This window comes from Allonocardiopsis opalescens (genome assembly GCF_003002095.1).
Lineage (GTDB): Bacteria > Actinomycetota > Actinomycetes > Streptosporangiales > Streptosporangiaceae > Allonocardiopsis > Allonocardiopsis opalescens.
The window spans coordinates 1031278-1142962 of record NZ_PVZC01000001.1 but is presented as its reverse complement, the minus strand read 5'-3'; the positions used below and the strand labels follow the sequence as shown (position 1 = coordinate 1142962).

The window sequence follows — 111685 nt, the reverse complement described above, 5'->3', positions numbered from 1 at the left end:
AAGACCAGCGGCACGCCGCGCTCGACCAGGGAGGCGAGGTCACCGCCGCCGGCGCCCTGCGGGGCGGCGATGACGCCGTCGACCCGCTGGAACAGGAAGGTCTCCAGGTAGGTGTCCTGCTGGCGGGTGTCCTCGTTGGCATTGGCCAGCAGGGTGACGTAGCCGGCGGCCAGCGCGGCCTGCTCGGCGGCGTGCGCCACGTCGGCGAAGAAGGGGTTGCGCACGTCGGACACCAGCAGCCCGATGGTGTGGGTGCGGGTCGAGCGCAGCGACCTGGCCTGGGCGTTGGGCCGGTAGCCCAGCCGCCGGGCGGCCGCGGTGACCCGCTCGCGGGCCGCCGCCGAGGTGGCGGGGCTGCCCGACAGCACTCGGGAGGCCGTGCCCACCGACACCTGCGCCAGCGCGGCCACGTCCCTGATCGTCACGGTCCGGCCCACCGGCCCTCCGATCCAAGTCTCGACGTGCGCGGACACCGATGGAAAGCTTTCCATGGAAAGGTTTCCATGGAGGATGGACCCGGGCCGGCCGCCCCGTCAAGCCCATAGATGATCACGATTGCCGCGACCGGGCGGGCGCGGCCCGGCGCGGCGGACCCGCGCAGGCGCACCCCCAGCGGCGCCATTTGCCCGGACCGGGCCTCCCTCGGCCGCAGCCGTGAGTACGCTCCGAGCCATGACCACTACACAGAGTGAAGCGACTGTGACGACCCGTATCGTCGACCACTTCGACCGGCGGAAGCGGGATTGGGTGGCGGAGGCGATGCGGCGGCTGCACGCCGACGCGACCCGGTCGGCCGACACCCACGTGTTCCAGTTCCCGCTCCCCGCCCAATGGGGCATCGACCTGTACGTCAAGGACGAGTCGGTGCACCCGTCGGGGAGCCTCAAGCACCGGATGGCCCGGGCCCTGTACACCCACGCGCTGTGCACCGGCTGGATCGACCCCGACACGCACGTGTTCGAGGCCAGCTCGGGCTCGACCGCCGTCTCCGAGGCCTACTTCGCGAAGCTGCTCGGGCTGAAGTTCACCGCCGTGGTGCCCAAGAGCACCAGCACCGAGAAGCAAGAGCTGATTAAGTCCTTCGGCGGCGAGGTGCGCCACCCCGGCGAGGACGGCGACATCGAGAAGGAGGCGGCCCGGCTGGCCGCCGAGCACCCCAACGGCCACTTCATGGACCAGTTCACCTACGCCGAGCGCGCCTACGACTACCGCGACGACCACAACCTGGCCGCAACGATCTTCCGGCAGATCGCCGAGGAGCGCCACCCCGAGCCCAAGTGGATCGTGACGGGCGCCGGGACCGGCGGCACCACCGGCACGATCGGCCGCTACCTGCGCTACACCCGCCGCCAGACGCGGGTGTGCGTGGTGGACCCGGAGAACTCCGCCTTCTTCCCCAACTGGGTCCGCAACGAGGGCCGCCCCAAGCACCGCTGGCCCAAGCCCGACCAGTGGATCACGGGCAAGCCGTCGCGCATCGAGGGCATCGGCCGCCCCGCCGTCGAGCCGTCCTTCCTGCCGGCCGTCATCGACCGGATGATCTCGGTGCCCGACGCCGCCTCGATCGCGGCGATGCGGGTACTGCTGGACGCGCTGCGCCACCGCGCCGGGCCGTCCACCGGCACCAACCTGTGGGGCGCGCTGCGCATCATCGCCGAGATGCTGGCCGACGGCGAGCAGGGCAGCGTGGTCATGCTCATGTGCGACCAGGGCGAGCGCTACCTGTCCAGCTACTACAACGACGCCTGGGTCCGCGACACGCTCAGGCTCGACCCCGCCCCCTACCGCACCGCCATCGACGGCTTCCTGTCCACCGGCCGCTGGCACGAGCCCGGCGCGGCGGCGGTCCCCCGCCCGTCCCAGCCGGCGGGCGGCTGAGCGCGGCCCGCTCCCGGTCCGCCGTGCGCGGGCCCCGGCCGGCCGCGCCGGGGCCCGCGCCGTCAGGTCGGGCTGAGGAAGTGGCCGTCGGTGCGGACGGCCTCGCCGGTGGTGTGGGTGTTGGCGGCCGAGCAGAGGAAGACGACCATGGCGGCCACGTCCTCGGGGCGGGAGACGCGGCCGGTCGCGGCGGCGGCCTCGGCCTTGGCCATGAGTCCGGGCGGCATCGCGCGCTCCCCGGGGGTGAAGCCGGGCATCACCACATTGGTGAGGATCCCGGCCGAGGCCAGTTCGCGCGACATCACCCGGGTCAGGCCGTGCAGGCCCGCCTTGGCGGCGACGTAGGAGGCGCTGCCCGGGAAGCCGTCCTCGACCAGGCCGGTGGAGACGTTGACGATCCGCCCCCAGCCCCGGGCGCGCATGTCGCCGACGACGGCGCGGGCCAGCAGGTAGGGGCCGGTCAGATTGGCGGTGACCGAGTCGGTGAAGCGCCGGGGCGGCGCCGTCTCGAAGCGCTCGCCGGGCGCGGGCCGGTCGGGCCAGCGGACCGCGTTGTTGACCAGCACGTCGACCGGCCCGAGCTCGGCGCGGACCTGCTCGACGGCGGCCGCCAGCGACCCGGGCTCGCCGAGGTCGAGCCGCCACGGGACCGCCCGGGCGCCGCGCCGCTCGGCCAGCGCGACGGTCTCGGCGGCGGCCGCCGCGTTGGAGTGGTAGCCGACGGCCACCCTCGCCCGCTCGTCGGCGAAGGCCAGTGCCGTCGCCCTGCCGATGGCGGTGCTCGCGCCGGTGACCAGCACGACCCTGTCCTGGAGTCCCAGTTCCACGTCTTCCTCCGCTTCCTCGTGCTCGCGCCGGCTGAGCCGCCCCGGCCGGGGCGGCTCAGCCGTCCTCGCCGCCGGGGCCGCCGCTGCCGAAGGCCGTCCGGACGGCGGCCAGCAGGCGCACCAGTTCGCGGGCCTCGGCCGGATCGAGCCCGGCGGTGGCGCGCCGGTCGGTCTCGGTCCAGGCGGCCTCGACCGCCGCGACGGCGGCGGCGCCGCGGCCGGTCAGGTGCAGGCGGGTCACCCGCCGGTCGGCGGGGTCGGCCTCGCGCCGGACGAAGCCGGACCGCTCCATCCGGGCCAGCGCCCTGGCCATGGTGGGCTGCTCGATGCCGATCCGCCGGGCGAGGTCGGCCTGGGTGGTGCCGGGGTTGCGGTGGACATCAACGATGATCAGCTCCTGGCCCAGGTAGAGGCCGAGTCCGGCCATCCGCCGCTGGAGCTCCACCCGGTGCGCCTTGGTGGCCATCGCGAGCGCGTACCCGACGGGCCCGGCGGCGGCCGCCGCCTCGCGCCCGCCGGTCACACCGCCGCCCGGCCGCCGGCCGCGGGGGCGGCGCGCACCTCGATCATATCCATAGTCGGCTATCTTATAGCCGACTATGGACTACGACGGCCGCCCCGCGAACCCGTCCGGTCCGCCCGGCCGGGCCTCCACCGCGCCGCCGCCCGCTCTTTACCCGCCGCAGGGCGGCGGCTGGCGGTCCGCTTGCACCGCTCGGACGATCATGGAGGTCGCCCGCCGTAGTGCCTGGCGCACCGGGAGGAGCCGCCATGCCGAGCGCCATCGCCGAACTGCTGCCCTTCACCTTCGGGCTGATCGCCTCCCCGCTGCCGGCCGTGGCGGTGATCGTGCTGCTGATGGCGCGCGACGGCCTGGTCAGGGCCGGGGTGTTCATCCTGAGCTGGGTGGTCGTCGCCTTCGTGATCGCCTGGGCGGTCTCGCTGATCACCGGCGACTCGGTCCGGTCGGGCGGGGTGCCGCCCGACTGGACCGGCTGGCTGCGGGTGCTGATCGGCACCGCCATGCTGGTCTTCGCCGGGCTGGCGGTGCACCGGCACATCACCCGCGAGCCCGACGCGCCGCGCCGCCCGCCCCGGTGGCTGTCGGCCGCCGAGACGATGGACACCCTCGACGTCATCGGGCTCGCGGTCGCGCTCTCCGTCCTCAACCCCACCACGGTGCCGCTGCTGCTGGGCGCCGGAGCCGCCATCGGCGACCTCGGCCTGGGCACGGCGGCGAACGCGGGCGCCGCCCTGGTCTTCGCGGTCGTCGGCGCCGCCGGGCTGCTCCTTGCGCTCGGCGCGGCCGTCGGCAGCGGCGAGCACGGCCGCCGCGGGCTGGAGCGGGCCCGCGCCTGGCTGCTCGACCACGACGACGTGGTGAGCGTGACGATGCTGTTCGTCTTCGGCGGCCTGATCCTCGCCCGAGGGCTGGGCGTCCTGGCCGACTGAGCCGCGCGCTCGCGCCGCGCCTCCGCGCTTTTTGCCGGCGGCCGCCGGGTGCGCGGAGGATGTGAGGGCGCCGCGGGCAGGGGAGCGCGCGGCCGCCCGCCGAGAGGAGAGCCGCCATGGAGGCACCGCCCGCCGAGATGGACGCGTGGACAGTGGTTGAGCCCGGTCCGATCGCGGGCCGCCCGCTGCGGCGGGTCCGGCTACCGGTACCGGTGCCCGGCGAGGGCGAGCTGCTGATCGAGGTCGAGGTCTGCGCGGTGTGCCGGACGGACCTGCACCTGGCAGAGGGCGACCTGCCGCCCAGGGCGCCGGGGCGGGTGCCCGGCCACGAGGCCGTCGGACGGGTGGCCGCCGGCGGGCCGGGCACCGCCACGCCGCCCGGCACCCGGGTGGGCGCGGCGTGGCTCCGCTCCACCTGCGGGCGCTGCCGGTACTGCCGCCGCGGCGCCGAGAACCTCTGCCCGCACTCCACCTACACCGGCTGGGACGCCGACGGCGGCTACGCGCAGTACCTGGTGGCCAGGGAGGACTACGTCTACCGGCTGCCCGAGGACGCCCCGGCCGCCGCGCTCGCGCCGCTGCTGTGCGCCGGGCTGATCGGCTACCGCGCGCTGCGCCGGTCGGAGCTGCCGGCAGGCGGGCGGCTCGGCATCTACGGCTTCGGCGCCTCGGCGCACCTCACCGCCCAGGTGGCCCTGGCCGAGGGCGCCACCGTGCACGTCCTCACCCGCTCGCCCGCCGCCCGCGAGCTGGCGCTGGCGCTCGGCGCCGCCTCGGCCGGCGGCGCCTTCGACGCCCCGCCGGAGCCGCTGGACGCCGCGATCCTGTTCGCCCCGGTCGGTGACCTCGTCCCGCCCGCGCTGCGCGCCCTGGACCGGGGCGGCACCCTGGCCGTGGCCGGCATCCACCTCAGCGACGTCCCGGGCCTGGACTACCAGCGGCACCTCTTCCAGGAGCGCACCCTGCGCAGCGTCACGGCCAACACCCGCGCGGACGGCCGCGCCTTCTTCGCCTTCGCCGCCGCCCACCCGCTCGCCGTCACCGTCGCCGACTACCCCTTCGACCGCGCCGACCAGGCCCTGGCCGACCTGGCCGCCGACCGCGTCAACGGCGCCGCCGTCCTGCACATGACGCCCCCCGGCTGAGCCGTCCGGGCGGTGCGCGCCGCCGCGCGGCGGCACCCTAGGCTTGCACGCCGTGTCCCAAGCGCACGGGGAACCGCCCCGCCTCACCCGGCTCGACTTCCACGGCCCGCTCTCGGCGGACCGCGCCGCGCGGATGGTCGAGCGGCTGGCGCGCACCGCGCCCCGCACCGTGGCCGACATCGGCTGCGGCTGGGGCGAGCTGATGCTGCGCCTCCTGGCCGCCGTACCCGAAGCCACCGGCCTCGGGATCGACCTGCGCGAGGACGACCTCGCCCGGGGGCGCGCGCTCGCCGAGCGGCGCGGGCTCGGCGCGCGGGCGGTGTTCAGCCGCGGCCCGGCCGCCGCCACCGCGCTCGAACCGGCCGACGTGGTGCTCTGCCTGGGCGCGAGCCACGCGCTCAGCGACGCCGCCCCGCCGCAGCACACGGCCGGGGCGCTGCGGGCGCTGCGCCGCCTGGTCAGGCCCGGCGGCCGCGTCCTGTTCGGCGAGGGTTTCTGGGAGCGGACGCCCACCGCCGGCGAACTGGCCGCGATGTGGCCCGGCGCCACCGCCGAGGACCACCTCGACCTGGCCGGACTGGTCGACGCCGCCGCGGCGGCCGGCTTCCGGCCCGAGTGGATCGAGCGGGCGGGCCGCGACGAGTGGGACGCCTTCGAGTCCGGCTACCTCGCCGGCGTGGAGGAGTGGCTGGCCGCCGATCCCGCCCGCCCCGGCGCGGCCGAGGCGCGCGAGCGCGCCGACCGGCACCGCTCGTCCTGGCTGCGCGGCTACCGCGACGTGCTCGGCATGGCCTACCTCACCCTGGTCCCCGCCGGCTGAGCGCGGCCCGGGCCGGCCGCCGCCGCCCGGACGGAGCAGGTCCGGGCGAAGCGGTGCGACTCGCCCCGCCACCGCGGCCGCCTCCCACGGCCGGCGCCGCCGCCCTGCTAGAGAACATCCCGGCAGACGGCGATGACGCGGATGGAGGCGGTATGCGCAGGACAGCGGCGGTGGCCGGGGCGGTACTGGCGGGGGCGGCGGCGTGGGCGGTGCCGCTCGCGGCGCCCGCCGCGGCGGCGGAGACGATCCCCCTGCACCAGGCGGTGGAGCGGGTCCCCGAGGCGGCCGAGGACCGCACCGGCTACGACCGCGACCAGTTCCGGCACTGGATCGACGCCGACCGCGACGGGTGCAGCACCCGGGCCGAGGTGCTGATCGACGAGGCCGTCACCCCGCCGGAGATCTCCGGGCGGTGCACCGTCGGCACCGGCGAGTGGTTCTCCTACTACGACGGCGAGACCTGGACCGCCCCGCTCGACCTGGACATCGACCACATGGTGCCGCTGGCCGAGGCCTGGGACTCCGGCGCCTCGCAGTGGACGGCCGCGCAGCGGCGCGACTACGCCAACGACCTGGGCGACGAGCGCGCCCTGGTGGCCGTCACCGACAACGTCAACCAGGGCAAGGCCGACCAGGACCCGGCGGAGTGGCTGCCGCCGGTGGAGGAGGTGCGCTGCCGGTACCTGACGGAGTGGGTCGCGGTGAAGCTGCGCTGGGGCCTGACGGCCGACCAGGCCGAGCGCATGGCGCTGGCCGCCCAGGCGGCCCGCTGCCCCAACGACCTGCTCAGCTACGAGCCGGCGGTCTGAGCCGCGCGCCCGCCCCGGCACGCCGCCCCGGGACGTGCCGGGGGCGGCGTGCCGGGCCGCCCGGCGGCCCTCAGGCCAGCCGCTCGGCGTAGAAGGCGGTCAGCTCGGCCTCGCGGTCCTCCGGCCAGGGGCAGCGGATCACGCCCCGGGTGGCGGCGAAGAAGCTCTCCAGGTGGATGTGCCAGCGGGCCAGCGCCGCCGCGCGCAGCCCGGCGAGGTGCGCCGGCACCGTCTGGGTCAGCACCACATGGGTGCCGACCGCGGGGTCGTGCCCGAACTCCCAGCGCACCCGGCCCGCGGCCGTGCCGTCCGCACCGGTCCACTCGTACTCCAGCACCCGGGGCGCCTCGGCGGCGGTGACCCGCCCGGCCGCCTCGGTGTCGTTGACGGCGCGCAGCGGCGGTTCGCCGCCCACCCGGGGCTCCGCGCCCTCCACCAGCAGCGACCACGCCTGGTCCAGCGGGATCCAGATGAGGTCGCGGACGAAGCGCAGTTCGAAGCCGCCGTCGACGGCCCGGCTCTCACCGCGGTCGATCCCGAACTCGCGGACGTAGCGCTCGATCGCGGCCAGCATGTCGCCGGGCTCCGCCGGCTCGCGCCCGGCCAGCCGGTCCGCCAGCGCGTCCAGGCAGGTGTCCCAGCCCGCGGCCGCGCGGCCCGCCGCCAGCCGGCCCAGGAAGCCGCCGCCGACGTCCTGGCGGAACACCAGCAGGCAGCCGTCGCCGTCGGGGCTGAGCTCGATGGTGACCACGTCGTCGCTCCAGCGGAAGGAGATGCGGCGCGGCGGGTCGTACTCCAGCAGCTCGCCGCGGGTGTTGGGGTCGTCGGGGTCCGCCTCCTCGCCTGGGAAGGCGAAGCGCACCGCGGAGCCGACGACGGGCTCGTACACCACCTCCGCCGGGAACCAGTGCGCCAGCTCGTCCGGTTCGGTGACCACCCGCCACACCTTCTCGACCGGATGGGCCAGCCGCCGCTCGATGCGCAGCTGCGCGATCCCGTCGGCCTCGGTCAGCCGTGCCTGTGACTCGTTCACCGGGTCCCCTCTCCCGTGTCCTGCCGCTCGGTCCGGTCCGGCATCTGGTCGAGGCGCCGTTCGAGCGCGTCCAGGCTCGCCTCCCACAGCCCCCGGTAAGGCGCGAGCCAGACGTCGATCTCGACCAGCGGTGCCGGGCTGAGCCGGTACCACCGGCGCTGCGCGTCCTGGCGCACCTCGACCAGCCCGGCCTCGCGCAGCACCTTCAGGTGCTTGGAGACCGTCGGCTGGGTCAGGCCGAGCCGGTCGACCAGCGCGCCCACCGGCTGCTCGCCCTCGCGGAGCAGGTCCAGGATCTCCCGGCGCCTCGGCTCGGCCAGCACCTCGAATGTCGATGCCATATGGGCAATATAGCCGCTAAGGCATGTTCGCTGTCAAGAAGGCCGCCGGACGGGCCGCGCTCAGTCCAGCCGCGCCGCCCGCGCGGCGAGGTAGTCGCGCTCGGGCGCACTGCCGGTGCGCTCGGCCGCGCGCCGGTAGGCGGCGCGGGCGGCGTCGGTCTCGCCCGCCCGCTCCAGCAGGTGGGCGCGGACGGCGTCCAGCCGGTGGTGCCCGGCGATCCGCTCGTCGCCGTCCAGGGCGGCCAGCGCCGCCAGGCCCGCGTCCGGGCCGTGCACCTCGGCCAGCGCCGCCGCCCGGTTCAGGGTGACCATCGGATTGGGCTCGATGCGTTCGAGCAGGTCGTACAGGGCGAGGATCTGCGGCCAGTCGGTGCCGGCCGCGTCGGGCGCCTCGTCGTGCACGGCGGCGATGGCCGCCTGGAGCTGGTACGGGCCCAGCTCGGCGCGCGACAGCGCACCGGTGACCAGTGCGACGCCCTCGGCGATCGCGGCGCGGTCCCAGCGGCCGCGGTCCTGCTCGGCCAGCGGCACCAGCTCCCCGCGGGGGCCGGTGCGGGCGGCGCGGCGGGCGTCGGTGAGCAGCATCAGCGCCAGCAGCCCGGCCACCTCGCCGTCGTCGGACAGCAGCCGGTGCAGGGTGCGCGCCAGCCGGACCGCCTCGGCGGTGAGGTCGGTGCGGTGCAGCTCAGGCCCTGAACTGGCGGTGTACCCCTCGTTGAAGACCAGGTAGAGCACGTGCAGCACCACCCGGAGCCGGTCGGCCCGCAGCGGTGCGGGCGGCAGCCGGAAGGCCGCGCCCTCGGCCTTGATCCGCTGCTTGGCGCGGCTGATGCGCTGCGCCATCGTCGGCTCGGGCACCAGGAAGGCGCTCGCGATCTGCGCGGTGGTCAGCCCGCCCACGGCGCGCAGCGTCAGCGCCAGCTGCGAGGCGCTGGACAGCGACGGGTGGCAGCACAGGAACAGCAGGGTGAGGGTGTCGTCGGCTGCCGCGCGCTCGGCGTCGGCCGCGGGCGCGGTGCGCTCCTCGAACGGCAGCATGGCCGCGGCCGCCGCCTCGCGGCGCCGCCTGGCCTCCTCGCCGCGCCACTGGTCCACCAGCCGCCGGGAGGCGACCGTGATCAGCCAGCCGCGCGGGCTGTCCGGCAGCCCCTCATGCGGCCACTGCGCCGCGGCGGCCAGCAGCGCCTCCTGCACGGCGTCCTCGCACGCGTCGAAGGCGGCGCCGCCGTGCCGCCGCAGCAGCGCGCCGAGCACCTGCGGCGCCTGCTCGCGCAGCAGCTCCGCCAGTCCGGTATCGGCCGTCACGCGCCCATTGTGGTCCATCGGCGCGGGCGGGGGCGGACCGGCGGCCCGCCCCGCCCGGGGCGCTCAGCCGTCCTGGAGGACGGAGAGGACATTGCCCGCCGGGTCGGTGAACCAGGCGATCGCCGGGCCCTCGCCGCCCCGGTGCACTCCCCTGGCGTCGGCCGCCATCCCCATGCCCTCGTAGCGTTCGAAGCGCACTCCGCGCTCGATGAGCGTGTCGACGGCCGCGTCGATGTCGGCCACCGGGAAGTTGAGCACGGTGAAGCTCGCGGGCCTGTGGTCGGGCTTGGAGTACAGGAAGACCTGGTTGCCGCCCGGGATGTGCAGCAGCAGCATCCCCGGCATCCCGGGCACGTCCGAGACCTCCATCCCGAGCGTCTCGGCGTAGAAGTGCCTGGCCGCCTCCGCGTCGTCGATGGAGAACCCGCTGAAGGGCCTGCTCTGCGCGAACATCGTGGACATGGTCTCGACCTCCGAAAGCTGTCGCGTCCCTCTTAGTGCGCCTGCCCTGGTCGGGCGGCTTTCACAGGACACGTCGGAGCGCGGGCCGCGTTCTCGACACGGGCGGGCGGATCCGGCCGGAATTTCTTTTCGCGCGGCCCGGACGGCCCGGGGCGAGCGGTCCGGCGGAGGGAGCGCTCCCGCGCTAGCCGTCGAAAACGGGCCTGGCCGTCTCCCACAGGCTGTCCACGTGCAGCAGGAAGCGGTCGAACAGGCCGTCGTCCTGGTGGCGGCGCAGGTGCAGCAGCGGCGACTCGTGCCCGGCCAGCGCGGCCAGGTGCGGGGTCACGAACATCTCGTCGTCGAAGCGGAAGACCGACAGCGACAGGTGCCCGTCGGAGTGGCGCGCCTCGATGCCCTCGACGTCCCTCAGCTTGGCCAGTTCGTCCAGCGTCACCCGGATGCGGGTGGACACGGTCAGCGCGACGTCCTCGACCCGCTCGCGCTCGCGGGTGGTGCGGCTGTCGGGATCGCCCACCAGGAAGCGCACCCGCGCCCCGCGCTCGGCCTTGCGCCGCAGCGCGCCGCGCAGGTTGGGCTGCTCCAGCCAGAGGAAGTAGTTGGTGTACCCGCCGAAGACCAGCTCGGAGTCGGCATTGGTGATCAGCTTCCGCCAACTGGACTTGGGGCAGGCCGACCGGTACGGGTAGACGGCGACGACCTCGCGGTCCGCACCGGTCTTGAACGTGGTTCGCACGGTCTCGGGCCACAACACGTCGACCTCCACCCCCAGCGCGTCCGCGGCGGCCCACCGGTGGCGCGGGTGCGGCCGCCGCCTCTCCGACGTTACCCAGCGCTGAACGGACTTCACGTCGACGCCCACCGCCTCGGCAAGCTGCTGGTCCGTCATCCGCGCTTCCATCATCGCTCGCCTGAGCGCCTCATTCGCCACAATTGTCCACCTGCCTGGGGCGACCGCTGTCCGATGGTGTTGGACGGTGTTGGACGAATTTAGTGGCAAAACGTCCGCAACGTCCTCGGATCGGAGTACCAGCGTCCGCACCCGGACCCGAACCTGGTAGGCATGGACGCTTCCGTACTCAGCGAAGACGAAGAGCGCCGCGCGCTCTTACAGGCCCTCCACCCCGGCTGGCGGATCTGGCGGGCGATGAACGGCGACCGCGAGGGCGCGTGGTGCGCCACCAACCGGCAGCCCGCCAACGGCTACGCGCGCACCCTGGTGGAGGACACCGCCGACGCGCTGGAGGCGCGGCTGGCCGCTCCGCCGCGCGGGATCGACTGACCCGCGCGCCGGACCGGGCCGGGTGTCGGCGCCCCCGCCTAGACTGGCCGGCCTGGACCGCCATCGAGCACGACCGACGGGGGCAGGCCGTGAAGTACATGCTGATGATCTACAGCGATCCCGAGCGGCCGTGGACCGGCTCCGAGGACGACCGCGCGGAGCTGCGCGAGCTGTTCGCGCTCCGGGAGCGGCTGGCCGCCACCGGCGAGCTGATCGCCTCCGACGCGCTGACCGAGCCGGCCCAGGCCAGGACGGTACGGGTGCGCGGCGGCTCCGTCGCGGTCACCGACGGCCCCTTCGCCGAGGTCAAGGAGCACCTGGCCGGGTACTTCCTGGTCGACTGCGCGAGCCTGGACCGGGCGCTGGAGATCGCGGCGCTCACTCCGGTGGCGCGGCGCTCCGCCATGGAGGTGCGGCCGATCCTGGACGAGGCGGTGATGCGGCGCGAGCTGTGAGGGCTCGGGCCGCTCAGCCGTCCCCGGCCTCGGCGCCGTCCGCGCCGAGGGCGGCGCCGACCCAGCGGTGGAACTCGGCGATGTGGTGCTCGCTGGGCACCAGCACCCCGCCACGCCGGTAGCCGCGCGAGGCCATCGCCGGCTGGCAGCGCTCGCAGGCGGCGAAGTCCTGCTCGTTGACCCGGTGGAACAGCTCCACCGAGCGCGACAGGTCCCCGCCGCCCTCGACCACCTCGGGGCGGTACAGCCAGTCGCACTCCACCACCGTGCGGTCCACCGCCATCGGGTACATCCGGTGCACGATCACGTGGTCGGGCACCAGGTTGAGGAAGAGCTGCGGCCGGACGGTCACCGCGTAGTAGCGCCGGTCCTGGTCCTCGGTGAGCCCGTCGAGGCGGCCGAAGCCGGCGGCGCCGTCCACGGTGAAGCCGTCGACCTCCGCGCCGAAGGCGGCGCCGTGGCCCACGTAGTACTGGGCGGCGTAGCCGTCGGCGAACTCCGGCAGCACCTCGGTCAGCTCGGGGTGGATCGTGGCGCAGTGGTAGCACTCCATGAAGTTCTCCACGATCAGCTTCCAGTTGGCCCGCACGTCGTAGCGGATGCGCCGCCCCAGCGCCAAGCCCTCGACGCCGTAGCGGCCGACCGCCTCGGCGTCGCCCAGCCGCTCGGTCACCGCCGCCACCACGGTGTCCTCGAAGGACGGCGGCCGCTCGGCCAGGCAGACCCACAGGTAGCCCAGCCACTCCCGCAGGTGCACGCCTATCAGGCCGTAGGCGTCGCGGTCCACGTCGGGCATCCGGGCCAGGTTCGGCGCGGCGACCAGCCGCCCGTCCAGGCCGTAGGTCCACGCGTGGTAGGCGCACTGGAAGGCGCGCCGCACCGTGCCCGCCTCCTCCGTGCACAGCCGGGCGCCCCGGTGCCGGCAGACGTTGAGGAAGGCGCGCGGCTCCCCGGCCCGGTCGCGGGTGAGGATCACGCTCTCCGCGCCGACCTGCGCGGTGCGGAAGGAGCCCGGACCGGCCAGGTCGGCGGCGCGGGCGGCGCAGAACCACATGCGGTGGAAGATGCGCTCGCGCTCCCGTTCGAACAGGCCGGGATCGGTGTAGGCCCGCCCGGGGAGGGTCGGGACGAGGGTCGCGGGGCCGTCGGAGCCGGGGAGTCCGGAAAGTTCGGTGGCGGTCATGTCCTCACCTCGCGCCGGGGGTCGAACAGGTCGATGGGCAGGGCCGTGCCGCCGTCCAGGGCGAGGTCGGCCAGGATCTCGCCGACCACGGGGACGAACTTGAAGCCGTGCCCGGAGAAGCCGCACGCCACCGTCACCCCGGCGTGCCGGGGGTGGGCGGCGATCACGAAGTGCTCGTCGGGGGTGCAGGTGTACATGCAGGCGGCGCCGCGCAGGTAGCGGCCGGGCGCGTCGGGCACCCGCTCGGCCAGGTGCTCGGCGATGGCGCGCACCTCCTCGGGCCGGATGGTGCGGTCGAGCGTGTCGGGCTCGCACGGCTCGCCCCGGCGGAAGAAGGCCGTCTTCACGCCGCCGTCGGGGCCGTCGATGGCGGGGAAGCCGTAGACCTGCGTGCCGTCGGCCGACTCCCAGATGTAGATGGGCTGGCGGTCCGGGGCGAAGGCGGCGGTGCCGCCGCGCGGCGCGAACCAGTACTGCACCTGGCGCTCGACGGTGAGCGGCACGCCCAGGTCGGCCAGCAGCCGGGGCGCCCACGCCCCCGGGCAGACCACCAGCCGGCCGGCGGTGTAGCGGCCGCTCGCGGTCAGCACCTCGGCGCCGCCGCCGGGCAGCGGCCGCCAGGAGGTGACGGGCTCCTCGAAGCGCAGCTCGGCGCCGGCCCGCGCGGCGAGCCGGAGGTTGGCGGCGACCGTCGCCTCGGGCCGGACGAAGCCGGCCCGCTCCTCGTACAGCGCGACGTCGCCGGGGCCGGGCGCCATGGTGGGGAAGCGGCGGCGGATCTCCGCGGCGGACAGCATCTCGTGCGGCAGGTCCCACTCGCGCGCCGAGCGCAGGCTGCCCGCGACGGCGGTGCTCTCCGGCGGGCCGATCATCAGCCCGCCGGTCAGGGTGATCAGGTCGGCGCCGCTGTCGCGCTCCAGGCCGGCCCACAGCTCGTAGGCGCGCAGCAGCAGCGGCACGTAGGCGGGGTCCTCGAAGTAGGACTGCCGGATGATCCGGCTGCCGCCGTGGCTGGAGCCCCGGTCGTGCGCCGGGCCGAAGGCGTCCAGGCCGAGCACCCGCGCGCCCCTGGCGGCCAGGCTCCGCGCCGCCGCGCTCCCCATGCCGCCGAGTCCGATCACGGCGACGTCGTGGCTCCCGCTGGTGGCGGCACTGCTGGGCATGGCGGTGGTCCCCTCTCGGTTCGGCATCGTGGCGGCGATCCGCCGCGGCGGCGCGCGGCGGCCTCAGCGGCGCAGCCGCGCCATCTCGGGGTCGACCAGTACGTCCGCCGCCACGGTGGCCGCCACCTCGCGGTCGAAGTAGCGGACCCGCACGGGTGTGCCCGGCGCGGCCGGCCCGGCGGGCAACCACGCGTAGGCGACGGTCGCCCCGATGGTGTAACCGTAGGACGCGCTGGTCACGTACCCGACGGCCTCCCCCGCGCCGCCGGCGTAGACCGGCTCGCCGCCCATCAGCAGGCTCGCGCCGTCGTCGGCGGTGAGGGTGGCCAGCCGCCGCGCGGGCTCCCGCCCGGCCCGCTCCAGCAGGGCGGCGCGTCCGACGAAGTCGCCCTTGTCCATCCGGACGGCGAAGCCCAGCCCCGCCTCGAAGGGGTCGTGCTCGGTGGTCATGTCGGTGCCGGCCGCCCGGTAGCCCTTCTCCAGCCGCAGGCTGGTGAAGGCCGAGCGCCCCGCGGCCACCGCGCCCAGCGGGCGGCCCGCCTCCCACAGCAGGTCCCACAGGCGCAGGCCCAGGTCGGCGCTGGTGTACAGCTCCCAGCCCAGCTCCCCGACGTAGGAGACCCGCAGCGCCGTGACCGGCACCTCGCCGAGGAAGGTCTCGCGGGCCTTGAAGTAGCCGAAGCCCTGGTGGGAGAAGTCGCCGTCGGCCAGCGGCGCCACCAGCTCGCGGGCGAGCGGCCCCCACACGCCCACGCAGCAGCCGCCCGCGGTGGCGTCGCGCAGCGCCACGGAGCCGTCGGCGGGCAGGTGCGCGCGCAGCCACGCCTCGTCCTGGGGCCCGTTCGCGCCGACCTGGAAGCGGTCGCCGGCCAGCCGCGCCACGGTGAGGTCGGAGCGCCCCCCGCCGCCCGGGTCCAGCAGCAGCGTGTAGGTGACCGTCCCCGGCGGGCGGTCCAGCCGGTTGGTGGTCATCCGGTCCAGGAAGTCCAGCGCGCCGGGGCCGGTGAGCTCCAGGCGGCGCAGCGGCGTCATGTCGTACAGGGCGACGCCGGTGCGGGTGGCGCGGGCCTCGGCCGCGGCAGCGGGCGACCAGTACCGGGCCGACCAGGCGTCGCGCTCGGGCAGGTCCAGGCCCTCGGCCAGCGGCGCGTTCGCCTCGAACCAGTGCGGGCGCTCCCAGCCGCCCGCTTCCAGGAAGAACGCGCCCAGCTCCTCCTGGCGCCGGTGCCACGGGCTTACCCGCAGCGGGCGGGGCCGCTCGATCGGCTGCAGCGGGTGGGCGATGTCATAGACCTCGACGAAGTTCCGGGCGGCGCGCTCGGCCACGTAGCGGGGGGCGCGCTGGGCCGCCTCGAAGCGGCTCGGGTCGCACGCGTGCAGGTCCACGCTGGAGCGCCCGTCGACCAGCGATTCCGCCACCGCCCGCGCCGCACCGGCCGAGTGGGTGACCCACACGGCCTCGGCCAGCCAAAATCCGGGCAGCTCGGGCGCCTCGCCGAGCAGCGGAAGGCCGTCGGGGGTGAAGGAGAAGATCCCGTTGATGCCCTCCTCGGCCTTGGCCCCGGCCAGCGCGGGCAGCAGCGCGACCGCGTCCGCCCAGGCGGGCGCGAAGTCGTCCTCGGTGAACGGCAGCACCGAGGGCATCGCGCCGCCGGGCTCGGAGTCGGGGTCGGGGTAGGCGAGCGTCGCGAGGTCCACCGGCATCGGCCGGTGCGCGTAGCTGCCGATGCCGAGCCGGTCGCCGTGCTCGCGGACGTAGAGGTCGGCGTCCTGGTGCCGCAGGATGGGCCGGGGTCCTCCGGCGCCGCCGAGGCCGGGCAGCCGGGTGGTGGTGGCGTACTGGTGGGCCAGCGGCAGCAGCGGCACGGACACCCCGGCGAGGCGGCCCAGCTCCGGGCCCCAGAACCCGGCGGCCGAGACCACCACCTCGGCCGGGACCTCGCCCCGGTCGGTGGTCACCCCGGTGACGCGCCCGCCGGCGCGGGTCAGCCCGGTCACCGCGCACCGGCCGCGGAACACGGCGCCGCGCGCCGCGGCCCGCCGGGCCTGGGCCTCGGCCGCGCGCACCGCGTCGGCCAGCCCGTCGCCGGGGGTGTGGAAGCCGCCGAGCACGGCGCCGGGGTCCAGCAGCGGCCAGAGCCGGGCGCACTCCTCGGGGCCCACCACCTCGCCGCGCACCCCGGAGGCGGCGGCGAGGCCGGCCCTGCGGTGCAGCTCGGCCAGCCGCTCGGGCGTGGTGGCCACCTCCAGGCCGCCCACCGGGCGGTGGCAGGGCCGCCCGTCCAGGCTCAGACCGCCGTACTTGCGCACGGTGTAGGCGGCGAAGGCTGTCATCGTCCGGGACGGGTTGGTCTGGAAGACCAGGCCGGGGGCGTGCGAGCTGGAGCCGCCGGTGGTGTAGAGCGGCCCGCGGTCCAGCACGGTGACGCGGGTCCAGCCCCGGGCGGTCAGCTCGTCGGCGAGGGCGCAGCCGACGATACCGGCGCCGACGATGACGACGCGGGGACCTGCGGCGGTGGAGTCGTGGGACGGGTGCGGGCCTGGGACGCTCATACCGGCTCTGCCTCGCTTCGCTCGGCGGCCGCCGAGCCGGTCCCTCCGGAGGCGGACGCCGTTGATCGTTGCGCATGACGCGATGCGTTGCGCGATGCTCAACAATGTGCGATCGCTTCCGGGCGTCGTCAAGCCCCCGCGGCGTTAATCATTGTTACGCCACCGTGACCGTGACTTCCGGATGGAACGGGCCGTTCCGGGCTGCCGGACGGTCCGGACGCGAACGCGGAGCGGACCGGAGCCCGTCAGCCGAAGCCCATCCGGCGCGAGACCTCGTCGGCCGCCTCGGCCGTGCGCGCGGCGACGGCGGGCAGCCGCTCACCGGTCAGCCGGAAGGCCGGGCCCGAGACGCTGAGCGCCGCGATCACCGATCCGTTGAAGGAGCGCACCGGCGCGGCCACCGAGTTGAGCCCCACCTCCAGCTCCTCCTCGCAGGTGGCGTAGCCGCGCTCGACCACCGCGACCAGCTCCTCGCGCAGCCGGGCGGCCGAGGTGAGGGTGTGCTCGGTGTGCCGCGGCAGCCGTCTGGGCAGCAGGTTCCTGCGCTGGTCGGGCGGCATGAAGGCCAGCAGGACCTTGCCAGAGGAGGTGGCGTGCAGCGGGGTGCGCCGCCCCACCCAGTTGTAGCCGGTGATCGCGGCCGCGCCGATGGTCTGCACCACGTTCACCGCGCCGTCGCCGTCGGCGATCGCGATGTTGACGGTCTCGCCCAGCTCCTCGGCCAGCCGCTCGCAGACCGGCTGCCCCTCCTGCACGATGTCGAGCTGGGCGGCGGTGGCCCCGGCCAGCCGGACGATGCCGAGGCCGAGCTGGTACTTGCCGCGCTCCTCGGCCTGCTCGACCAGGCCGCGGTTCTCCAGCACGTCGAGCAGCCGGAACGCGGTGGACTTGTGCACGCCCAACTCCACCGCGATCTCGGTGACGCCGGCCGCGCCGTGCCTGGCCAGGATCTCCAGCACGCTCACCGCCCGATCGACCGACTGTACCGAGGACACGTTGATATGGCGGTTCGTGCTGTTGGCCATGATCCCACGGTATCCACTGAGCGCCGGGGCTAACCCGCGCCCGTCCCGGCGCCCAGGCGTTTCCCAGCGTTTACAGCGTCCCCCTTGACGGCGCGCCGGACCGGACCGACCATCGAATCTGTTGCGCATCAAGCATTGTGTTTCGCATTAAGCAACAGCGGAGGCGTGATGATCTACGCGTGCCGTCTCAGCGAGCTGCCGCCCGGCGAGGCCGTGCGGATCATCGTCGGCGAGGTCCCCATCGCGGTCTTCAACGCCGACGGCTCGCTCTACGCGATCGACGACACCTGCACTCACCAGGACGCCTCGCTGTCCGACGGCTGGCTGGAGGGCTGCCTGGTGGAGTGCCCCCTGCACGGCGCGTCCTTCGACCTGCGCACCGGGCTGCCCGCGGGGCTGCCCGCCCGGCGGCCGGTGCGCACCCACGCCGTCACCGTGCGCGACGGCGCCGTCTACGTGCACGCCCCGGCCGCCGAGGAGGTCGCCTGAGCGCCCTCCTCGTCACTCCGCCACCGGCACGGTGATGCCGGCCCGGCGGCGCAGCACGGCGGGCAGCACCAGCATCAGCGCCGCCGCCACCAGGATGGCGGCCGAGATCGGCCGGGTGGCGAAGACGGTCCAGTCGCCCTCGCTGAAGGCCAGCGCCTGCCGGAAGTGGGTCTCCAGCAGCGGGCCGAGGATCGCGCCGAGCACCAGCGGTCCGATCGGGTAGCCGGTCCGGCGCAGCCAGAAGCCGAGCGCACCGAAGACCAGGCCCAGCGCCATCCCGAACACGCTCTGGGTGGCCGCGTAGGCGCCCAGCGCCGCCACCACCAGGATCGCCGGCACCAGCAGCTCGCGCGGCACGCTCAGCAGCCGCACCCACAGCCGCACCAGCGGCAGGTTCAGCACCAGCAGCATCACATTGCCGATGTAGAGGCTGGCGATCAGCGTCCACACCAGCACGGGCTGGTCGTCGAAGAGCGTCGGCCCCGGCTGCACGTTGTAGACCTGGAAGGCCATCAGCAGCACCGCCGCCGTCGCCGAGGTGGGGATGCCCAGCGTCAGCAGCGGCACCAGCACACCGGAGAAGGCGGCGTTGTTGGCCGCCTCGGGCCCGGCCACCCCCTCGATCGCGCCCTTGCCGAACTCCTCCTTGCGCTTGGACAGCCGCCGCTCCACCGCGTAGCTGAGGAAGGTGGGAATCTCCGCCCCGCCGGCCGGCAGCGAGCCGATCGGCAGCCCGATCGCGGTACCGCGCAGCCACGGCCGCCACGACCGGCTCCACTCCTCGCGGTTCATCCAGACCCGGCCGCGCACCGGCACGATCTCCTCGGGGCGGTGCCGCAGCCGCCCGGCCGAGTACAGCGCCTCCCCGATCGCGAACAGGCCGACGGCCACGATGATCAGGTCGATCCCGCCGTACAGGCGCGGCAGCTCGAAGGTGTAGCGGGCCTGGCCGGTGAGCGAGTCGATGCCCACCAGCCCGATAGCCAGCCCGAGGAACAGGCTGGCCAGCCCGCGCACCACCGAGTTGCCCACCAGCGAGGTGACCGTGACGAAGGCGAGCACCATGATCGCGAAGTACTCGGCCGGCTGGATCATCTTGCCCACCTCGGCCATGGCCGGGCCGAGGAAGGTGATCGCCACCGTGGAGATGGTGCCGGCCACGAAGGAGCCGATCGCGGCGGTGGCCAGCGCCGCGCCGCCCCGGCCCTTCTTCGCCATCGGGTACCCGTCGAGCGTGGTGGGCACCGACGCGGACTCACCGGGCACGTTCAGCAGGATCGCGGTGGTCGAGCCGCCGTACATGCCGCCGTAGTAGATGCCGGCGAACATCACCAGCGCGCCGACCGGGTCGAAGACGAAGGTCAGCGGCAGCAGCAGCGCGACCGTGGTGGCCGGGCCCAGGCCCGGCAGCACCCCGACCAGGGTGCCGATCGTGACGCCGAGCAGGGCCAGCAGCACATTGCGCAGCAGCAGCGCGGTGCTGAACCCCTCGGCCAGGTTCGAGAGCACGTCCACGTCAGAAGGCCAATCTGATGTAGCCGGGCGGCAGGCTCACGCCGAGCACCCGGTCGAACAGGAAGTAGAGCGCCAGCGCCAGGACCAGGCCGACGAGCGCGTCGCGCACCGGCCGGCGGCTGCCCAGGACGCGCGCCGCCACCACCAGGAAGACCGCGCTGGTCTGCCAGAAGCCCAGCGGCACCAGCAGCGCCGCGTAGCCGGCCAGCGCCGCGGCGAGCGCGCCCACCGTGGGCCAGTGGGTGACGGCCGCCTCCTCCCGCGCCTGGTCCAGCTGCGCGGTGTCGGAGCGGCGCAGCACCGCGAGCAGGTTCAGCACGCCGACGACCAGCGCGCCCGCTCCGACCAGCACCGGGAAGGCGCCGGCGCCGACGGCCTGGTAGGCGGCGCTCTCGGGGATCATGAAGGCGCCGGCCAGCACCACCGCGCCGACGGCGGTCACCAGCACCCCGGTGGCCAGCGGCGCCACCGCGAGGGGCGGGCGGGCCGGCGCGTCCGGTCCGCGCCCGGTCGTGCCGCCGTCCTCGGCGCTCACTGGGCCAGCCCCAGCTCGGTCAGCAGTTCGGTCACGTTGCGCTCGTGCTCCTCGATCAGCGCGGCGAACTCCTCGCCGGGCAGCCACTCGTCGGCCCAGTCGTTGCGCCGCAGGCTCTCCTGCCAGCAGGGCGTCTCGCGCATCCGCCCCATCAGCCCGATGACGGCCTCGCGCTCGGGCTCGGAGATCCCGGCCGGCGCCATCACGCCGCCCACCGAGGCGACGTCGATATGGCCCAGGCCCAGCTCGTCCAGGGTGGGGACGCCGATCTCCGCGGCCGTCGCCGGGTCGCCCCCGGCCGCCAGCGCCCGCAGCTCACCCGCCTCGATCTGCGGCCGCACCTCCACCAGCGTGGAGACGGCGGCGGTCGCCGTCCCGCTGACCAGCAGGTTCAGCACCTCTCCGCCGCCGCCGGTGGCGACGTAGTTGAGCTGGTCGACCGGGATGCCCAGCTCCATGGCGAGCAGCCCGACCAGGATGTGGTCGGGGCCGCCCAGGCTGCCGCCGACCCAGGAGGTGCCGCGCGGATCGGCGCGGAAGCCCTCGTTCAGCTCCTCCAGGCTCCGGTACGGCGAGTCGGCGGGCACCACGACCACGCTGGAGCTGACGGTGAGCCCGGCGATCGGCGTCACGTCGTCCAGGCTCACCGGGGAGTGGTTGCCGACGATGCCGCCGAGCATGGTGATGGTGTCCATCACCATCAGCTCGTGCGGGTCGCCGGTGTTGCTGGAGAACTGCGCCAGGCCGATCGTGCCGCCCGCGCCCGGGGTGTTGCGCACGGTCACCGAGCGGTCGATCAGCCCGCAGTCGGTGAGGGCGGCGCCGATGGAGCGCGCCCGGGTGTCCCAGCCGCCGCCGGTGCTGCCCGGCGCGAGGATGGTCAGGTTCCTGTCGGGGTACTCCGCCGCCGTGCGCGTCTCGTCCGGCGGCCCGACGGCGCACCCCGACAGCGCGAGGACTGCGGCAGCGGGCGCGGCGAGCGCGGCGAGCAGCACCGGCCGGGCGCGGCTCACCGCCCCGCCCCCCGGTCCGCGGCGGCCAGCAGCGGGCCGAAGAAGTCCCAGACCGCGCCGAGCACGCCCATCCCGTCGTGGGCGACGCCCTCGACCAGGTCGAAGCGGACCGCGATGCCGTGCGCCTCGAAGTTGTCCCGCAGCGTGCGCAGCCGCTCGATCCGGGTGGCGCCGTACTCCTCCTGGCCCGGCATCCAGTTGGAGTGGCCCGGGTTGGTGATCTCCCAGGTCTCCACGTCCTCGGCGCCCACGACCATCTGCACCGGCACCCCGGCCAGCAGCTCGGGGCGGGGCGCGTCGCCCAGCTCCTGTTCGGCGCCGCCGAGCCCCAGCCACCAGGGCCGGTCGCGGTCGATCAGCGTCACCCGGCCGGGCGCGCCGATGGAGATCCCGGCCAGCCGGTCGGGGTGCAGGTAGCCGAAGCGGTGGGTGAACTGGCCGCCGCCGGAGAAGCCGTGCAGCCAGAAGCGCTCGGTGCGCACGTCGAAGCGCTCGCCGACCTCGGCGACGATGTCCAGCAGCGCCAGGTCGTAGCGGAGTCCGCCGGCCCGCAGGAACTTGAAGGCGTGCAGGTCGCCGGGGGCGTGGATGCCGGCGGGGAACAGCGGGGCGAGCACGGTCGCGCCGTGGCGCTCGGCGAAGCCGGCGAAGGCGTCGCGGTAGGCGGCGGCGGTGCGCCCGGTGCCGTGCTGGACGACGACGAGCGGGCGCGGCCCGCCGCCGGGCGGGGACGCCTGCGGCACGTACAGGGCGTAGGACAGCCGCTGGTCGTAGCGCGAGGCGAAGAAGGGGGTCGCCCCGGCGAAGTAGAAGTCCTGCGGGTCCTTGGGTCCGTGCCGCGCGGGGCGGTCGGCGGTGGTCATCGGGTGGCTCGCGATCATGTGGGCGGAGGGCGGCTCGGGCGGCCGCCCGCAGGTCACGCGCCATCCTGCGAACGTTCACCCGCCGATTCAAGGATGTTGACGCCAACGCGGTAACCGTCGGGGCCGCCCGGACGGCCCGCCGCTAGCCTGGGGCGATGGTGGTCAGCATCCTGCTGGGGCGCGCGGGCGGCGAGGCGGTCGTGCCGCGCCCCTCCCCCGTCGCGGAGCTGTGCGCCTGCCTGCACGCCCTGGCCGACCCGCCGCACCACCCGCGCAGCGCGGCCTGGGTGTCGGCCGCCTCCGAGGGGCTCACCGGGCCGCTCGCCGCCGACGCCGCCCGGCTTGCGCCGCTGTGGGGCGCCTTCCGGGCCCGCTACCTGCTGCCGCTGGTCGGCGGCCCCGAGCGCGGCCTGGACGAGGAGCTGGCCGACGTCGAGCGGCTGCCCCGGAGCGTGTTCGTGCAGATGACCGCGCAGGCGCTGGTCGGGCAGACCCAGCGTGAGTTGTTCGACCCCGAGCTGTCGGGCCCCGCCGGGCGCGAGGCGCGCACCGCGCTGCGGGCGCGGCTGCGCCTCATCTCGCCCCGCCACCGCGAACTGGGCGAGCGGCTGCTGGCCGACCCCGAGGAGCTGCGCTCGCGGCTGCTGATCTTCCTGGAGGCGGTCGGCTCCACCGTCTTCGACGCCGAGTGGGCCCGGCTGCGGCCGAGGCTGCGCGCCGACGCCGTGGAGCGGCGGCGCCAGCGGCACGAGCGGGGCGCCGGGGTGCTGGCCGATCTGCCGATCGCCACCGCCCACGACGATCCGCCCCGGGTGGACTTCGACAAGATCTACCACGCCACCGTGTCGCTGGCCGAGCAGCCGTGCGTGCTGGTGCCCTCCGTCCACGTCGCCCCGCACATCGTGATCAAGCACTTCCCCGGCCACCCGACCGTTGTGCAGTACCCCATCGCGGCCGCCGCGTCCGAGGCGCCGCCGCTGGACCTGGTGCGCACCCGGTTGGCCGTGCTCTCCGACGCCACCCGGATGCGGCTCTGCTACGACCTGCTGCGCACCCCGTGCACCACCAGCGACCTGGCCGCCCGCGCCCGGATGACCCTGCCGCAGGTCTCCCGGCACCTGCGGCGGCTGCGCGAGGCCGGCCTGGTGGTCGGCGAGCGGCAGGGCGCGGTGGTGCGCTACCGGCTCGACCTGGCGGCCGTGAACGGGCTCGGCCCCGACCTGCTGGCCGCCCTGCGCCGCTGAGGGTGCCGCCGCCGCTGGGATAATGCGCGGGTGACGGCAGCGGAGGACGGCGGCGAGGAAGCCTTCGCCGCGTGGTTCGTGGCGCGCTTCGCGGAGTTCTGGCGCTCCCAGGGCGCGGCCAGGTCCGAGGGCAGGATCGTCGGCTACCTGCTGGTCTGCGGCGCCGACAGCTCATCGGCCGAGGAGATCGCCGCGGGCGCCGGGGTCAGCCGCGGCTCCGTCTCGGTCTACCTGCGCCGGCTCGCCGAGCTCGGCTTCGTCCGGCAGGTGCCCTCCCCGGACCCCGCCGCCCGGGCCCGCCGCTACCGGATGGACGAGGACGTGTGGGGCGGCTTCCTGCGCAACGAGCGCGCCTACCTGAAGAACCAGCGGAGCCTGGCGCAGGCCGCGCTGGACCGGCTGCCGGGGCTGGACGGCGCGAGCCGGCGGCGGCTGGTGAACATGCGCGACTACATGGACTGGCTCAACGGCTACCACGAGGTGCTGAGCGCGGAGTGGGAGCGGTTCAAGGCCGCGCGGGGGCCCGCGGTCCCGCCTGCTCCCGGTGGGCCCGCCGCTCCGCCTCCCCGGGCAGCGGAATGACCATCGGGGTGCCGGCGTAGGGGTCGGGCACCACCTCGCAGGCCAGCCCGAACACCTCGGTGACCCGCTCGGCGCTCAGCACCGCCGCCGGCGGGCCCTGGGCGACGATCCGGCCGCCGTCCATCAGCACCAGGTGGGTGGCGTAGCGGGCCGCCTGGTTGAGGTCGTGCAGCACGGCCGCGACGGTGCGGCCGTCGCGGTGCAGCCGGGCGCACAGCTCCAGCAGCTCGTACTGGTGCGCGATGTCCAGGAAGGAGGTGGGCTCGTCCAGCAGCACGATGTCGGTCTCCTGGGCCAGCACCATCGCGAACCAGGCCCGCTGCCGCTGCCCGCCCGACAGCTCGCTGAGCCGCCGCCCGGCGCTGCCGGCCAGGTCGGTGCGGTCCAGCGCCCGCTCGACGGCGGCGTCGTCGCCGGCGCTCCACTGGCGCAGCGGGCTGTGGTGCGGGTAGCGGCCGCGCCGCACCAGCTCGCCGACGGTGATGCGCTCGGGGGTGACGGGGTCCTGCGGCAGCAGGGCCAGGCGCCGGGCCACGCTCTTGGCCCGGTAGCCCCGGATGGCGCGCCCGTCCAGCACGATCTCGCCGGAGACCGGCCGCAGTACCCGCGCCATCGCCTTGAGCAGGGTGGACTTGCCGCTGCCGTTGGGTCCGACGATGACGGTGAATCCGCCGCGCGGCAGGTCGAGGCTCAGCTCGCGCACCACCGGCTCGCCGCCGTAGCCGAGGGTGACGCCGCGGGCGCTGAGGTACCCGTCGCCGGGCCGTTCGTCGTCGGCGCTCACAGCGCCCCCTTCCGCCACTCTCGGACCAGCAGGTACCCCAGGTAGACGCCGCCGATGCCCATGGTGAACACGCCGACCGGCAGCCGGTCGCCGATCGGCGAGTGCTGCGCGGCGATGTCGGCCAGCACCAGCAGCAGCGCGCCGGTGAGCCCGCCGGTGAACGCGTGCGCGCCGTGGCCGCCGGACAGCCGCTTGGCGATGTTGGGCGCGGTCAGCGCGATGAACGCGATCGGCCCGGCGACGGCGACGGCGGCGGCCGAGAGCGCGACCGACAGCGCCACCGCCCAGGCGCGGGTGGCGCGCGGCCGGGCGCCCAGGCCGTCGGCGATGTCGTCGCCCATCTCGGCGATGGCCATCCGCGTCGAGAGCGCGGCCGCGCAGGGCAGCAGCAGCGCGAGCGCCACGCCGATGGTCAGCGCGTGCTCCCAGGAGCGCGCCGACAGGCTGCCGTTGAGGTAGGCCTGCAGCACCGAGGCGCGGTCCCTGGCCACCACGTACACCACGTAGTGGGTGAATGCGGTGGACATCGCGGCCACCCCGATGCCGGCGATGATCAGCTTGCCGGGGTCGCGGAAGCCGGTGCCGGTCGCGAGGTAGACCAGCAGCGCGGCCGCGGCGCCGCCGAGGACCGCTCCGGCCGGCCCCGGCAGGATGCCGGGCAGCAGCAGCCCGAACAGCGCCGCTCCCGCCCCCGCCCCGGCGCCGACTCCGATCACGTCCGGGCTGCCCAGCGGGTTGCGGGCGACGGACTGGAACAGCGCGCCGGCCGTGCCCAGCGCGAAGCCGGCGCCGACGGCCACGGCCAGCCGCGGCCCGCGCAGCCGCTCCAGCACGAAGGCCGCCTGCGGGTCGGCGGTCCCGGCCAGCGCGGCGGGCAGCTCCGCGAGCGGGATGCCCAGCCGCCCGACGGTCAGCGTGAGCACCGAGGCGACGGCCAGGCCGGCCAGCAGCGCCAGCCCGAGCAGCGCCGGGCGGGGCCGTACCGGCAGCGCCACGGCGCCGCCGAGCCGCAGCAGCGGCGGCGCTGCGGTCCGGGCGGTGCGCGCGGGCGCGCTCACATGCCCTCCTTGGTCCGCCGCACCGCGTACAGCAGCACGGGCGCGCCCGCGAACGCGGCCACCACCCCGACCATCAGCTCCTGCGGGCGGACCACCACCCGGCCGATCACGTCGGCCGCCAGCAGCAGCACCGGGCCGGCCAGCAGCCCGTACCAGATCTGGGCGCGCAGGTCGGCGCCGACCACGGCGCGCACGATGTGCGGGACGGCCAGGCCGACGAAGGCGATCGGGCCGACGGCCGCGGTGGCGGCGGCGCTGAGCAGGGTCGCGGCGATCAGCCCGCCGCCGCGCACCAGCGGCACGTTCACCCCGACGGAGACCGCGGCCTCGTCGCCGAGCGCGAGGGCGTTCAGCGCCGGGGCGAGCAGCACCGCCAGCAGGCACCCGGCCAGGGTGAAGGGCAGCATCGACCACAGCACGCCGAAGTCGCGCCCGGCCAGCGAGCCGACCACCCAGTAGCGGTAGCTGTCGAAGGACTCCGGCAGGCTGAGGGTGACCGCCTGGATGTAGGCGCTGAGCACCGCCGACACCACCGCGCCGGTCAGCACGAGGCGCACCAGGCCCGAGCGGGCGCCGGCCGCGCCGAGCGCGTACACCAGCAGCCCGGCCGCGACCGCGCCGGGCAGCGCCAGCCACACCGACGCGGTGCCGCCGCGCAGGCCGAGGAAGGCGGTGCCGGTGACGATCGCGGCGGCGGCGCCCATGTTGATGCCGAGCAGCCCCGGCTCGGCCAGCGGGTTGCGGGTGATCGCCTGCATCAGGGTGCCGGCGACGGCCAGCGCCGCCCCGGCCGCCACGGCCAGCGCGGTGCGCGGATAGCGGCTCTCGATCACCGTGGCGACGTAGGGGTCCGCGGTGCCGGCCAGCACCCCGGCGAGGTCGCCGAGCCCGGTCTCCCGGCCGCCCAGCACCAGGCTGGCCAGGACGGCGGCGGCCAGCAGGGCCGCGCCGCCGACGGCGGCCAGGGCGCGCCGGGCCGGGCCGGGGCGGCGGACGCCGCCCCGGCCGCGCGGCAGGGTCGCGGCCGCGTCCATCCGTCCGGCCCTACCCGTCGACCTGGGCGATGGCCTCGTCGATCAGCGGCAGGTAGCGGTCGATCACCCACGGCACCGTCAGCGGGTTGATCATGGAGGAGGCGGTGACGAAGGAGTTGTCGTCGCCGGCCACCAGGGAGCCGCGCTCGACGGCCGGGATGGCGCCGTACAGCGGCTGCGCCTCGATCTCCTCGCGGGTCTGCGCATCGGTGTAGAAGGTGAAGACGAGGTCGGAGCCGCTCAGCTGGTCGGCGTTCTCCAGGCCGATCAGCGCGGAGTCGGTGCCCTCGGTCTCGGGGAAGGTCTCCACCACCGGGTCGACGGTCAGCCCGAGGCCGGAGACCATGGCCACGCGCTGCTCGTCGGGCAGGAAGACGCCGAGCGTGCCGGGGCCGTTGGTGTAGATGTAGGAGAAGGTCACGTCGGCGTACTCGGGGTGCGCCTCGGCCACCTCGGCGAACTGCGCCTCGATGTCGGTGATCAGCCCCTCGGCCTCATCGGGCAGCCCCATGGCCTGGCCGATGGTGCGGATCTGCTGGTCCCAGTCGGTGCTCCAGGCCAGGTCCGGGTAGGCGACGGTCGGCGCGATCTCGCTGAGCAGGTCGAACTGCTCCTGGGTGATGCCCGACCACGGCGCCAGGATCACGTCGGGCTCCAGCTCCAGGATCGCGGCGATGTCCACGTCCTCGCCCCCGGTGAACTGCTCGGGCAGCTCGCCGCCGGCCTCGGTGACCGCCTCGTGCACCCAGGGCAGGTAGCCGGTGTCGTCGCTGCCCCAGGCGTACTCCTCCACCCCGACGGGGATCTCGCCGAGCGCGATGACGGTCTCGGCGGAGCCCTGGCCGAGGGTGACGATCCGCTCGGGCCGCTCGGTGATCTCGGCGGTGCCCAGCGCGCTCTCGATCGTGACCGGGAAGCCCTCCCCGGCCGGCGCCTGCTCGGCCGCGCCGTCCTCGGGCGGCGAGCCGCATCCGGCCAGGACCAGGGCTGCGGCGGCGAGCGCGGCGGTGAGCCGGGGCCCGGCCGCCCGCAGGCGGCGGCCCCGTGGGCGTGGGTTCATCGACGGTCCATTCGTTCGGGGTCGGCCGCCGGCCCGGCAGGGCGCCGTGCGGTCGCCGCCGGTCGGCGGCGCGGCGGACGCCTCAATAGGCGGTGCGGACGTGCGGACACGCCGCGAACGATAGGTAAGCATAACCTTAGTCGGCGCGAAGTTTCATAACTTTTGAACGTGTTCGCGATCACGGGCGCCGGTCGGGGCGGGAGGCGGCACAGGCGGGGGGCGGCACGGCGGGGGCATGGCCGGAAGGCGGCGCAGGCGGGGGCGGCGCAGGCGGAGTGGCGGCGAAGGCGGGTCGGATCGCGGTCGGCGACGGGCGGATCCGCGCGCTTCAGCCGTGTCATTCCCCCGCCCACCCTGGGGGCCTCCCCGACACCCATCCTTCCGCCCCGGCTTGTGCCGGAGCAGGGGTTACCGGACGGTTGTGGAAAAGTCCGCCGCACCGGGCCGGGCTGTGGACGACGGCGGAGGCGGGCGGTCGGAATCGGCTTGAATCGCCTTGCCGGACCGCGATCGGCCGCCGGGCGGTCTCCGTATGTGACCGGGTATTGACCGACTGTTCGGAGCCGGTTAGGTTACGCCTTAAATTAAGCGCGCGACTCCGGCACCGCCCGCTTCCGCTCCTCTCTCGCCTGCTCCTCCGCTCCGCAAGGGGTCCGCATGAGGTCCTTCCCCCGTGCCGTACTCGCCGCGCTGACCGCGCTCGCGTCGGCCGTCCTGGTCCTGCCGTCCTCGGCCACCGCCCACGCCGCTCCGCCCGGCACCCCCGTGAGCGTCTGGCTCACCACGCCCGACCGCGCCAACCTGCTCGCCCCGCAGCCCGGGCGCTCCTTCGACGGCCAGGGCTCCGGGCCGGTCATCAGCGTCGACGCCGGCGCCTCCTACCAGTCCATGGTGGGCTTCGGCGCCTCGTTCACCGACTCGGCCGCCTGGCTGATGGCCAACTCGCCCCGCCGGAATGAGGTGATGCGCGAGCTGTTCCACCCCGTGGACGGCATCGGCCTCAGCTTCCTGCGCCAGCCCATCGGCGCCTCCGACTTCGCCCGGAACTTCTACACCTACAACGACATCCCGGCCGGCCAGACGGACTACGCCCTGAGCCGCTTCTCCATCGCCCACGACGAGGCGTACGTGCTGCCCGTGGTCCGCCAGGCGCTCCAGCTCAATCCGGAGATCTCCACCATGGCCTCGCCGTGGAGCCCCCCGGCGTGGATGAAGACCAACGGCAACCTGATCGGCGGCTCGCTGCGTCCGGAGAACCGCCAGGTGTTCTCCGACTACCTCACCCGCTTCGTGCAGGCGTACCAGGCGGCGGGCGTCCCGATCGACTACCTGACCACCCAGAACGAGCCGCAGTACTCCCCCGCCGGCTACCCCGGCTCGCTCTACTCCCCGCAGGAGCAGTCGGCGCTGATCAACACGCTCGCGCCCACCCTGGACCGGGCCGGGCTCGACACCGGGATCGTCGCCTGGGACCACAACTGGGACCGGGCCGACTTCCCGATGAGCGTGCTGTCCGGCCCGGCCGCGCCCAACGTGGCCGGGGTGGCCTGGCACTGCTACGGCGGCAGCCCGAGCGCGCAGAGCACCGTGCGCGACGCCCATCCCTCCTACGACGTGTTCTTCACCGAGTGCTCGGGCACCCGCTCGGCCGACCCCGCCAACACCTTCCGCGACACCCTGCGCTGGCAGACCGAGAACCTGGTCATCGGCGCCACCCGCAACTGGGCCCGCACCGTCGTGCTGTGGAACATGGCGCTCGACCCCAGCGGCGGCCCGGTCATCGGCAGCTGCACCAACTGCACCGGCGTGGTGACGCTCGACAATGCCGCGGGCACGGTGCAGTACAACGCCGAGTACTACGTGCTCGGCCACGCCAGCCGCTTCGTGGACCCCGGCGCGGTGCGGATCGCCTCATCCACCGCCGCCTCGCTGCCCAACGTCGCCTTCCGCAACCCCGACGGCTCGGTCGCCATGATCGTGCTCAACACCTCGGGCGGCGCGCAGTCCTTCCAGGTCGCCGAGGGCGGCTCCAGCTTCGGCTACACCCTCCCGGCCGGATCCGTCGCCACCCTCACCTGGGACGAGACCGGCGGCAACGGCGGCGATCCGGCGGCCACCACGCTGCGCGGCCAGGCCAGCGGCCGCTGCCTCGACGTGGTCGACGGCGGCACGGCCAACGGCACGCCCGTCCAGCTGTGGGACTGCCACGGCGGCACCGCGCAGCGCTGGACCCTCGCCGCCGACGGCTCGGTGCGAGCGCTGGGCCGCTGCCTGGACGTGAGCGGCGCCGGCACCGCCAACGGCACCCGGGTGCAGACCTGGGAGTGCAACGGCACCGCGGCGCAGCGCTGGACCCTCAACGCCGCCGACGACCTGGTCAACACCGGCTCCGGCCGGTGCCTGGACGCCGTGGACCAGGGCACCGGCAACGGCACCCGGCTGCAGATCTGGGACTGCACCGGCGCCGCCAACCAGAAGTGGACCCGCGCGGGCTGAGCCCCGCCTCCCAGGACGGCCCCGCCGGGACCGCACCGCCCCCTCCCGCGGTCCCGGCGGGCGCCGCCGTCCCGCCGCCCGCCCGGCGGAACCGATCTGGTAGACCTGTCCCCGCCGGGTCCGGCGGCCGCCCGTCCCCTCGGGCCGCGGCCGTCCGGCGGCGCGGACGGGCAGGCGAGGGCGGGAGGCGCACGATGGGCGATCGGCCGACGAACTGGGCGGGCAACATCACCTTCCACCCGCGCGGCGAGGTGCACCGCCCCGGCTCGGTGGACGAGCTGCGCGCGCTGGTGGCGCGCGGCGGCCGGGTCCGGGTGCTGGGCAGCGCCCACTCCTTCAACGACATCGCCGACTCCCCCGGCGGCGAACTGGTCTCGCTGGCCGGCCTGCCGCGCACCGTCGAACCGGACACGGCCCGCTCCACCGTCCGGATCGACGGCGGCGTCCGCTACGCCGAACTCGGCGAGCGCCTGCACGGCCTGGGCTACGCCCTGCACAACCTCGGCTCGCTGCCGCACATCTCGGTCGCCGGGTCCGTCGCCACAGGCACCCACGGCTCCGGCGACGGCAACCGCGGCCTGGCCGCCGCGGTGGCCGGGATCGAGCTGGTCACCGCCGGGGGCGAGCTGGTCTCGATCGACCGCGGCGACCCCCGCTTCGGCGGCGCGGTCGTCGCCCTGGGCGCGCTCGGCGCCGTGGTCGCGCTGACCCTCGATGTCGAGCCCGCCTACCAGGTGAGCCAGCGCGTCTACCAGGACCTGCCCTTCGAGGCGCTGGACGAGCACTTCGACGCGATCATGTCCGGCGGCTACAGCGTCAGCCTGTTCACCGAGTGGCGCGGCCCCGTCATCGACCAGGTCTGGGTGAAGGCCCGAACCGACGGCCCGCCGCCGGTCGACCCCGCGCGCTTCGGCGCCCGGCCGGCCGACGGCCCCCGCCACCCGCTGCGCGGCATGCCCGCCGGGAACTGCACGCCGCAGCTCGGCGAGCCGGGCCCGTGGTTCGCGCGGCTGCCGCACTTCCGCCCCGAGTTCACCCCCAGCGCGGGCGAGGAGCTCCAGTCGGAGTTCCTGGTGCCGCGCGCCCGCGCCGTCGAGGCGCTGCACGCGCTGGACGCCGTCCGCGACCGGATCGCGCCGGTGCTCCAGGTCTCCGAGGTGCGGTCCATCGCCGCCGACGAGCAGTGGCTCAGCCCCGCCCACGGCCGCGACACCGTCGGCCTGCACTTCACCTGGATCAAGGACACCCCGGCGGTGGAGCCCGTCATCGACCTGGTCGAGCGGGAACTGGCCCCCTTCGAACCGCGTCCGCACTGGGGCAAGCTGTTCCGCACCGCCCCCGAGGTCCTGCGCGCCCGCTACGGGCGGATGGCCGACTTCGCCGCCCTGGCCCGCGAACTCGACCCCTCCGGCACCTTCCGCAACGACTTCGTGGACCGCTTCATCACGGCCTAGCCACCCGGTGGCGGAGGAAGACGACTCCTGAGTCGAAGGTGCGGGTCTCGACGAGTTCGAGGTCCACCCGGCGCTCGTCCCGGGGGAAGAACGGGATGCCGCCCCCGACCAGTACCGGGTAGACCCGCACCCGGTACTCGTCGATCCGGCCCAGCGCGGCCGCCTCGGCGGCGAGGGTCGCGCCGCCGACCGCGATGGCGGTCTCCCCCGGCTCGGCCAGCAGCCGCTCGATCTCCTCCGCCAGGCCGCCGGAGGCCAGGCGGGCGCCGCCCCGCACCTCCGACAGCGTGGTGGAGAACACCACCTTGGGGAGCGCGTTCCAGAGCGCGGCCCATTCGCGCCTCGCGTCGTCGAGCGACGGGTCCTGCTCGGCGGTCTCCCAGTACAGCATCGTCTCGTACAGCCGCCGTCCCAGCAGGTAGACCCCGACCTGCCGTATCTCGTCGATGTGGGAGCGGAAGACCTCGTCGTCGGGCGCGGTCCAGTTGAAGCCGCCGTCCGGTCCGGCGATGTAGCCGTCGAGCGAGACGTTCATCGAGCAGGTCACTCTGCGCATCTGGAGCCCTCCTTGGCGCCGGTTCGCCAGTATGACCAGCGGACGCCGCGGAACTCATCGCGGCTCGCGCGATTCGCTCAGATCTCCGGGACACGGCCTCGGCCGCGGGCCGGTGCCGCGCCCGCGCCCCGGAGGCGGGCGCGGCACCGGTGTCAGCGGCGCCGCCGCAGCGAGGTCTGATCGGTGCCGATCACGGCCAGCGCGGCGGCGGCCAGCGCGACCGCGATACCGGCCGCGCGCAGCCACGAACCGGCCATGATCCCCGGCTGGGCCGTCTCCACCAGCCCGGACACCGCCCCGGTGGCCACGAATCCGGCCAGCTCCGCCAGCACGACCAGCGCGCCGACGGCGGGCGCCCAGGTCCACGGGCCGAAGGCCACCAGCGCCGCCGCCGCGACCAGCAGGACCACGGCCGGGGGCACGACGGGCATCGCCACGCCGGACAGCCCGAGGACGGCGATCCCGGTGACGGTCGCCAGCATGCCGCCGATCAGGGCGAGCCGGGCGGCGGACAGGCGCCCGTCCCGGCGGGCGGGCGCGGATGCGGCGGGGGCGGCGGTGCGTGCGTCGGTCTCCATGGTGCGTCTCCTCGCGTGCGGTTCCCGGGCGGTTCGGGGGCGGCCGCGCCGCCGTCCCGGTGGACCGAGCATCGCCGTGCGGGGCGTACTCCGGCATCCCCGCCCGGGCGGCTCCGCCGCTACGCGCGTGCGCGTACCGGGGCTACGCCCGGCGGCGCGCACGGGGAATCACGGTGCGATCGGGCGTCCGATCGTCTACTCTGGTCGACATGCGTATCGGCATCATCGAGCTGTGATCCGGCTATATCCGTGATCCGGCGCTGGGCGTCCCGCCGCTGACAGCGCCCGCCCGAGTCCCCGCCCCTCCTGGGGCCGCGACCGGGTGGAGCGTGCCGCGGACGCCCACCGTGTCTCCCGCCGACGCACCCACTCTTCACTGAGCCCCGGCCTTTCCCGCGCGCTGCGCGGCGGCGGTCGGCTGTGCGGAACCCGGCAGGCACGCGCCGCTTCGAACCCGCCAGCCCCCTGTGAAAGGACGTACATGACTGATCCGACGAGCCCAGGCGCTCGGGCGCCCAGGCGCGCCGACGCGCTGATGGACGACGCGTACGACGCCTACGGCACGGCCGGTGCCGACGACTTCGACGGTGAGCAGCTGGAGCGCGAGGACCGCGCCTCGCTGCGCCGGGTGGCCGGCCTGTCCACCGAGCTGTCCGACGTCTCCGAGGTGGAGTACCGCAAGGTCCGCCTGGAGCAGGTGGTGCTCGTGGGCATCTGGACGTCGGGCACCGCCGAGGAGGCCGACCGCTCGCTGGCCGAGCTGGCCGCGCTGTGCGAGACGGCCGGGGCGGTGGTGCTGGACGGCGTCGTGCAGCGCCGCAGCAAGCCCGACCCGTCCACCTACATCGGCTCCGGCAAGGCCGACGAGCTGCGTGAACTGGTGGAGTCCACCGGCGCCGACACCGTGGTCTGCGACGGCGAGCTGAGCCCCGGCCAGCTGATCCACCTGGAGGAGGTGGTCAAGGTCAAGGTGGTCGACCGCACCGCGCTGATCCTGGACATCTTCGCCCAGCACGCCAAGTCCCGCGAGGGCAAGGCGCAGGTCGCGCTGGCCCAGATGGAGTACATGCTGCCCCGGCTGCGCGGCTGGGGCCAGTCGATGTCGCGGCAGGCGGGCGGCTCCGGCGGGGGCGGCGGCATGGCCACCCGCGGCCCCGGCGAGACCAAGATCGAGACGGACCGGCGGCAGATCCACGAGCGGATGGCCAAGCTCCGCAAGGAGATCGTCCAGCTCAAGACCGGCCGCGACATCAAGCGCGAGGAGCGGCGGCGCAGGCACGTGCCGTCGGTGGCCATCGCCGGGTACACCAACGCCGGCAAGTCCTCGCTGCTGAACCGGCTCACCGGCGCGGGCGTGCTGGTGGAGAACGCCCTGTTCGCCACGCTCGACACCACCGTGCGGCGGGCGGAGACCCCGGGCGGGCGCACCTACACGCTCGCCGACACGGTCGGCTTCGTCCGCCACCTTCCGCACCACCTGGTCGAGGCGTTCAAGTCGACCATGGAGGAGGTGGCCGACGCCGATCTGGTGCTGCACGTGGTCGACGGCTCGCACCCCGATCCCGAGGTGCAGCTGGAGTCGGTGCGCACGGTGCTGCGCGAGGTCGGCGCCGAGGCGGCCACCGAACTGGTGGTGGTGAACAAGGCGGACGCCGCCGACCCCGAGGTGCTGGCCCGCCTCATCGAGGCCGAGCCCGGCGCCGCCGTGGTCTCGGCCCGCACCGGCCAGGGCGTCGACGAACTGCTCGCCCTGGTGGAGTCCCGGCTGCCGCACCCTCCGGTGGAGGTCGAGGCGCTGGTGCCCTACACCGAGGGAGGTCTGGTCTCGCGCGCCTACACCGAGGGCGAGGTGCTGTCCACCGAGCACACCCCGGACGGCACTCTGCTGCACGCCCGGGTCGGCCCGGACCTGGCCGCCGAGCTCCGCCCCCACCTGCGGACCTGAACCGACCGCGGCCCCGGACCCGCTCCGGGGCCGCCCGACCCCTCCGCCGGTCCTCCGCGCGCCGGTCTCCGACGTGCCGGCCCCCGCGCAGCCCCCTCCCGCCCGGGGGAGCACCCCGTCACCAGTCTTTCGCACTTCGATGCGCCCGACGAGCCCTACCGGCCGGTTGTGGATGACCGGCCCTCCGCCCCACCCGCCCTGTGGACGACGCCCGCTCGGCCGGGCGCTTGTGCTACGGCCGCGACGCGGACAGGTGAGCGGCCAGGCGCCCGTCCGCGAACCCCGACGCCAGGCGTACGCGCACCGCGATCGCCGGACCGCCGGGCGATCGCGGCGGAAACAACAATGCCCACCTTCGGTCACACTTGTTCTCCTAGACTCGTCGCGTGCCTTCTCCCACCGCTGACTCCGCCACCGCCGACGCGCTGGAGGTCCTCCGGCGCGTCTTCGGCTACGAGGCCTTCCGGGACGGCCAGCGCGAGATCATCGACCACGTCGTGGCCGGCGGCGACGCGCTGGTGCTGATGCCCACCGGCGGCGGGAAGTCGCTGTGCTACCAGATCCCGGCGCTGATCCGCCCGGGCACGGGCGTGGTCGTCTCACCCCTGATCGCATTGATGCAGGACCAGGTCGACGCGCTGCGCGCGCTGGGCATCCGGGCCGGATTCCTCAACTCCACCCAGGACCTCGACGAGCGCCGAACCGTCGAGGCGGAGTTCCTGGCCGGCGAGCTCGACCTCCTCTACCTCGCGCCGGAGCGGCTGCGGCTGGAGGCCACCCTGCGGCTGCTCGACCGGGGCCCGATCGCGCTGTTCGCGATCGACGAGGCGCACTGCGTCTCGCAGTGGGGCCACGACTTCCGGCCCGACTACCTCGCCCTGTCGGCCGTGCACGAGCGCTGGCCGACGGTGCCCAGGATCGCGCTCACCGCCACCGCCACCCGCGCGACCCACGCCGAGATCGCGCAGCGGCTCAAGCTGGAAGACGCCCGCCACTTCGTGGCCAGCTTCGACCGGCCCAACATCCAGTACCGCATCGTCCCCAAGCAGGAGCCCAAGCGGCAGCTGCTGGAGCTGCTGCGCACCGAGCACCCCGGCGACGCGGGCATCGTCTACTGCCTGTCGCGCTCCTCGGTGGAGAAGACCGCCGAGTTCCTGGTCGAGAACGGCATCCAGGCGCTGCCCTACCACGCCGGGCTCGACGCCGGGCTGCGCGCCGCCAACCAGGCGCGGTTCCTGCGCGAGGACGGCCTGGTCATGGTGGCCACCATCGCCTTCGGCATGGGCATCGACAAGCCCGATGTGCGCTTCGTCGCCCATCTGGACCTCCCCAAGTCCGTCGAGGGCTACTACCAGGAGACCGGCCGCGCCGGGCGCGACGGCCTGCCGTCCACCGCCTGGCTGGCCTACGGCCTGCAGGACGTCGTGCGGCAGCGGCAGATGATCGACGGCTCCGAGGGAGACGACGCCCACCGCCGCCGGCTGGCCACGCACCTGGACGCGATGCTCGCCCTGTGCGAGACGGTGGAGTGCCGCCGCGCCCAGGTGCTCGCCTACTTCGGCCAGGAGGACGAGGGCGCCGAGCGCTCGGAGAAGGGCTGCGGGAACTGCGACACCTGCCTGAACCCGCCTGAGTCCTGGGACGGCACCGTCGCGGCGCAGAAGGTGCTGTCCACGGTGTTCCGGCTCGACCGCGAGCGGCGGCAGCGCTTCGGGGCGGGGCAGATCATCGACATCCTGCTCGGTAAGAAGAGCCCCAAGGTCGAGAAGTTCCGCCATGACGAACTGACCGTGTTCGGCATCGGCACCGAGCTGCGCGAAGGCGAGTGGCGCGGCGTCATCCGCCAGCTGCTCGCCCAGCGGCTGCTCGCCGTCGAGGGCGAGTACGGCACCCTCGCCCTCACCCCGGGCAGCGCCGAGGTGCTGGGCCGCAAGCGCTCGGTGGCGCTGCGCCGCGACCCCGAGCGCGCCGCCCGCGCCGCCAAGGAGACCTCACGCTCCCGCAAGGCCGCCGCCCCGGTCGACCTCCCCGAGGAGGCCCTGCCCCTGTTCGAGCGGCTGCGCGCCTGGCGCGCGTCGGCCGCCAAGGAGCAGGGCGTCCCGGCCTACGTCATCTTCCACGACGCCACCCTCCGCCAGATCGCGCTGGAGCGCCCGGCCTCCCTGGCCGAACTCAGCGGCGTCAGCGGCGTGGGCGAGAGCAAGCTCAACCGCTACGGCCAGCAGGTCCTGGACACCCTGGCCGAGTGAGCGGCGCGCGGCCGGCTAGGGCGCGACATCGCGCTCGCAGCCGGTCCCGGTCACCCGGAGTCCGCCGGCGGGGTCGTTCTCGGTCTCCACGGCGTCGCAGCCGTAGGGCGCGTCGTCGGGCTCGGTGATGAAGTAGCCGGTCAGGTCGGGATTCCCCTCGCCCACGGAGACGCACTGGTGGCCGACGGCCACCGAGGTCGCGGGATCGAACTCCACCCGCTTGCACTCGTAGCCGGTGTTGGCCAGCGCCGGGGCGGCGGCCATGCCCGCAGCGGCGGCCGCCAGCGCGCTCGTGGTGGCGGTGCGGAACAGGATCCGGATCACAGTGCGGTGCGCCATGACGCCTCCTTGACGATGCGTGAATGTCCATCACTGTGAGTATCCACAATCTGGCGTTCGAATTCTCGGCGCCACCCGCCCGCGGCGCTCCCGGTCCTGGCGGGTGGGCCTCCGGGGAGCCGTCCGCTCCGGCGGCTGCCGAGGACACGCGAGTAGCGCCCGGCCGCCGATACGGAAAGGGGCCGCGCGTATTCGCGCGGCCCCTCGTTCATCAACCCCGGCGCGGGCCGGCCCTCGACCCGTCGAGAACACTCTTCATCGCATCAGAAGGCGCTGTCGTTCCCGGACCGGTGAAATCGGTCCGGTCAATGCATGGTGTGGCCTATCAGAAGGGGCACTGCGACCAGCTGCCGTAGTTCAGCAGCAGGTCGTCGCGGATCCAGCCGTTGCGCGCCGTGGTGACATTGCGCACGTAGGTCCAGGTGTATCCGTCGTTCCCCACGGTGTAGCAGTAGTAGATGAGCTGGTGGGAGGTCTGCGCCTGGCCGACCGAGGTGCAGCCGGTGCTCGATCCGGTGCGCATGTTGACGTTGTTCTGAATGGTCCGGCCGATGGTGCCGTCCAGGTTCGGACCGGCGGTTCCGCACGGGGCGTGCGCGATCTGGACCGAGGGCGAGCCCTGCTCCAGGCCGTCCGGGCGGATGGCGGCCGCACTCGTCGGGGCCTGGAAGGCGAACAGCGCCAGTCCGGCGAAGGCGATTGTCAGGAGGGCGCGTGCGGTTGATTTCCGTGTCATTACTTGGTTCTCCTGAAACAAATGACCGTTCATGATCAGAATTCGGAGGGATAGGACGGCCGCCCCGGTGCGCAGGTGTAACACTATAGAAATGACGCGGACACAAAAAGTATATTCGAAAAAAATCTATAAATAATCTTGGTCGCTATTATGGATCTCGCCGCCGCGCGAAGAGGGATCCCCGATCGACTGCACGGGAACTCCTGAGCCTTGAAGGCGTCGGTGGCCATGAGGGAGGCCCCCTCCGCCTCGTCGCCCTTACCATCGTCGGCCTGCCGCCGGTCGCGGAGGGCGTGGACGCCGGCGGCCGTGCAGCGGTCCGCCGGGCGATCGCCGACCGGGTCGGCGAGACCGGCCACCGCGAACTCGGCTCCGGTCCGTCCAAGGTCGGGCACCGCCGTCACGGTCGCCGTCGAACCGGAGAACACCGCCGAGCGAGCCGGGGGCCGTTCCGGACGGCCGGGTCCACGGGAGCGGCCGATCGGCGTTTCCAGAGGGTCTTTCGCCCTCGCGCGAGACGGCGCTGTGCCAGGATGCAGCCATGACCAACACTACTCTCCGTAGTTACCGCTTCACGCGTGGTTCAGTGGCCGGTCTGGCGGCACTGACCCTGGCCGCCGTGACGGTGGCGGGCGCCCCCGCGGCCGCCGAGAGCTTCGACGTCCGGCTGATCGGCGTGCACGACGTGCCCGCCGGCCTGGCCGTGGACGGCACCGTGGTCGGCGGGCTGTCCGGCATCGACCGGCACCCGGTCACCGGTGAGTACCTGATGATCAGCGACGACCGGTCCACCATCGGACCGGCCCGCTACTACGCCGCCGATATCGAGGTCTCCGCCACCGGGATCGACAGCGTCGACTTCACCTCCGCGACCGAGCTGACCCAGTCCGACGGCACCCCGTACCCGCCCTACCGCGAGTCGCTGGAGAACCCCTGCACCGACGCGCAGGAGGTGTGCGACCGGACCGGCTCCGTCGACCCCGAGGAACTGCGAATCGACCCGCACACCCGGCAGGTGTGGTGGACCACCGAGGGCGCCTTCTCCGGCCGGACGCTGATCAATCCGGCCATGCGGGTGGCGGTGCACGGCCGCTCGCTGCACGAGGTGAACCTCGGCCCCGACTTCCGCTTCTACCGCGACGGGCAGCGCGGCCTGCGCCCCAACTTCACCATCGAGGCCTTCGAGTTCATCAACGGCGGCGCCCGCGTGGTCACCGCGGTCGAGGGGCCCATGGTGCAGGACGGTCCGCTGCCCACACCCGACCAGGGGGCGCTGACCCGCGTCACCGAGCACGCGCGCTCGGGTCGGACACTGGTGCAGTACGCGTACCCGCTGGACCCGATCTTCGCGCCGCCGACCGGCCAGGGCTTCATGGACAACGGCATCACGGCGATCCTGTCCACCGGCGAACCGGGCCACTACCTGGTGCTGGAGCGCGCCTTCTCCGAAGGCCACGGCTACAGCGTGCGCATGTACCACATCGACACCAACGGCGCGCAGGACGTCAGCGGCATCCCGTCGCTGGCCGAGGCCCCCGGCGTGCAGCCCCTCGGCAAGACCCTCGTCGCCGACTTCGGCGAGCTGGGCATCGACCCCCTCTACAACGTGGAGGGCATGGTGTGGGGGCCTGAGCTGCCCGGAGGCGAGCGCAGCCTCGTCCTCGTCGTCGACGACAACTTCTCCGCCGAGGAGCGCACCCAGGTGCTCGCCCTGGGCCTCTCGGAGTCCGCCGCCTGATCCGTCCGGCGCCCCGGACAGCCCGACGGCCGGACCCCGCGGGGTCCGGCCGTCGGTCGGGACGGCTACCAGATGCCGACGACCAGCGCCGTTCCCTGGACCAGGGCGGCCAGGCCGAGGCAGAGGAAGACGGCGGACAGGGCGACCTCGCCTGTGCGGGTGCCGGACCAGTAGCGGGCGCCCTCCAGGGCGGCGTGCGCGCCGACGGCGGCGACCGCGAGGCCGGACCACTGCTGCGGCGCGAGGGCGCCGAGCGCGGTCACGCCCGCGCCGTACTGGAGGGTGAACAGCACGCCGAGCGCCATCGCGGCGGTTCCCCAGACCAGGTGCACGCGGTGCGTGAGGCCGGCCGCGCGGCCGCGGCCGCCGATCCGGTCCAGGCCGAGTCCGGCCACGACCGCCCCGGCGACCAGCAGGAAGGCGGGCCAGCCGCCCTGCATGGCGCCGAAGAGCAGCAGCAGCCCGCTGACGGTGGTCACCGCGCCGGTCCCCAGCATCGCGCGGCCGGTGACGAAGGCGCCCAGCGACGGCAGCGGGTGCAGCCGCAGTCCGGTGACGAGCAGCGCCAGCCCGGTGGTCAGCGGGAACCACGCCCACCACGGGCCGGGCTGGTGGCCGGTCAGCACCAGCGCGCCGAACACGGCGGCCACCGAGCCGACGGTCAGCGCGGCGCCGAAGTAGGGCCGGCCGCCACCCGGCCCGGTACGGGCCGGCGGCGCGGTGCGGAGGTCGGTGTCGGCGCGCATGGAGGTGCTTGCGGCGGTCATGGCGGTTCTCCTCGAAGCGGCGAAGTCCTGCTGCTCTGCGGCGGTCCCCGGTAGGTCCGGCCACCCGTCGAGCACAGCCACGATCCTGCCGCCCGCCGCCGCTGCGAACAGGAGCGCGACGCCCCCGTCCGAGGTGGTGCCCGCACCCCCTGGACGGAGGTGCGGGGCTCCGTCCACTCGGACGGCTGTTCGCGCCGAGCGCGGTCCCGGCGGACGCCGCGTACCGGTACCTCGCCTCGGTCCCCGGGCGGGACTCACCGCACGGCCGGACCGGGCCGTGGCGGACGGGGCGGAGGGACGCACCGTCGTCGGACCCCCCTGCTCCGGCAGGGCATGGGCCCGCGATCCTGCCGGGCACGCGTGTGCCGCGGCATCGCCTTGGCCGCGGCCATCGCCTGGCCGCGCGGCCCGTGGGCTGGAAGTCCTCGACGCTGTGCACCGCGGCCGGTAAGCACCGTCCTCGTCCTGGCCGCGCGGCCCGTGGGCCGGGAAGTCCTCAACGCTGCGCACTGCGGCCGGGTGGGCACCGTCGTCGTCCGGCGGCGCGGCCCTTGGGCCGGGAAGTCCTCAATGCTGGGCCCCGAGGGTGCAGGCGCCCTCGTCATCCTGGCGGCGCGGACAGCGGACGGCGGCCTCACCGGCGACCAGCACCCGGCATCAGTCCACCCGCCCGTCCACACGACACCCCCGGGTTCCCGTCCGCACCCCCGTCGCGGCCTCGTCCCAAGGGCTCCGGAACGCCGGCGCCCGCGCGAACGCCCATGACGGGCGGGGCCGGGCCGCCCGCTCCCCGCACCGGCTGACCGTCCCGCCCTCGGCCCACCGCCTCCGCCGCCGACGCCCGGCCCGACCGGCCCGACCGGCCCGACCGGCCCGACCGGCCAGCGAGGATATCCCGGTCGGCGAACCGCTCCGCTGCCCGCGTTCGCCCCCGAAGCCCCCCGGAAGGCACGCCGAAGCCACCCCCGTGGGGGAACCCCTGCTTTTAAGTCTCGCGTACCTTCGCACGCCGTGGCCAGCGGTCACCGGTCGCCTGTGGACGACGGCGCCGCCGTCGCGTCCGGCTGTGGATGAAGTGCCTGACCGGGCGCGTGCTCGTCCGGGGCGGCGGGACAATGCGGGTCCCGAAAGGAGTCCGCCCCCTCCCGCACCGTGCCGGCGGGGGCGCGCGATCGCGGGAGCGGTGACGTCCGTGCCGACTCGTCGAGGGCGCGACGGCGCGGACGACCGCGTTCCCGGTGGCCCGACGCGCCCGGCGAACGGTCCGCCGTCCGGGCCGGTCGGGCCCGGACGGCGGCTCCGGTCAGCCGCGGAAGGCGTCGGCGTGCTCGGCGGCCCACTGGGCGAAGGTGCGGGCGGGGCGGCCGGTGATGTCCTGGACGGTCGGCAGGACGGTGCGGCCGACGCCCGGGGTCTCCCTGCCCATCTGGAGGAAGAAGGCGATGCTCTCCTCGTCGTAGCCCTGCGCCCGCCAGCGCTCGGCCGCCTCGGCCTCGGTCAGCTCCTCGAAGCGCACCTCCCGGCCGATGGCGGCGCCGATCGCGCGGACCTGCTCGTGGACGGTCAGCAGCTCGGGACCGGTCAGGGTGTACATGCGGCCGCCGTGGCCGCCGCCGGTGAGGACCGTCGCGGCCACCGCGGCGATGTCGCCCTCGTGGATGACCGAACCGGGTACGTCGCCGTGGGGTTCGCGCACGACGCCCTCCTTGCGCACGCCGTCCGCCCAGTCCAGACAGTTGGCCATGAAGCCGACCGCCGCCACGAAGGTCCACTCCAGCGGGCCCGCCACCAGGGCGCGCTCCACGCTGGTCGGCTCATAGGAGCTCTTGAGCACGGTGGCGCGGCGCACCCCGGCCAGCGCCGCCAGGTCCACGATCTCCGCGCCGGTGGCCAGTTCGGCGTGGTCGTCGCCGCCGAAGGTGATGAGGTGGATCGCGGTCACGCCCTCCAGAGCGGGGCCGAGCGTGCCGGGCTCGGTGAGGTCGCCGCGCACCACCTCCACCCCTTCGGGCAGCGCGGCCCGCTCCGGGTTCCTGGTGAGCGCCCGGACGGGGTGCCCCGCCCGGTGCAGCTGCCCGACCAGCTCGCGGCCGACGTTCCCCGTCGCTCCCGTCACCAGCACCGTCATGCGTTCCTCCATCGGTTCCGGGCGGCCGGTCCGGCCCCGCCCGTTCATTCCGTTCGGTCGGAAGCACGCTAGGAGCCATCGCGGCAGGATCCGTTCCGCGATCGGTGCCGCGGCTCAGGGAAGCCCGTAGGCGTCGGCCAGCAGGTCCATCTCGGCGTCGAGCAGGCTGAGCGGGTCGTGCCCCATCGTGGTGAACTGGCCGATCACCTCCAGGCCGACCACGCCGTACAGCCGTGTCCAGGCGGTCACGGCGCCGGCCAGCGCGCGCCCGGCGCGCTCCGCGTCGGCGGAGGCGCCGCCGGCCCCGCCTGCCAGGCACTCGGCCGCCCATTGCGCGACGGCGGCGTCGCGGCGGGCCCAGTCGGCCAGCTGCCCGGCGACGGCGGCGGCCGCCGGGGCGGGCCTGGCGTCGGCGAAGACGCCGACGAACGGCGCGAGCGCGTCGCGGGCGAGCCGGAGGGTCTCGGGCGGCGCGGTGTAGCCGGGCAGCGGCGAGCCGTAGATGAGCAGGTGCCGGTGCGGTTCGCCGAGCGCCCAGCCCCGGTAGGCCCGGGCCAGGGCGCGCAGCCGCGCCCGGGCGGGCTCCTCGGCGGCACCGGACTCTCCGACGGTCCGCGCGACGTCGGCGTAGGCGTCGAGGATGAGCGCGCTCAGCAGGTCGTCGCGGCCGGCGAAGTAGCGGTAGAGCGCCGGGCCGGACAGGCCCAGCTCCTTGGCGATGCGGGTGAGCGCGACGGAGCCGATGCCGCCCTCGGCCAGCTGCCTCAGCGCGATCTCCTTGATCTCGGCCCGGGTGCGTTCGCGGTAACGGGCCCGCGGACCCGGTGTGCCCACCGTCACAGCCTCTCCTCACCTCCGACACTGATGCGAGCCACCTTAGCAACTGTTACAGTGTCTAACAGTTGTGAGAGACCAAAACAGAACGGTTCCGCCGATCCAGAGGAGTCCGCCATGCCCACCACCCCGTCCGGCGCCCCCGGCCGCCACGTCGTCCTCGGCTCGGGTCCCGCCGGCACCGCGCTCGCCGCCGAACTGGCCGGCCGCGGCCACCAGGTCCGGCTGGTGAACCGCGGCGGCGCCGGACCCGCCGTCGAGGGGGTCGAGCGGCACGCCGCCGATGTCGGCGACGCCGAGCAGGCGCGAGCCGCCGTCAAGGGGGCCGACGTCGTCTACCACTGCGTGAACGTCCCCTATGCCCTCCAGACGCGGGTGCTGCCGGGCGTCCAGGAGGCGGTGCTCGCCGCCGCCGAAGGCGAGGGGGCCCGCCTGGTGGTGCTCGACACGCTCTACCCCTACGGCGAGACCCGCGGCGCGGTGATGACCGAGGAGACCTCGTGGAACGCCACCAGCCGCAAGGGCCGGCTGCGCGCCGATCTGGACCGCGGCTACCTGGAGGCGCACCGCGCCGGGCGGGTCCGCACCGTCATGGGCCGTTCGGCCGACTTCGTCGGCCCCGGCGTGCTCGTCTCCTCGCTGGCCGGCGCGGTCTTCCCCGGCGCGCTGACCGGCGGCGAGGTGCTCGGCATCGGCGACCTGGACCGGCTGCACAGCTACACCTACATCGGCGACGTGGCCGCCGGGCTGGCCGTCCTCGGCGAGCACCCCGAGGGCGACGGGCGCGTCTGGCACCTGCCGACGCCGCCCGCCGTCACCACCCGCGAGGCGCACCGGATGATCGAGCAGCGGGTCGGCCGGCCGCTGAACGTGGTGGTCCTGGACCGCCCCCGCCCCTACGGCCCCTTCGACCAGGAGTTCATGGACGAGTACGCCGAACTCTTCTACCAGCACACCGAGGACCAGGTGATGGACTCCTCCGCCTTCGAGGCGGCCTTCGGCACCCGCCCCACCGAGCTCGGCACCGCGCTGGACCGCACCATCGAGTGGTACCGGGGCCTGCTCGCCGCGGGCTGAGGCGGTGCCCGGACGCGCGGCGGCGCCGGACCCCCGTCGGGAGCCCGGCGCCGCGGACGCGGATCAGCAGTAGAAGGCGTCGTACAGCTCGGTCACGGTGCTGGGCTCCAGGCCGGGCAGCGGGTTGACCGACAAGGTCAGCTGCCGTCCGTCGTCGGCGCGCGACGCGTCGGTGACGAACCCGAAGATGCCGCCGCTGTGCCCCCACACCTCGCCGCCGCAGGAGAGGTCGGAGCTGGCCACACCCAGGCCGTACGCGTTCCCCGGCACCCCGGTCGCGACGGTCTCGCGCATCTCGGCCAGCGACTCGTCGCTGGTGAGCCGCCCCTCCATCAGCGCGTCCAGGAAACGCTCCAGGTCGGCGGTGGTGGACACCATCTCCCCCGCCGCCCAGGCGCCCGACGGGTGCAGCTCGGTGACATCGCGCAGCCCGCCCCCGTCGGGGGCCGGTTCGTAGCCGCGGGCGTGCGGGCGGGGCAGCGTCATGTCGTCGCCGGGCACGGAGGTGTGGCGCAGGCCCAGCGGGCGCAGGATGCGCCGCTCGACCTGCTCACCGTAGGGCGTACCGGTCAGCTCCTCGATCAGCAGCCCCGCCACGGCGTAGTTGGTGTTGGAGTAGTGCCAGCCCTCGCCCGGCGGGAAGTACGGGTCGTGCTCGAAGGCGAACCCCAGCAGTTCCTGCGGCGTGTAGGGGCGCAGCATGTTGTCGTAGGTCGCGTCCATGGCCTCGGTGTAGTTGTACAGGCCGCTGGTGTGGTTCAGCAGCTGCCGCACGCTGATGTCCTCGCCGCCGGGCACCACCCCCGGCAGGTGGCGCTCGATCGGGTCGTCCAGGCCCAGCCGCCCCTCATCGGCCAGCTGCAGCACGACCGTCGCCACGAAGGTCTTGGTGACGCTGCCGACCCGGAAGTGCCCGTGGGCCCGGGCCGGCCGCCCGGTCTCCAGATCGGCCGTGCCGAAGGCCGCCGCGTCGCGGTGCCGCCCGTCGCGGGTGCGCACCAGGGCGGCCGTCGCCTGCTCGGCGTCGACCAACCGCTGCAGGACGGCGCCCACCCCGTGGCCGGCGGGCCGCGGGTCGGCGGCGGTGGCGGGCACGGCCACCGCGCCCGCCAGGATCAGTGTCACCACGCCCGCACACACCCGGGCGGCCGTCCGGCCGCGCCGCCTCCGCACGGGTCGGTCGTCTCGGGAACCGGTCGTCGGCTGCATCGCCATCGCCTCCTCGGCCACGCGCCGGCGCGGTCGCCGGCCTTCGCGCTCCCGGAAGACGCTAGGCGAGCGCGCCCGCCCGACCTAGCCCACCGCCACCACTCCGCGGGGTAGGCCGGGCACCCTTGCGGCGGCCGCGGACCGCACTCCCCCGCCGGTGGCAGCGCCGGTGACGGCTCCGGGCACTCCCACCGCACCATCGAGTGGTACCGCGGGCTGAGGCGGTGCCCGGACGCGCGGCGGCGCCGGACCCCCGTCGGGAGCCCGGCGCCGCGGACGCGGATCAGCAGTAGAAGGCGTCGTACAGCTCGGTCACGGTGCTGGGTGGCAGGCCGGGCAGCGGGTTTGATCGACCAGGTGAGCCGCCGCCCGTCGTCGGAACGGGTGGCCTCGGTGCAGTACCCGAGGATTCCGCCGCTGTGCCCCCACAGCTCGCCGCCGCAGGAGAAGGCGGTGGTGGACACCATCTCCCCCGCCGCCCAGACGGCGGACAGGTCCAGCTCGGTGACATCCTGCAGGCCGCCGCCGCACGACGCCAGACGCGCACGGCCGTCCGCCCCAGCCCGCCGAGCGGAGTGCGCAAGGTAGGGGCGGCCGCCTTGTGCGATCGGCCGACCGCACCGGTCCGCAGGTCGGGGCGGCGGTGCGGGCGCCCCGACCGTGCGGCCCGCCCTCCGCTCAGCCGGAACCGGCCACCGCGCCGGTGCCGCCGGTGCGGGCGGTACCCGGCGGCGGATCGGGTTCCCGCTCCGCCGCCGAACCGTTCGCCCCCGCCGCCGGGACGGGGTCGGCGCCGGTGCCGCCGGAGCCGTCCGAGGCCGCGGCCGCCGCGGTGCGCGAGGCGCGGACCCGGTTCTTGTTGAAGATGTCGAAGGCGACGGCGACCAGCAGCACCAGGCCCTTGATGGCCTGCTGCCAGTCGACGCCCAGGCCGATGATGGACATGCCGTTGTTCATCAGACCCATCACCATCGCGCCGATCACGGCGCCGACCACCGTGCCCACGCCGCCGGTGGCCGAGGCGCCGCCGATGAAGGCGGCCGCGATCGCGTCCAGCTCGAACAGGTTGCCCGCCCTCGGGGTGGCGGCGTTCAGCCGGGCGGCGAAGACCAGCCCGGCCAGCGCCGACAGCACGCCCATGTTCACGAACACCCAGAAGGTGGTGGGCTTGGTGCGCACGCCCGACAGCATCGCGGCCTTCTCGTTGCCGCCCACCGCGTACACCCGGCGGCCGATGGTCATCCGGTTCATCACGAAGGAGTAGCCCACGATCAGCACCACCAGCACGACGCCGATGACCGGCACCCCGTTGTGCACGGCGAGCATGAAGGTGAAGGCGTTGAGCACCGCGACCAGCACCACCAGCTTCACGATGAACCACGGCCGGGAGCCGACCGACAGGCCGTGGCGGCGCAGCCGGCGGCGGCCGAGCAGCTGGCCGAGGACCACCAGCGCCGATGCGACCGCGCCGAACAGCAGCGCGAAGACGTGCAGTTCGTCGAAGGTGATGCCGAGCAGCCAGATCGTGTACGGCAGCTCCACCACGACGTCGGGGACGAAGCCGGAGCCGATCGCCCGGAACGACGCCGGCAGCGGCGCCACCGTCTCACCGCCGAGCAGGATCATCGTCAGGCCGCGGAAGAGCAGCATGCCGGCCAGCGTCACGATGAAGGCCGGGATGCGCACGTAGGCGACCCAGAAGCCCTGCCAGGCGCCGATCAGCCCGCCCAGCAGCAGCGCCAGCACCACGACGACGTACGGCGGCAGTCCGGTGCCGGTCATCAGCACCGCGGAGGTGGCGCCGACGAAGGCGGCCACCGAACCGACCGAGAGGTCGATGTGGCCGGTGATGATCACCAGCATCATCCCGATCGCCAGGATCAGGATGTAGCCGTTCTGCATGATCAGGTTGTTGATGTTGGCGGGCTGCAGCAGCAGCCCCTGGGTCAGCACGCCGAACAGTACGGCGATCACGACCAGGGCCATGAGCATCCCGTACTGGCGGGCGTTGTTGCGCAGCAGCTCGCGCACGGCTCCCATCGGATCAGCCTCGCGTCTTCGTCGTCGTGGTCATCAGCTTCATCAGGGCCTCCTGGTCGGCCTCGGCACGCGGCAGCTCACCGGTGACGCGGCCCTGGGCCATCGTGTAGATCCGGTCGCACATGCCGAGCAGCTCGGGCAGCTCCGAGGAGATGAGCAGCACGCCCTTGCCCTGTGCGGTGAGCCGGTGCACGATCTGGTAGATCTCGTACTTGGCGCCGACGTCGATGCCCCGGGTGGGCTCGTCCAGGATCAGCAGGTCGGGCTCGGAGAACATCCACTTGCCGAGCACCACCTTCTGCTGGTTGCCCCCGCTCAGCTCGCCGGTGGTCTGCAGCACGCTGCGGCTCTTGACCCGCAGCCGGCGCCGCAGGTCCTCGGCGCGCACCACCTCGCCGCCCCGGTCGATGACGGCGCGGGCGCTGATCCGCTCCAGCCCGGCCAGGGTGAGGTTGCGCCGGATGTCGTCGTCGAGGATGAGGCCCAGTTCCTTGCGGTCCTCGGGCACGTAGGCGATGCCGTTGGCGATCGCCTCGCCGACGTGCCGGGTGCGGATCTCGCGGCCGTCCTTGATGACAGTGCCGCCGGCGAAGCGCCCGTAGCTGCGGCCGAAGACGCTCATCGCGAACTCGGTGCGGCCCGCCCCCATCAGCCCGGCCAGTCCGACGATCTCGCCCCTGCGCACGTGCAGGCCGACGCCGTCGACCACCCGGCGGTCGGCCTGGGTGGGGTGGTCGACGGTCCAGTCGCGCACCTCGAAGAAGGTCTCGCCGATCTCGGGGACCCGATCGGGGAAGCGGTGGTCGAGGTCGCGGCCGACCATACCGCTGATGATGCGGTCCTCGGTGACGGCGCCGGACTCCGGGTCGAGGGTCTCGATGGTGCGGCCGTCGCGCAGCACGGTGATCGTGTCGGCGATCTCGATGATCTCGTTCAGCTTGTGGGAGATCATGATGCAGGTGATGCCCTGTCCGCGCAGCTCGCGCAGCAGCCGCAGCAGCTTGGCGCTGTCGGTCTCGTTCAGCGCCGAGGTGGGCTCGTCCAGGATGAGCAGCCGCACGTCCTTGGCGAGCGCCTTGGCGATCTCCACCAGCTGCTGGCGGCCGACGCTGAGCGCCGCCACCGGCGCGCCGGGGTCCTCGGCCAGCCCGACCTCGGCCAGCAGCTCCCTGGCCCGGCGGGTGGTGTGGTCGAGGTCGATCACCCCCCAGCTGGTGCGCTCGTTGCCGAGCATGATGTTCTCCGCGATCGACAGCTGCGGTACCAGCGCCAGCTCCTGGTGGATGATGGCGATCCCGGCCGCCTCGCTGTCGCGCACGCTGCGGAAGGCGCGCACCCGGCCGTCGACCAGGATGTCGCCGCCGTAGGAGCCGTGCGGGTACACCCCGCTCAGCACGTTCATCAGGGTGGACTTCCCGGCGCCGTTCTCGCCGACCAGCGCGTGGATCTCGCCGCGCCGGACCCGCAGGTCGACGCCGCCCAGCGCCACCACGCCGGGGAACGCCTTGGTGATGCCGCGCATCTCCAGGATGGTGTCGCCCATGCCGCCTGTTCCCTCCCGTTCGGGCGGTGCCCGGGCGGCCGGCACGCGGGTGTGCCGCGCCGGCCGCCCGGCGCGCCGCTAGCCGGCCAGTTCTTCCTCGGTGTAGTAGCCGCTGTCGATCAGGACCTCCTGGTAGTTGTCGCGGTCCACCGAGACCGGCTCCAGCAGGAAGGACGGGACCACCAGCACGCCGTTGTCGTAGCTGGTGGTGTCGTTGACCTCGGCCTCCTCGCCGTTGAGCACCGCCTCGGTCATGTTCACCGCGACCTCGGCCAGCTCGCGGGTGTCCTTGAACACGGTCTGGGTCTGCTCCCCGGCGATGATGGAGCGCACCGACGCCAGCTCGGCGTCCTGGCCGGTGATCACCGGCATCGGCCGCGACTCGGTGCCGTAGCCGACGCTGGTGAGGGAGGAGATCACCCCGATGCTGATGCCGTCGTAGGGCGAGAGCACCGCGTCCAGCTCCTCGGAGCTGTAGTTGGCGCTGAGCAGGTTGTCCATCCGCGCCTGGGCGGTGGCGCCGTCCCAGCGCAGGGTGGCGATCTGCTCCATGGTGGTCTGGCCGCTGCGGACCTCCAGGTCGCCGGAGTCCAGGTAGGGCTGGAGCACCGACATGGCGCCGTCGTAGAAGAAGTAGGCGTTGTTGTCGTCGGGCGAGCCGCCGAACAGCTCGATCGTGTAGGGGCCGCCGTCGCCGGACTCCAGCTCAAGCGCCTCCACGATGTACTCGGCCTGCAGCACGCCGACCTGGAAGTTGTCGAAGGTGGCGTAGTAGTCGACGTTCTCGGTGCCGCGGATCAGCCGGTCGTAGGCGATCACCGGGATCTCCTGGTCGGCCGCCTGCTGCAGCACGTCGGTGAGCGCCTCGCCGTCGATCGAGGCGATGACCAGCGCGTCGGCGCCGCGCAGGATCATGTTCTCGATCTGGGAGATCTGGTTCTCGACCACGTCCTCGGCGTACTGGAGGTCGGTGGCGTAGCCGGCCTCCTCGAAGCGCTCCACCATGTTCTGGCCGTCGGCCACCCAGCGCTCCGAGGACTGGGTGGGCATCGAGATGCCCACCAGCGCGCCCTCCTCCTGCTCGGGGTTCTCCTGCACGGCGCAGGAGGCGGCGAACAGCGCCAGCCCGGCCAGCATGGCCGCGGCGGCCCTGCGCCGCACGGCCGCCCGGGGTGCTCTTCGCGGTGCGGGTGCGCCCGGAGTGGTCCGGGGGTCTGTCGACATTGGTCCGACCTTCCTTGTTCGGGTTGCGGTGGGGGAACCGGCCCGCTTCAGACCGGGTGGTACTCGATCCCGGCGAGGGAGCAGAAGACGCGCCAGTCCTCGGCGCGGTGGCCGAGGTTCATGACCATGTGGTGGGTGCCGCCGGCCGTCAGCCAGCCGTCCATGCAGCGGCGCAGCCCGGTGGCGGGGCGGAACTGGCCGTAGGGCATCTCCAGGGCGGGCAGCGGCTGGGAGTCCAGCACCTCGCCCTCGGAGACGACCAGCCGGAACTTCTCTCCCCCGAGCGAGACGAGGGAGGCGAGGGTGGCCGGGCCCGGCTGGATGCGGAACAGGAAGGTGGGGGGGTCGTCGAGCTTGCCGATGCCCAGGGAGCGCTTGATCAGCCGCACCGGTTCGTCGGAGCGGGCCACCTCCCAGTTCCCCTCCCCCATGTGGCTCATCAGGATGGAGTCGGTCGGGAAGTCCATCGCGTACATCTCGGTGAAGTGGCCCCGGCCGACCAGCTGGTGGCCGGCGTAGACCATGGCCGCGGCCAGCGCGTCGCCCTCGGCGCCGTAGCCGTAGCCCTTCGCCATCAGGCTGGAGGCGGCGGCCAGCGGCAGCCGGGAGAAGCGGCCGTCCTCGCCGATGGCGTCGAAATGGGTGGAGTAGGCGAGGCAGCCGCGGTTGGTGAGGATGCTCTCGATGGCCAGCTGCATGCGGGCGTGGTCCTCGCGCTCCTCGGCCGAGAGCGCGGAGTCGACCGCGAAGCGGCCGTCCTCCCAGCCCATCAGCTCCGACACCGCGTCGGCCGGCACCTGCGCCATGCCGCGCCAGAGGTCTCCGGGCGCGATGAAGCCGATCTCGGGACCGAGCGCGCGCAGCAGCGCGTTCTCGTCGACGCGGATATCGCCCATGTCGTTCATGGCGTAGCCGAACACACCGATGCGCAGGCTCCGCCAGGCGGTGATGGCGCGGGCGGCCCGCGCCCAGCGGTCGATGCGGTGTACGAAGGCGTCGGTGTTCCAGTCCTCGGTGACGACGTCGAAGGCGCGCCCGGCCCGGACCATGGCGTTGGCGGTGTCCTGCGCGCCGTGGATGCCCTGGTTGTAGGTCATGTCGGCCATGTCCCAGGCCGGGGTGACCGAGGGCTCCGGCTGGATGTTGGCCAGGCAGACCGGCAGCCGGTTCTCGTTGAACAGGCGGGCCACCCGCATGGCGGGGCCGTAGGTGAGCATCACCACCAGCACGCCGTCGAGCTCGTCGTTCTCGAAGCCGCGCATCACCCGCTCGGCGTCGGCGCGGCTCTTGACCGGCGGACCGACCACGAACTCGGCGATCCCGCCGAGCCGGTCGGCGACCTCCTGGGCGTAACCGGCCTGGCGCTCGGTGATGCCGGGGATCATGTGGTCGTAGAGCGCCTGCATGATCCCCAGGACGCCGATGCGGGGCAGACGGTCGGTCACGAGTCCTCCTCGGATTCGGGGGTGCGGCCGGCGGCGGGCCGCTGGCCGTAGACGTTCTGGTAGCGGTCGTAGAGCGCGTCGACGTGCTCGGGCGCGAGGGCGGGGACGGGGCCGTGCTGGAGGGCGAGGTGCATCGTGCGCGCGACGTCCTCGCACATCACCGCCGCCTTGACCGCCGCCTTGGGGCCGGCGCCGATGGTGAAGACGCCGTGGCTGCGCATCAGCACCGCCGGGGAGCGGTGGCCTGACAGGGTGGCGACCACGCCCTTGCCGATGTCGTCGCCGCCGATGAGTGCGAAGGGCCCGACCGGGATGTCGGCGCCGAACTCGTCGGCCATGGCGGTGATCGCGCAGGGGATCGGCTCGCCCCGGGCCGCCCAGGCGGTGGCGTAGGGGCTGTGGGTGTGCACGACCCCGCCGACGTGGGGCATGGCCCGGTAGACGTAGCCGTGGGCGTCGGTGTCGCTGGAGGGGGCGTGGTCGCCCTCGACGGTCCGGCCGTGCAGGTCGGTGAGGACCATCGACTCGGGGGTGAGCTCGTCGTAGGAGACCCCGCTCGGCTTGATCACCATCAGCTCGGCGCCCGGCACCCGGGCCGAGATGTTGCCGCTGGTCCAGGTGACGAGCCCCCAGCGCACCAGCTCGGCGTGGAGCGCGCACACCTCGCGCCGCAGCCGGTGGATCTCCGGCCGCAGCTCGGGGGGCGGGACGGTCATGGTCGTACCTCCTCGCGGTGGATACCCCTGCGGGCACCCGTCATCTTTCGCCGTCCGGCCGGTCCGGTGTCGTCGCTTGTCCCCAGACCGCTCGGTATGCCGGGAGTTGTCCACAACCCGCCGGTAGCCCTTCCGGGCCGCCCGGCCGCCGCGGGATGCTGGTGTTGGGGTCGGCCCCCCTGGGAGGGCGGGGGATGGGCGGATTCCGGGGGCGCGGGGCGGCGGACGCCGGGGCGTACCGGGTGCGGTCGGGGCCGGCAGGGCGGCGGGACATAGGGCGCCGGGGCGCGGGGCGCCGGTACGGGCGTCACCGGGAGGCCGCCGCGTTGCGGATGCGGCGCAGGCGGTGCAGGGCGTCGGTGCCGCCCCGGCCGAAGTGGTCGTGCAGGTCGGTGTAGACCGCGTACAGCTCGTCGTAGGCGTCGGCCCGCTCCTGGTCGGGCTCCACCGGCTCCGGGCGCACCCGGCCCATGGCGGCCGAGGCGGCCTGGATGTCGGGGTAGGCGCCGGCGGCGACGGCGGCGTGGATGGCGGAGCCGACGGCGGGGCCCTGGTCGGAGGCGATCAGCTTGAGCGGCCGGCGGAGCACGTCGGCGTAGGTCCGCATCACGAAGGGGTTGCGCACCAGCCCGCCCGCCACCACGATCTCGCGAACCGGCACCCCCGCCCCCTCGAAGGCGTCCACGATCGTGCGGGTGCCGAAGGCCGTCGCCTCCACCAGCGCGCCGTACACGTCCTCGGGGCGGGTGGCCAGGGTCAGCCCGGCCACCACCCCGGACAGGTCGTGGTCGACCAGTACCGAGCGGTTGCCGTTGTGCCAGTCCAGCGCGATCAGGCCGTGCGCGCCCACCGGCCGCGCCGCGGCCCGCTCCGACAGCAGCTCGTGCACGCCGATGCCGCGCCCAGCCGCCTCGGCGGCGTACTCGGCGGGGACCGCGTTGTCCACGAACCAGCCGAAGATGTCGCCGACGCCGCTCTGCCCGGCCTCGTAGCCCCACAGCCCGGGCACGATCCCGTCCTTGACCACCCCGCACATACCGGGCACCCGGGCCAGCTCCGCGCCGTTCATCACATGGCAGGTGCTGGTCCCCATCACCGCGAGCAGCCGTCCGGGCGCCACGGCCTGCGCCGCCGCGGCGGTGACGTGCGCGTCGACATTGCCCACGGCCACCGCGATCCCCTCGGGCAGCCTGGTCCAGGCGGCGGCCCGCGCGGTCAGCCGTCCGGCGAGCCCGCCGAGCGGCGACAGCGGGTGCGCCAGCTTGTCGGCCGCGAAGTCCGCGAAGCGCTCGTCCAGCTCGGCCAGGTAGGCGCGCGACGGCCAGCGCCCGTCCTGGTGGATGCCCTTGTAGCCGGCGGTGCAGACATTGCGCGTCTCCGCTCCGCACAGCTCCCACACGATCCAGTCGGCCGCCTCGATCCAGCGCTCCGTCGCCGCGTAGACCTCGGGGTCCTCCTCCAGCACCTGCAGCGCCTTGGCGAACTGCCACTCGGCGGAGATCCGCCCCCCGTACCGGTCCAGCCAGGGCTCGCCGCGCCGCTCGGCCACCTCGTTGACCCGGTCGGCCTGCCGCTGCGCGGCATGGTGCTTCCAGAGCTTGGGGTAGGCGTGCGGCCGGTCGGCGAAGCGGGGCAGCTCGCACAGCGGCGTCCCGTCGGCCAGCACCGGCATCGGGGTGGAGGCGGTGAAGTCGGTGCCGATCCCGACCACCCGCTCCGGCGGCACCCCGCTGGCGGCGAGCGCCTTCGGCACGGCGTCGCGCAGCACCCGGCGGTAGTCCTCGGGCACCTGCAGCGCGGTGTCGGGCGGCAGCGGGCGCCCGGAGCCGGGCAGCGCCGTCTCGACCACGCCGTGCCGGAACTCGTGCACCGCGCTGGCGAGTTCGGCGCCGTCGGAGACCCGGACCACCACGGCCCGGCCGGACAGGGTGCCGAAGTCGATGCCGATCACGGCGTCAAGGTCGTTGTTAGCGCTAACAGTCGGGGTCACGCGGGCTCCTGGGGGTGGGCTCGGGTGGCGTCGGGAGCGGTCGGAGGCTAGGAGGAGCGGGGAGTCGGGGGCGGACGGGGTCAGCCGGTTCCGGCGGCGGGCGCGGTGCTCGAGCGCACCACCAGCCGGGCCGGCACGACGACGCGTGGCAGGCCGGTGGCCCGGCCGGCGCCGCCGTCGATCTGGTCGAGCAGCAGCCGCATGCCGCGGCGGCCGACGGCCGCGAAGTCCTGGTAGACGGTGGTCAGCGGCGGCGAGAAGAACTCCGCCTCGGGGATGTCGTCGAAGCCGACCACGCTGATCTGCTCGGGCACCCGGATGCCGCGCTCACCGAAGGCGCGCAGCAGCCCCAGCGCCATCTGGTCGTTGGCGACGAACACGGCGGTGGGGCCGTCGGAGCCGCCGACGCGCTCGGCCAGCCGCCGCCCCGCCGCGTAGCCCGAGCGCGGGCTCCAGTCGCCGTACAGCGGCTCGGGCGCGGCGGCGCCGGCCGCGCGCAGCGCGGCGCGCCAGCCCTCCAGCCGCGCCTCGGCCTCCAGCCACTCCGACGGCCCCGCGACGTGCCAGACCGTGCGGTGGCCGAGGCCGAGCAGGTGCCGCACGGCCGCGGTGGTGCCGCCGTGCTGGTCGACGCAGACCACCGGCATGTCGTCGGCCTGCCCGCCCTCTACGGCCACGGCCGGCAGCGAGGTGGGGATGTAGGCCAGCGCCTCGGCCGCCGAGCGCTGCGGCGCGATCACGATGAACCCGTCGACGGACTGCTCGGTGAGGTAGTCCAGCGCCTCCCTGACCGCCTGCGGGCTGACGGCCTTGAGGCTGACGATGCTGACGAAGTAGCCGGCCTCGCGGGCGGCCTGCTCGATGCCGAGCAGGGTGCTGGCCGGGCCGTACTGGCGGGTGTCGAAGGCGACCACGCCGAGGGTCTGGGTGCGCCGGGTGACCAGCGCCCGTGCCGAGGAGTTGCGCCGGTAGCCCAGCTGCTCGATGGCGGCCAGCACCCGCTCGCGGGTGGCGGGGCGCACGTTGGGGTGGTCGTTGAGCACACGGGACACCGTCTGGTGCGAGACGCCCGCGACCCTGGCCACATCGGCCATGACCGGGTTCTGCCGGGCCCCGTTGCTGGACATGCCTGCGGACCGCCTTCGGAAACGTCGTTGGAACCTGGGAGGCGAAGCGCCGCCAGGCTACAGTGTTAGCGCTAACAATTCCGACGTCAAGGGGGCGGCGCCGACGGCGGGTCGGACCGGCGGCGGTGCCCGCGGCTAGGAGCGGGCGCGCGGCGCGCGGGCCGCCGCGATGCCGTCCAGCAGCTCCTGGGTGGCGGCGGCCACCGCGTCGACGGCGCGGTCGAAGGCCTCGGCATTGCGCGCCGAGGGCGCCCGGAAGCCCGAGATCTTCCGGACGTACTGCAGGGCGGCGGCGCGGACGTCGTCGTCGGTGACGTCGTCGGTGTAGGGCTCGCGAAGGGTCTTGATGCTCCGGCACATGTCTTCGACGGTACGCGAAGGCACCGACACCGGGCCGCGGCGGCGCGGCGAGGTCAGGACCGGCGCGCGCCCCGGCCGGCCAGCAGCTCGCGGAACAGCTCCTCCCAGCGCGGCGCCACCGCCCCGGGGGCGTAGTCGCGCGCGGTCCGCAGGGCGGCGGCGCCCATCCCGGCCCGCTCGCCGGGGTCCCCGGCCAGCCGGCACATCGCCCGCGCCAGCCCGTCGACGTCCTGGGCCGGCACCAGCAGGCCGTCGACCCCGTCGGTGATGACGTCGGCCGGCCCGGTCGGGCAGTCGAAGGCCACCACGGGCAAGGCGTGCGCCATCGCCTCGATCATCACCATCGGCAGCCCCTCGAAGCGGGAGCTGAGCACGTAGAAGGACGCCTTGGCCAGCTCGGCGTCCAGATCGGAGCTGTGGCCCATCAGGAACACGCTGTTGTAGAGGTGGTGCCGCTCGATCAGCTCGCGCAGCTCGCCCCGGCGCTCGCCGTTGCCGTAGATGCGCAGCTGCCAGTCGGGGTACCGCTCCACCACCCGGCCGAAGGCAGGGATCAGCAGGTCGAAGCCCTTCTGCCTGACCAGCCGCCCCGCCGCGACCGCCACCGGATCGGCCTGGGTGGAGGGCTGCTGCTCCAGGGAGTGCACCGCGTTGGGGATGCGCACCACCCGGGTGCCGGGCAGCAGCTTCTGGTAGTCGGCGCGGTCGCGCTCGGTGAGGACGGCGACCGCGTCGACGCCGCCGTAGTGGCGGGCGATCGCGGCCCGCACGTCCTTGCGGTGGGTGGCCAGGTTCATGTGCTCCTGGGCGACCCGCACCGCGCCGCCGGCGGCGTAGCGGGCGGAGAGCAGGTTCAGCGCCGGGCGGGTGGTGACCACGATCCCGTCCCTCAGCCCGGCCAGATAGCCGATCACCTTCTTCTCGACGTAGCGGTTCACGGTCGGGAAGGCGAACTCCCCGCGCGGCACGGCCGCCGCCTCCCGGCGCAGGTCGCGCCGGTCGGCCCAGGCGCGGTAGCGGCCGAGCGGCCCGCGCGGGGGCGTCTCGCCGGGGTCGCCGCGCAGGTCGACCAGGGCGCTCAGCGCCACGCCGGGGTGCGGCGCGAAGACGGGTTCGTCCCTGCGGCGCACCACGCTGACGATCTCGGCCCGGTGCCCGGCCTCGGCCATGGCGGCGGCCTGGTTGAACACGGTGCGGATGGTGCCGCCGGTGCCGTAGGCGTGCAGCAGCAGGTAGCGGATCAGCACGGTCTCACGCCCCGGCCCGCTCCGCGGGGAGCGGGCGGCACTCGATCGAGAGGTTGTCCTTGATCGTGTAGTAGGGCCTGACCGCGATGCCGGCTCCCCCGGCCACCGCCCGCTGAGCGGGAAACACCATGATCCTTCTTCTTCCCCCTGATGTCGTCCAGCCGCCGGCCCACGCGCAGCCGCCGCTCCTGGCCGGCCGCCGCCAGGTAGAGGTCCCACACGGCGGGCGGCCCGTCGGCGGCGGGCGGCGGCACCAGGTCCCCGACCGGCACCACCGCGTCGAAGCCGCCGCCGCGGACGGGCGCCCGGTAGCGGAGCAGGACGTCGTCGTGGCCCCTGAGCACGACGAGCAGCTCCCACGGCGGGGCGTCGGGTTCGGGCAGGCCGTGCACCCGGCCCACCACGCGGATCACCCCGTCGCGCGGCCAGACCTGGGCCACCTCGGCGTGCGCCCTTTTCGGCCGTTTCATGTCAACTGAACTTAATGCCAATTTTCGGTGACTTTAGAGCAAATCTCCGGCGACGACCGTAAGGATCTTGTTACGTACCGGCGAAGCGTTCGGGGCCACCGAGCGGAGCTCGCGGACGTCGTACCGAAGGCGGCCCGCTCCGCCCGGACCGGCCGCCGGCGGTCCGGTACCGGGCTCCTGGCGGGCGGCGGGAATACGGCCGCCGCCACATGACTTGCCAACGGAAGCAGAGATTGTTATAAACAAGTCAGCTCCGTCAAATCAAGCAAGTGAGGCGGGAGTCCATGGCCGGTCGCACCTACGGACAGTTCTGCGGGCTCGCCCGCGCGCTCGAACTCGTCGGCGAGCGCTGGGCGCTGCTCATCGTCCGCGACCTGCTCGTCGGCCCCCGGCGCTTCACCGACCTGCGCCGCGGCCTGCCGCGCATTCCCACCAACATCCTGTCCGCCCGGCTCAAGGAGCTGGAGCAGGCCGGCATCGTGCGGCGCAGGGTGCTCCCACGCCCCTCATCCTCGGTGGTCTACGAGCTGACCGAGTACGGCGCCGACCTGGACGACGTGGTGATCCGGCTGGGCGTCTGGGGGGCGCGCTCCCTCGGCGAGCCCGGCCCCGACGACATCGTCACCGCCGACTCGATGACCATGGCGCTGCGCTCCACCTTCCGGCCGGAGGCGGCCGAGGGGCTGCGGGCCGGCTACGAGCTGCGCATGGGCGAGGTGGTGCTGCACGCCCGCGTGGACGGCGGCGAGCTGGAGGTGGGCGCGGGCGCACTGGACGAGCCCGACCTGGTGATCGAGGCCGGCCCGGCGATCAAGGCGCTGATGGCCGGCGAGGCCACCCCCGACGAGGTGGTGGCGAGCGGCGGCGTGCGCATCACCGGCGAGGCCGAGCTGCTGCGGCGCTTCGCCGAGGTCTTCCGCATCCCGGCGGCGCCGGCCGCCGTACCGGCCTAGCGGGCGCGGCGGCGGACGACCCGGGGGCGCCGCCCGCCGCGGCGCCGGGTCACGGCAGGCAGCCGGCGTGGGCCAGCCCCTGGCGCAGCAGCACGCCCTGCCCGCCCGACATCTCCTGCTGCACGTCGGCGCCGGCCGCCTCCTGCGGGGTCAGCCACACCAGGTCGAGGGCGTCCTGCCGGGGCTGGCAGTCGCCGGCCACCGGCACCACGTAGGCCAGCGAGACGGCGTGCTGGCGCGGGTCGTGGAACGGGGTGACCCCGGGGGTCGGGAAGTACTCCGCGATCGTGAAGGGCTGCGGTGAGACCGGGATCCTGGGCAGCGCCACCGGCCCGAGGTCCTTCTCCAGGTGGCGCAGGAGCGCGTCCCTGATCCGCTCGTGGTACAGCACCCGGCCGGAGACCAGCGCGCGGCTGATCTCGCCGTTGGGTGCGACCCGCAGCAGCAGGCCGACGCTCGTCACCGCACCGGAGTCGTCGATCCGAACCGGGACGGCGTTGACGTAGAGGATCGGCAGCCGATCGCGGACTGCGTCCAGCTCTTCCCGGGAGAACCAGCCGGGCACGGTGTCGGTGGTTTCGGTCATGCCGCCGTTCTACCGCATCGCCCCCCGCCGCGCTGCGATCGGCTCCCGCCCCCGCGCCGCACCGCCCTGTCCGCGGGCGGTGCGGCGTTCACGGCGCGGCCGCGCCCCTAGCCGGTGAAGTCGTAGGTGTCGGTCTCGTCCTCGCCGACGGAGCCGGTCTCGATGATGTCGTCGCGGCCGGCCACCCGGATGATGAGGGTGTAGTCGCCGCCGCCGCAGCCGTCGACGCTGAAGCCGTCGACCTCCACGGTGTAGTCGCCCGCGGGCGCCTGCCCGGCCGGCCAGTAGACGTTCTCCACCGAGCCGTTGGCATTGCAGCCGACGTTGGAGTCGACGTCCAGCTGGCCGCCGGTGGAGGTGGGGCCCCGGTCGCCGAAGTAGATCTCGGTGCCGTCGGGTTCGAAGACGTGCAGGTCGAGGTCTGCCGAGGAGCCCCACTGGAGGGTGACCTGGACGTCTCCGGTGCCCAGCTCCATGCAGGACGGCGACTCGGGGATGGCGGCGCACAGCTCGTCGATGCTGCCGTAGGGCACCAGCGCGTCCTCTTCACCGTTGGTGCCCGCCGGCCGCTCGAAGACGGTGCCGGACTCGATGTCGATCACCAGGAAGGCGCCGTCGACGGGGGCCGGCTGGACGCGCACCGCGCCGGCGGGGTCGAGTCCGGACCAGGCGGCGTCGGGGTTCTGCGCGCCCTCGGCGAGGTTCCACGCGTCGTCGGAGGCCAGGCCCTCCTGCTGCACGGGCTCGGTCAGCGGGTTGCCGCAGTTGCACTTGACCCGGGGCATGCCCTGCTCGTCGACGAGCACGGCGGTGCCGGCCTGGAGCAGCGACTGGAAGGGGGTGGCCTGGCCGTCGCTGAAGCCGTGGTTGGTGACCCGGGTGTCGTAGCGGAGCCGGGCGGAGGTGAGGGTGTCGACGTAGTCGGCGATGCCGTCGACCGGGACGCCGAGCGCCCCGGCCCAGGCGCCGGCGCGGTCGGCGTTGGCGGGGTCGGTGAGGAAGGCGACCAGCTGCTCGACGTCGCACGAGGAGTCGTCCTGGGTGCCGCCGTACAGGCCGGGGTCGCTCCCGCTCGCCAGGCCGCCCGCGAGCAGGGTGCCGCTGCCGGACGCCACCTGGGGGTAGCCGGGGTAGGTGACGCTGACGCCCTGGGCGAGGGAGTCGCCCAGCGGGTCGAGGTTGCCGAAGAAGTCGTTCGCCTGGGACTGGCCGACGGGTTCGAGCACCACCAGCTCGGGCTCCTCGGCGCGGAAGACCACCACGACCGCGATCACCGCGACCACGGCGAGGACGACCACGACCGCGCTGAGGCCGATGATCAGGCCGCGGCCGGAGCGGGGAGGCGGCGGCGGGGGGCCGTAGGGCTGGTAGCCGAACTGCGGGCCGCCGGGGCCGCCCGGGGGCGGCGGCATACCGCCGGAGGGACCGGTGGGGAAGGAGCCGTAGGAGGGCCCGCCCGGCCCGCCCGCCGGGTTGTACGGGTACTGGGGCCCCGATCCCGGGGGTTGCTGACCACCCGTGCCGTACATGTCGTGACCCATTTCCGCGTCCCTCCCGCTGGCGTCCATCCCCCCGAATCTCGGCCCGATCAGTCGCCCCTAAAAGTAGCGGATGCGCCTGGGGGAACGGGATCGCGGCCTCTTCAGCACTTAGGTGGTTCCCGCGCCCGGGAGGTTGCCGAGATCACCCCCCACACTGGCCAGGTCCGGCCAGGGGCGCCCGGCCGGCGGCCGGGTCGCCGTCCGGATGAGGGAAGCGTCACAGCTTCCGCCGCCGGACCGCCTCGGAGGGCCGGAGGGCTTGCGGGCGCGGGGATGTGCGCGCGCACCGGCTCCCCCACCCCCGCCGACCCACCTTGACAGCATTCGAACACATGTTCCAAATTGATCTTCATGGAGCCGTCGGTCCAGGTCACAGCGTCGGCAGCGTCGGAGCTGGACCGGGAACGGGGCGAGCCGCTCCCGGTGCTCCCGGCGCTGCGGCCCGTGCTCGGCGCGGGTCTGGCGCCGGGTTCCGTGGTGAGCGTCGGCGGTGCGGGGGCGGCTTCGCTGGGGCTGGCCCTGCTGGCGGGGGCGTCGGAGGCGGGGGTGTGGTGCGGCGTGGTGGGGGTGCCGGAGCTGGGCGTGGTGGCGGCCGCCGGGATGGGCGTGCGGCTGGACCGGACGCTGCTGGTGGACGAGCCGGGGGCGCGCTGGCCCGACGCGGTGGCGACGCTGGCCGACGCCGTCGGCCTGGTGGTGGCGCGCCCCGTCGGCCGGGTGGCCGGACCGGTGGTGCGCCGCCTGTCGGCGGTGGTGCGCCGCTCGGGCTGCGTGCTGGTGGTCTCCGGCGGCTGGGAGGGGGCGCGGCTGGGGCTGCGGATGGAGTGGGCCGAGTGGGTGGGGGCGGAGGACGGCCGCGGCCACCTGCGGGGCCGCCGCGCCCGGGTCGCGGCCGAACCGCGCGGCCGTTCGGGGGCGGGCCGCCGGGTGTCGCTGTGGCTGCCCGGCCCTGACGGCACCGTCAGCGCCTGGACCGGGGCGGAGCGCGCGGACGGCTCCGGCGGTGCGGCCCCGCGCGCGGAGGCGGGGTGAGCGCGCCGCCCCGGGTGCTGGTGGTGTGGTGCCCCGACTGGCCGGTGCGGGCGGTCCGGCCGCCCGGGGAGGACGGCGCGCCGGAGGGCGGAGGGCCGCCGGTCGCGGTGGTCGCCGGCGGCCGGGTGGTGGCCGCCTCGGCGGCGGCCCGCGCGGCGGGGGTGCGCCGGGGCCGGCGGGTCAGGGACGCGCAGCGCGACTGCGCCGGGCTGGCGGTGCGCGAGCGCGACCCGGGGGCCGAGGCGCGCCTGTTCGAGCGGGTCGCCTCGGCGGTGGAGGAGCTGTGCCCGCGCCTGGAGGTGGTCAGGCCCGGGCTGTGCGCGGTCCCGGCGGCCGGACCGGCCCGCTACTACGGCGGCGAGGCCGCCCTGGTGGAGCGGGTGCGGGCCGCGGTGGCCGCCGCGGGCTTCGACTGCGCGGTCGGGGTGGCCGACGGCACCTTCGCCGCCGGACTCGCCGCCCGGCACGGACAGGCGGGCACCGTCGTGCCGCCGGGACGGGCCGCCGCCTTCCTGGCCCCGCACCCCATCGCGGTGCTGGGCCGGCCCGAGCTGGCCGGGGTGCTGGTCCGGCTGGGCGTGGACACGCTCGGCGGCTTCGCCGCGCTGCCCGGCCGCGACGTGCTGGCCAGGTTCGGCGCCGACGGGCTGCTGGCGCACCGCCTGGCCTCGGGCCGCGAACCGCGCCCGCCGGCCCCGCGGCGCCCGTCCGCCGACCTGAGCGCGCGGATGGTCTTCGAGCCGCCCGCCGAGCGCGCCGACCAGCTGCTGTTCGCCGCCAAGGCCCTCGCCGAGCAGCTGCACGAGCGGCTGGCCGGGCGCGGCCTGGCCTGCGTGCGGGTCGGGGTGGAGGTGGTGGCCGGGGACGGCCGCGGCTGGCGGCGGCTGTGGCGGCACGGCGGGCGGCTGTCGGCCTCGGCGGTGGCCGAGCGGGTGCGCTGGCAGCTGGAGGCCTGGCGCGCCCCCGGCTCCGACAGCGGCGAGGCGCTGAGCGAGGGAGTGGCGCAGCTGCGCCTGGTCCCCGACCACCTGGTGCCGGCGAAGGGCGGGCAGCGCTCGCTGTGGGGACGGGCCGCCGCCGACGAGCAGGTGGAGCGGGCCGTCGCCCGCCTGCAGGGGCTGCTCGGCCACGGCGCCGTCACCCTCCCCTACCTGGGCGGCGGCCGCGGCCCGGCCGAGCGGGCGCTGCGGGTGCCCTTCGGCGACGCGGCCCCCGAGCCGCCCGGCGACGCGCCCTGGCCCGGGCGGCCGCCCGACCCGGCGCCGGCGGCGGTGCCGCCCCGGCCGCTCCCGGCCGAGCTGGCCGACGGGGCCGGGGCGCCGGTGGCGGTGAGCGGGCGGGGCGCGCTGTCGGCGCCGCCGGCCCGGCTGTCGGTGCTGGGCCGGCCGCCGGTCCCGGTGACGGCGTGGGCGGGGCCGTGGCCGTCGGTGGAGTACTGGTGGGACCCCGACCGGTCCCGGCGCCGGGCGCGCCTGCAGGTCGTCACGGAGGACGGCCGGGCCTGGCTGCTGCTCGTGGAGAAAGGACGCTGGTATGCCGAGGCGAGCTACGACTGAGCGCACCGCCGCGCGGCCGGGCGGGAGGGTCCGCCGTGGGCTGGGATAACCCGCCGATCCACTGGAAGGAGTTCGAGCGGCGGCTGTCGTGGGGCCGCCCCCGGCCGGACGGCGCCGGGGACGGCGGCGGCGCCGGGCGCCGTCCGCGCCGCGCGCTGCGGGTGGTGCCCGACCCGCCCGAACCGCGCGGGGACGCGGCCCCCGTCCCGTGGGCGGAGCTGCACTGCCACTCCTCCTACAGCTTCCTGGACGGCGCCTCCGCCCCCGAGGAGCTGGTGGCCGAGGCGCTCCGGCTGGGCGTGGGCACCCTCGCGCTGACCGACCACGACGGCATGTACGGGGTGGTCAGGTTCGCCGAGGCGGCCAGGGGCACCGGCCTGCGGACCGCCTTCGGCGCCGAGCTGAGCCTGGACCGGCCCGCGCCGCGCGAGCCGGTGCCCGACCCGGGCGGGCGGCACCTGCTGGTGCTGGCCAGGGACCCCGACGGCTACGCCGCGCTGAGCGCCGAGATCAGCCGCGCCCAGCTGGCCGGCGCCAAGGGCCGCCCGGTCTACCGCCTCGACGGGCTCGCGGCGGCGCACGGCGGCCGGTGGGCGGTGCTGACCGGCTGCCGCAAGGGCGCCGTGCCCGCCGCGCTGCGCGCGCACGGCCCCCGCGCGGCCCGCCGGGAGCTGGACGCCCTGGTGGACCGGTTCGGCCGCGAGAACGTGCTGGTGGAGCTGGTCGACCAGGGCCGGCCGGAGGACGACGCCCGCAACGACGCGCTGTTCGCGCTGGCCCGCGCCGCCCGCGTCGGCGCGGTCGCCTCGGGCAACGTCCACCAGGCCGCCCCCTCGGGGACCCGGCTGGCGCACGCGCTGGCCGCCGTGCGGGCCCGCCGGAGCCTGGACGAGATGGCGGGCTGGCTGCCCGCCGCAGGCTCCCATCTGCGCGGCGGCGCCGAGATGGCCGCCCGGCTGGCCCGCTACCCCGGCGTGTTCGAGGCGACGGTGGAGCTGGGCGAGTCCTGCGCCTTCGACCTGAGGCTCATCGCGCCGAGCCTGCCCGACTGCCCGGTGGAGGAGGGCCACGACGAGGCGTCCTGGCTGCGCGAGCTGGTGGAGCGGCGCGCCCCCGCCCGGTACGGCCCCAGGGGCGCCGAGACCACCCCGGGCGCCTACGCCCAGATCGACCGGGAGCTGGACGTGATCGAGGCCGGGGAGTACCCCGGCTACTTCCTGATCGTGCACGACATCGTGGAGTTCTGCCGGTCCCGGGGCATCCTGTGCCAGGGCCGGGGCTCGGCCGCCAACTCCGCGGTCTGCTACGCGCTGGGCATCACCAATGTGGACGCCGTCTCCTACGGCCTGCTGTTCGAGCGCTTCCTCTCCCCCATCCGCGACGGCCCGCCCGACATCGACCTGGACATCGAGAACCGGCGCCGCGAGGAGGTCATCCAGTACGTCTACGAGCGCTACGGCCGCGACCGGGCCGCCCAGGTCGCCAATGTGATCAGCTACCGCCCCCGGCTGGCGGTGCGCGACGCCGCCCGCGCGCTCGGCTTCTCCCCCGGGCAGCAGGACGCCTGGTCGCGGCACCTGGAGGCCCGCGACCCCGTGGACGCCGACCGGGCCGCCGAGGCCGGCATCCCGCCGCGGGTGGCCGAGCTGGCCGAGCGGATGCAGCGGCTCCCCCGCCACCTCGGCATCCACTCCGGCGGCATGGTCATCTGCGACCGCCCGGTGGGCGAGGTCTGCCCGGTGGAGTGGGCGTCGATGCCGGGGCGCAGCGTGCTCCAGTGGGACAAGGACGACTGCGCCGCCATCGGGCTGGTCAAGTTCGACCTGCTCGGCCTGGGCATGCTGTCGGCGCTGCACGACGCCTTCGACCTGGTCGCCGACCACCACGGGGTCCGCTACGACCTGGCGGGCCTGCCGGGCGGGGACCCGCTGGTGTACGCGATGCTGTGCGAGGCCGACAGCGTCGGGGTGTTCCAGGTGGAGAGCCGGGCGCAGATGGGCACCCTGCCCCGGCTGCGCCCGGAAAAGTTCTACGACCTGGTCATCGAGGTGGCGCTGATCCGCCCCGGGCCGATCCAGGGCGGCTCCGTCCACCCCTACCTGCGCCGCCGCCAGGGGCGGGAGGCGGCGGACTGCCCGCACCCGCTGATGGAGAACGCGCTGCGGCGCACCCTGGGGGTGCCGCTGTTCCAGGAGCAGATGATGCAGCTGGCCGTGGACTGCGCCGGGTTCACCCCCGCCGAGGCCGACCGGCTGCGCCAGGCGATGAGCTCCAAGCGGGCGCCCGAGCGGGTGCACGAGCTGCGGGAGCGGCTGCTGGCCGGGATGGCCGAGCGCGGGATCGGCCCCGAGGTCGCCGAGGACGTCTACGACAAGATCCTCGGCTTCGCCAGCTTCGGCTTCCCCGAGTCGCACGCCATCTCCTTCGCGCACCTGGTCTACGCCAGCGCCTGGCTGAAGCGGCACTACCCGGCGGCGTTCACCGCCGCCCTGCTGCGCAACCAGCCGATGGGCTTCTACCACCCGCGCACCCTGCTGGACGACGCGCGCCGGCACGGGGTGCGGGTGCTGGGCGTGGACCTCAACGCGAGCGGGGTCTCGCCCGGGCTGGAGAAGGCCGAGGCGGACGACGGGGACACCGGAGGCGGGCCCCCGCACCCGCACGCCCCCGCCCTGCCGCAGCCCGCGATCCGGCTCGGCCTGGCCGACGTGCGCGGCCTGGGCGCGGAGGCGGCCGAGGCGATCGCGGCCGGGCAGCCCTACACCGACCCCCACGACCTGGCCATGCGGGTCCGGCTGCCCGCCGCATCCCTGGAGGCGCTGGCCACCGCGGGCGCCTTCGGCTGCTTCGGCCTCTCCCGCCGCGAGGCGCTGTGGGCGGCCCGCTCGCTGGCGGCCGTCCGCCCCGGCCAGCTGCCCGGCACCACCCCGGGCACCGAGGCGCCCGCGCTGCCCGCGATGTCGCCGGCCGAGGAGACCTATGCCGACCTGTGGGCCACGGGCAGCTCCCGGGTGCACCCGCTCGCGCACGTGCGCGGCGCCCTGGACCGGCGCGGCGCGCTCCCGGCCGCCCGGCTGCGCGGCACGCCCGACGGGAGCTGGGTGCGGATCGGCGGGCTGGTCACCCACCGGCAGCGGCCGGAGACGGCGGGCGGGATGACCTTCCTCAACGTCGAGGACGAGACCGGCATGGCCAATGTCGTCTGCCCGCCCCCGGTGTGGCGGCGGCACCGGGTGGTCGCGCGCACCGCCCCCGCCGTGGTGGTGCACGGCCGGCTCGAACGCAGGGACGGGGTGGTCAACGTGCTCGCGGCCGCCTTCGAGCCGCTGGCCGTCCCCGCCGTGCACCGCAGCCGCGACTTCCAGTGAGCCGTGATCCGCCGCGCCCGCACCGCCTGGTTTTTATCTGGCCATGGTAGTTTTTATCTATGCAGATAAACACGACCGCGGCCGGGGACTCCCGGCCGCACCGGAGCGCAACCGCCACCGCGCGCCGCGCGCAGATCGTGCGGGCCGCGATCGAGGTCATCGCCGAACTCGGCTACGACCAGGCGTCCTTCGCCCGCATCACCGAGCGGGCCGGACTGAGCAGCCCGCGGATGATCTCCTACCACTTCGCGGGCAAGGACGACCTGATCGAGCAGATCGTCGAGGATGTCCTGCACGCCGGCGCCGCCACGATCACGGCGGCCATCGAGGCCGAGACGGACTGGCGGCGGCGGCTCCGCGCCTACCTGGAGTCCAATCTGCGCTTCCTGCGCGAGCACCCGGTGGAGATGGCCGCGCTCACCGAGATCGGCCCGCACCTGCGGGCCGGGGACGGTACCCCGCGCACCTCGGCCGGCGTCCAGGAGCCGAGCGTCCTCGGCCTGGAGCACCTGCTGGCCGAGGGGCAGCGGGCCGGGGAGTTCCGCGACTTCGACGCCCGCTCGATGGCGGTGATGATCCGCGGCGCCGTCGACGCGGCGGCGCAGCGGCTGCGCGGCGGCACCGCCTTCAACTTCGACGCCTACACCCGCGAACTCGTCGCCGCCTTCGATCTGGCCACCCGGCGGCCGCACAGCGGCCCCGGCACGCGCACCGGGAACGGGGCGGCGCCGTGACCGCTCCCTCGCCTCCGCGCCCCTCCGGGCGGCCGGGCCCGCTCGGCCGCACCCTGGCGCTGGAGCTCGTGCTGCCGCTCGCCGTCTTCTACGGGATGCGCGCGCTCGGGGCCGACCAGTTCCTCGCCCTGCTGCTCGCCGCGGCGCTGCCCGCCGCGCACGCCGTGCACGGGATCGCCGTACACCGCCGGGTCAGCGGCGTCACCCTGTTCGTCCTCGGCACGATGGTGCTCACCGTCGCGATGTCGCTGATCACCGGCAGCCCTCGCGCACTGCTCATCCGCGACGCCTGGGCCAGTGCGGCGATGGGCCTGTGGACCCTGGCCACCCTGGCGGTGGGGCGCCCGCTGCTGTACTCGGGCACCCTGGCCTTCCTCTCCGGGGAGCGGGCCGCCACCTGGCGGCGCAACTGGGAGCGCTTCCCCGAGTTCCGGCACGCCATGCGGGTCTCCACCGGCGTGTGGGGCGGCATCTTCCTCTGCCACACCGCCGTCCAGATCGCCATGGCGGCGAGCCTGCCCATCGACCTCGTACCCGCCCTCGAACCCGTGCTGCTGGCCGTGACGGTCCTGGCCCTCTTCTCCTTCCAGAAGCTCTACGGCGACCGCTACCTGCGCCGCCACGGCCTGCGGATGCACGGTGTGGAACTCTCCCGGCGCCGGCCCGACGGCCAGACGCCCGCGCCCGTGCCGCCGCCGGCTCCCCACCCCACCGGTGAGGGACGGCCATGACCCGGCCCACCGCCCTGATCACCGGCGGGGCCGGCGGGATCGGCGCCGCGACCGCCGTCCGGCTGGCCGCCCGGGGCCACCGCGTTGCCATCGCCGATATCGACGCCGCGCGCGGCGTCGAGCTGGCCGAGCGGATCGGCGGGCTGTTCCTGCCCGCCGACATCGCCTCCCCCGAGGACAACGAGCGCACGGTCGCCGCCGCGGTGGCCGCCTTCGGCCGCCTGGACGCGGTCGTGCTGAACGCCGGGGTGGCCGGCCGCTGTGGCTTCCACGACTTCAGCGTCGCCGCCTACCGGGAGACCATGGCGATCGACCTGGACGGCGCCGTCTACGGTATGAACGCCTGCCTGCCACGGCTGCGGGAGCAGGGCGGCGGCTCGATCGCGGTCGTCTCCAGCCTGGCCGGGCTCACCCCCTCGCCCGATCCCTTCTACTCGGCCGCCAAGCACGCCCTGATCGGCCTGGTCGGATCGGCGGCGCTGCTATACGCGGCCGACGGGGTGCGGGTCAACGCCGTCTGTCCCGGCGTCACCGACACCCCTTTGATCTCCGCCTTCCGTGCCGAGCTCCTGGGCGCCGGCATCCTCGCGGCCGAGCCGGACGAGATCGCCGCCTGCGTGGAGGCGGTACTGGAGTCCGAAGGCACCGGCGAGGCGTGGGTTGTGCAGGCCGGACGGCCGGGGACGCGCGTGCCCCGGCCGGACCTGCCGGTGGCCGGCGTCGGCGCCGCCGGCCGGCACCGGCCGGCCGGGCCGCCGCAGCCGTGACCGGGCGGGGCTTGCCCGCGCCGGACCACCAGGGCACCGACCGAGCCGGGCCGAGCCGCCGGTCTCCGGCCGTCAGCCCGCGGGCGGCTCGATCCGGTCGGCCAGCCGCAGCAGCCGGGCGCCGTCGTCGAAGGTCGGCAGGTCGGGGTCGCGCTCGCCGGTGCGCAGCTCGCGGGCGAGGCGGACCAGCAGCCGGGCCAGCGGGTACCCGGCCGAGTCGCGCTCCACCGCCGCCACGTCGTAGGCGTCGGAGCGCGGCGCCAGGGTGCCGACGGCGGCGGCCGCCCGGCCCGCGCCGGTCAGCCGGACCGGGAAGTGGCCGGTGTGGCCGGCGGCGGTGGCGCGCAGCATCCCGGCGTCGCCGTACACCTCAAGCGTCCAGCCGCCGCCGTGCCAGGCGACCCAGGAGGTGTGCACCGAGAACAGCGCGCCGCCCGCCAGCCGGCCGACCACCGCGGCGGAGTCGCTGCTGGTCGCCTCGGCGTCGCCCGGCCAGCCGGGGCGCAGCGCGGCGGTGTGGCCGCGCACGGTGGCGTCGTCGGGCTCGCCGAAGATCCAGCGGATCAGGTCGAGGGTGTGCAGGCCGTGCACGCGAAGCGAGCCGGCGCCGGTGCCGGCGTCGGCGCACCACAGCGAGGGCCGCACCGCCTCCGGCCGGGTGAAGGTGGAGTAGAACGCGGCGGCGCGGACGTTCTCGACCCGGCCGACCGCCCCCTCGGCCACCTGCCGGCGCAGCTCCCACAGCCCGGGCGAGAACCGCGACTGCAGGCCCAGGTAGCCGGGCACGCCCGCGGCGCGCACGGCGGCGCGCATCCGCTCGGCGGAGTCGGCGGCGGCGGCCAGCGGCGCCTCGCACAGCACGGCCTTGCCCGCCCGCGCGGCGGCCGCGGCCATCGGCTCGTGCAGGCTGGGGCGGGTGACGACATCGACCAGCTCGACCTCGGGGTCGGCGCACAGCTCGCGGTGGTCGGCGTAGTAGCGGGGCGCGCCGAAGCGCTCGGCGGCGGCACGCGCGGTGTCCAGGCCCCGGGTGGCCACGGCCACCAGCTCGAACTCCGGCAGCGCGGCGTAGGCGGGCAGGTGGGTGGCGGCGCCGTAGCCGGCGCCGATCACCCCGACCCGCACCGGGCGGCCGGCCCCCGCGGCGGGAGCCACTAGGCGCGGCCCGCGATCTCGGCGGCGAACAGCTCCATCGCGTCCAGGACCGGTTTGAGCGCGGGCCCGGTGGGGTGCCGGAAGATCAGCAGGAAGTCGTCCACCCCGGCCTTGGCCCGGAAGCCCTCGACCGAGGCGGCGATCTCGTCGGGGGTGCCGAACAGCATGCGGTCGCGGACGGCGTCCTCCAGGGTGATGTCGGCGGCCGAGGATACCCCGGGCATGTCGCCGATCGCGCCGTACTCCCACAGGGTGCGGATCATGGCCAGCGCGGTCTCGCCGAAGTCGCGGACGCCCTGCTCGCGGCTGCGGCACGGCCAGCAGAAGCGGACCGCGGTGACGCGGGAGGGGCGGCCCAGGCGCCGCGCCTCGGCCCGGTAGGCGGCCGCCATGCCCGCCATGGTGTCGGCCGACATCAGCGCGTTGCTGATCCAGCCGTCGCCGAGCCGGGCCGCGCGGCGCAGCCCGCCCGGGGTCCAGGCGCCGAGGTGGATGGCAGTGCCGGGCCGCCTGGGCTTGGGGATCACCGAGACGTCGGTGAACGAGTAGTGCTCGCCCCGGAAGGAGAAGCGCTCGCGGGTCCACGCCTCGCGGATCACCCGCACGCCCTCGTCCATCCGCCCGGCCCGCTCGGCGAAGGGGACGCCGACGGTGGTGAAGTCCTCCTCCAGGTAGCCGGCGCCCAGGCCGAGGAAGAGGCGGCCGCCGGACAGCTGGTCGAGCATGGCGGCGTCCTGGGCGAGTTCGACCGGGTTGTACAGCGGGGCGATGGCGATGCTGGTGCCGACCCGCACCCGCTCGGTGCGGGCCGCGATCGCGTAGGCGAGGTGCAGCGGCGAGCCGAAGTACTCGGGCGAGTACTTGTGCTCGGTGGTCAGCGCCGCGTCGAAGCCCAGGCGGTCGGCCGCGGCGGCCTGCTCCAGGATCTCCTGGCCGACCAGGTGCGGATCACCGGAAATGGTCCCCTGGGTGAACAGGACTCCGAATCCCATGGCACGGCCTTTCTACGCGTCGCGGAAACTGCTCCGGCCTACGCGGAACGCTATACCTGGAACGGCATTCATGAGGGCGAATCGGACGCACCCTCACATTCACGCGAACGCCCGCCCGACTCCGCACTATGATCGGACTCGGCCGCGCCGGAACGGCTCCGTCCGCGGCGCGCACGGGCGATCGGGGGTGCGGCATCGGCGACGACAGACCGCGCTGGAATCCGCCGCCCGTCGATCTGACCCGGCCGAGTCCGGCGCGAATGTACGACTACTACCTCGGCGGTAAAGATCATTTCCAGGTGGACCGCGATGCCGCCGAGAAGATACTGCGCGACGTTCCGGAACTGTTCCAGACCGCGCAGGAGAACCGCGCCTTCCTGCGCCGCGCGGTCCGCGTGCTGGCCCGCTCGGGCATCGACCAGTTCATCGACATCGGCACCGGCCTGCCCACCGAGGGCAACGTCCACGAGATCGCGCAGGCGATCCGCCCCGGCAGCCGCGTCGTCTACGTCGACAACGACCCCGTGGTGCTCACCCACGCCCGCGCCCTGCTCGTCGACGAGCGGAGCACCACCGTCATCCAGGCCGATGCCCGCGAGCCCGACGACATCCTCGGCCAGATCCGCGCGCTGCGCCTGATCGACTTCGACCGCCCTGTCGCGGTGCTGTTCTGCGCGATCCTGCACTTCGTCTCCGACGACGAGGACCCCGCGTCGATCGTGCGCCGCTTCCGCGCGGCCATGGCGCCCGGCAGCCACCTCGTCATCGCCCACGGCACCCGCAGCGCCGGCGGCAGGGCCGTCGGCACGATGACCGACGCCTACCGCAAGGCCACCGCCTCGGTCCACCTCCGCGACCCCGAGCGGATCGAGTCCTTCTTCGAGGGCTTCGAACTCCTGCCGCCCGGTGCCGTCCACCTGCCCTGGTGGCGGCCCGACCCCGGCGCCGACCTGGAGAGGGCGACGCGGTGGCACTTCGGGGGCGTGGGGCGCCTGAAGGAGTAGGCCAAGGGCTCAGTCGCCGTCCTGCCCGCAGCCCGCTGCCGCCGCCCGCTCCAGCGGACCCCGGTCGACGAAGTCGTCGGCGGACACCGGCTGCTCCACAGCGCCGGTGCTGGCCATCAGCTCGGCGAGGCTCGCATAGCCGTCGGGGACGAGCACCTGCTCGGGGTCGGTCGGGTACATGTCGAGTTCGGCGGCCAGGTCGTAGAAGCGCGCGACATCGTTCTCACTGGTGCCCTGGACGTTGTCCAGGGTGAACCGGATGAAGGCGTCCCGCCCCGCGCCGATCGCCTGGTTGGCCTCCAGATTGGCGCAGGCTATCGCGTCGGCCACCTCGGGATTGGCGTCCAGATAGGAACTCTCGGCGTAGTAGGTGCGCGAGGACAGGCCGGGCACCAGGTCGGCGGCGTAGCCGACCAACTGGAGGTCCGCACCGCGCTGTTCGAGCGCGATCCAGTTGTCGGCGAAGACGATGGAGGCGTCGGCCTGGCCGGCGATCAGGGTGGCGGTCCGCTCGGTGCTCCCGCCGATGGGCATCAGCCGCACATCAGTGTCGGGATCCATACCCTGTTCGGTGAGGAGGTGGCGGAGCAGGAAGGTGTCGAAACCCCCGGGCCCGCTGACGGCGACGCGCGCCCCGCTCAGCTCCGCCACACTGCCGATGCCGTCGGCGGCCACCAGCGCGTAGTGCATGGCCGACACCGGCTCGCCGATAGCCCGCACCGACATTCCGCGCGCGGTGCCGGTCACCAGCTCATCAGAGCTGCGGGCCGCCACATCGATCTGGCCGGCGACCATCGCCTCCAGGCCCGAGAGGTTGGTCAGGGTGATCAGCTCGACCTCCGCGCCCCAGCCCTCCAGAATCTCGATCAGGTAGCTGGTGCTGGTCCCCAGCGCCTGCTCTTGGGCGGTCCCGATCCGGACGCTGACGCCCGACAGGTCGAAGCGGGCCTCGCCGATCGGCTCGGCCAGCACCGCGGGCGGCCCCTGCTGCTCGGCGCAGCCGCCGGCGAGCAGAGCGAGCGCCAGCAGCGCCGCCGGGGTCCGCCGCCCGGCCCTCACCGCGGCCTCGCGGCCGGCTCCGGCCAGGCGCGCACGGGGTTGCTCAGCGTGCCGATGCCCTCTACCTCGACCGCCATGACATCGCCCGGCCGCACCGGCCGGATGCCGGCCGGGGTGCCCGTCAGCACGACGTCGCCGGGCAGCAGGGTGAGGTGGGCCGACACGTGGGCGAGCAGCTCGCCGATACCGAACAGCAGATCGCCGGTCCGGCCGTCCTGGCGGACCTCGCCGTTGACGGTGGTCCGGACGCGCAGGTCGTCCAGTCCGGCCGGCTCCGTCTCCAGCCAGGGGCCGACCGGGCAGTGCGTGTCGGCGCTCTTCGCCCGCCACCACTGCGCACTGGGGTGCTGCCAGTCGCGGACCGTGATGTCGTTGGCGCAGGTGTATCCGAGGATGTGGTCGGCGGCATCGGCGGGCGCCAGCCGGCGGGCGGTGCGGCCGACGACCACCGCCAGCTCGCCCTCGTGGGCGAGGTCCTGGACGCCGGACGGGTACCACACGGCCGCCCCCGGGCCCACCACCGCATTCGGGGTCTTGAGGAAGAGGAAGGGCTCGCTCGGCAGCTCGCGGCCCTGCTCGGCGAGCAGTGAGCGGTAGTTGCGCCCCGCGCACACCACTTTGGTCGGCTCGCACGGCGCGAGCAGCCTCAGCTCGCTGAGGGCGCCGACCCGCTCGCCACGTCCGAAGGCGCCGTAGGGCGATCCGGTCAGTTCCCAGACGGCGTCCTCGTGGACGATTCCCCAGGCGCCCGGTTCGGCAGGCTCGCCCGTGTCGGGCGCGGTGGTGTAGCGGCAGATCCTCATCGTTCCTCCCCTGGTCCGGTCCTTGACGATCCGCGTGCGTTCACTCGGGCAGCACCGCGCGCAGTACGCGCAGGAAGTTCCCGCCGATCAGGGCGCGGATCTCGGCGGCGGTGAAGCCGCGCTGCGCCAGCGCGGCGGTGAAGTTCGCCATCTGGTCGGCCTCGACCAGTTCGTCGAGCACGGGCGGCGCCTTGCGGGGATCGTGGAACAGCGCCTCCCGGCCGGGGCGCGGCCCGTCGCAGGCGACGAAGTCGCCGCCGAAGCCGACATGCTCCACACCGACCAGCTCCACGAAGTGGACGACGTGGTCGATCAGCCCGCTCAGCTTGGGCGGCTCGCCGCCCACGTAGATGGGCAGGGTGTGGACACCGACGACGCCGCCGCGCTCGGCCAGGGCGCGCACCTGCTCGTCGCTGAGGTTGCGCGGGTGCTCGAAGACGGCGCGTGCGTTGGCGTGCGTCACCACGACCGGGCCCTCGGTGACGCGCAGGGTGTGCCAGAAGCCGGACTCGGAGATGTGCGAGAGGTCGACCATCATGCCGAGCCGCTCCATGCGGCGGACCGCGTCGACCCCGAAGCGGGTGAGCCCGCCGCCGCTGTCGCGCTCGTGCACTCCGTCGCCGAGCTCATTGCGGACGTTCCAGGTGGGCTGCATGGAGCGGACCCCGAGCCGGAAGAGGGCGTCGAGCGCGGCGAGGCTGCCCTCCAGCGGACTGCCGCCCTCCAGGTGCAGCAGGAAGCGGGGGATGCCGTCGGGCGCGCCGGGCAGCTCGGCGGAGCGGGTGACGATCCCGGTGCGCGTGCCGGGATCCGCGCAGGCGGCGTTCAGCCCTTCGATGTTCTCGATCGTCGCCAGTAGCTTCTTGTCGCGGCCGTTGGAGTGGGCGATCGTGTCGCCACCGACCGCGTAGACCACCAGGTCGACGCCGCCGGCGCTGAGCCGGGGCAGCAGCCGGTCGCGGACGGGGTTCTCCTCGCCCATATTGGACCAGTGGATCTGCTCGTAGCAGTCGCGGTGCGCTTCTACGACGAGGCTGTCGCGGTGCAGGGCCGCCGGGTCGTCGACCTGCTGTGTGGTGGTCATAGGGTCCTCTCCTGTTCCGATGGCACCGTCCCGGGACGCGGGCCGGTCACGTGGGTTCCGCCTTCCACGACGACAGGCGCCGTTCGAGAGCGTCCAGTCCGGTGATGAGCACTGTGCCGATGACGGCGATCACGACCACCGCCCACAGCATCCGGGCGGTCTCAAGGCTCTGCGCGCTGTCCTGGAGCAGGCCGCCGAGGCCGGTGATCTCCAGGAACATCTCGCCGATGACCACGCCGACCACGGCGCGCTCCGCGCCGATGCGCAGGCCGGAGAGCACGAAGGGGATGGACCCGGGCAGCAGCACGTGCAGGATGGTCTGCGCGCGGCCGGCTCCGTAGGAGCGGGCCACCTCCACCAGGTCCGGTCGGGCGTTGCGGATACCGTCGGCGGTCGTGGTGGCGATGGCGATCATCGACCACAGGAAGACCAGGAAGAGCCGGCCGCCGTAGCCGATGCCGAACCAGAGGATGACGAGGGGGACCAGCACGACGCGCGGAGTGGAGAACAGCCCGAACAGGTACGGACCGAGCAGCCTGCCCAGCGTGTCCCACTGTCCTATGGCGATGCCCAGCAGTACCCCGCTGACGGCCGCCAGCAGGTAGCCGACGACGAGGGCCTGGAGGGTGACCCCTGTGGCGGCGGCGAGTTCGCCGGAGCTCAGCAGTTCGGGCAGCTCGCCCGCCATCCGCGAGGGCGGGGCGAACAGCAGCGGGTCGACGCTGCGTCCGACCGCCTCCCAGACGGCCAGGAAGACCAGCAGGCTCAGCAGCGGCAGCCACAGGGTGGGCCGCGCCACGATGCGCGCGATTCTCCGCACCGGGGCCGCGCTCATGTCTGCCACCGCTGGAAACGGCGCTCGACCAGGCCGACCAGCGCGGAGAGCCCGATGCCGAGCAGGGTGAGCGGCAGGATGGCCGCGAAGACGTACTCGGTCTGGAACGACGATCCGTAGTTGCGGATCAGGCCGCCGATACCGCCCAGCCGCAGGTAGCTCTCGGCGACCGCCATGCCGACGACGGCGCGTCCGACTGCCAGCCGCATGCCGCTCATCAGCAGCGGGACGGCGGCGCGCAGCCGCACCTGGATGAGCAGGCGCAGCTCGCCGCGGAGCCCGAAGGAGCGGGCCACCTCCACCAGCTCACCGGGGGCGTCTCTGACGCCGGCGGCGACGCTGAGCAGCACCGGCACCAGGCCGGCCAGCAGCACGATGATGACGCGCCCGCCCATGCCGAAGCCGAACCAGACCAGCACCAGCGGGACCAGGGCCACCGTCGGGATGACGAAGAGCGCGCTGAAGTAGGGGCTCAGCGTCCAGTAGGCGATACGGGAGCGGCCGATCAGCACTCCGAAGACGAAGCCCACCACCAGGGCCGCGGCCAGGCCGAGCACGAGCAGCAGCAGGCTCTGGCCCAGTGCCACCACCAGCTCGCCGCTGGCGGTCAGCTCGGCCATCGCGGCCAGCACCGCGCCCGGCGGGGGCAGCAGCAGCGCGCTGCCGAGCAGCCGGGAGCCGATCTCCCAGGCGGCCAGCAGCGCCAGCGCGAAGGCGGCGTGCTGCAGCGCCGCCCGCAACCGCGGGCGCTCGCGCGGCACCGCGGGTGCGGCCGCCGCCGCGGCGCTCACCGGGCACCCGCCGTCGCCGGCCCCGGACCGTGGGACTCGGCGAAGACGAGGTCGTCGCGGAGCATGGACCACAGCCGGGCGCGGATATCGGTGAAGCCGGGCAGTGCGCGGACGTCGTAGTCCCAGCGCGGCCGGGGCAGGTCGACCGGGATGAGGGCGCGGACGGTACCCGGGGAGCGCGACAGCAGCAGCACGCGGTCGGCGAGGAGCACGGCCTCGTCCAGGTCGTGGGTGACGAAGACGACCGTCTTGCCGCTGCCCTGCCACAGCCGCATCAGCTCCTCCTGCATCAGCTCCCGCGTCTGGGCGTCGATGGCGCCGAAGGGCTCGTCCATCAGCAGGATGTCGGGGTCGGTGGCCAGCGCCCTGGCCAGGCCGACCCGCTGCTGCATACCGCCGGAGAGCTGGTGCGGATGGCTGTGGGCGAAGTCGGCCAGCCCGACCTTGCCCAGGAATTCCATCGCGGTCTCGGTGGCCTCGGAAAGCGGCGCCTTGCGGACGCGCAGCGGGAAGCGCACGTTGTCCAGGACGGTCTTCCATGGGAAGAGGCCGAAGGACTGGAAGACCATGGCCCGCTCGGGAGACGGGGAGTCGACCGCCTTGCCGTCGACCAGGACCCGGCCCGCATCGGGATCGGTGAGCGAGGCGATGATCCGCAGCAGCGTGGTCTTGCCGCATCCGCTCGGCCCGATGACGGTCAGGAACTCGCCGGGTGCGATGTCGAGGTCGACGCCGTCGAGCGCGCGCACCTGGCCGGCATCGCCTCCGCCGCCCTTCTCGAAGAACTTCGCGACTCCGTCGACGCGTATCTTCGGAGCGGCTGGTTCAGGGTCGCGCATGGGACCTCCTCGGGTCACTTGGTCAGGGCGGCCGCTGCGGGGCCGACTGGGTCTTGGGGCCGGATGCGCCTCATTCGGCTGATGGAGATCGGGTGGGCACCGCCGGGCGGCCGCCGGCCCGCGGGTCGGGCCGGCGGCCGCCCCTGCTAGCCCGTGGCCGGACCGACCGGATTGCTCAGCGTGCCCAGCCCGGAGATCGAGACCGACACCTCGTCACCGCTGCCGAGGAAGCGGGGCGGGTCGAAGCCGAGCCCGACGCCGGCCGGGGTGCCGGTGGCGATGATGTCGCCGGGTTCGAGGGTGATCCCCGCCGAGAGGGTGGCGATGAGTTCGGGGATGCCGAAGATGAGGTCGCGGGTGTTGGCGTGCTGCCGCCGCTCGCCGTTGACGTGGGTCTCCACGGTCAGCTCCGTGGCCTTGACCTCGTCGGCGCTGACCGCCCAGGGGCCCATGGGGCAGAAGGTGTCCAGGGACTTGCCGAGGAACCACTGCTTGTGGTCGCGCTGGAGGTCGCGGGCCGTGATGTCGTTGACGATCGTGTAACCCCAGATGTGGTTCCAGGAGTCGGCCTCGGTGATCCCGCGCCCGCCGGTGCCGATGATGACGGCCAGTTCGACCTCGTAGTCGAGGGCGGCCGTCACCCCGGTGTGCGGCTCGATGGGATCGCCCGGGCCGATCACGCTGCCGGCGACCTTGGTGAAGAAGATGGGCAGCGACGGGACGGCGGGCGCCCCCTTGCCGTCGGAGGAGTCGAAGCCGCTGCCGGCGAACTCCTCGGAGTGGTCGTGGTAGTTCTTGCCGACGCAGAAGATGTTGCGCGCCGGCCGCGGCAGCGGAGCCAGGAGGGTGAGCTCGTCCAGCGGCAACTCCGCTCCGGTCGGCGGCCCGCCGGCCGGCAGCGCGCTCCAGTCCCTGATGAGGTCGACGAGTTCAGGCGCCTGCCCCCCGGCTCCGTCGACCGCGCGCACCACCGCACGCTCGGCGTCCAGGACGCCGACGGCCTCGCGTCCGCCGTACCGGTATCTGACTAGCTTCATACTGCTTCGCCCTTCCGCGCCGGCGTTCCGCACCACGAACCGCTCGTGGTCCTGACGTGGCCGCTGGACGCCCCGATCTGTGAGCCATACGGCACGAGACCCCACATTGGTACGCATTGGCATTCATTGGTGCCGATTGGTCTCGCTTGATCGCCACCATATGTGACCTGTATCGCGAGCGCAATACCGCGGGACCCGCAAGATCATCGCTACCGCCGAGTATGATTGGTACGGATTGGTTGGAGGGGTCATGGAGAGTGTCACCGGGAGTGCCGCCGAGGGCGTCACGGCCGAACCGGCGGTCAGCGCGCTGGGCGGTGCGGCGCGCGTGGTCGAACTGCTCGAACGGCAGGTGGCCGAACACTCGCTGGTCCCGGGCAGCAAGCTGCCCACCGAGCGCGAACTCGCCGAGAGCAGCGGGCAGAGCAGGGCGACCGTCCGGCGGGCGCTCGGCGTGCTGGAGGCGCGCGGCTGGATCGTCCGCCAGGTGGGCCGCGGCACCTTCCTCGCCGCCGAGGCCCGGCCCATCGCCGGGGCGGGTGCCGATATCACCAGCCCGGCCGACATCATGGCGGCCCGCCTGCTGATCGAGCCGCCCACGATGCCGCTGGTGGTCACCTCGGCCACCCAGGCCGACTTCGCCGAGATGGAGCGCTGCCTGCGCGGCGGCGACGAGGCGGCCGACTACGCCGAGTTCGAGCACTGGGACGCCGCGCTGCACCGCTCCTTCGCGCTGGCCTCGCACAACGGCCTGCTGGTGCGGATCTGCGACCTCACCAACGACGCCCGGCACCAGCCGCTGTGGGGCAAACTCAAGCACAACAGCTTCACCGACGAGCGCCGCGAGGAGTACGCCCGCGACCACCGCGCCATCGTGGCCGCGCTGCGCGACCGCGACGCCGTGGCCGCGCAGGAGGCGATGCGCGCGCACCTGCTCCGGGTGCGCCGCTACCTGCTCGGGGAGTGAGCCGACGCGGGCGGTCCCTCCGCGCTCGGCCCGGGGCGGCTCCCGCACCGCGCGTTTAGCCGGCCGCGCCGGCGGCCAGTGGTTCCCTCCCCAAAGCTAGGAGGGCGGTTCCGCCATGAAGGCTGTGACCTGGCACGGGAAAGAGGACGTCCGGGTGAGCGAGGTGCCCGACCCCCGGATCGAGCAGCCCACCGACGCGATCGTGCGCATCACCTCCACCGCGATCTGCGGCTCCGATCTGCACCTGTACGCGGTGCTCGGGATGTTCATGGAGCCCGGCGACATCCTGGGCCACGAGGCGATGGGCGTGGTCGAGGAGGTCGGCTCGGAGGTCTCGCACATCGCCCCCGGCGACCGGGTGGTCGTCCCGTTCAACATCGCCTGCGGCCACTGCTACATGTGCGCCGACGGGCTGTTCGCGCAGTGCGAGACCACCCAGGTGCGCGAGTACGGCAAGGGCGCGGCGCTGTTCGGCTACACCAGGCTGTACGGGCACGTCCCCGGCGGCCAGGCGGAGTACCTGCGGGTGCCGCAGGCCCAGTTCGGCCCGATCCCGGTGCCCGAGGGGCCGCCCGACGAGCGCTTCCTGTACCTGTCCGACGTGCTGCCGACCGCCTGGCAGGCGGTGGAGTACGCCGGGGCGGGGCCGGGCACCACGGTCGCGGTGCTGGGGCTCGGCCCGATCGGCCAGATGTGCGCGCGCGTCGCCCGGTACCTGGGCGCCGCCCGGGTCTTCGGCCTCGACCTGGTGCCCGAGCGGCTGGAGATGGCGCGCAGGCACGGCGCGGACACGGTGGACCTCACCGCCGTGGACGATTCGGTGGAGGCGGTCCGCGAGCACACCGCCGGACGGGGGCCGGACGCCGTGATCGACGCGGTCGGCATGGAGGCGCACGGCGCCCCCGCCGCCAAGGCGGCGCAGACCATGGCGGGGCTGCTGCCCGACCGGCTGGCGCGGAAGATGATGGAGAAGGCGGGCGTCGACCGGCTGTCGGCCCTGCACCTGGCCTGCGCGATGGTGCGGCGCGGCGGCACCATCTCGCTCAGCGGCGTGTACGGCGGCCAGGCCGACCCGCTGCCGATGATGGACCTGTTCGACAAGGGCGTGCAGATCCGGATGGGCCAGGCGCACGTCCGCCGCTGGACCGGCCGGATCCTGCCGGTGCTCACCGGGGACGGCGACCCGCTGGGCGTGGGCGACCTGGCCACCGACGTCGTGCCGCTGGAGGAGGCGCCGGCCGCCTACGAGCGCTTCCAGAAGAAGCGGGACGGCACCGTCAAGGTGGTGCTGCGGCCGGGCGGCTGACCCGGAGCGGGGGCGGGGCCGGGCGGTGCGCACCGCCCGGCCCCGCCCCGTGTCAGCGGCTCCCGCTCACTCCGCCAGCGGCAGGTAGACGCGCCCGCCGTGCTCGCCGAACTCCGCCGCCTTCTCGCGCATGCCCCGCTCGACGGCCTCGGCCGTGGTCAGGCCGTTCTCCTCGGCGTACCTGCGCACGTCGTGGCTGATGCGCATCGAGCAGAACTTGGGGCCGCACATGGAGCAGAAGTGCGCGGTCTTGGCGGGCTCGGCCGGCAGGGTCTCGTCGTGGTAGGCGAGCGCGGTCTCCGGGTCGAGCGCCAGGTGGAACTGGTCCTTCCAGCGGAACTCGAAGCGGGCCTTGGACAAGGTGTCGTCCCACTCCTGCGCCCGGGGGTGGCCCTTGGCGAGGTCGGCGGAGTGCGCGGCCAGCTTGTAGGTGATCACGCCCGTCTTGACGTCGTCGCGGTCGGGCAGGCCCAGGTGCTCCTTGGGGGTGACGTAGCAGAGCATCGCGGTGCCGTGCCAGGCGATCTGCGCGGCGCCGATGGCCGAGGTGATGTGGTCGTAGCCGGGGGCGATGTCGGTGGCCAGCGGGCCGAGCGTGTAGAACGGCGCCTCGCCGCACAGCTCCTCCTCCAGCCGCACGTTCTCTGCGATCTTGTGCAGCGGCACGTGGCCGGGACCTTCGACCATGACCTGCACGTCCTTGGTCCGGGCGATCGCCGTCAGCTCGCCCAGGGTGCGCAGCTCGGCGAACTGCGCCTCGTCGTTGGCGTCCGCGATGGAGCCGGGGCGCAGGCCGTCGCCGAGGGAGAAGGTGATGTCGTAGGCGCGGAAGATGTCGCAGAGCTCCTCGAAGCGGGTGTAGAGGAAGCTCTCCTCGTGGTGCGCCAGGCACCACGCCGCCATGATCGAGCCGCCGCGCGAGACGATGCCGGTGACCCGGCGGGCGGTGAGCGGCACGTAGCGCAGCAGCACCCCGGCGTGCACGGTCATGTAGTCGACGCCCTGCTCGGCCTGCTCGATCACCGTGTCGCGGTAGACCTCCCACGACAGCCTGGCCGGGTCGCCGTTCACCTTCTCCAGCGCCTGGTAGATCGGCACGGTGCCGACGGGGACGGGCGAGTTGCGCAGGATCCACTCGCGGGTCTCGTGGATGCGCCGCCCGGTGGACAGGTCCATGATCGTGTCGGCGCCCCAGCGGGTGGCCCACACCATCTTCTCGACCTCCTCGGCGACCGATGAGGTGACGGCGGAGTTGCCGATGTTGGCGTTGACCTTCACCAGGAACCGCTTGCCGATGACCATCGGCTCGGACTCCGGGTGGCGGCGGTTGGCCGGAATCACCGCGCGCCCGGCCGCCACCTCGGCGCGGACGGTCTCGGGGTCCATGCCCTCGCGGGCCGCCGCGTAGCGCATCTCCGGGGTGATGGTGCCGGCCCTGGCGTGGGCCAGCTGGGTGTCGGCCCCGTTCACCGGGGCGCGGGCGCCGATCCAGTCGGCGCGCAGCGCGGGCAGGCCCGCGTGCACGTCGATGGCGGCGCCGGTGTCGGTGTACGGGCCCGAGGTGTCGTACAGGTCGATATGGGTCCCGTCGCTGAGCCCGACCCGCCGCTGCGGCACCCGCAGCGGCGGCCCGCCGTGCGGGTCGGCCACGGACAGGTACACCTTGGCCGAGCCCATGATGGGGCCGGTGGTCACGGTGGGCTGGACGGAACGGTCGTCAAGTGCCGTCACGGCACGCCTCCCTACGCCGGAATTACCCGAACAGGTTCTGCGGTCGGCGGCGCCGGGCCCTCTCGGGGCCGGCCGCCCTCTCAGCCCGCCATGGCGCGAGCTCCCGCGGTGTTCAACAGTGGCGCCTGGCGCCACGGCGCGTCGCCTCGCGGACGCACCCGGTGAACGATCCGCCGCAACCATAACCGCGGCACCGCCGCGATTCCAGCCTTGACAGAGCGGAAAGGGGGCCGCGCGCTCCGCGGCCCCCTTTCCGCTCCGTCGCCGCCGCGCCGGCGGCCCGCCTCAGCCGGCCGCCGCCGCGTCGCCCCAGCCGCCCTGCACCATCGTCTGGAACCGCCAGGCGCCGTCCCGCTTGACCAGGATGTCGGCGTAGCGGATGTCCCGGCGGTGCCCGCCGGCGTTCATCGTGCCCCTGGTGAAGACCACGGCCAGGCTGGGGGTGAGGAAGAAGGGCGTGCGGACCTGCTCCATCTCCAGGTGCTCGGTGCCGCCGCCCATCACCTCCGACATCGAGCGCACGTAGCCCTCGCGGTCGGAGACCTCGGCCGAGCCCTGCCCGGCGGAGTCGTCGGTGACGAGGTTCATCGGGAACATCGCCATGTCCGCCATCGCCTCGATGTCCTCGGGCGCCGAGCGGGCGCTCAGCCGGTCGTAGCGCGCGAACCACTCCTCGATCTCGGCCCGCTCGGCCGCGCCGGGCACCGTGCCGGTGACCGCGCGGTGCACCTCGTCGCGTTCCGGCTCCGCTCCGGTCCCGTCCTGCCTGCTCGCTTCCATACCGCTCCGTCCGTCGTCGGCCGAGGTCCGGGCCCGCCGCCCGAACCGCACGCCGTACCGTACACCATACGGCAGGAGTGGAACGCCGGACGGCGCGCGGTCATTCCCGCGCCCGACCGCCGGAGTCCGCCGCCCCGGCCGAGGCGCCGCACCAGGCGGCCAGCCCGGCGCGCAGCCCGGCGCGGTCGCCCGCCCTCCCGGCCCAGGCCGTGTAGCCGTCCGGGCGGACCAGGATCCAGTCGCCGCCCGCGGTCGCGGCGGTGACGACGCGGTCGTCCCAGCCGCGCACCGCCGCGTCGAGTTCGGCCGGGTCCGGGCCCAGCAGGACGAACCGGACGGCGCGCAGGACCTCGTACAAGCGGCCGCCCCCGGCCAGCGGCACGTCAGGGGCGCGCCTGCCGACGGCCGGGTGGGCGCCGCGCGGCGCGGGGTAGCGCGTGCCGATGCCCGAGACCAACTCGGCCAGCCGGCGGTGCGCCGGGGACAGGTTGAGCACCGTCTCGATCGCCCGGTTGCGCACCGCGCGCACGGCCGGCGAGGGGATGGTGATCGAGCGCAGCAGCGCGCCGCTGCCGCGCAGTACCGCGCGGCCGACGGGGTGCCGCTCGTCGTGGTAGCTGTCGAGCAGGCCCGTCGGGGCCTGCCCGCGGACGGTGGCGGCCAGCTTCCAGCCCAGGTTGGCGGCGTCCTGGATACCGATGTTCATGCCCTGGCCGCCGGCCGGCGAGTGGCAGTGGGCGGCGTCGCCGGCCAGCAGCACCCTCCCGACCCGGTAGTGCGGGACCTGGCGCTCGTCGCTGTGGAAGCGCGAGATCCACCGGGGCTCGCGCATGCCCAGGTCGGTGCCGAGCACATCGCGTACGGAGACGCGGACCTGCTCGAAGTCCAGCGGCGCGTCGTCGGCGGGCTGGTTGTCCCGGTCCCAGGTGATCACGCGGTACCAGCCGTCACCGAAGGGCGCGATGAAGACCAGCCCGGCCTGGTTGCCGTCGAGCAGCACCGGCGCGGCGGGCGGCTCAGGCAGCCGCACGTCGGCGAGCATCAGCGACCTGATCGCGGAGCGGCCGGGGAAGGGCAGGCCGAGCGCGGAGCGCACCGTGCTGTGCACGCCGTCGGTGCCCGCCAGATAACCGGTCTCCCAGGTCTCCTCCTTGCCCTCGGCGGTGCGCACCCGGACCCGTACGCCGTCGCCGTCCTGGTCGAGGCCGGTCACCTCGGCCCCGGACACGATCGGGACGCCGAGTCCGCGCACCCAACGCTCCAGCAGGGCCTCGGTCTGGTACTGCGGCGTGATGAGCAGGTAGTTGTAGCGGCTCTTCACCAGGCTCAGGCGGGCGTTCACGGAGCCGAACAGCCGCGGCCCCGGCACATGCGCGCCGGTGGCCGCCAGTTCGTCGCCCATCCCCCGCATGTCCAGGTACTCCAGGGTGCGGGCGTGCACCGCGAAGGCGCGGGTGAGGTTGGACTCGGCCGTGCGCCGCTCCAGGACCGCGCAGGACACCCCGGCGGCGGCCAGCTCCCCCGCCAGGGCCAGCCCGGTCGGGCCGGCTCCGACGATCAGTACGTCAGTGGAGATCATCCCCGCCTCCAAAGTCAACAAGCGTTGGTCAACAACTGTTGGCAACACTAGGAGCGCCGGATTCTGATGTCAACACGCGTTGGCCTACACTCGTTGGCATGGACTCCGACCAGCGGCCCCGCCGCTCCGACGCCACCCGGGCCGCGATCCTGGCCGCCGCCCGCGAGCGCTTCGCCGCCGAGGGCTACGAGCGCGCCACCATCCGCGCCATCGCCGCCGACGCCTCGATCGACCCCTCGATGGTGATGCGCTACTTCGGCAGCAAGGAGAAGCTCTTCGCGCTGGCCGCCGAGTTCGACCTGCGCCTGCCCGACCTCACCGCCGTACCGCGCGAGGAGCTGGGCCGCGCCCTGGTCACCGCGTTCGTCCGGCGCTGGGAGGACGACGAGAGCCTGATGGCGCTGCTGCGCGCCGGGGCCACCAACCCGGCCGCGGCCGAGCGGATGCGCGGCATCTTCGCCGGCCAGGTCGCGCCCGTCGCCGTGCGCGTCTGCCCCGACCCGGCCGAGGCGCCGCTGCGCGCCGGACTGTGCGCCACCCAGATCCTCGGCCTGGCGCTGTGCCGCTACGTGCTGCGGATGCCGCCGGTGGTCGCCATGTCCAGTGCCGAGATCATCGACTGGGTCGGACCCACCCTCCAGCGCTACATCACCGGCGAACTCTGAGCCGCCCGCACGTGTCCGTCGCGGAGGGGCCCCGGACGCGAGTGATCGGTCAGGCCGCCGCGCGCCGGGCGGCCGCTGGACTACGCTGAGTGACCAGTTGGCCGTACACATATGAGACACGTATGAGAGCGGTGTGCCACGTGGCCCGAGCGCCGGCCTTCCGCGCCCCCCTCGCTCCCCACCGCACCGTCGACGGCTTCGCCCGGCGCGTGGTGACCCGCTGCGCACCCGGCGAGGCGCCGTACTACGAGCGGCTGCGCGACGTCTTCCTCGCCCGGCGCGGCCCCCTGCCCCCGGTGCCGGCACCGCGGCCGAGCGCCGCCGGCGGCATCGCCGTCGGCCTGGTCACCGGGGTGCTCCTCGCCGTGCTCGACGACCTGGTCACCCGCTCGGCGGCCGGCGCCGGCCGCCCGCCGTGGCGGCGCGCCCTGGCCCGCGCCCGCCGCGCCCTGCGCCTGGCCGACGGCACCCGCCCCGACACGCCGCTGCCCGAACTCACCCCCGCGCAGGGCGCCACCCTGGCCGCGACCGCGGCGGCCCACGCCCTCGCCTCCGGCCTGCCCGAGGAGTGCGCCGCCGCCCTGGCCGACGCGGTGCTGGCCGAGCTGGGCGGGGCGGCGGCCGACCGCCGCTACGGCGAGGTCAGACCCGCGCCGCCCAGGTGATACCGCCGATGAGGTGGGCGCGGAAGGCGTCGTCGGCGTAGACCTCCTCGGTGTGGCCCAGCGAGGTGTAGAAGGCATTGGCCGCCCCGACCTGGTGGCACCAGGCGACGGGGTGCGCGGCGCCCAGGCCCATCCGGGCGCCGGTGTAGCCGGCCTCGTCCGCGGTGAGCAGCATCCGGACCCGCGGGGTGGGGTCGTCCAGGAAGTCGTACCACTCGTCGGTGAGGGTCCAGGCCGGGCCGAGGTGCGCGGTGGCGGGGTGGCCGGCGTCGGCGACGGCGACCGTTGCGGGCTGGAGTTCGGGGTGGCGGTCGAAGCGGGCGCCGACCAGCTCGCCGAAGAACGGCCAGTCCGGTTCGGCGTTGCTTGCGGCGTGCACGCCCGCGAAGCCGCCGCCCGCGTCCACGAAGGCGCGCAGCGCGGCCCGCTGGTCGTCGTCCAAGACCTCGCCGGTGTTGCTGAGGAAGACGACGGCGCGGTGGTGGGCCAGTTCACCGGCGGTGAACGCGGCCGCGTCCTCGGTGGCGACGGCCTCCAGGCCCGCCCGCGCCGCCAGCTCGGCGATCGCGGCCACCCCGGCCGGGATGGAGTCGTGGCGGTAGCCGGCCGTCTTGGAGAAGACCAGGATCCGGGTCATGTCCGCCGTCCTTCCCGGCCGGCGCGGCCGGTCGCGTGCCGTCTTGACGTCCCCGCCACCGTACGGCACCCACGCCCGGCGCTCAGCCCGCGAACTCGTGCACCCGCGCGCCGCGCACGCCCGGGCGCGCCAGGAACAAGGCGCCGGCGGCCGGCTGGTGGGCCGGGTCGATGTCCTCGCGCGAGGTGGTGATGTACAGCTCGTCCAAATCGGGCCCGCCGAAGGCGCAGGCGGTGGGGCGGCTCACCGGCAGCGGGACCACCGCGTCCAGGGAGCCGTCCGGGCCGTAGCGGTGCACGGCCGCGCCGTCCCACAGCGCCACCCACACCCCGCCCTCGGCGTCCAGGCAGAGGCCGTCGGGTGCGCCGATCTCGGCGGGCACGGCGGTGAACGGGCGGCGGTCGCGCAGCTCGCCGTCGCCGTCGACGTCGAAGACGTCGACCCGCTGGGTGGGGGTGTCGATGTAGTAGGCGCGGTCGCCCTCGGGCGTCCAGGCCAGGCCGTTGGAGATGGTGATCCCGGTCAGCACGGTGGCGGTGGAGCCGTCGGGATCCAGCCGGTACAGCGCGCCCCGGCCCGGCGCGGTGTCGTAGGCCATCGAGCCGCAGTAGAAGCGCCCGCGCGGGTCGCAGCCGCCCTCGTTCATCCGCACCGAGGGGTCCGCCCACAGCTCCGGCAGCCGCCGCGGCTCCTGGGAACCGGGGTCCAGCAGCGCGAAGCCGCGCTCGACGGCCAGCACATGACCGCCGCCCGCCCGGGGGCGCAGCGCCGCCGCCACCTCGCCGACGTGCAGCCGCTCCGGCGCGCCGCCGCCGGTCGGCAGGGTGAGCACGTCGCCGGCCAGCATGTCCATCCAGCGCAGCCGCCCGTCGGCCGGGCACCACACGGGTCCCTCCCCGTGGTAGGCCACCGGCGCGGTGATCTGCTCGGCCACGGTCATCGACGCCCTCCTCCGCTACGGCCGCGCCCCTGCGCACCGGCCCTGGGCAAGCCAACCACGGACCGGCCCCCCGCACCACGCCGGACGCGGCCCTGGCGGCGCTAGCATGTGACGCGGGCGAGCCGGAGAGGGGCGGGCATGGGGCTGGATCGCGGTACGGCGCGGCGCGTGGCGGGCGGCCGCCGGTGAGCGGGGGCTCCCTGCTCGCCGTCAGCGACCTCCACGTCGGCCACAAGGGCAACCGCCCGATCACCGAGAGCCTGCGGCCCAAGTCGCCCGACGACTGGCTGCTGGTGGCCGGCGACGTCGGCGAGCTGACCACCGACATCGAGTGGGCGCTGGGGCTGCTGGCCGAGCGCTTCGCCCGGGTGGTGTGGGCGCCGGGCAACCACGAGCTGTGGACGCCCTCCCGCGACCCCGTGCCGCTGCGCGGCGAGGCGCGGTACCGCCACCTGGTCGAAATGTGCCGGCGGCTCGGCGTGCTCACCCCCGAGGACCCCTATCCGGTGTGGGAGGGCGCGGGCGGGCCGGTGCGGGTGGTGCCGCTGTTCACCCTCTACGACTACAGCTTCCGTCCCGAGGGCGCCGCCACCAAGGAGGAGGCGCTGGCCGTCGCGCACGGCACCGGGGTGGTGTGCACCGACGAGTACCTGCTGCACCCCGACCCCCACCCCACCCGCGACGACTGGTGCCGCGCCCGGGTGGCCGAGACGGCCCGGCGGCTGGACGAGCTGGACGACGGCCTGCCCACCGTGCTGGTCAACCACTATCCGCTGGTGCGGGAGCCCACCCGCATCCTGCGCTACCCGGAGTTCGCCCAGTGGTGCGGCACCGAGCTGACCGCCGACTGGCACCTGCGCTACCGGGCCGCCGCCGTCGTCTACGGCCATCTGCACATCCCGAGGTCCACCGTCCACGACGGCGTGCCCTTCGAGGAGGTCTCGATCGGCTACCCCCGCGAGTGGGAGGCGCGCGGGCACCCCAAGGGCCTGCTGCGCACCATCCTGCCGGCCCGCGTCCACGCGGAGTGGACGTGATCGAGGAGCTGCTGCCCGGCGAGGTGGCCTGCGCCGAGAGCTTCGACGACCCGCCCGAGGCGGTGCTGCTGCCCGAGGAGGAGCCGGAGGTGGCGCGCGCCGTCGACAAGCGGCGCCGCGAGTTCACCACCGGCCGCCACTGCGCCCGGCTTGCGCTGGCCAAGCTGTCCGTGCCGCCCGTGCCGCTGCCGCGCGGCGAGCGCGGGGCGCCGGTGTGGCCCGAGGGCATCGCCGGCAGCATCACCCACTGCGCCGGCTACCGGGGGGCGGTGGCCGCCCGCACCGCCGAGGTGCGCTCGGTGGGGATCGACGCCGAGCCGAACGGCCCGCTGCCCGAGGGCGTGCTCGACGCGGTGTCGCTGCCCGAGGAGCGCGACTGGATCGGTGCGCTCGACCCCGGGGCGACCGGGGTGCACTGGGACCGGCTGCTGTTCAGCGCCAAGGAGTCGGTGTACAAGGCGTGGTACCCGCTGGCCCGGCGCTTCCTCGGCTTCGCCGAGGCCCGGATCACGGTGGACCCGCGGGCCGGCGCCTTCACGGCGCGGCTGCTGGTCCCCGGGCCGGTGGTCGACGGGGCGCCGCTGACCGGCTTCACCGGGCGCTGGCTGGTCCGCGGCGGGCTCGTCCTCACCGCGATCGCGCTGCCCGCCGCCGCGAACAATAATGATCAAGAAATGCGGACACCGGACAATTCATGATCGTTGTTCACCTTCTGGAAACGCTCAGGTAATCCGGTTCAGTCCGCGATAACAATCGGATACCGGCACCGCTCCCATCCTTTATGCCGCGCCGTTTTCGAGGCTTCATTGGTGGAGTGTGCCGCGCCCGCTCCGCCTGCCAGGACCCCTGCTCCCACCGCTCCGCCGCCGCGGAGGACGCCGGTGCGGCAGCCGACCACCAGCGCTTTCCCGTTTCCGGCGGCGCCCAGCCGCCCGCGCACCGTCCGGGCGGCCGGGTCAACCCGGAATTCACCGAACTCCGGAACCTGGTCCGCCAATACCTGAACCTGGCACCGGCCGCCGCACGCCCCGAACAGGCCGCCCCCGCACCACCGGACGATCCGGACGGGCCGTTCCTGTGGATCACCGGAATCTCCGCGGCCACCGGCCGCGAACTCGCCCGCTTCCTCACCGGCGTCGTCCACGGCGACGGCCGCGCGCTCATCCCGCGCGCCGAACTCGACAAACTGCGCGCCCTCGCCGCCACCGTCACCCCGCTCAGCCGCACCGGCGCCTACCTGGACTGCACCGTCACCTACCGCGGCGACACCTTCCGCGTCATCGACCCCAGCCCGCAACCCAGGGCACTGGGCGAGGCGGCGGCCCCTGACCGGCCGGCCCGGCTGAGCGCGGTCCCGGATCCGCTCTAGCCCGGTCGCGCGAACGGCGCCGCCAAGGCGTCGACCTGCTCGGCCGGCGGCGGGGCTCCCTGGGTGTTGTCGACGGCCAGGTGCGGGACGGGCGGCGGCTCGTCGGGGCGCATGCGCTGGACGAAGGCGTCGAAGGCGGCCAGCTTGCCGGCGTCGCGGGGCAGGCCGCGGGCGAGCAGGCGGGCGCGCAGGGTGGCGGGGTCGGAGCGGACCCAGACCAGCCGGACCGGCTCGCCGCCCAGTTCGGCCGTCCAGGCGCGCCAGCGTCCGGGCTCACGGATCTGGCCGGTGAACGGGGCGTCCAGCAGCACCGGGCAGCCGGCCGAGCGGATCCGGCGGGCGGCGGCGGTGAGCGCGCCGTACTCGTGCACCTTTACGTGGGCGTCGTACCACTCGCCCTCGCGCTCGCCGCCGGGGCGGCCGTGCGCGCGCAGGATCTCGGCGGCGAGGCCGCCGAAGAGGATGTCCTTGTCCAGCAGCGCCGGGACCGGCCTGAGCCGGGCCAGCAGCAGCGCGGCCACCGTGGACTTGCCCGCGCCCGGCGCTCCGGCCACCACCCACACCGGCGCGGCGGCGGCCTCCCGCGGCGTTCCGTCCATCCGCCCATTCTGCCCGGGCGGGCTTGCCGCGCCCGGCGCCGGGCGCCACGCTGGGCGCCATGATCGTCTCCAGCCGGATATCGCCGAAGGCGCGCAAGGGCGGGCCCAGCTCCATCGAGGGCCGTGGCCTGGTCGCCGTGGCGCCGATCGCCCGGGACGAGGTCGTCGCGATCAAGGGCGGCCATATCGTCAGCACAGCCGAACTCGGCGCGCTGCCCGAGCCCCTGCGGCAGTCGGAGGTCCAGATAGCGGACGGCTTCCACCTCGCCGCGGTGGCGGAGGAAGAGTACGAACCGGTGATGCTCTTCCTCAACCACTCCTGCGAGCCCAATGTCGGCTTCGCCGGGAACATCGTGCTGGTGGCCATGCGCGACGTGGAACCCGGTGAGGAGCTGGCCACCGACTACGCCCTGTTCGACGACTACGACGGCGCGATGGAGTGCCGCTGCGGCACGCCTTCGTGCCGGGGGGTGGTCGACGGCCGCGACTGGCGCCGCCCCGAACTCCAGCGCCGCTACGGCCCGTACTTCTCCTGGTACCTGCTCCGCCGCTTCTGGTCCCGGCCCGGCGGGCGGACCGCCGAGTGACCGGACGGACACCGTCGCCTACAGCCGCCGCTGGAACTCCGGGCGGGCGGAGCCCGGCACCCCGACCACCGGGGCCGGGACGCGCGAGCGCGCGATACCGGCGAGGAGTTCGGCCGCCGGGCGTCGATCACCCGCTTCGAGCGCTCGGCGCCGCCGTGAGCCGCGCGCTCAGCGGGCCGGCGCGGCCGCGACGGACTCGGGGACGAGCCGGCTGAGCGCGTCGAGCTGGTCCAGGTACTCGGCCAGCGAGCCGTGCACGACGCTCACCACCGCCACGTCCGCGCCCGCCGCGGCGCGCGCCTCCAGGGCGGTGCGGGCGCCCCGGGGGTCGCGCATCGGGTCCACCGGCGGCAGCACCGGCAGCACGACGGTGAAGCCGGGCGGGCGCTCCAGGCCGGTCAGCAGCCGGGCGAGTTCGGCGGGCGGCACGGTGAACGCGGGCATCCAGCCGTCGCCCAGCGCCAGCGCGCGCCGCAGTGAGCGCGGCCCGCCCGCGATCCACAGCGGCGGCCGCCGCCCGGAGCCCGACGGGTCCACCACCGCGCCGCCGAAGGCGTAGTGCTCGCCGCCGTGGTCGACGGGGCCGTCGGAGCCGAGCGCGGTGCGCAGGGCGCGCAGCGCGTCGTCGGCGCGGGCGCCCCGGCCGCGCGGCTGGGCGCCGAGCAGCTCCAGTTCGGCGGGGACGGCGCCCAGGCCGAGCCCGAGCACCACCCGGCCGCCGGTGAGCAGGTCCAGGGTGCCGTACCGCTTGGCGAGCGCCAGCGGGTGGTGGTTGCCCAGGCCGAGCGCGTAGGTGAGGAAGCGGATTCGCCCGGTGTGCGCGGCCAGGAAGCCGAAGGTCGGCGCCGGGTCGTAGAAGCGGGTGCCGTGCGCGGCCGTCCCGGCGGCCACCGCGATCCGCTCGCTGCAGGTGAGGTAGCCGAAGCCGAGCCGGTCGGCGGTGCGGGCGATCTCCACCAGCTCCCCGGGCCCCGCCTCGGCCTCCCAGGAGGCGTGCGCGCCGGGGATGAGGGTGACGACCGGGGTGTTCAGCGCGATCTCCATGGCCTGCCGCCTGCTCTCGTTCGATGGACGCCGAAGGACGCGAAGGCACCGCCCGCAAGGATACGGAGCAGCGACTCCGCTTGAACGATACGGATTGCGGACTCCGCTTGTCAACGCCGGCCGCGCCCAGGCCCCGGACAGCCGACCGGGCCGGTCCTGATGGGACCGGCCCGGGGGTGGGGCAGGCGGCCGCTGCGCGGCCGCCCGGGGAAGTCACGGCGGCCGGGCGGCGGCCGCCGCGACTCGACGGTTCAGGCGTCGAGCGGTTCGGCGTCGGGATCGGCGGCGAGCACCCGCGCCACGGCGGCCAGCGCCTCCTCGGCGCCCGCGCCCTCGGCGCTGATCTCGACGACGTCGCCGTAGCGGGCGCCCAGCGCCATCACGCCCAGCATGCTCGCCGCCCGCACCGGCTCGCCGCCGGGCCGGGCGATGAACACCTCCGCGGTCTGGGCGGCGGCCGCCTTGGCCAGCAGTCCGGCCGGGCGGGCGTGCAGCCCGACCCGCGCCCCGACGGTCACACGCCGCGTGGGCATCGCGCGCTCCTTCCGTTCCGGCTCACGGCTCGATCGTCACCTTGATCGACGCGCCGCTCGCCACCGTCTCGATGGCGTCCAGCACGCCGCTCAGCGGCATCCGGTGCGTGATCAGGTCACTCACCGGGACGGCACCGGACGCGATCAGGTCCAGCGCCCGCCGGTTGTGCTCGGGGCTGGAGCCGTTGGCGCCCAGGATGGTCAGCTCGCGGTAGTGCACCAGGTTGGAGTCGCAGGAGATGATCGGCGCGTCCTTGGGCAGTCCGCCGAAGAAGCTGATCCGGCCGCGCCGCGCCGCCATCTGGATCGCGTCCTCCTGCGCCTTGCCCGACGCCGCCGCCGTGACGACCACGTCGACGCCGCGCCCGCCGGTGAGCTTGCGCACCTCGTCCACGGCGTCGGACTCCGCGCCGCAGATCGCGGCGTCGGGGTCGACCACGCCCGCCGCCATGTCCAGGCGGGCGCGGTTCAGCTCCACCAGGTAGACCTTTGCCGCGCCCCGCGAGCGGGCCAGCCGCACGTGCAGGCAGCCGATCGGCCCGGCCCCCACCACCACGACGGTGTCGCCGTCGCCGACCCGGGCGAACTCCTGGCCGTTGAGCACGCAGGCCAGCGGCTCGGTGACCGAGGCCGACGCGAAGTCGACGCCGTCGGGGATCCGGTGCACCCCGTCGACGGCCAGCACCTTGGCCGGAACCACCATGTACTGGGCGAAGCCGCCGTCGTAGTGGTAGCCCATCGACTCCTGGTTGGGGCAGATGGTCTGCCAGCCGCGCCGGCAGTCGTCGCAGCGCCCGCACGGGATCGCCGCGATGACCTGCACCCGGTCGCCGACGGCCCAGTCCGACACGCCCTCGCCCAGCTCGGTGACCTCGCCCGCGATCTCGTGCCCGATCACTCGCGGCGGCGCGATGTGGTGGTGGCCGAAGCGGCTGATCTTGACGTCCGTGCCGCAGGTCGAGCAGTTGCGCACCCGCAGCTTCAGCTCGCCGGGCCCCGGCCGCGGCTCCGGCGCCTCCTCCAGCCGGATGTCCCCCGGCGCGTAGAAGCGTGCCACCTTCATGAGTCGATCCCTCCACCGTTCGCCTGTCTCAGGTCCTGGCCGCGCGCCGGGCGGGCCCTCACGAGGGCTCCACCCGCAGCACCGCCAGCACCGCCTCCGGGTCGGCCGCCTCGCGCAGCGACCGGGCCACGCCCGGTTCCAGCAGCGCGTTGGCCAGCGCCGCCAGCACGCCGACGTGCTCGTCGCCCGAGGCGGCGATCGCGACGCACAGCCGCACGTCGTTGCCGCCCCAGTCCACACCCGCCGGGAACTGCAGCACCGCGAGCGCGGTGCGCCGCACGTACGCGCGGCCCGCGTCGGTGCCGTGCGGGATCGCGATGCCCTCGCCGACGAAGGTGGACACCGAGCGCTCCCGCTCGTGCATGGTCGCCGGGTAGGGCTCCTCGACGGCGCCGATCTCCAGCAGCACCCGGCCGCACTGCGCGATGGCGTCGGCCTGGTCGGCCGCGCTCAGCCCGAGCCGGATCGCCTCCGCGGCCAGGACGCCCGGCCCGGTGGGCTCAGTCCGCAAGGGTGCCGCCGGACTTGATCGCGTTCTCCACCTTCGTGAAGACGGGGTCGCCGAGGAACATCTGGAAGCCGAGCACCACGGTGCCGGGCGCCGCCCGCCTGGCCCGGCTCACCAGGCTCTGCTGGCAGAGCACCAGGTCGGCGTCGCCGGGGATCCGGTCGACGGCGGTGTGCGACACCTCGACCCCGTACCCGCTCAGCTTCTTGGCCAGCTGCGAGGTGAGCATGACGCTGCTCCCCATGCCGGCGTCGCAGGCCACGATGAGCTTCTTGACCGCCGATCCGCTGATCTGGGTCATGTCCCTGCCTCCGTTTCGACGGGTGTGGTGGGCGCACCGCCGGAGGCGGTGCCGTCGGCGCGGTCCCGGGCCGCGCCCGCGCGGTCCCGGTCCGGATCCGGGCCGCCGCCCGGTTCCGCGTCCCGCGCCGGGGACGCTTCCGTGCCGCCGGGGCGGCTCTCGGACGCGGGGGCGTCCGTGTCTTCGGGGGTGCGCTCGGCGTCCTCGGGGTCGGCGCGGTCGCCGTCGTCGGCCCCGTCGGCGCCGTCATCCTTCTCGCCCCGCCCGAAGCCCATCAGCAGGCCGGCGACCAGGAAGGACACCACGGCCGAGACGACGATGCCGGCCAGGACCCCCAGGTAGCCGCCGCGCGGGGTCATGGCGAGGACGGCGAAGATGCTGCCGGGGGCCGGGGTGGCGGTGAGCCCGGCGCCGGTGACCATGAAGACGGCCACACCGCTGGCGCCGCCCGCGATCGCGGCCAGGATCAGCTTCGGCCGGGCCAGCACGTACGGGAAGTAGATCTCGTGGATGCCGCCGAGGAACTGGATCACCATCGCGCCCGGCACCGAGGCGCGCATCACCCGGGGGCCGAAGAGCAGGCAGGCGGCCAGGATGCCGAAGCCGGGGCCGGGGTTGGGCTCCAGCAGGAACTCGATGGCCCGGCCGTTCTCGGCGGCGTTGGCCACGCCGAGCGGGCCGAGCACCCCGTGGTTGATGGCGTTGTTGAGGAACAGCACCTTGGCCGGCTCGATGAGCACCGAGGCGAGCGGCAGCAGACTGGTGTCGACCAGCCACTGCACCCCAGCGCCGAGCACATTGGTCAGCGACTGGACCACGGGGCCGATGGCCAGCATGCCCAGGATCGCCATCAGGCCGCCGAGGATGCCGACGCTGAAGTTCTCCACCAGCATCTCGAAGCCCGAGCGCACCCGGGGCATCACCCAGCGGTCGAAGAGCTTGATCACGTAGCCGGCCAGCGGGCCGATGATCATCGCGCCGAGGAACATCGGCACCTCGGCGCCGACGACGATGCCGATGGTGGCGATCGCGCCGGCCACCGCGCCGCGCTGCTCGTGCACCAGCCGCCCGCCGGTGTAGCCGATCAGCACCGGGAGCAGGATCTGCACCATCGGGTCGACGAGGGTGGCGAGCTGCTCGTTGGGCAGCCAGCCGGCCGGGATGAACAGCGCGGTGATCAGGCCCCAGGCGATGAAGGCGCCGATGTTGGGCATCACCATGCCGGACAGGTAGCCGCCGAACCGCTGGACGGTGGCTCTCAGCTCGGCCCCTCGGGGCTGGACGTCGGTCGACACGGGGTTCACCTCCACGAGGTGTGCTGCCAGGGCCGGGGCTGGGGGGCGTCCGGCCGGTTCGGGTGGTTCGGGTTCGGGGTCGTGCGGTTCGGGGTGGACTCTGGTGGGCGGGGCCGCCGGGTGGGGCGGCCCCGCCGGTACGGGGGCCTGGTCAGTCCGGCGCCAGGGTCCGCTCGGTGTCGATCGCGTCGTGCACCCGGACCAGGTCGGTCCGGACGTCGTCGGGGGCGGGCATCCGGCTGCCGGGCAGCGAGACGGCGGCCGCCCCCCAGGCGACGGCGGCGGCCAGCGCGGCCGCGCCGGCGGCGCCCGCCGCCAGGAAGCCGGCCAGCAGGGCGTCGCCCGCGCCCACGCTGCTGCGCCGCCGCGCGGGCGCCTCGGCGTGCCAGACGCCGTCGGCGCCCACCAGGACGGCGCCGTCGGAGCCGAGGCTGGCCAGCACCGCGCCCACACCGCGGGCGCGCAGCTCCTCGGCCGCCTTGACCACGTCGCCGAGGGTGGCCAGCGGACGGCCGGCCGCCGTCTCCAGCTCCTCGCGGTTCGGCTTGAGCAGCGAAGGTCCCGCCCCGGCGGCCTCCAGCAGGGCGGGACCGCTCGTGTCGACGGCGACCGGCACCGGGCGCGGCAGGGCGGCCAGCCGCCGGACCAGGCCGCCGTAGAAGCCGTCGGGCGCGCCCGGCGGCAGGCTGCCCGCCGCGACGACCCAGGCGGCGCCGGCGGCGCAGGCCAGCGTGCGCTCGACCAGGCGGTCGAGCTCGGCGCCCGACAGCTCGGGGCCGGGCTCGTTGAACTTCGTGGTGGTGCCGTCGGGCTCGGCCACCGTGATGTTGCAGCGGATGGACTCCCGGATCGCGACGGGCTCCAGCCGCACGCCGCGCCCGTCGAGCAGCGCGGTGAGGTGCGCCCCCTCCGGGCCGCCGACCGGGAGCACCGCGCGGGAGTCGATGCCGTGGGCGGCGAGCGCGCGGGTGACGTTGAGGCCCTTGCCGCCCGGATGGACCTGGCGCGCCACCGCCCGCATGACCGTGCCGGGGCGCAGCTCGGCCACCTCCACCGTGCGGTCGAGGCTCGGGTTGGCGGTGAGGGTCACGATCATGCCCGGATGACCGTGGGTCCGGACGCCTCGATGTCCTGCGCGGTCTGGGCGTCCAGGCCGTCGTCGGTGACGAAGCTGTCGATCTCGGCGAGGCTGCCGAAGCGGGCGAAGTGGTCGTTGCCCACCTTGGTGTGGTCGGCCAGCAGCACGGTGCGCCGGGCGCTGCGGATCATGGCCTGTTTGATCATCGCCTCCGCCGTGTTGGGGGTGGTGAGGCCGCGCTCCACCGAGACACCGTTGGTGCCGACGAAGGCCACCTCCACGAAGGTGTCGGCCAGCGCCTGCAGGGCCCAGCGGTCGACGGCGGCCAGGGTGCGCGAGCGCAGCCGGCCGCCGAGCAGCATGAGGGTGATGTTGGAGCGGCTGCTCAGGGTGAAGGCGATGGTCAGCGAGTTGGTGACCACGGTCAGCTCCCGGTCGGAGGGCAGCTGCTCGGCGAGCCGGCCGGTGGTGCTGCCCGCGTCGATCAGGATGGCGCCCTCGTCGGGCACCAGGGCCAGGGCCGCCTTGCCGATCCGCTCCTTCTCGGCGGTGAGCACGGTGTCGCGGGTGGCGAAGGCGGGCTCGAAGCCCAGCCGCTCCACCGGGATGGCGCCGCCGTGCACCCGGCGCAGCAGCCCGGCCCGCTCCAGCACGGTGAGGTCGCGCCGGACGGTCTCGGGGGTGACGTCGAACTCGGCGGCCAGCGCCGCGACGTCGACCCGCCCCTGCGCGCGGGCGCGGTCGCGGATCAGCTGCTGCCGCTCTTCCGCGTACATGGCCGTCCTTCCACCGTGTCGGTGGTCACACGCTAACGATCGCCATGTTGTTTCGCAATGGTTTGGGTGTTATTTCATGTGGGCTTCCTTTGTTCTGTGTCCGTTTCACTACGGGATCCGGACATGCGGCGGCGAGCCTCCCGCGAGCGGCGCGGAAGGCTCAGGAGTCGGACGGCGGCGGCGCCTCAGCGCCCGGTCGGCACCCCTGGGTCGGGCGACATGACGCGCAGCCGCTCGGTCTGCAGCACCGCCCACGGGCTCAGCGCCCATGGCGCGGAGGCGGCGAGGGCGACGAAGTCGGGCCAGCGCACCCACCGCCAGTCCATCACCTCACCGGGGTCCGGCCGGGGGTCGCCCTCGGCGGAGGCGGCGAAGACCGGGCAGACCTCGTTCTCCACCACACCGCTCGCGTCGACGGCGCGGTAGGCGAAGTCGGGCAGCAGCTCGCGCACCTCGCCGATGACCAGGCCCAGCTCCTGGGCCACCCGCCGGCGCACGGCGTCGGGCTGCGCCTCGCCCGGCGCGGGGTGGCCGCAGCAGGAGTTGGTCCACACCCCCGGCCAGGCCGCCTTGCCCAGCGCCCTGCGGGTGACCAGCAGCCGCCCGGCCCGGTCGAAGATGTAGCAGGAGAAGGCCAGGTGCAGCGGGGTGTCGCGGTGGTGCACCTCGCTCTTGGCGGCCCGTCCCGCCGGGCGGCCGTCGGCGTCCAGTAGCACGACGTACTCCACCGGCTCCGCCGGCTTCGTCGGCTCGGCTGCGGGGCGCGGCGTGGGCGCGGACATCGGCGGCTCCGTGGGGTCGGCGGGACGCGTGCACGGCCCTGGCGCGGGGACGGCCGGCCGCCTGGCCACCCTATTCGCTCCCAGGAGTGCCGCCCGATCCGCCGGGAACGGCCGGGTCCGCCCGGCCCGCCCCGCTTCGCACCCCCGCACGGGCGCGGACGCCGCCGATTACGGAAGCCCGCCCACGGATAGATACCGTCCAGGACCGCAGATCGGGGAGACCATGGCGCGAGTGCCGAGGACGCGAAGCGACGACCGGACCGTTCCGCGTCCGTCGGACCCGGTGGCCGACGGCGCCGCGGCGCCCCGGCCGGCCCCGCCCGCCGAGGCCGACGTGCCCGCCCGCGTCCGCGAGGTGCTCACCGGCTACCTCGCCGCCCGGCGCGCCGAGGCCCACGACACCGAGCCGGCCTTCGCCACCGCCGTCGTCGACACCCTGTCCGGCTTCATCCACCAGGGCGGCAAGCGGCTGCGCCCCACTCTCGCCTGGTGGGGGTGGCGCGCGGCCGGCGGGGCGGCCGAAGGGCCCGCCGCCGACGCCGCGCTGCGCGCCGCCAGTGCGCTCGAACTGCTCCAGACCTTCGCGCTGGTGCACGACGACGTGATGGACGGCTCCTCCACCCGCCGGGGCGCGCCCGCCGTACACGTCGCCTTCGCCGGCGCCCACCGGGCGCACGGCTGGACCGGCGACCCCGGCCGCTACGGCGCCGGCCTGGCGATCCTCGTCGGCGACCTCGCGCTGGCCTGGGCCGACGACCTGCTCAGTGAGGCCGGCCTGCCGCCCGCCGCCCTCGCCCGCGCCCGGGTGCCGTGGCGGGCGATGCGCACCGAGATGGTGGCCGGGCAGTACCTGGACGTGCAGAAGCAGGCCGAGGGCGACGACAGCGAGGAGCTGACGCTGCGGATCGCCCGGCTCAAGACCGCCGCCTACACCGTCGAGCGCCCGCTGCACCTGGGCGCCGCCATGGCCGGGGCCGGCGAGGCCGCGGTGGCGGCGCTGCGCGGCTACGGCGCCGACGTGGGCGTGGCCTTCCAGCTCCGCGACGACGTGCTCGGCATGTTCGGCGACCCGGCCCGCACCGGCAAGCCCGCGGGCGACGACCTGCGCGAGGGCAAGCGCACCTACCTGATCGCGATGGGGCTGCGCCGCGCCAGGGAGGCCGGCGACCACGCCGCGCACGCCCTGATCAGCTCCGCCCTCGGCGACCCCGGCGCCGACGGCGCCACCGTCGCCCGGGTGCGGGCCGCGCTCACCGAACTGGGGGCGGCCGACGCCGTCGAACGCCGGATCGCCGAGCTGACCCGGCGCGGACTGGACCGCCTCGACTCCCCGGGCATCGAGCCCGCGGCCGCCGAGCAGCTGCGCGGACTGGCCAGGCGCGCCACGGAGCGCACCCGGTGAGCCCGCCCAGCGCCGCCGTACCGGGCGGGCGCCGCACCCTGCGCACCGTGCCCGGCCGCACCGACCACGTGGTGGTGGTCGGGGCGGGCCTGTCCGGGCTGGCGGCCGCGCTGCACCTGCTGGGCGCGGGGCGCTCGGTCACCGTCGTGGAGCGCGAGGACCACCCCGGCGGGCGGGCCGGGCGCCTGGACCTGGACGGCTTCCGGATGGACACCGGGCCCACCGTGCTCACCATGCCGCACCTGCTCGAAGAGGCGCTGGGCGCCGTCGGGGAGTCGGTGCGGGACCGCCTGGACCTGGTGCCGCTGCACCCCGCCTACCGGGCGGTCTTCGCCGACGGCTCCGCCGTCGACGTGCACACCGACGCCGAGGCGATGGAGGCCGAGGTGCGGCGGGTGGCCGGGCCGCGCGAGGCCGCCGGGTACCGGCGGCTGCGGCGCTGGCTCGGCGCCCTCTACCGCACCCAGATCGGCGCCTTCATCGACGCCGACTTCGACTCCCCCCTCGACCTGCTCTCCCCCGACCTGGCCCGGCTCGCGGCGCTGGGCGGCTTCGGGCGGCTCGCCCCGGCCGTCGGCCGCTTCGTCCGCGACGAGCGGCTGCGGCGCATCTTCACCTTCCAGTCGCTGTACGTCGGGCTGCCGCCCGAGCGGGCGCTGGCCGCCTACGCCGTCATCGCCTACATGGACACCGTGGCCGGGGTCTACTTCCCGCGCGGCGGCATGCGGACGCTGGGCGCCGCACTGGCCGGCGCGGCCGAGCGGGCCGGCGCCGAGCTGCGGTACGGCCGGGCCGTGGCGCGGCTGGAGCGCCGCGGCGAGCGCGTCACCGCCGTGGTCACCGCCGAGGGGGAGCGCATCGGCTGCGACGCCGTCGTGCTCACCCCCGACCTGGACGTTAGCTACCGGCTGCTCGGCGCGCGCCCGCGCCGCCCGCTGCCGCTGCGGCACTCCCCATCCGCGGTGGTGCTGCACCTGGGCGGCGACCGCGACTGGCCCGGGCTGGCGCACCACACGATCTCGTTCGGCTCGGCGTGGCGCCGAACCTTCGAGGAGATCACGGTGGAAGGTCGCACCATGAGCGACCCGTCGCTGCTGGTCACCACCCCGACCCGCACGGACCCGGTCCTGGCCCCCGACGGAGGCCACATCCACTACGTGCTCGCGCCCTGCCCGAACCTGCGGACCGGCCGGGTGAACTGGCACCGCGAGGCCCGCCCCTACCGCGACGCCCTCGTCCGCACCCTGGAGCGGCGCGGCCTACCCGGCCTCGGCGACTCCGTCCGGGTCGAGCGCACCGTCACCCCCCTGGACTGGGCCGCCCTCGGCCACACCGCCGGCACCCCGTTCGCCGTCGCCCACACCTTCGCCCAGACCGGCCCCTTCCGCCCCCGCAACCTCGTCCCCGGCACCACCAACGCCGTCCTCGCCGGCGCGGGCACCACCCCCGGCGTGGGCCTGCCCACCGTCCTCATCTCCGGCAAACTCGCCGCCGCCCGCATCACCGGCGGCACCCTCCGCCGGCCCCGCCGCAGGCCCAACGGCGCCCCGGCATCCCCGGGAGCGGCCCGATGACACGCGCCGAACCGGTCGACACAGCGGCCGGGCGCGACCGGACGCCGCGCGGACCGCGGCCTACTTCCCCCACGGCCACCGCACCCGGCCGCCCGCACATCAAGGGCGACACCGCCTCCCCGGCCGCCCGCGCTCCAGGGGCGGCGCCGTGAGCCGGGCCGAGCTGGACGCCGCGCGTATCGACGGGCCCGAGCTGCGCGCCTCCTACCAGCGGTGCCGGGCGCTGCACGAGCGGCACGGGCGCACCTACTTCCTGGCGACGCGGCTGCTGCCGCCGGCGCGGCGGCCGGCGATCCACGCGCTGTACGGGTTCGCGCGCTGGGCCGACGACATCGTGGACGGCGAGTCCGGCGCGCGTCCCGGTGCCGAGCGGGCGCTCGCCGAGGTGGAGGACCAGCTCGAACGGGGGCTGCGCGACGGGTCCGGCGAGCACCCGGTCGTGGCCGCCGTCGTGGACACCGCCCGCCGCTACGCGCTGGACCCGGAGCTGTTCCGCGCCTTCATGGCGTCCATGCGGATGGACCTCACCGTCACCGGCTACGCCGACTTCGCCGCGCTGCGGCGGTACATGTACGGTTCGGCGGCGGTGATCGGCCTGATGGTGCTGCCGGTGCTGGGCACGGCCGTGCCCAGGGAACGGGCCGCGCCGCACGCCGCCGCGCTCGGCGAGGCCTTCCAGCTGACGAACTTCCTGCGCGACGTGGCCGAGGACCTCGACCGCGGACGCGTGTACCTGCCCGCCGACATGCTGGCGGCGCACGGGGTGGACCGGGACCGGCTGCTGTGGTGCAGGGCGCGCCGCCAGGGCGACCCCGCCGTGCGCGCCGCCCTGGCGGAGGTCGTCGCCCTCAACCGCTCGGGCTACCGGGAGGCCGCCCCCGGGGTGCCGATGCTCGCCCCGGCCTCGCGCCCGTGCGTGGCGACCGCCTTCACCCTCTACCAGGGCATCCTGGACGAGATCGAGTCGGCCGACTACGACGTGTGGTCGGCCCGCCGCGCGGTGCCGGTGGGCCGCCGCCTGCGGGTGGCCCTGCCCGCCGTGGCCCGCACCGTGGCCGCCCGCCTCACCGCCCCACCCCTCCCGGCCCCCACGGCCACGGACTGAGGCCCCGTCCGCATGCCCCCGCCACCCCCGCCTCCCATCCATCCCCCGCCCGCCCTGGGGGGGAACACCCCGACACCAAGTCTGCCGCCGCAAGGTGTGCGGCGGTGGTGCGGAGCAGGGCTGTGGACGGAGGCGGCCGTTCGCGGACAGGACCTGTGGACAGCGCCCGCCGGCCCTTGACAGTCGTCGACGACCGCCCCCAATGCCGAACCGCCCCCACCCACGACCTGGACGGAGACGCCGATGAAGGGACCCGAGCTGTCCGGCCGGATACCGCTGCGGGTGCTGCCCGCCACCACCTGGGCGCGGCAGCGGCCCACCTGGCGCGAGGCCGCTCCGGGGCTGATCGACGGGGCGCTCAAGCGCGCGGTGGCGCGGCCGTCGGGCAACTGGTTCGTGCTGGCCGCCAGCAGCGAGATCCGCGGTGACCGGCCGTTCGGCCGGCTGGTCGGCGGTGTCGAGGTGGTGGCGTGGCGCACCGGCGGCGGCCGGCTCGTCGCGGGGCCGGGCGCCTGCCCGCACCTGGGCGCGCCGCTGTGCCGGGGCGCGGTCGCCGAGGGGCGCGTGGTGTGCCGCTGGCACGGCCTGTCGCTCGGCGAGGAGCGCTTCGCGGGCTGGGCGCCGTACCCCTCGCACGACGACGGCGTGCTCGCCTGGGTCCGCCTGGACGAGGTGGGCGGCGAGGAGCCGCTGCCCGCCCCGGTCGTGCCCGAGCGCCCGCCTGCGGCCGAGAGCCTGGCCGCCGTCACCTCGATGGCCGGGCGCTGCGAGCCCGAGGACATCGTGGCCAACCGGCTCGACCCCTGGCACGGCTCCTGGTTCCACCCGTACTCGTTCGTGGGCCTGCGCGTCACCGAGGCGCCCGGCGAACCCGGCGCGGACGCCGATCCGGACGGGGACCGCTTCGTGGTGGACGTCGCCTTCAAGGTCGCCGGACGCCTCGGCGTCCCCGTGCGGGCCGCCTTCAGCTGCCCCGAGCCCCGCACCGTCGTGATGCGCATCATCGAGGGCGAGGGCGAGGGCAGCGTCGTCGAGACCCACGCCACCCCGCTCGGCACCGACCGCGGCGGCGTGCCGAGGACGGCCATGATCGAGGCGACGGTCGCCCACTCGGGCCGGCCCGGCTTCGCGCTGGCCCGCCGCGCCGCCCCGCTCATCCGCCCCCTGATGCGCCAGGCCGCCCGCAGGCTCTGGCGCGACGACCTCGCCTACGCCGAACGCCGCTACACCCTGCGCGCCTCAGGCCGCCGGCCGGACTGAGGCCCCTCCGCCGCACGCGCCGGGCGCCGCCGCGGTTCAGCGCGGACGGGGCGCGCGCAGCGCGCGGGCCAGGGCGCGGGCGGCGGTGAAGCGGCCGCGGACGGGGACGCTCCAGACCGGGTGCCCGGCCAGGCGCCAGCGGGACAGCAGGGAGTTGGCGGCCAGCAGGCCGGTGGTGGCGGCGCGTTCCATCAGGGCGACGGGCAGGTCGACGCGGACGAGGTCTCCGGCGAGGGTGACGTGGGGATCGGGCGTGCTGACGGTGGGCCGCTCGGCGTGGCCGCCCGGCGCGAACAGCGGGCAGTCGGCGGCCAGCTCGTAGCGCTGGTCGACGATGCGGGCGCCGGCCGTCTCGGGGTACACCTCGTGCAGCTGGCCGACCAGCCGGCGGTGCTCGGCGGCCGGATCGGCGCCCTCGCGCAGCGCGTAGCCGTGCAGCTCGACCACCGAGCCGCCGCAGCCGCGCGCCCAGCGGCGGGCCTCGCCCTCGTAGCGGTCCAGCACGGTGACGTTGTCGAGGGTGGGGAAGCCGCTGGTGCCGAGGAAGGCCGGGCGGTCGGCGTGCACGGGGCGGTCCAGCCACAGCCGGGAGACCAGGAACGGCGGTGCGGTGCGCAGGCCGGCCACCCGTCGACGCCAGCCGGGGTCGCCCAGCTCGGGCGAGGCGGCGACCAGTTCGCGCAGCCCGGCCACGTCGGTGGCCAGCACGACGGCGTCGGCGTCCTCGACATCGGGGCCCTCCAGGCCGCCGCGGACGGGGACCGCGAAGCGGCGGCGCGAACCCGGCAGCACCGCGCCCGCGCGGGCACCGGTGCGCAGGCGCACGCCGTCGGCGCGCAGCCGCTCGGCGAGCGGGTTCCACAGCGCCCGCGGGAAGGGCTCGGCCGGCACGTCGAAGAGCAGGCCCTCGCTGGAGCCGAGGAAGTAGATGTGGAACATGGTGGCCAGCTCGGCCGCCGAGAGGCGGCCGGGGTGGGCGAAGAAGCTCCGGGAGAACACCTCGAAGGCGAGGTGGCGGGCCGCCTCGGGGAAGCGCACCCGGCGCAGGAAGGTGAGGGCGTCCATCCGGTCGAGCCGCTCGTACACGCCCGGCACGTCGACGTCGAGCAGTTCCATCGCGGCCACGATGTTCACCCGGGACAGCTCGCGCCAGCCGAAGGACGGGCTGGTCGCGACGAACGCCGCCGCGTTCCACGGCGGAGCGGTGGGCAGGCCGGCGAAGGAGTCGCGCCGGCCGTCGCGGTGCACCAGGGGGTAGTCGGGCAGCGGGGTGAGCGCCGCGAGGGCGGGGTCGGCGCGGCGCAGCAGCGCGCGGAGGTTGTAGTACTGCCGGAAGAAGGCGTGGAAGCCGCGGGTCATGGTGGCGTCGCTGCCGTCGCGCAGGGTGGTGTGCCAGCCGCGGAGCCGTCCGCCGAGCGATTCGGCGCGTTCGAGCACCACCACCCGCACCCCCCGGCGCGCCAGCGCCGAGGCGGCCGACAGGCCGGCGATGCCGCCGCCCACCACGACCACCCGGGGCGGGTCGGCCCCGGCCGTGGCGGCCCCGGGGGCGGGTGCGAAGCGGACCGCGCGGCGGTCGCGGAGGCTCACGCCTCCGCCGGCGCGGAGGGGGGACGGCGCCCGAGGAAGGTGTGCACGATACCGCGCTGCCAGCCGGTGACCGGTGCGGTGTCGACCGCGATGAACCCGGCCGCGCGCAGCCGGGCGCGCAGCCGGGCCGCGCCGTCGAATTCGGCCACGCTGCGGCGCAGGTAGGTGAAGAGGTCGGAGCGGCCGGTCAGCAGCCGCCCGGCCGGGATGACGACCGCCGAGCAGACCGCCGCCCACACGGCGCGGGCGTAGAGGGAGTCGGCCACGGAGTACTCGTGCACGGCGATGCGCGCGCCGGGGCGCAGCAGGCCGAAGACCGTGCGCAGGACGGCGTCGGGGTCGGGGCAGTTGCGGATGAGGTAGGCGGCCAGGACCCCGTCGAAGGGACCGGTGACACCCGCCTCGACCAGCTCCTCGGCACGGGCGTGCACGAAGGACACCTGCTCGGGCCACGGCTTGGCGGTGGCGGCGGCGAGCATCCCGGCGGAGGCGTCCACCGCGATGATCTCGGCGCGCGGCGCCACCCGGAGCAGGGCCGCGGTGGACGCTCCCGTGCCGCAGCCCAGGTCCAGCAGCCGGCAGCCCGCGCCGCCGTCGGGCAGGCGCAGCCGCCGCGCGGACAGCCGCAGGTGGGCGTGGTAGCCGGGGTTGGCGCTGACCAGCCGGTCGTAGGCGGCGGCAGCGTGGTCGAACTCCTCGGTCACCCGCCAGTGGGTGAAGCCCGCGAGCGGCCTGCGTCTCGCCGCCAGATCCATTGCCGCCCCTCCCGGTGTGTGCCGACCCGCGCGCACGGCGCGTCGCGTCAAGCATCCCAACACCGGCGGGTCTTGGCCACCGGGACGCGCCCGCGATCCCGGCCGGCACGGGGATCCGGCCGCCGCCGGAGCGTGCGGTGCGGGGAGCCGGGGCCCCGCGACCCGCTGCGAGGGTGGTGCGGAGGCGGTGGGCGGACCGCGGCGGGAGGAGGAACCGCGGCAGCATGCGCACGGCCTCCGCGGCGAGCGCCCGGAGTGCGGGCAGGGCGGGGCGGCTCATACCGTCACCCGGCCGCGGCGGCCGATGGACCGGACCAGCACCTCGGCGGTGGTCAGCGACATGGGCAGCACCGGCGTGTGCAGGCCGATGGCGATCTCCTGGGCGGGGGTCGAGCGGCCGTCGAGGAAGTCGAGCACCTGGCGGACCGGGCGGCGGGCGAAGAGTCCGGCGAAGAAGCGGGCGCCGTCGAGACGGCCGGTGTCGAGCGCGCGGAGCAGCACCGCGTCCATCAGCAGATGCCGGCGGCGGTGCGGCAGCGGCGGCACGGGCGCGCGCCCTGCGGCGAGGGCGCGTGCCGTCGCGGCCGTCTGGCGCTGGAGCGCCGCGAAGGTGTAGCCGGTGGCCGGGCGGGTGGCGCCGCCGGCCGCGCCGATACGGAGGATGCGGCGGCCGGCGCGCCGGGGGAAGTGGGCGTCGGTCATCGGGATGACGCCCTGCTCGGTGCCGGTGACGGTGTAGTCGCCGATGCCGAGGACGGAGCCGAGGTAGTGGCTGAGGCCGGCGTCGTAACCGGAGTCGTCCAGCACCTCGCGGGTGAACTGGGTGTACTCGACCAGGGCGGTGCGCGGGCTGAACGGGAGCAGGTAGCCGAAGGCGACGCCGCGCGGGGGCTGCGGCGGGCGGAGGTCCATCAGGACGGCGGTGTCGGTGCGGAAGGAGTCGCGCTCGGTGTGCACGAACCAGCCGCGGAAGTGCTGGAGCAGGGTGGTGGCGGCGGCCGGAGGGCGGGGCGGCGGGCGGGAGTCGAAGACCCAGCGGGCGGCGATGCGCAGCTCGCGGCCGTTGGCGCCGATGGCGTGCACGGTGGCGTGGTCGGCGCCGTCGGAGAGCCGGTACACGGTGGCCGCCACCCGGGTGACGCGCTCCGCGGGCAGCGCGCCTTCCACGTGGGCGGCGTAGTCGCGGGAGCGGACCATCTTGTAGACGAGCGGTGCGATGGGGGCGGCGTGCTCGGCGCCGTCCGGCCCGATCACCGACACACGCGGCCAGCGGTGGCCGACGGCGGCGTCCCACTCCCCCGGCTCGGGTTCCCAGAAGCACCAGGTGCGGTCCTGGGTGCGCGGGCCGCCGGGCGGCGGCTCGACCAGCGCCACCCGGGGTCCGCCGGCCGGCGCGCCGGGCCCGGCCAGCCGCCATGCCAGCGACAGCCCTGCCGCGCCGGCTCCCACGATCACGACGTCGACCTTCCTCATCGCCGCCCACCTCCATTGGTCCGTGTGCTGCCCGCCTGCTTCCATCCCGTCGCCGCCCACCGGCGACGCGCCGCGTGCGCCCGCTCCCTCGCCGTACGGCGGGAGCGGGACTCCGTCCGGCCACCATCATTGCGCCGCCCGGTGCGGGCGGCCGCCGACCGGCCGGCTTGTCCACAGGCGGCGCTCCGCGGCGCCGCCGCTATCCACAACCGGCCGGTAACCCCTGGTCGGGGCGCACGCCGGGGCGCGAGACTGGACGTGGGGTCGTCCCCCCAGGGAGGGCGGGGGTGTGAGTGCGAGCGTGAGTGGGGGATGGGCTGGGCCGCGGATCGCGGGGGCGAGGCGGGATTGACAAAGCGGAACAGTTTTCCATATATTTCCGGAAGAGTGTTCCACTTAATTCCGAGTGGGCGGCTCCTCCCCTTCGACCGCCGGCCGGGCACGGCCCGCGGCGGCGCGGGGTGATCGATCCAGACCTCAGGAGAGGGCTACAGATGATCCTGGTCACCGGCGGTCTCGGCTTCATCGGCTCGCACACCGTGCGGGCGCTGCTGGACATGGGCGAGGAATGCGTGGTGGTCCAGCGCCGCGCGGCCGAGCCGCCCGCCTTTCTCGGCTCCGGTCAGCTCGCGGTGGAGCGGGCCGATATCACCGACCTCGCGTCGCTGCTGGACGTCGGCGCACGCCACAAGATCACCGGCATCGTGCACCTGGCGGGGTCCATGCCCTGGCCGCCCGACACCGAGCGCCCGGTCGAGGCGGCGCGCACCGCGATCGGCGGCCTGCTCAACGTCATCCAGGCCGCCGCCGACTGGGGGGTGCGGCGGATGGGCGTCGCGAGCACGATCGGCGTCTACACCGGCGCCGCCGCGCAGGGCGCGCTCCGCGAGGACCTGCCGCTGCCGATGACGGCGCCGCACCTGATCCCGACCTTCAAGAAGATCGGCGAGCTGATCAACGGCCACCTGGCCGACGCCACCGGCATCGAGATCATCGACTACCGCATCTCCGGCATCTGGGGTCCGCTCGAACCCCACGGGCCGCTGTTCTTCGCCGCCCCCGAACTGGTCCACGCCGCCGTCCGCGGCACCGAACCGGACCTCTCGCCGCTCATCGCGCCCGCACACGCGGAGGACGCGCTCGACCTGTGCTACGTCAAGGACGCCGGCCGGGCCATCGCACTGCTCCAGCTCGCCGACCGGCTAAGCCACCGCACCTACAACGTCGCGTCCGGCCGCGCCACGACCAACGCCGAGATCATCGCCGCGATCAAGTCCGTCATCCCCGGCGCCAAGGTCGACCTGCCCTCGGGCGGAACCGGTCCGCGGAACCACCTCGACATCACCCGGATCCACCAGGACACCGGATACCGGCCCGCCTACGACACCGAGCGCGCCGTCGCCGACTACATCGCCTGGCTGCGCGCGGGCAACCGGCGCTGAGCGCTACAGGTCCTCCGGCTCCGGCCAGAGCAGCTCCGCCTCGAAGCCGAGCAGCTCGCGGGCGTGCCGGGTGTCGATCGGCACGGCACGCCCCGGCAGCAGCGCCCGGCGCGGCACGTCGGGGTGGTAGCGGGCCAGCAGCTCCTCGGTCGGCTGGGCGGCATAGGTGCGCGGAGCGGCCAGGAAGGCGACGTGCCGGCCGGGGCCGGGCACGGTCAGCGCCAGCGCGCAGGCGCGGGCGGCGTCGTCGGGGTGCAGGTACGCCCACAGGTGCGGGGCGCCCACCGCCGGATCGACGCAGTAGTGCGCCGCCAGCCCCTCCTTCGACTCGGGCGGCGCGGCCAGGTGCGGGAAGCGCAGGGCCGTCACCGACATGCCGTACCTGCGGGCGACCATCGCGGCCGTCGCCTCGTCGGTCTGCTTGGACAGCGCGTAGGGGTCGGCGGGCCGCAGCGGCACCGACTCGTCCAGCGGCAGGTACGCGGGAGGGGCCTTCTCCCAGCCGAAGGAGGTGCCGGTGGCCGCCAGGCTGGAAGCGGTCACCGCCCTGTGCACTCCGGCGCGCCCGGCGCCGTCGAGCACGGTGAAGGTGGCCGCCGTGTTGTTCGCGAACACGTGCTCGTCGGGCACACCGCCGCCCGGACGGGGGATGGCGGCCAGGTGCGCGACCGCGTCCACATCACGCAGCGCCTCCGCGACCAGCTCCGGGTCGCGGGCGTCGCCGACCGCGACCCGGTCGGCCGGCAGGTCGCCCGGGTCGGCCTCCACCAGCGCGGTCACCGCCACGCCGGCCGCCGCGTAGCGTGCCAGCACGGCCCGGCCGAGCAGCCCGGCCGCCCCGGTCACCAGCACGCGCGCCGGCCCGCCCGCAGGGGCCTGAAGGGATTCGGACGGCATCGGCACTCCTCGTCGCTGGCGGTCGCTCACGGGTCCGCCCGGCGCGGCCGGAGTCCGGCCGGATCGATCACCCTGGCGGGCACAGTACCGGCCCGCACCGGCACGGGCCCGGCAGACACCGCCGACCCGCGGCCGGACCGCACGCCGCCGGCCGCGCGGAAGGCACCGCGCGGCCGGCGGACGGGTCGGGCGGATCACGCCGGCGCGTAGACCTCCACTTCGGAGGCCTGGCCGGCCGGCCAGCCGGTGTTGGCGGTGAACTCCAGGCGGAGGTAGCGCAGGCCGGTGTCGGGGAGGTCGATCTCCACGTCATTGCCCTGCGCCGGGTCGAAGACGCGGTCGGCCGCCGCCGAGAGGGTGGACATGCCGCTCGTGCCCTGGCCGCCGAGGACGGCGACGCGCTGGCTGCGGCGCTCCCACACCGCGAGCGGCGGCAGCCGCAGCACCACCCGGTCCACTTCGCGGACCGCGCCGAGGTCGACGGTCAGCTGCTGCGGGAAGGAGCCGTTGGCGCTCTCCCAGTAGCTGTGGGCGTCGCCGTCGACGGCGTTGGCCGGACCGTAGGGGCCGGTCTGGCTGCTGGCGCTCACGCTGCGGCCGCGCGCCAGGTTGGCGCCCGGCTCGGGATCGGGCCCCGGGCCGGGGCCCTCTCCGCCCGGCTCGGGCCACGGTCCGCAGTAGCGGGTGTCCCAGCCGGAGTTGCCGCCGGCGTCGACGACCTGGAACGCGCCGGCGCCCTGGCAGTCGTAGATGCCGTCGGCGCCGAGCCCGGTCGCGGTGACACCGCTGAAGGACGCCGAGCCGGGCGCCTGCAACTGGAGCGCGAAGGTGCCGGCCCCGTTGATGGTCACGTCCTCGAAGGTGATGTTGGTGATGGGCGCGTTGCCGATGAAGTGGATG

General features: G+C 74.8%; 107 protein-coding genes (2 of these 107 running past the window's edge). 37 read left to right on the top strand and 70 right to left on the bottom strand.

Annotated elements, in window-relative coordinates; all coding sequences use genetic code 11:
* On the bottom strand, positions 1-425 hold the 5' end (the start) of the coding sequence (locus CLV72_RS04645) for a LacI family DNA-binding transcriptional regulator (protein ID WP_211302694.1). 670 nt of this gene lie to the left of the window's left edge; only the first 425 of its 1095 coding nucleotides appear in the window; it begins with the start codon at positions 423-425; its stop codon lies off the left edge, out of view.
* A 247-nt stretch (positions 426-672) separates the two neighbouring features.
* Here CLV72_RS04645 and CLV72_RS04640 point away from each other — a divergent pair, with 247 nt between their 5' ends.
* Complete coding sequence (locus CLV72_RS04640) at positions 673-1878, top strand: PLP-dependent cysteine synthase family protein (protein WP_106239720.1); 1206 nt, start codon at positions 673-675, stop codon at positions 1876-1878.
* Positions 1879-1940: 62 nt separating this feature from the next.
* On the opposite strand, the gene CLV72_RS04635 is transcribed toward CLV72_RS04640, so the two are convergent.
* Complete coding sequence (locus CLV72_RS04635) at positions 1941-2705, bottom strand: SDR family NAD(P)-dependent oxidoreductase (protein WP_106239717.1); 765 nt, start codon at positions 2703-2705, stop codon at positions 1941-1943.
* Between the two features lie 55 nt (positions 2706-2760).
* Positions 2761-3228 (bottom strand): MarR family winged helix-turn-helix transcriptional regulator, encoded by a 468-nt coding sequence (locus CLV72_RS04630; protein WP_106239713.1) that lies wholly within the window; start codon positions 3226-3228, stop codon positions 2761-2763.
* 248 nt (positions 3229-3476) lie between these two features.
* Here CLV72_RS04630 and CLV72_RS04625 point away from each other — a divergent pair, with 248 nt between their 5' ends.
* The 4 genes from CLV72_RS04625 (at position 3477) to CLV72_RS04610 (ending at position 6931) form a co-directional block, all read left to right on the top strand.
* Positions 3477-4157 (top strand): GAP family protein, encoded by a 681-nt coding sequence (locus tag CLV72_RS04625; RefSeq protein WP_106239710.1) that lies wholly within the window; start codon positions 3477-3479, stop codon positions 4155-4157.
* Positions 4158-4273: 116 nt separating this feature from the next.
* Positions 4274-5302 (top strand): zinc-binding alcohol dehydrogenase family protein, encoded by a 1029-nt coding sequence (locus CLV72_RS04620; RefSeq protein WP_245929858.1) that lies wholly within the window; start codon positions 4274-4276, stop codon positions 5300-5302.
* A 52-nt stretch (positions 5303-5354) separates the two neighbouring features.
* Positions 5355-6122: an SAM-dependent methyltransferase gene (locus tag CLV72_RS04615; protein ID WP_245929857.1), complete on the top strand. Its 768-nt coding sequence runs from the start codon at positions 5355-5357 to the stop codon at positions 6120-6122.
* A 152-nt stretch (positions 6123-6274) separates the two neighbouring features.
* Complete coding sequence (locus tag CLV72_RS04610; protein ID WP_106239706.1) at positions 6275-6931, top strand: HNH endonuclease family protein; 657 nt, start codon at positions 6275-6277, stop codon at positions 6929-6931.
* 70 nt (positions 6932-7001) lie between these two features.
* On the opposite strand, the gene CLV72_RS33555 is transcribed toward CLV72_RS04610, so the two are convergent.
* The 5 genes from CLV72_RS33555 to CLV72_RS04585 form a co-directional block, all read right to left on the bottom strand.
* A complete protein-coding gene (locus tag CLV72_RS33555) occupies positions 7002-7964 on the bottom strand; it encodes an SRPBCC domain-containing protein (protein ID WP_211302693.1) in 963 nt (320 codons plus the stop codon).
* On the bottom strand, positions 7961-8305 hold the full coding sequence (locus CLV72_RS04600; RefSeq protein WP_106239703.1) for an ArsR/SmtB family transcription factor: 345 nt from the start codon (positions 8303-8305) through the stop codon (positions 7961-7963). Before CLV72_RS04600 ends, CLV72_RS33555 begins: the two co-directional genes overlap by 4 nt.
* A gap of 60 nt (positions 8306-8365) precedes the next feature.
* Complete coding sequence (locus CLV72_RS04595) at positions 8366-9628, bottom strand: RNA polymerase sigma factor (RefSeq protein WP_106239699.1); 1263 nt, start codon at positions 9626-9628, stop codon at positions 8366-8368.
* A gap of 45 nt (positions 9629-9673) precedes the next feature.
* Positions 9674-10072: a VOC family protein gene (locus CLV72_RS04590; protein ID WP_342755648.1), complete on the bottom strand. Its 399-nt coding sequence runs from the start codon at positions 10070-10072 to the stop codon at positions 9674-9676.
* A gap of 184 nt (positions 10073-10256) precedes the next feature.
* The gene (locus tag CLV72_RS04585; RefSeq protein WP_106239696.1) at positions 10257-10976 is read right to left on the bottom strand and encodes a DUF5919 domain-containing protein; all 720 of its coding nucleotides are present in this window, start codon (positions 10974-10976) and stop codon (positions 10257-10259) included.
* 159 nt (positions 10977-11135) lie between these two features.
* Between CLV72_RS04585 and CLV72_RS31665 the strand changes: the two genes are divergently transcribed.
* The gene (locus CLV72_RS31665; RefSeq protein WP_146159334.1) at positions 11136-11354 is read left to right on the top strand and encodes a hypothetical protein; all 219 of its coding nucleotides are present in this window, start codon (positions 11136-11138) and stop codon (positions 11352-11354) included.
* A gap of 98 nt (positions 11355-11452) precedes the next feature.
* A complete protein-coding gene (locus CLV72_RS04580) occupies positions 11453-11809 on the top strand; it encodes a YciI family protein (RefSeq protein ID WP_245929926.1) in 357 nt (118 codons plus the stop codon).
* A gap of 13 nt (positions 11810-11822) precedes the next feature.
* Here CLV72_RS04580 and CLV72_RS04575 read toward each other — a convergent pair whose 3' ends face one another.
* From CLV72_RS04575 to CLV72_RS04560, 4 genes are all read right to left on the bottom strand, one after another.
* Positions 11823-12992: an aromatic ring-hydroxylating oxygenase subunit alpha gene (locus tag CLV72_RS04575; RefSeq protein WP_106239689.1), complete on the bottom strand. Its 1170-nt coding sequence runs from the start codon at positions 12990-12992 to the stop codon at positions 11823-11825.
* Positions 12989-14155: an N-methyl-L-tryptophan oxidase gene (gene solA, locus CLV72_RS04570; RefSeq protein WP_106239685.1), complete on the bottom strand. Its 1167-nt coding sequence runs from the start codon at positions 14153-14155 to the stop codon at positions 12989-12991. The genes CLV72_RS04575 and solA overlap by 4 nt, the downstream gene beginning before the upstream one ends.
* Positions 14156-14218: 63 nt before the next feature.
* Complete coding sequence (locus CLV72_RS04565) at positions 14219-16708, bottom strand: GcvT family protein (protein WP_106239680.1); 2490 nt, start codon at positions 16706-16708, stop codon at positions 14219-14221.
* Positions 16709-16953: 245 nt separating this feature from the next.
* Positions 16954-17733 (bottom strand): IclR family transcriptional regulator, encoded by a 780-nt coding sequence (locus CLV72_RS04560; RefSeq protein WP_106239676.1) that lies wholly within the window; start codon positions 17731-17733, stop codon positions 16954-16956.
* Positions 17734-17901: 168 nt separating this feature from the next.
* On the opposite strand from CLV72_RS04560, the gene CLV72_RS04555 reads away from it, so the two are divergent.
* Positions 17902-18222: a bifunctional 3-phenylpropionate/cinnamic acid dioxygenase ferredoxin subunit gene (locus tag CLV72_RS04555; protein ID WP_106239672.1), complete on the top strand. Its 321-nt coding sequence runs from the start codon at positions 17902-17904 to the stop codon at positions 18220-18222.
* A 12-nt stretch (positions 18223-18234) separates the two neighbouring features.
* Here the strand turns inward: CLV72_RS04555 and CLV72_RS04550 are convergent, their stop codons facing one another.
* From CLV72_RS04550 to CLV72_RS04535, 4 genes are read right to left on the bottom strand one after another with little or no spacing between them, the layout of a single operon-like run.
* Positions 18235-19737 (bottom strand): tripartite tricarboxylate transporter permease, encoded by a 1503-nt coding sequence (locus tag CLV72_RS04550; RefSeq protein WP_106239669.1) that lies wholly within the window; start codon positions 19735-19737, stop codon positions 18235-18237.
* Position 19738: 1 nt separating this feature from the next.
* Positions 19739-20272, bottom strand: coding sequence for a tripartite tricarboxylate transporter TctB family protein (locus tag CLV72_RS04545; RefSeq protein WP_211302691.1), 534 nt, complete (start codon positions 20270-20272; stop codon positions 19739-19741).
* Positions 20269-21285: a Bug family tripartite tricarboxylate transporter substrate binding protein gene (locus CLV72_RS32705; RefSeq protein WP_211302690.1), complete on the bottom strand. Its 1017-nt coding sequence runs from the start codon at positions 21283-21285 to the stop codon at positions 20269-20271. Before CLV72_RS32705 ends, CLV72_RS04545 begins: the two co-directional genes overlap by 4 nt.
* Complete coding sequence (locus CLV72_RS04535; protein ID WP_211302689.1) at positions 21282-22205, bottom strand: alpha/beta hydrolase family protein; 924 nt, start codon at positions 22203-22205, stop codon at positions 21282-21284. The genes CLV72_RS32705 and CLV72_RS04535 overlap by 4 nt, the downstream gene beginning before the upstream one ends.
* A 98-nt stretch (positions 22206-22303) precedes the next feature.
* On the opposite strand from CLV72_RS04535, the gene CLV72_RS04530 reads away from it, so the two are divergent.
* Both CLV72_RS04530 and CLV72_RS04525 read left to right on the top strand, forming a co-directional pair.
* Entirely contained in the window at positions 22304-23392 is a 1089-nt protein-coding gene (locus CLV72_RS04530; RefSeq protein ID WP_106239660.1) for an ArsR/SmtB family transcription factor, read from the top strand.
* 30 nt (positions 23393-23422) lie between these two features.
* Positions 23423-23974, top strand: a complete 552-nt coding sequence (locus CLV72_RS04525; RefSeq protein ID WP_106239656.1) for a GbsR/MarR family transcriptional regulator — start codon at positions 23423-23425, stop codon at positions 23972-23974.
* Here the strand turns inward: CLV72_RS04525 and CLV72_RS04520 are convergent.
* From CLV72_RS04520 to CLV72_RS04505, 4 genes are read right to left on the bottom strand one after another with little or no spacing between them, the layout of a single operon-like run.
* Positions 23898-24758, bottom strand: coding sequence for an ABC transporter ATP-binding protein (locus tag CLV72_RS04520; RefSeq protein WP_211302688.1), 861 nt, complete (start codon positions 24756-24758; stop codon positions 23898-23900). The genes CLV72_RS04525 and CLV72_RS04520 overlap by 77 nt on opposite strands.
* Entirely contained in the window at positions 24755-25816 is a 1062-nt protein-coding gene (locus tag CLV72_RS04515; RefSeq protein ID WP_245929854.1) for a FecCD family ABC transporter permease, read from the bottom strand. The genes CLV72_RS04520 and CLV72_RS04515 overlap by 4 nt, the downstream gene beginning before the upstream one ends.
* Positions 25813-26850: a FecCD family ABC transporter permease gene (locus CLV72_RS04510; RefSeq protein WP_106239650.1), complete on the bottom strand. Its 1038-nt coding sequence runs from the start codon at positions 26848-26850 to the stop codon at positions 25813-25815. The genes CLV72_RS04515 and CLV72_RS04510 overlap by 4 nt, the downstream gene beginning before the upstream one ends.
* 10 nt (positions 26851-26860) lie before the next feature.
* A complete protein-coding gene (locus tag CLV72_RS04505; RefSeq protein WP_106239646.1) occupies positions 26861-27910 on the bottom strand; it encodes an iron-siderophore ABC transporter substrate-binding protein in 1050 nt (349 codons plus the stop codon).
* A gap of 657 nt (positions 27911-28567) precedes the next feature.
* Here CLV72_RS04505 and CLV72_RS04495 point away from each other — a divergent pair.
* Both CLV72_RS04495 and CLV72_RS04490 read left to right on the top strand, forming a co-directional pair.
* Positions 28568-30406, top strand: coding sequence for a ricin-type beta-trefoil lectin domain protein (locus tag CLV72_RS04495; protein ID WP_106239640.1), 1839 nt, complete (start codon positions 28568-28570; stop codon positions 30404-30406).
* 194 nt (positions 30407-30600) lie between these two features.
* The gene (locus CLV72_RS04490) at positions 30601-31860 is read left to right on the top strand and encodes a D-arabinono-1,4-lactone oxidase (RefSeq protein ID WP_106239636.1); all 1260 of its coding nucleotides are present in this window, start codon (positions 30601-30603) and stop codon (positions 31858-31860) included.
* Here the strand turns inward: CLV72_RS04490 and CLV72_RS04485 are convergent.
* Both CLV72_RS04485 and CLV72_RS04480 read right to left on the bottom strand, forming a co-directional pair.
* A complete protein-coding gene (locus tag CLV72_RS04485) occupies positions 31850-32416 on the bottom strand; it encodes a dihydrofolate reductase family protein (protein WP_106239633.1) in 567 nt (188 codons plus the stop codon). The two genes, CLV72_RS04490 and CLV72_RS04485, sit on opposite strands and share 11 nt — an antisense overlap.
* 152 nt (positions 32417-32568) lie before the next feature.
* On the bottom strand, positions 32569-32994 hold the full coding sequence (locus CLV72_RS04480) for a hypothetical protein (protein WP_106239629.1): 426 nt from the start codon (positions 32992-32994) through the stop codon (positions 32569-32571).
* Positions 32995-33475: 481 nt separating this feature from the next.
* Here CLV72_RS04480 and hflX point away from each other — a divergent pair, with 481 nt between their 5' ends.
* Together hflX and recQ are read left to right on the top strand one after the other, a co-directional pair.
* Complete coding sequence (gene hflX / locus CLV72_RS04475; RefSeq protein ID WP_106239626.1) at positions 33476-34939, top strand: GTPase HflX; 1464 nt, start codon at positions 33476-33478, stop codon at positions 34937-34939.
* A 386-nt stretch (positions 34940-35325) separates the two neighbouring features.
* Positions 35326-37188: a DNA helicase RecQ gene (recQ, locus tag CLV72_RS04470; RefSeq protein WP_106239623.1), complete on the top strand. Its 1863-nt coding sequence runs from the start codon at positions 35326-35328 to the stop codon at positions 37186-37188.
* A 15-nt stretch (positions 37189-37203) separates the two neighbouring features.
* Here the strand turns inward: recQ and CLV72_RS04465 are convergent, their stop codons facing one another.
* From CLV72_RS04465 to CLV72_RS32050, 3 genes are all read right to left on the bottom strand, one after another.
* The gene (locus CLV72_RS04465) at positions 37204-37527 is read right to left on the bottom strand and encodes a hypothetical protein (protein ID WP_106239620.1); all 324 of its coding nucleotides are present in this window, start codon (positions 37525-37527) and stop codon (positions 37204-37206) included.
* 325 nt (positions 37528-37852) lie between these two features.
* Positions 37853-38263, bottom strand: coding sequence for an SH3 domain-containing protein (locus tag CLV72_RS04460; protein ID WP_106239617.1), 411 nt, complete (start codon positions 38261-38263; stop codon positions 37853-37855).
* 83 nt (positions 38264-38346) lie between these two features.
* Positions 38347-38658 (bottom strand): hypothetical protein, encoded by a 312-nt coding sequence (locus CLV72_RS32050; protein ID WP_170140869.1) that lies wholly within the window; start codon positions 38656-38658, stop codon positions 38347-38349.
* A gap of 146 nt (positions 38659-38804) precedes the next feature.
* On the opposite strand from CLV72_RS32050, the gene CLV72_RS04450 reads away from it, so the two are divergent.
* Complete coding sequence (locus CLV72_RS04450; protein WP_106239611.1) at positions 38805-40001, top strand: esterase-like activity of phytase family protein; 1197 nt, start codon at positions 38805-38807, stop codon at positions 39999-40001.
* 65 nt (positions 40002-40066) lie between these two features.
* Here the strand turns inward: CLV72_RS04450 and CLV72_RS04445 are convergent, their stop codons facing one another.
* The 3 genes from CLV72_RS04445 to CLV72_RS04435 form a co-directional block, all read right to left on the bottom strand.
* Entirely contained in the window at positions 40067-40768 is a 702-nt protein-coding gene (locus CLV72_RS04445) for a hypothetical protein (protein WP_106239608.1), read from the bottom strand.
* Between the two features lie 1303 nt (positions 40769-42071).
* Positions 42072-42896 carry an SDR family oxidoreductase gene (locus CLV72_RS04440; RefSeq protein ID WP_106241328.1) on the bottom strand — a complete coding sequence of 275 codons (825 nt, stop codon included), beginning with the start codon at positions 42894-42896 and terminating at the stop codon, positions 42072-42074.
* 114 nt (positions 42897-43010) lie between these two features.
* Complete coding sequence (locus CLV72_RS04435; protein ID WP_106239604.1) at positions 43011-43736, bottom strand: TetR/AcrR family transcriptional regulator; 726 nt, start codon at positions 43734-43736, stop codon at positions 43011-43013.
* A gap of 111 nt (positions 43737-43847) precedes the next feature.
* Between CLV72_RS04435 and CLV72_RS04430 the strand changes: the two genes are divergently transcribed.
* Positions 43848-44807, top strand: coding sequence for an NAD-dependent epimerase/dehydratase family protein (locus CLV72_RS04430; RefSeq protein WP_106239600.1), 960 nt, complete (start codon positions 43848-43850; stop codon positions 44805-44807).
* 63 nt (positions 44808-44870) lie between these two features.
* Here CLV72_RS04430 and CLV72_RS04425 read toward each other — a convergent pair whose 3' ends face one another.
* From CLV72_RS04425 to CLV72_RS04375, 11 genes are all read right to left on the bottom strand, one after another.
* Positions 44871-45935, bottom strand: a complete 1065-nt coding sequence (locus CLV72_RS04425; protein WP_211302687.1) for a serine hydrolase domain-containing protein — start codon at positions 45933-45935, stop codon at positions 44871-44873.
* 759 nt (positions 45936-46694) lie between these two features.
* On the bottom strand, positions 46695-48056 hold the full coding sequence (mmsB, locus tag CLV72_RS04420; protein WP_106239596.1) for a multiple monosaccharide ABC transporter permease: 1362 nt from the start codon (positions 48054-48056) through the stop codon (positions 46695-46697).
* A gap of 4 nt (positions 48057-48060) precedes the next feature.
* On the bottom strand, positions 48061-49599 hold the full coding sequence (mmsA, locus tag CLV72_RS04415) for a multiple monosaccharide ABC transporter ATP-binding protein (protein ID WP_106239592.1): 1539 nt from the start codon (positions 49597-49599) through the stop codon (positions 48061-48063).
* Positions 49600-49677: 78 nt separating this feature from the next.
* Positions 49678-50736, bottom strand: a complete 1059-nt coding sequence (chvE, locus tag CLV72_RS04410) for a multiple monosaccharide ABC transporter substrate-binding protein (RefSeq protein ID WP_106241322.1) — start codon at positions 50734-50736, stop codon at positions 49678-49680.
* Between the two features lie 134 nt (positions 50737-50870).
* On the bottom strand, positions 50871-52229 hold the full coding sequence (locus CLV72_RS04405; protein ID WP_245929924.1) for an L-fucose/L-arabinose isomerase family protein: 1359 nt from the start codon (positions 52227-52229) through the stop codon (positions 50871-50873).
* Positions 52230-52264: 35 nt separating this feature from the next.
* Positions 52265-52984, bottom strand: a complete 720-nt coding sequence (locus CLV72_RS04400) for an L-ribulose-5-phosphate 4-epimerase (protein ID WP_106239584.1) — start codon at positions 52982-52984, stop codon at positions 52265-52267.
* A gap of 307 nt (positions 52985-53291) precedes the next feature.
* Entirely contained in the window at positions 53292-54974 is a 1683-nt protein-coding gene (gene araB, locus CLV72_RS04395) for a ribulokinase (protein ID WP_245929853.1), read from the bottom strand.
* Between the two features lie 80 nt (positions 54975-55054).
* Complete coding sequence (locus CLV72_RS04390; RefSeq protein WP_245929852.1) at positions 55055-56101, bottom strand: LacI family DNA-binding transcriptional regulator; 1047 nt, start codon at positions 56099-56101, stop codon at positions 55055-55057.
* 135 nt (positions 56102-56236) lie between these two features.
* Positions 56237-56461 (bottom strand): DUF2277 family protein, encoded by a 225-nt coding sequence (locus CLV72_RS04385; RefSeq protein WP_106239577.1) that lies wholly within the window; start codon positions 56459-56461, stop codon positions 56237-56239.
* 53 nt (positions 56462-56514) lie between these two features.
* Positions 56515-57708 (bottom strand): glycosyltransferase family 4 protein, encoded by a 1194-nt coding sequence (locus CLV72_RS04380; protein WP_106239573.1) that lies wholly within the window; start codon positions 57706-57708, stop codon positions 56515-56517.
* Entirely contained in the window at positions 57702-58178 is a 477-nt protein-coding gene (locus CLV72_RS04375; protein WP_211302686.1) for a hypothetical protein, read from the bottom strand. Before CLV72_RS04375 ends, CLV72_RS04380 begins: the two co-directional genes overlap by 7 nt.
* 284 nt (positions 58179-58462) lie before the next feature.
* On the opposite strand from CLV72_RS04375, the gene CLV72_RS04370 reads away from it, so the two are divergent.
* Positions 58463-59131: a winged helix-turn-helix transcriptional regulator gene (locus CLV72_RS04370; RefSeq protein WP_106239570.1), complete on the top strand. Its 669-nt coding sequence runs from the start codon at positions 58463-58465 to the stop codon at positions 59129-59131.
* A gap of 49 nt (positions 59132-59180) precedes the next feature.
* Here the strand turns inward: CLV72_RS04370 and CLV72_RS04365 are convergent, their stop codons facing one another.
* Both CLV72_RS04365 and CLV72_RS04360 read right to left on the bottom strand, forming a co-directional pair.
* On the bottom strand, positions 59181-59717 hold the full coding sequence (locus tag CLV72_RS04365) for an NUDIX hydrolase family protein (protein ID WP_106239567.1): 537 nt from the start codon (positions 59715-59717) through the stop codon (positions 59181-59183).
* A 107-nt stretch (positions 59718-59824) separates the two neighbouring features.
* Complete coding sequence (locus tag CLV72_RS04360; protein WP_170140867.1) at positions 59825-61258, bottom strand: DUF6777 domain-containing protein; 1434 nt, start codon at positions 61256-61258, stop codon at positions 59825-59827.
* Between the two features lie 351 nt (positions 61259-61609).
* On the opposite strand from CLV72_RS04360, the gene CLV72_RS04355 reads away from it, so the two are divergent.
* The 6 genes from CLV72_RS04355 to CLV72_RS04330 are packed head-to-tail and all read left to right on the top strand — an operon-like array spanning position 61610 to position 69446.
* Positions 61610-62290, top strand: a complete 681-nt coding sequence (locus CLV72_RS04355; RefSeq protein ID WP_211302685.1) for a hypothetical protein — start codon at positions 61610-61612, stop codon at positions 62288-62290.
* A complete protein-coding gene (locus CLV72_RS04350) occupies positions 62287-63846 on the top strand; it encodes a DNA polymerase Y family protein (protein WP_106239559.1) in 1560 nt (519 codons plus the stop codon). The genes CLV72_RS04355 and CLV72_RS04350 overlap by 4 nt, the downstream gene beginning before the upstream one ends.
* Positions 63847-63881: 35 nt before the next feature.
* Positions 63882-67214, top strand: a complete 3333-nt coding sequence (locus CLV72_RS04345; protein WP_106239556.1) for an error-prone DNA polymerase — start codon at positions 63882-63884, stop codon at positions 67212-67214.
* A gap of 59 nt (positions 67215-67273) precedes the next feature.
* Entirely contained in the window at positions 67274-67948 is a 675-nt protein-coding gene (locus CLV72_RS04340) for a TetR/AcrR family transcriptional regulator (RefSeq protein WP_106239554.1), read from the top strand.
* A complete protein-coding gene (locus CLV72_RS04335) occupies positions 67945-68679 on the top strand; it encodes a VC0807 family protein (RefSeq protein ID WP_211302684.1) in 735 nt (244 codons plus the stop codon). Before CLV72_RS04340 ends, CLV72_RS04335 begins: the two co-directional genes overlap by 4 nt.
* Positions 68676-69446: an SDR family NAD(P)-dependent oxidoreductase gene (locus CLV72_RS04330; RefSeq protein ID WP_106239551.1), complete on the top strand. Its 771-nt coding sequence runs from the start codon at positions 68676-68678 to the stop codon at positions 69444-69446. The genes CLV72_RS04335 and CLV72_RS04330 overlap by 4 nt, the downstream gene beginning before the upstream one ends.
* A gap of 72 nt (positions 69447-69518) precedes the next feature.
* Here the strand turns inward: CLV72_RS04330 and CLV72_RS04325 are convergent, their stop codons facing one another.
* Positions 69519-70601 (bottom strand): Gfo/Idh/MocA family protein, encoded by a 1083-nt coding sequence (locus tag CLV72_RS04325; protein ID WP_106239547.1) that lies wholly within the window; start codon positions 70599-70601, stop codon positions 69519-69521.
* On the bottom strand, positions 70601-71593 hold the full coding sequence (locus CLV72_RS04320) for an LLM class flavin-dependent oxidoreductase (RefSeq protein WP_106239543.1): 993 nt from the start codon (positions 71591-71593) through the stop codon (positions 70601-70603). Before CLV72_RS04320 ends, CLV72_RS04325 begins: the two co-directional genes overlap by 1 nt.
* Positions 71594-71787: 194 nt before the next feature.
* On the opposite strand from CLV72_RS04320, the gene CLV72_RS04315 reads away from it, so the two are divergent.
* The gene (locus CLV72_RS04315) at positions 71788-72597 is read left to right on the top strand and encodes an SAM-dependent methyltransferase (protein ID WP_425428042.1); all 810 of its coding nucleotides are present in this window, start codon (positions 71788-71790) and stop codon (positions 72595-72597) included.
* Between the two features lie 9 nt (positions 72598-72606).
* Here CLV72_RS04315 and CLV72_RS04310 read toward each other — a convergent pair whose 3' ends face one another.
* The 7 genes from CLV72_RS04310 to CLV72_RS04280 all read right to left on the bottom strand — a co-directional run bounded on the left by CLV72_RS04310 (position 72607) and on the right by CLV72_RS04280 (position 79045).
* Positions 72607-73656 carry an ABC transporter substrate-binding protein gene (locus tag CLV72_RS04310; RefSeq protein WP_170140866.1) on the bottom strand — a complete coding sequence of 350 codons (1050 nt, stop codon included), beginning with the start codon at positions 73654-73656 and terminating at the stop codon, positions 72607-72609.
* Positions 73653-74459 carry a fumarylacetoacetate hydrolase family protein gene (locus CLV72_RS04305; protein ID WP_106239535.1) on the bottom strand — a complete coding sequence of 269 codons (807 nt, stop codon included), beginning with the start codon at positions 74457-74459 and terminating at the stop codon, positions 73653-73655. Before CLV72_RS04305 ends, CLV72_RS04310 begins: the two co-directional genes overlap by 4 nt.
* Positions 74460-74499: 40 nt before the next feature.
* On the bottom strand, positions 74500-75543 hold the full coding sequence (locus CLV72_RS04300; RefSeq protein ID WP_106239532.1) for a dipeptidase: 1044 nt from the start codon (positions 75541-75543) through the stop codon (positions 74500-74502).
* Between the two features lie 46 nt (positions 75544-75589).
* The gene (locus CLV72_RS04295) at positions 75590-76378 is read right to left on the bottom strand and encodes an ABC transporter permease (RefSeq protein WP_211302683.1); all 789 of its coding nucleotides are present in this window, start codon (positions 76376-76378) and stop codon (positions 75590-75592) included.
* Positions 76375-77169 (bottom strand): ABC transporter permease, encoded by a 795-nt coding sequence (locus CLV72_RS04290; protein WP_211302682.1) that lies wholly within the window; start codon positions 77167-77169, stop codon positions 76375-76377. Before CLV72_RS04290 ends, CLV72_RS04295 begins: the two co-directional genes overlap by 4 nt.
* A complete protein-coding gene (locus tag CLV72_RS04285; RefSeq protein ID WP_106239530.1) occupies positions 77166-78008 on the bottom strand; it encodes an ABC transporter ATP-binding protein in 843 nt (280 codons plus the stop codon). Before CLV72_RS04285 ends, CLV72_RS04290 begins: the two co-directional genes overlap by 4 nt.
* 146 nt (positions 78009-78154) lie before the next feature.
* A complete protein-coding gene (locus tag CLV72_RS04280; protein ID WP_106239527.1) occupies positions 78155-79045 on the bottom strand; it encodes a fumarylacetoacetate hydrolase family protein in 891 nt (296 codons plus the stop codon).
* A 250-nt stretch (positions 79046-79295) separates the two neighbouring features.
* On the opposite strand from CLV72_RS04280, the gene CLV72_RS04275 reads away from it, so the two are divergent.
* Both CLV72_RS04275 and CLV72_RS04270 read left to right on the top strand, forming a co-directional pair.
* The gene (locus CLV72_RS04275) at positions 79296-80012 is read left to right on the top strand and encodes a FadR/GntR family transcriptional regulator (RefSeq protein ID WP_106239525.1); all 717 of its coding nucleotides are present in this window, start codon (positions 79296-79298) and stop codon (positions 80010-80012) included.
* 115 nt (positions 80013-80127) lie between these two features.
* On the top strand, positions 80128-81318 hold the full coding sequence (locus CLV72_RS04270) for a zinc-dependent alcohol dehydrogenase (RefSeq protein WP_106239522.1): 1191 nt from the start codon (positions 80128-80130) through the stop codon (positions 81316-81318).
* A gap of 66 nt (positions 81319-81384) precedes the next feature.
* On the opposite strand, the gene thiC is transcribed toward CLV72_RS04270, so the two are convergent.
* The 3 genes from thiC to CLV72_RS33550 form a co-directional block, all read right to left on the bottom strand.
* Positions 81385-83049 (bottom strand): phosphomethylpyrimidine synthase ThiC, encoded by a 1665-nt coding sequence (thiC, locus tag CLV72_RS04265; protein ID WP_106239520.1) that lies wholly within the window; start codon positions 83047-83049, stop codon positions 81385-81387.
* A 285-nt stretch (positions 83050-83334) separates the two neighbouring features.
* Positions 83335-83829 (bottom strand): nuclear transport factor 2 family protein, encoded by a 495-nt coding sequence (locus tag CLV72_RS04260; protein WP_211302681.1) that lies wholly within the window; start codon positions 83827-83829, stop codon positions 83335-83337.
* Positions 83830-83929: 100 nt separating this feature from the next.
* Complete coding sequence (locus CLV72_RS33550) at positions 83930-85408, bottom strand: FAD-dependent monooxygenase (protein WP_106239516.1); 1479 nt, start codon at positions 85406-85408, stop codon at positions 83930-83932.
* A 98-nt stretch (positions 85409-85506) separates the two neighbouring features.
* On the opposite strand from CLV72_RS33550, the gene CLV72_RS04250 reads away from it, so the two are divergent.
* Together CLV72_RS04250 and CLV72_RS04245 are read left to right on the top strand one after the other, a co-directional pair.
* Positions 85507-86073 (top strand): TetR/AcrR family transcriptional regulator, encoded by a 567-nt coding sequence (locus CLV72_RS04250; protein ID WP_106239512.1) that lies wholly within the window; start codon positions 85507-85509, stop codon positions 86071-86073.
* A gap of 140 nt (positions 86074-86213) precedes the next feature.
* The gene (locus CLV72_RS04245; protein WP_106239508.1) at positions 86214-86738 is read left to right on the top strand and encodes a hypothetical protein; all 525 of its coding nucleotides are present in this window, start codon (positions 86214-86216) and stop codon (positions 86736-86738) included.
* On the opposite strand, the gene CLV72_RS04240 is transcribed toward CLV72_RS04245, so the two are convergent.
* On the bottom strand, positions 86716-87375 hold the full coding sequence (locus CLV72_RS04240; protein ID WP_106239504.1) for a ThuA domain-containing protein: 660 nt from the start codon (positions 87373-87375) through the stop codon (positions 86716-86718). The two genes, CLV72_RS04245 and CLV72_RS04240, sit on opposite strands and share 23 nt — an antisense overlap.
* Positions 87376-87457: 82 nt before the next feature.
* On the bottom strand, positions 87458-88315 hold the full coding sequence (locus CLV72_RS04235) for an SMP-30/gluconolactonase/LRE family protein (RefSeq protein WP_106239500.1): 858 nt from the start codon (positions 88313-88315) through the stop codon (positions 87458-87460).
* 185 nt (positions 88316-88500) lie between these two features.
* On the opposite strand from CLV72_RS04235, the gene CLV72_RS04230 reads away from it, so the two are divergent.
* The 3 genes from CLV72_RS04230 to CLV72_RS04220 all read left to right on the top strand — a co-directional run bounded on the left by CLV72_RS04230 (position 88501) and on the right by CLV72_RS04220 (position 90721).
* On the top strand, positions 88501-89352 hold the full coding sequence (locus CLV72_RS04230; RefSeq protein WP_106239497.1) for a metallophosphoesterase family protein: 852 nt from the start codon (positions 88501-88503) through the stop codon (positions 89350-89352).
* Complete coding sequence (locus tag CLV72_RS04225; RefSeq protein ID WP_106239494.1) at positions 89349-90050, top strand: 4'-phosphopantetheinyl transferase family protein; 702 nt, start codon at positions 89349-89351, stop codon at positions 90048-90050. Before CLV72_RS04230 ends, CLV72_RS04225 begins: the two co-directional genes overlap by 4 nt.
* Before the next feature lie 116 nt (positions 90051-90166).
* The gene (locus tag CLV72_RS04220) at positions 90167-90721 is read left to right on the top strand and encodes a hypothetical protein (RefSeq protein WP_106239490.1); all 555 of its coding nucleotides are present in this window, start codon (positions 90167-90169) and stop codon (positions 90719-90721) included.
* Here the strand turns inward: CLV72_RS04220 and CLV72_RS04215 are convergent.
* Positions 90718-91320, bottom strand: coding sequence for a P-loop nucleotide/nucleoside kinase family protein (locus tag CLV72_RS04215; protein WP_106239486.1), 603 nt, complete (start codon positions 91318-91320; stop codon positions 90718-90720). The genes CLV72_RS04220 and CLV72_RS04215 overlap by 4 nt on opposite strands.
* Before the next feature lie 59 nt (positions 91321-91379).
* Here CLV72_RS04215 and CLV72_RS04210 point away from each other — a divergent pair, with 59 nt between their 5' ends.
* Positions 91380-91907, top strand: a complete 528-nt coding sequence (locus tag CLV72_RS04210; RefSeq protein WP_146159330.1) for an SET domain-containing protein — start codon at positions 91380-91382, stop codon at positions 91905-91907.
* 168 nt (positions 91908-92075) lie between these two features.
* On the opposite strand, the gene CLV72_RS04205 is transcribed toward CLV72_RS04210, so the two are convergent.
* The 9 genes from CLV72_RS04205 to idi all read right to left on the bottom strand — a co-directional run bounded on the left by CLV72_RS04205 (position 92076) and on the right by idi (position 99287).
* A complete protein-coding gene (locus tag CLV72_RS04205) occupies positions 92076-92951 on the bottom strand; it encodes a TIGR03619 family F420-dependent LLM class oxidoreductase (protein WP_106239478.1) in 876 nt (291 codons plus the stop codon).
* A gap of 251 nt (positions 92952-93202) precedes the next feature.
* Positions 93203-93484: an HPr family phosphocarrier protein gene (locus tag CLV72_RS04200; RefSeq protein WP_106239475.1), complete on the bottom strand. Its 282-nt coding sequence runs from the start codon at positions 93482-93484 to the stop codon at positions 93203-93205.
* 22 nt (positions 93485-93506) lie between these two features.
* Positions 93507-94547 carry a zinc-dependent dehydrogenase gene (locus CLV72_RS04195; RefSeq protein ID WP_106239471.1) on the bottom strand — a complete coding sequence of 347 codons (1041 nt, stop codon included), beginning with the start codon at positions 94545-94547 and terminating at the stop codon, positions 93507-93509.
* 58 nt (positions 94548-94605) lie between these two features.
* Entirely contained in the window at positions 94606-95058 is a 453-nt protein-coding gene (locus CLV72_RS04190; RefSeq protein WP_211302680.1) for a PTS mannitol transporter subunit IIA, read from the bottom strand.
* Complete coding sequence (locus CLV72_RS04185) at positions 95048-95356, bottom strand: PTS sugar transporter subunit IIBC family protein (protein ID WP_106239467.1); 309 nt, start codon at positions 95354-95356, stop codon at positions 95048-95050. The genes CLV72_RS04190 and CLV72_RS04185 overlap by 11 nt, the downstream gene beginning before the upstream one ends.
* The gene (gene mtlA, locus CLV72_RS04180) at positions 95353-96651 is read right to left on the bottom strand and encodes a mannitol-specific PTS transporter subunit IIC (RefSeq protein WP_146159329.1); all 1299 of its coding nucleotides are present in this window, start codon (positions 96649-96651) and stop codon (positions 95353-95355) included. The genes CLV72_RS04185 and mtlA overlap by 4 nt, the downstream gene beginning before the upstream one ends.
* A 151-nt stretch (positions 96652-96802) precedes the next feature.
* A complete protein-coding gene (gene pfkB, locus CLV72_RS04175; RefSeq protein WP_106239464.1) occupies positions 96803-97747 on the bottom strand; it encodes a 1-phosphofructokinase in 945 nt (314 codons plus the stop codon).
* Positions 97744-98505, bottom strand: coding sequence for a DeoR/GlpR family DNA-binding transcription regulator (locus CLV72_RS04170; protein WP_106239461.1), 762 nt, complete (start codon positions 98503-98505; stop codon positions 97744-97746). Before CLV72_RS04170 ends, pfkB begins: the two co-directional genes overlap by 4 nt.
* 185 nt (positions 98506-98690) lie before the next feature.
* On the bottom strand, positions 98691-99287 hold the full coding sequence (idi, locus tag CLV72_RS04165; protein ID WP_106239457.1) for an isopentenyl-diphosphate Delta-isomerase: 597 nt from the start codon (positions 99285-99287) through the stop codon (positions 98691-98693).
* Between the two features lie 232 nt (positions 99288-99519).
* Here idi and CLV72_RS04160 point away from each other — a divergent pair, with 232 nt between their 5' ends.
* From CLV72_RS04160 to CLV72_RS04145, 4 genes are all read left to right on the top strand, one after another.
* The gene (locus CLV72_RS04160) at positions 99520-100689 is read left to right on the top strand and encodes a polyprenyl synthetase family protein (RefSeq protein ID WP_245929850.1); all 1170 of its coding nucleotides are present in this window, start codon (positions 99520-99522) and stop codon (positions 100687-100689) included.
* Between the two features lie 68 nt (positions 100690-100757).
* Positions 100758-102263: a phytoene desaturase family protein gene (gene crtI / locus CLV72_RS04155; RefSeq protein ID WP_211302753.1), complete on the top strand. Its 1506-nt coding sequence runs from the start codon at positions 100758-100760 to the stop codon at positions 102261-102263.
* Positions 102264-102411: 148 nt separating this feature from the next.
* Positions 102412-103368 (top strand): phytoene/squalene synthase family protein, encoded by a 957-nt coding sequence (locus tag CLV72_RS04150; protein ID WP_106239449.1) that lies wholly within the window; start codon positions 102412-102414, stop codon positions 103366-103368.
* Positions 103369-103611: 243 nt separating this feature from the next.
* Positions 103612-104628, top strand: coding sequence for a Rieske (2Fe-2S) protein (locus CLV72_RS04145; RefSeq protein WP_106239446.1), 1017 nt, complete (start codon positions 103612-103614; stop codon positions 104626-104628).
* A 36-nt stretch (positions 104629-104664) separates the two neighbouring features.
* On the opposite strand, the gene CLV72_RS04140 is transcribed toward CLV72_RS04145, so the two are convergent.
* The 3 genes from CLV72_RS04140 to CLV72_RS04130 form a co-directional block, all read right to left on the bottom strand.
* Positions 104665-106218 (bottom strand): FAD-dependent oxidoreductase, encoded by a 1554-nt coding sequence (locus CLV72_RS04140; RefSeq protein WP_106239442.1) that lies wholly within the window; start codon positions 106216-106218, stop codon positions 104665-104667.
* A complete protein-coding gene (locus tag CLV72_RS04135; protein WP_106239439.1) occupies positions 106215-106973 on the bottom strand; it encodes a class I SAM-dependent methyltransferase in 759 nt (252 codons plus the stop codon). The genes CLV72_RS04140 and CLV72_RS04135 overlap by 4 nt, the downstream gene beginning before the upstream one ends.
* Before the next feature lie 276 nt (positions 106974-107249).
* Positions 107250-108446, bottom strand: coding sequence for a lycopene cyclase family protein (locus tag CLV72_RS04130; RefSeq protein ID WP_106239436.1), 1197 nt, complete (start codon positions 108444-108446; stop codon positions 107250-107252).
* Between the two features lie 494 nt (positions 108447-108940).
* On the opposite strand from CLV72_RS04130, the gene CLV72_RS04125 reads away from it, so the two are divergent.
* Entirely contained in the window at positions 108941-109888 is a 948-nt protein-coding gene (locus CLV72_RS04125; RefSeq protein WP_106239433.1) for an NAD-dependent epimerase/dehydratase family protein, read from the top strand.
* Between the two features lie 3 nt (positions 109889-109891).
* Here CLV72_RS04125 and CLV72_RS04120 read toward each other — a convergent pair whose 3' ends face one another.
* Complete coding sequence (locus CLV72_RS04120) at positions 109892-110785, bottom strand: NAD-dependent epimerase/dehydratase family protein (RefSeq protein ID WP_106239431.1); 894 nt, start codon at positions 110783-110785, stop codon at positions 109892-109894.
* 194 nt (positions 110786-110979) lie between these two features.
* Positions 110980-111685: the 3' end of a discoidin domain-containing protein gene (locus tag CLV72_RS04115; RefSeq protein ID WP_106239428.1), read on the bottom strand. It continues 1556 nt past the right edge of the window; the window shows 706 of its 2262 coding nt (coding positions 1557-2262); its start codon lies off the right edge, out of view; its stop codon occupies positions 110980-110982.

Bases quoted from the DNA above. Each gene is read 5' to 3' on its own strand.
- CLV72_RS04585 (WP_106239696.1), bottom strand. From the start codon at position 10,976: ATGATGGAAGCGCGGATGACGGACCAGCAGCTTGCCGAGGCGGTGGGC.
- CLV72_RS04460 (WP_106239617.1), bottom strand. From the start codon at position 38,263: ATGACACGGAAATCAACCGCACGCGCCCTCCTGACAATCGCCTTCGCC.
- CLV72_RS04365 (WP_106239567.1), bottom strand. From the start codon at position 59,717: ATGACCGAAACCACCGACACCGTGCCCGGCTGGTTCTCCCGGGAAGAG.
- CLV72_RS04510 (WP_106239650.1), bottom strand. From the start codon at position 26,850: ATGGACGCGGCCGCGACCCTGCCGCGCGGCCGGGGCGGCGTCCGCCGC.
- CLV72_RS04235 (WP_106239500.1), bottom strand. From the start codon at position 88,315: ATGACCGTGGCCGAGCAGATCACCGCGCCGGTGGCCTACCACGGGGAG.
- CLV72_RS04280 (WP_106239527.1), bottom strand. From the start codon at position 79,045: ATGAAGCTAGTCAGATACCGGTACGGCGGACGCGAGGCCGTCGGCGTC.
- CLV72_RS04575 (WP_106239689.1), bottom strand. From the start codon at position 12,992: ATGACCGCCACCGAACTTTCCGGACTCCCCGGCTCCGACGGCCCCGCG.
- mmsA (WP_106239592.1), bottom strand. From the start codon at position 49,599: ATGGGCGACACCATCCTGGAGATGCGCGGCATCACCAAGGCGTTCCCC.
- CLV72_RS04405 (WP_245929924.1), bottom strand. From the start codon at position 52,229: ATGCAGGCGCTCTACGACCACATGATCCCCGGCATCACCGAGCGCCAG.
- chvE (WP_106241322.1), bottom strand. From the start codon at position 50,736: ATGCTGGCCGGGCTGGCGCTGTTCGCCGCCTCCTGCGCCGTGCAGGAG.
- CLV72_RS04640 (WP_106239720.1), top strand. From the start codon at position 673: ATGACCACTACACAGAGTGAAGCGACTGTGACGACCCGTATCGTCGAC.
- CLV72_RS04270 (WP_106239522.1), top strand. From the start codon at position 80,128: ATGAAGGCTGTGACCTGGCACGGGAAAGAGGACGTCCGGGTGAGCGAG.
- CLV72_RS04135 (WP_106239439.1), bottom strand. From the start codon at position 106,973: ATGGATCTGGCGGCGAGACGCAGGCCGCTCGCGGGCTTCACCCACTGG.
- CLV72_RS04340 (WP_106239554.1), top strand. From the start codon at position 67,274: ATGCAGATAAACACGACCGCGGCCGGGGACTCCCGGCCGCACCGGAGC.
- CLV72_RS04295 (WP_211302683.1), bottom strand. From the start codon at position 76,378: ATGAGCGCGGCCCCGGTGCGGAGAATCGCGCGCATCGTGGCGCGGCCC.
- CLV72_RS04440 (WP_106241328.1), bottom strand. From the start codon at position 42,896: ATGACGGTGCTGGTGACGGGAGCGACGGGGAACGTCGGCCGCGAGCTG.
- CLV72_RS04195 (WP_106239471.1), bottom strand. From the start codon at position 94,547: ATGAAGGTGGCACGCTTCTACGCGCCGGGGGACATCCGGCTGGAGGAG.
- pfkB (WP_106239464.1), bottom strand. From the start codon at position 97,747: ATGATCGTGACCCTCACCGCCAACCCGAGCCTCGACCGCACGGTGGAG.
- CLV72_RS33550 (WP_106239516.1), bottom strand. From the start codon at position 85,408: ATGATCTCCACTGACGTACTGATCGTCGGAGCCGGCCCGACCGGGCTG.
- CLV72_RS04485 (WP_106239633.1), bottom strand. From the start codon at position 32,416: ATGCGCAGAGTGACCTGCTCGATGAACGTCTCGCTCGACGGCTACATC.
- CLV72_RS04480 (WP_106239629.1), bottom strand. From the start codon at position 32,994: ATGGAGACCGACGCACGCACCGCCGCCCCCGCCGCATCCGCGCCCGCC.
- CLV72_RS04210 (WP_146159330.1), top strand. From the start codon at position 91,380: ATGATCGTCTCCAGCCGGATATCGCCGAAGGCGCGCAAGGGCGGGCCC.
- idi (WP_106239457.1), bottom strand. From the start codon at position 99,287: ATGTCCGCGCCCACGCCGCGCCCCGCAGCCGAGCCGACGAAGCCGGCG.
- CLV72_RS04465 (WP_106239620.1), bottom strand. From the start codon at position 37,527: ATGGCGCACCGCACTGTGATCCGGATCCTGTTCCGCACCGCCACCACG.
- hflX (WP_106239626.1), top strand. From the start codon at position 33,476: ATGACTGATCCGACGAGCCCAGGCGCTCGGGCGCCCAGGCGCGCCGAC.
- CLV72_RS04205 (WP_106239478.1), bottom strand. From the start codon at position 92,951: ATGGAGATCGCGCTGAACACCCCGGTCGTCACCCTCATCCCCGGCGCG.
- CLV72_RS04170 (WP_106239461.1), bottom strand. From the start codon at position 98,505: ATGTACGCGGAAGAGCGGCAGCAGCTGATCCGCGACCGCGCCCGCGCG.
- CLV72_RS04505 (WP_106239646.1), bottom strand. From the start codon at position 27,910: ATGAACCCACGCCCACGGGGCCGCCGCCTGCGGGCGGCCGGGCCCCGG.
- CLV72_RS04555 (WP_106239672.1), top strand. From the start codon at position 17,902: ATGATCTACGCGTGCCGTCTCAGCGAGCTGCCGCCCGGCGAGGCCGTG.
- CLV72_RS04320 (WP_106239543.1), bottom strand. From the start codon at position 71,593: ATGGGATTCGGAGTCCTGTTCACCCAGGGGACCATTTCCGGTGATCCG.
- CLV72_RS04185 (WP_106239467.1), bottom strand. From the start codon at position 95,356: ATGACCCAGATCAGCGGATCGGCGGTCAAGAAGCTCATCGTGGCCTGC.
- CLV72_RS04260 (WP_211302681.1), bottom strand. From the start codon at position 83,829: ATGGAAGCGAGCAGGCAGGACGGGACCGGAGCGGAGCCGGAACGCGAC.
- CLV72_RS04490 (WP_106239636.1), top strand. From the start codon at position 30,601: ATGGGCGATCGGCCGACGAACTGGGCGGGCAACATCACCTTCCACCCG.
- CLV72_RS04390 (WP_245929852.1), bottom strand. From the start codon at position 56,101: ATGTCCAGCAACGGGGCCCGGCAGAACCCGGTCATGGCCGATGTGGCC.
- CLV72_RS04200 (WP_106239475.1), bottom strand. From the start codon at position 93,484: ATGCCCACGCGGCGTGTGACCGTCGGGGCGCGGGTCGGGCTGCACGCC.
- CLV72_RS04530 (WP_106239660.1), top strand. From the start codon at position 22,304: ATGGTGGTCAGCATCCTGCTGGGGCGCGCGGGCGGCGAGGCGGTCGTG.
- CLV72_RS04560 (WP_106239676.1), bottom strand. From the start codon at position 17,733: ATGGCCAACAGCACGAACCGCCATATCAACGTGTCCTCGGTACAGTCG.
- CLV72_RS04445 (WP_106239608.1), bottom strand. From the start codon at position 40,768: ATGACCGCCGCAAGCACCTCCATGCGCGCCGACACCGACCTCCGCACC.
- CLV72_RS04240 (WP_106239504.1), bottom strand. From the start codon at position 87,375: ATGACCCGGATCCTGGTCTTCTCCAAGACGGCCGGCTACCGCCACGAC.
- CLV72_RS04400 (WP_106239584.1), bottom strand. From the start codon at position 52,984: ATGACCGTCCCGCCCCCCGAGCTGCGGCCGGAGATCCACCGGCTGCGG.
- CLV72_RS04355 (WP_211302685.1), top strand. From the start codon at position 61,610: ATGGAGCCGTCGGTCCAGGTCACAGCGTCGGCAGCGTCGGAGCTGGAC.
- CLV72_RS04215 (WP_106239486.1), bottom strand. From the start codon at position 91,320: ATGGACGGAACGCCGCGGGAGGCCGCCGCCGCGCCGGTGTGGGTGGTG.
- CLV72_RS04125 (WP_106239433.1), top strand. From the start codon at position 108,941: ATGATCCTGGTCACCGGCGGTCTCGGCTTCATCGGCTCGCACACCGTG.
- solA (WP_106239685.1), bottom strand. From the start codon at position 14,155: ATGCCCAGCAGTGCCGCCACCAGCGGGAGCCACGACGTCGCCGTGATC.
- CLV72_RS31665 (WP_146159334.1), top strand. From the start codon at position 11,136: ATGGACGCTTCCGTACTCAGCGAAGACGAAGAGCGCCGCGCGCTCTTA.
- mmsB (WP_106239596.1), bottom strand. From the start codon at position 48,056: ATGGGAGCCGTGCGCGAGCTGCTGCGCAACAACGCCCGCCAGTACGGG.
- CLV72_RS04285 (WP_106239530.1), bottom strand. From the start codon at position 78,008: ATGCGCGACCCTGAACCAGCCGCTCCGAAGATACGCGTCGACGGAGTC.
- CLV72_RS04370 (WP_106239570.1), top strand. From the start codon at position 58,463: ATGGCCGGTCGCACCTACGGACAGTTCTGCGGGCTCGCCCGCGCGCTC.
- CLV72_RS04610 (WP_106239706.1), top strand. From the start codon at position 6,275: ATGCGCAGGACAGCGGCGGTGGCCGGGGCGGTACTGGCGGGGGCGGCG.
- CLV72_RS04375 (WP_211302686.1), bottom strand. From the start codon at position 58,178: ATGAAACGGCCGAAAAGGGCGCACGCCGAGGTGGCCCAGGTCTGGCCG.
- CLV72_RS04625 (WP_106239710.1), top strand. From the start codon at position 3,477: ATGCCGAGCGCCATCGCCGAACTGCTGCCCTTCACCTTCGGGCTGATC.
- CLV72_RS04600 (WP_106239703.1), bottom strand. From the start codon at position 8,305: ATGGCATCGACATTCGAGGTGCTGGCCGAGCCGAGGCGCCGGGAGATC.
- CLV72_RS04300 (WP_106239532.1), bottom strand. From the start codon at position 75,543: ATGACCACCACACAGCAGGTCGACGACCCGGCGGCCCTGCACCGCGAC.
- CLV72_RS04275 (WP_106239525.1), top strand. From the start codon at position 79,296: ATGGAGAGTGTCACCGGGAGTGCCGCCGAGGGCGTCACGGCCGAACCG.
- CLV72_RS04580 (WP_245929926.1), top strand. From the start codon at position 11,453: ATGCTGATGATCTACAGCGATCCCGAGCGGCCGTGGACCGGCTCCGAG.
- CLV72_RS04120 (WP_106239431.1), bottom strand. From the start codon at position 110,785: ATGCCGTCCGAATCCCTTCAGGCCCCTGCGGGCGGGCCGGCGCGCGTG.
- CLV72_RS04305 (WP_106239535.1), bottom strand. From the start codon at position 74,459: ATGAGGATCTGCCGCTACACCACCGCGCCCGACACGGGCGAGCCTGCC.
- CLV72_RS04590 (WP_342755648.1), bottom strand. From the start codon at position 10,072: ATGTCCACGATGTTCGCGCAGAGCAGGCCCTTCAGCGGGTTCTCCATC.
- CLV72_RS04430 (WP_106239600.1), top strand. From the start codon at position 43,848: ATGCCCACCACCCCGTCCGGCGCCCCCGGCCGCCACGTCGTCCTCGGC.
- CLV72_RS04450 (WP_106239611.1), top strand. From the start codon at position 38,805: ATGACCAACACTACTCTCCGTAGTTACCGCTTCACGCGTGGTTCAGTG.
- CLV72_RS04495 (WP_106239640.1), top strand. From the start codon at position 28,568: ATGAGGTCCTTCCCCCGTGCCGTACTCGCCGCGCTGACCGCGCTCGCG.
- CLV72_RS04595 (WP_106239699.1), bottom strand. From the start codon at position 9,628: ATGGACCACAATGGGCGCGTGACGGCCGATACCGGACTGGCGGAGCTG.
- CLV72_RS04565 (WP_106239680.1), bottom strand. From the start codon at position 16,708: ATGAGCGTCCCAGGCCCGCACCCGTCCCACGACTCCACCGCCGCAGGT.
- CLV72_RS04130 (WP_106239436.1), bottom strand. From the start codon at position 108,446: ATGAGGAAGGTCGACGTCGTGATCGTGGGAGCCGGCGCGGCAGGGCTG.
- CLV72_RS04330 (WP_106239551.1), top strand. From the start codon at position 68,676: ATGACCCGGCCCACCGCCCTGATCACCGGCGGGGCCGGCGGGATCGGC.
- CLV72_RS04360 (WP_170140867.1), bottom strand. From the start codon at position 61,258: ATGGGTCACGACATGTACGGCACGGGTGGTCAGCAACCCCCGGGATCG.
- CLV72_RS04620 (WP_245929858.1), top strand. From the start codon at position 4,274: ATGGAGGCACCGCCCGCCGAGATGGACGCGTGGACAGTGGTTGAGCCC.
- CLV72_RS04250 (WP_106239512.1), top strand. From the start codon at position 85,507: ATGGACTCCGACCAGCGGCCCCGCCGCTCCGACGCCACCCGGGCCGCG.
- CLV72_RS04145 (WP_106239446.1), top strand. From the start codon at position 103,612: ATGAAGGGACCCGAGCTGTCCGGCCGGATACCGCTGCGGGTGCTGCCC.
- CLV72_RS04385 (WP_106239577.1), bottom strand. From the start codon at position 56,461: ATGTGCCGGAGCATCAAGACCCTTCGCGAGCCCTACACCGACGACGTC.